The sequence below is a fragment of the Caldimonas tepidiphila genome (assembly GCF_003569765.1).
Classification (GTDB): domain Bacteria; phylum Pseudomonadota; class Gammaproteobacteria; order Burkholderiales; family Burkholderiaceae_C; genus Caldimonas; species Caldimonas tepidiphila.
In genome coordinates, this window is sequence record NZ_QXMG01000016.1 from 1 (window position 1) to 99070 (window position 99070).

General features: G+C 72.0%; 86 protein-coding genes and 1 pseudogene. 44 read left to right on the plus strand and 43 right to left on the minus strand.

Annotated features, from left to right (window positions below; genetic code table 11):
- The first annotated feature begins 295 nt into the window (after positions 1 to 295).
- Positions 296 to 2134: a glycosyltransferase gene (locus tag D3A59_RS12305; RefSeq protein ID WP_119155234.1), complete on the plus strand. Its 1839-nt coding sequence runs from the start codon at positions 296 to 298 to the stop codon at positions 2132 to 2134.
- Between the two features lie 10 nt (positions 2135 to 2144).
- Here D3A59_RS12305 and D3A59_RS12310 read toward each other — a convergent pair whose 3' ends face one another.
- Complete coding sequence (locus D3A59_RS12310) at positions 2145 to 2687, minus strand: ankyrin repeat domain-containing protein (RefSeq protein ID WP_119155235.1); 543 nt, start codon at positions 2685 to 2687, stop codon at positions 2145 to 2147.
- Positions 2688 to 2848: 161 nt separating this feature from the next.
- Entirely contained in the window at positions 2849 to 4042 is a 1194-nt protein-coding gene (locus D3A59_RS12315) for an MFS transporter (protein ID WP_240636039.1), read from the minus strand.
- Between the two features lie 324 nt (positions 4043 to 4366).
- Here D3A59_RS12315 and D3A59_RS12320 point away from each other — a divergent pair, with 324 nt between their 5' ends.
- Complete coding sequence (locus D3A59_RS12320; RefSeq protein WP_419187252.1) at positions 4367 to 4696, plus strand: thioredoxin family protein; 330 nt, start codon at positions 4367 to 4369, stop codon at positions 4694 to 4696.
- 27 nt (positions 4697 to 4723) lie between these two features.
- On the opposite strand, the gene glpD is transcribed toward D3A59_RS12320, so the two are convergent.
- Positions 4724 to 6340: a glycerol-3-phosphate dehydrogenase gene (gene glpD / locus D3A59_RS12325; protein WP_419187253.1), complete on the minus strand. Its 1617-nt coding sequence runs from the start codon at positions 6338 to 6340 to the stop codon at positions 4724 to 4726.
- 70 nt (positions 6341 to 6410) lie between these two features.
- Entirely contained in the window at positions 6411 to 6635 is a 225-nt protein-coding gene (locus D3A59_RS12330) for a hypothetical protein (protein ID WP_119155238.1), read from the minus strand.
- Between the two features lie 278 nt (positions 6636 to 6913).
- Here D3A59_RS12330 and D3A59_RS12335 point away from each other — a divergent pair, with 278 nt between their 5' ends.
- Both D3A59_RS12335 and D3A59_RS12340 read left to right on the plus strand, forming a co-directional pair.
- Positions 6914 to 7840, plus strand: a complete 927-nt coding sequence (locus tag D3A59_RS12335; RefSeq protein ID WP_119155239.1) for a DHH family phosphoesterase — start codon at positions 6914 to 6916, stop codon at positions 7838 to 7840.
- Positions 7818 to 8669 (plus strand): 3'-5' exonuclease, encoded by an 852-nt coding sequence (locus D3A59_RS12340; RefSeq protein WP_119155240.1) that lies wholly within the window; start codon positions 7818 to 7820, stop codon positions 8667 to 8669. Before D3A59_RS12335 ends, D3A59_RS12340 begins: the two co-directional genes overlap by 23 nt.
- Positions 8670 to 8705: 36 nt before the next feature.
- Here D3A59_RS12340 and D3A59_RS12345 read toward each other — a convergent pair whose 3' ends face one another.
- Positions 8706 to 9920 carry a GGDEF domain-containing protein gene (locus tag D3A59_RS12345; RefSeq protein WP_119155241.1) on the minus strand — a complete coding sequence of 405 codons (1215 nt, stop codon included), beginning with the start codon at positions 9918 to 9920 and terminating at the stop codon, positions 8706 to 8708.
- 346 nt (positions 9921 to 10266) lie between these two features.
- Here D3A59_RS12345 and D3A59_RS12350 point away from each other — a divergent pair, with 346 nt between their 5' ends.
- Complete coding sequence (locus tag D3A59_RS12350) at positions 10267 to 11274, plus strand: SDR family oxidoreductase (RefSeq protein WP_119155242.1); 1008 nt, start codon at positions 10267 to 10269, stop codon at positions 11272 to 11274.
- Positions 11275 to 11299: 25 nt separating this feature from the next.
- Here the strand turns inward: D3A59_RS12350 and D3A59_RS12355 are convergent, their stop codons facing one another.
- The 3 genes from D3A59_RS12355 to D3A59_RS12365 form a co-directional block, all read right to left on the minus strand.
- Positions 11300 to 11869, minus strand: a complete 570-nt coding sequence (locus tag D3A59_RS12355; RefSeq protein ID WP_157991511.1) for a hypothetical protein — start codon at positions 11867 to 11869, stop codon at positions 11300 to 11302.
- 271 nt (positions 11870 to 12140) lie between these two features.
- Positions 12141 to 13178 carry an RNA methyltransferase gene (locus tag D3A59_RS12360; protein WP_119155244.1) on the minus strand — a complete coding sequence of 346 codons (1038 nt, stop codon included), beginning with the start codon at positions 13176 to 13178 and terminating at the stop codon, positions 12141 to 12143.
- 153 nt (positions 13179 to 13331) lie between these two features.
- Complete coding sequence (locus D3A59_RS12365; protein WP_119155245.1) at positions 13332 to 15029, minus strand: SagB/ThcOx family dehydrogenase; 1698 nt, start codon at positions 15027 to 15029, stop codon at positions 13332 to 13334.
- A 293-nt stretch (positions 15030 to 15322) separates the two neighbouring features.
- Here D3A59_RS12365 and D3A59_RS12370 point away from each other — a divergent pair, with 293 nt between their 5' ends.
- The 4 genes from D3A59_RS12370 to D3A59_RS12385 all read left to right on the plus strand — a co-directional run bounded on the left by D3A59_RS12370 (position 15323) and on the right by D3A59_RS12385 (position 18099).
- Entirely contained in the window at positions 15323 to 15835 is a 513-nt protein-coding gene (locus D3A59_RS12370; protein WP_205665182.1) for an MOSC domain-containing protein, read from the plus strand.
- A gap of 80 nt (positions 15836 to 15915) precedes the next feature.
- Positions 15916 to 16335 carry a peptide-methionine (R)-S-oxide reductase MsrB gene (msrB, locus tag D3A59_RS12375; protein ID WP_119155247.1) on the plus strand — a complete coding sequence of 140 codons (420 nt, stop codon included), beginning with the start codon at positions 15916 to 15918 and terminating at the stop codon, positions 16333 to 16335.
- A 109-nt stretch (positions 16336 to 16444) separates the two neighbouring features.
- Positions 16445 to 16732 carry a VF530 family protein gene (locus D3A59_RS12380; RefSeq protein ID WP_419187255.1) on the plus strand — a complete coding sequence of 96 codons (288 nt, stop codon included), beginning with the start codon at positions 16445 to 16447 and terminating at the stop codon, positions 16730 to 16732.
- Between the two features lie 266 nt (positions 16733 to 16998).
- The gene (locus D3A59_RS12385) at positions 16999 to 18099 is read left to right on the plus strand and encodes an App1 family protein (RefSeq protein WP_157991512.1); all 1101 of its coding nucleotides are present in this window, start codon (positions 16999 to 17001) and stop codon (positions 18097 to 18099) included.
- Between the two features lie 126 nt (positions 18100 to 18225).
- On the opposite strand, the gene D3A59_RS25835 is transcribed toward D3A59_RS12385, so the two are convergent.
- Entirely contained in the window at positions 18226 to 18645 is a 420-nt protein-coding gene (locus D3A59_RS25835; RefSeq protein WP_170162340.1) for a hypothetical protein, read from the minus strand.
- A gap of 199 nt (positions 18646 to 18844) precedes the next feature.
- Here D3A59_RS25835 and D3A59_RS12390 point away from each other — a divergent pair, with 199 nt between their 5' ends.
- Entirely contained in the window at positions 18845 to 20347 is a 1503-nt protein-coding gene (locus tag D3A59_RS12390) for an MFS transporter (RefSeq protein WP_170162341.1), read from the plus strand.
- A 60-nt stretch (positions 20348 to 20407) separates the two neighbouring features.
- Here D3A59_RS12390 and D3A59_RS12395 read toward each other — a convergent pair whose 3' ends face one another.
- Positions 20408 to 21604, minus strand: coding sequence for an ABC transporter substrate-binding protein (locus D3A59_RS12395; protein WP_240636040.1), 1197 nt, complete (start codon positions 21602 to 21604; stop codon positions 20408 to 20410).
- A 516-nt stretch (positions 21605 to 22120) separates the two neighbouring features.
- Here D3A59_RS12395 and D3A59_RS12400 point away from each other — a divergent pair.
- The gene (locus D3A59_RS12400) at positions 22121 to 24067 is read left to right on the plus strand and encodes a Cache 3/Cache 2 fusion domain-containing protein (protein WP_205665183.1); all 1947 of its coding nucleotides are present in this window, start codon (positions 22121 to 22123) and stop codon (positions 24065 to 24067) included.
- Positions 24068 to 24222: 155 nt separating this feature from the next.
- Here the strand turns inward: D3A59_RS12400 and D3A59_RS12405 are convergent, their stop codons facing one another.
- Positions 24223 to 24798 carry a phasin family protein gene (locus D3A59_RS12405; protein ID WP_157991514.1) on the minus strand — a complete coding sequence of 192 codons (576 nt, stop codon included), beginning with the start codon at positions 24796 to 24798 and terminating at the stop codon, positions 24223 to 24225.
- A gap of 339 nt (positions 24799 to 25137) precedes the next feature.
- Between D3A59_RS12405 and D3A59_RS12410 the strand changes: the two genes are divergently transcribed.
- Both D3A59_RS12410 and D3A59_RS12415 read left to right on the plus strand, forming a co-directional pair.
- Positions 25138 to 27105: a sigma-54-dependent Fis family transcriptional regulator gene (locus D3A59_RS12410; protein WP_119155252.1), complete on the plus strand. Its 1968-nt coding sequence runs from the start codon at positions 25138 to 25140 to the stop codon at positions 27103 to 27105.
- Positions 27106 to 27359: 254 nt separating this feature from the next.
- On the plus strand, positions 27360 to 29168 hold the full coding sequence (locus tag D3A59_RS12415) for an NAD(P)/FAD-dependent oxidoreductase (RefSeq protein ID WP_119155253.1): 1809 nt from the start codon (positions 27360 to 27362) through the stop codon (positions 29166 to 29168).
- A gap of 52 nt (positions 29169 to 29220) precedes the next feature.
- Here the strand turns inward: D3A59_RS12415 and D3A59_RS12420 are convergent, their stop codons facing one another.
- From D3A59_RS12420 to D3A59_RS12430, 3 genes are all read right to left on the minus strand, one after another.
- Positions 29221 to 30030, minus strand: a complete 810-nt coding sequence (locus tag D3A59_RS12420) for an alpha/beta hydrolase family protein (protein WP_119155254.1) — start codon at positions 30028 to 30030, stop codon at positions 29221 to 29223.
- Positions 30017 to 31168, minus strand: a complete 1152-nt coding sequence (locus tag D3A59_RS12425; RefSeq protein WP_119155255.1) for a DUF3182 family protein — start codon at positions 31166 to 31168, stop codon at positions 30017 to 30019. The genes D3A59_RS12420 and D3A59_RS12425 overlap by 14 nt, the downstream gene beginning before the upstream one ends.
- Positions 31169 to 31946: 778 nt before the next feature.
- Entirely contained in the window at positions 31947 to 32135 is a 189-nt protein-coding gene (locus D3A59_RS12430) for a hypothetical protein (RefSeq protein ID WP_119155256.1), read from the minus strand.
- Positions 32136 to 32393: 258 nt separating this feature from the next.
- Between D3A59_RS12430 and D3A59_RS12435 the strand changes: the two genes are divergently transcribed.
- The 3 genes from D3A59_RS12435 (at position 32394) to D3A59_RS12445 (ending at position 35835) form a co-directional block, all read left to right on the plus strand.
- Complete coding sequence (locus D3A59_RS12435; protein WP_240636041.1) at positions 32394 to 32855, plus strand: YbaK/EbsC family protein; 462 nt, start codon at positions 32394 to 32396, stop codon at positions 32853 to 32855.
- 31 nt (positions 32856 to 32886) lie between these two features.
- The gene (locus D3A59_RS12440) at positions 32887 to 33288 is read left to right on the plus strand and encodes a PPC domain-containing DNA-binding protein (RefSeq protein WP_119155258.1); all 402 of its coding nucleotides are present in this window, start codon (positions 32887 to 32889) and stop codon (positions 33286 to 33288) included.
- 309 nt (positions 33289 to 33597) lie between these two features.
- Positions 33598 to 35835: an NADP-dependent isocitrate dehydrogenase gene (locus D3A59_RS12445; RefSeq protein ID WP_119155259.1), complete on the plus strand. Its 2238-nt coding sequence runs from the start codon at positions 33598 to 33600 to the stop codon at positions 35833 to 35835.
- Positions 35836 to 35919: 84 nt separating this feature from the next.
- Here the strand turns inward: D3A59_RS12445 and D3A59_RS12450 are convergent, their stop codons facing one another.
- Positions 35920 to 36981 carry a cyclase family protein gene (locus D3A59_RS12450; protein WP_119155312.1) on the minus strand — a complete coding sequence of 354 codons (1062 nt, stop codon included), beginning with the start codon at positions 36979 to 36981 and terminating at the stop codon, positions 35920 to 35922.
- Positions 36982 to 37265: 284 nt separating this feature from the next.
- Here D3A59_RS12450 and D3A59_RS12455 point away from each other — a divergent pair, with 284 nt between their 5' ends.
- Both D3A59_RS12455 and D3A59_RS12460 read left to right on the plus strand, forming a co-directional pair.
- Positions 37266 to 39035 (plus strand): RAD55 family ATPase, encoded by a 1770-nt coding sequence (locus tag D3A59_RS12455; RefSeq protein ID WP_157991515.1) that lies wholly within the window; start codon positions 37266 to 37268, stop codon positions 39033 to 39035.
- A 42-nt stretch (positions 39036 to 39077) separates the two neighbouring features.
- The gene (locus D3A59_RS12460) at positions 39078 to 39680 is read left to right on the plus strand and encodes an isochorismatase family protein (protein WP_205665184.1); all 603 of its coding nucleotides are present in this window, start codon (positions 39078 to 39080) and stop codon (positions 39678 to 39680) included.
- A 212-nt stretch (positions 39681 to 39892) separates the two neighbouring features.
- On the opposite strand, the gene fdhA is transcribed toward D3A59_RS12460, so the two are convergent.
- Both fdhA and D3A59_RS12470 read right to left on the minus strand, forming a co-directional pair.
- Positions 39893 to 41098 carry a formaldehyde dehydrogenase, glutathione-independent gene (fdhA, locus tag D3A59_RS12465; protein WP_119155314.1) on the minus strand — a complete coding sequence of 402 codons (1206 nt, stop codon included), beginning with the start codon at positions 41096 to 41098 and terminating at the stop codon, positions 39893 to 39895.
- 134 nt (positions 41099 to 41232) lie between these two features.
- Positions 41233 to 42888 (minus strand): tannase/feruloyl esterase family alpha/beta hydrolase, encoded by a 1656-nt coding sequence (locus D3A59_RS12470; protein ID WP_240636042.1) that lies wholly within the window; start codon positions 42886 to 42888, stop codon positions 41233 to 41235.
- 846 nt (positions 42889 to 43734) lie between these two features.
- Between D3A59_RS12470 and D3A59_RS12475 the strand changes: the two genes are divergently transcribed.
- Complete coding sequence (locus D3A59_RS12475) at positions 43735 to 44763, plus strand: Bug family tripartite tricarboxylate transporter substrate binding protein (protein ID WP_240636043.1); 1029 nt, start codon at positions 43735 to 43737, stop codon at positions 44761 to 44763.
- 277 nt (positions 44764 to 45040) lie between these two features.
- Here D3A59_RS12475 and D3A59_RS12480 read toward each other — a convergent pair whose 3' ends face one another.
- Complete coding sequence (locus D3A59_RS12480; RefSeq protein WP_119155261.1) at positions 45041 to 45961, minus strand: LysR family transcriptional regulator; 921 nt, start codon at positions 45959 to 45961, stop codon at positions 45041 to 45043.
- 154 nt (positions 45962 to 46115) lie between these two features.
- Here D3A59_RS12480 and D3A59_RS12485 point away from each other — a divergent pair, with 154 nt between their 5' ends.
- The gene (locus tag D3A59_RS12485) at positions 46116 to 47696 is read left to right on the plus strand and encodes an amidohydrolase family protein (RefSeq protein ID WP_205665187.1); all 1581 of its coding nucleotides are present in this window, start codon (positions 46116 to 46118) and stop codon (positions 47694 to 47696) included.
- Positions 47697 to 47836: 140 nt separating this feature from the next.
- Here D3A59_RS12485 and D3A59_RS12490 read toward each other — a convergent pair whose 3' ends face one another.
- From D3A59_RS12490 to D3A59_RS12510, 5 genes are all read right to left on the minus strand, one after another.
- Positions 47837 to 48463 (minus strand): malonic semialdehyde reductase, encoded by a 627-nt coding sequence (locus D3A59_RS12490; protein ID WP_119155262.1) that lies wholly within the window; start codon positions 48461 to 48463, stop codon positions 47837 to 47839.
- Between the two features lie 208 nt (positions 48464 to 48671).
- Complete coding sequence (locus D3A59_RS12495; RefSeq protein ID WP_119155263.1) at positions 48672 to 49649, minus strand: Bug family tripartite tricarboxylate transporter substrate binding protein; 978 nt, start codon at positions 49647 to 49649, stop codon at positions 48672 to 48674.
- A gap of 219 nt (positions 49650 to 49868) precedes the next feature.
- Positions 49869 to 50681 (minus strand): citryl-CoA lyase, encoded by an 813-nt coding sequence (locus D3A59_RS12500; RefSeq protein ID WP_119155264.1) that lies wholly within the window; start codon positions 50679 to 50681, stop codon positions 49869 to 49871.
- A 25-nt stretch (positions 50682 to 50706) separates the two neighbouring features.
- Complete coding sequence (locus D3A59_RS12505) at positions 50707 to 51600, minus strand: dioxygenase family protein (RefSeq protein WP_119155265.1); 894 nt, start codon at positions 51598 to 51600, stop codon at positions 50707 to 50709.
- Positions 51601 to 51641: 41 nt separating this feature from the next.
- Positions 51642 to 52799 (minus strand): CaiB/BaiF CoA transferase family protein, encoded by a 1158-nt coding sequence (locus tag D3A59_RS12510; RefSeq protein WP_119155266.1) that lies wholly within the window; start codon positions 52797 to 52799, stop codon positions 51642 to 51644.
- A 262-nt stretch (positions 52800 to 53061) separates the two neighbouring features.
- Between D3A59_RS12510 and cynR the strand changes: the two genes are divergently transcribed.
- The 7 genes from cynR to D3A59_RS12550 all read left to right on the plus strand — a co-directional run bounded on the left by cynR (position 53062) and on the right by D3A59_RS12550 (position 60382).
- Positions 53062 to 53970, plus strand: coding sequence for a transcriptional regulator CynR (cynR, locus tag D3A59_RS12515; RefSeq protein ID WP_119155267.1), 909 nt, complete (start codon positions 53062 to 53064; stop codon positions 53968 to 53970).
- A 107-nt stretch (positions 53971 to 54077) separates the two neighbouring features.
- Complete coding sequence (locus D3A59_RS12520) at positions 54078 to 54758, plus strand: GntR family transcriptional regulator (RefSeq protein WP_119155268.1); 681 nt, start codon at positions 54078 to 54080, stop codon at positions 54756 to 54758.
- A 158-nt stretch (positions 54759 to 54916) separates the two neighbouring features.
- On the plus strand, positions 54917 to 56077 hold the full coding sequence (locus D3A59_RS12525) for an MBL fold metallo-hydrolase (RefSeq protein WP_240636044.1): 1161 nt from the start codon (positions 54917 to 54919) through the stop codon (positions 56075 to 56077).
- Positions 56074 to 56460 (plus strand): hypothetical protein, encoded by a 387-nt coding sequence (locus tag D3A59_RS12530; RefSeq protein ID WP_119155270.1) that lies wholly within the window; start codon positions 56074 to 56076, stop codon positions 56458 to 56460. The genes D3A59_RS12525 and D3A59_RS12530 overlap by 4 nt, the downstream gene beginning before the upstream one ends.
- Before the next feature lie 122 nt (positions 56461 to 56582).
- A complete protein-coding gene (locus D3A59_RS12535; protein ID WP_119155271.1) occupies positions 56583 to 57671 on the plus strand; it encodes a DUF3616 domain-containing protein in 1089 nt (362 codons plus the stop codon).
- Positions 57672 to 58216: 545 nt separating this feature from the next.
- Positions 58217 to 58966 carry a GNAT family N-acetyltransferase gene (locus tag D3A59_RS12545; RefSeq protein ID WP_240636045.1) on the plus strand — a complete coding sequence of 250 codons (750 nt, stop codon included), beginning with the start codon at positions 58217 to 58219 and terminating at the stop codon, positions 58964 to 58966.
- Positions 58967 to 59137: 171 nt separating this feature from the next.
- Entirely contained in the window at positions 59138 to 60382 is a 1245-nt protein-coding gene (locus tag D3A59_RS12550; protein WP_119155273.1) for a cyclic di-GMP phosphodiesterase, read from the plus strand.
- 42 nt (positions 60383 to 60424) lie between these two features.
- Here the strand turns inward: D3A59_RS12550 and D3A59_RS12555 are convergent, their stop codons facing one another.
- Together D3A59_RS12555 and D3A59_RS12560 are read right to left on the minus strand one after the other, a co-directional pair.
- The gene (locus D3A59_RS12555) at positions 60425 to 60805 is read right to left on the minus strand and encodes a hypothetical protein (protein ID WP_119155274.1); all 381 of its coding nucleotides are present in this window, start codon (positions 60803 to 60805) and stop codon (positions 60425 to 60427) included.
- A 132-nt stretch (positions 60806 to 60937) separates the two neighbouring features.
- Positions 60938 to 61912 carry a quinone oxidoreductase family protein gene (locus D3A59_RS12560; protein ID WP_119155275.1) on the minus strand — a complete coding sequence of 325 codons (975 nt, stop codon included), beginning with the start codon at positions 61910 to 61912 and terminating at the stop codon, positions 60938 to 60940.
- A 277-nt stretch (positions 61913 to 62189) separates the two neighbouring features.
- On the opposite strand from D3A59_RS12560, the gene D3A59_RS12565 reads away from it, so the two are divergent.
- A complete protein-coding gene (locus tag D3A59_RS12565; protein WP_119155276.1) occupies positions 62190 to 62846 on the plus strand; it encodes a hypothetical protein in 657 nt (218 codons plus the stop codon).
- A gap of 55 nt (positions 62847 to 62901) precedes the next feature.
- On the opposite strand, the gene D3A59_RS12570 is transcribed toward D3A59_RS12565, so the two are convergent.
- Positions 62902 to 63975, minus strand: a complete 1074-nt coding sequence (locus D3A59_RS12570) for a Ppx/GppA family phosphatase (RefSeq protein WP_205665188.1) — start codon at positions 63973 to 63975, stop codon at positions 62902 to 62904.
- Between the two features lie 227 nt (positions 63976 to 64202).
- Positions 64203 to 65636 carry an exodeoxyribonuclease I gene (gene sbcB / locus D3A59_RS12575; protein WP_119155277.1) on the minus strand — a complete coding sequence of 478 codons (1434 nt, stop codon included), beginning with the start codon at positions 65634 to 65636 and terminating at the stop codon, positions 64203 to 64205.
- A 297-nt stretch (positions 65637 to 65933) separates the two neighbouring features.
- Here sbcB and D3A59_RS12580 point away from each other — a divergent pair, with 297 nt between their 5' ends.
- Both D3A59_RS12580 and D3A59_RS12585 read left to right on the plus strand, forming a co-directional pair.
- Positions 65934 to 66278, plus strand: coding sequence for a hypothetical protein (locus tag D3A59_RS12580; protein WP_119155278.1), 345 nt, complete (start codon positions 65934 to 65936; stop codon positions 66276 to 66278).
- Between the two features lie 60 nt (positions 66279 to 66338).
- Positions 66339 to 66935 (plus strand): 3'-5' exonuclease, encoded by a 597-nt coding sequence (locus D3A59_RS12585; protein WP_119155279.1) that lies wholly within the window; start codon positions 66339 to 66341, stop codon positions 66933 to 66935.
- 7 nt (positions 66936 to 66942) lie between these two features.
- On the opposite strand, the gene D3A59_RS12590 is transcribed toward D3A59_RS12585, so the two are convergent.
- On the minus strand, positions 66943 to 67320 hold the full coding sequence (locus D3A59_RS12590; RefSeq protein WP_119155280.1) for a c-type cytochrome: 378 nt from the start codon (positions 67318 to 67320) through the stop codon (positions 66943 to 66945).
- Positions 67321 to 67488: 168 nt separating this feature from the next.
- On the opposite strand from D3A59_RS12590, the gene D3A59_RS12595 reads away from it, so the two are divergent.
- Positions 67489 to 69645, plus strand: a complete 2157-nt coding sequence (locus tag D3A59_RS12595) for an FUSC family protein (protein WP_119155281.1) — start codon at positions 67489 to 67491, stop codon at positions 69643 to 69645.
- 27 nt (positions 69646 to 69672) lie between these two features.
- Here D3A59_RS12595 and D3A59_RS25985 read toward each other — a convergent pair whose 3' ends face one another.
- Both D3A59_RS25985 and D3A59_RS12605 read right to left on the minus strand, forming a co-directional pair.
- Positions 69673 to 71007, minus strand: a complete 1335-nt coding sequence (locus D3A59_RS25985) for a hypothetical protein (protein ID WP_157991517.1) — start codon at positions 71005 to 71007, stop codon at positions 69673 to 69675.
- 306 nt (positions 71008 to 71313) lie between these two features.
- Positions 71314 to 71562, minus strand: coding sequence for a hypothetical protein (locus D3A59_RS12605; protein WP_119155283.1), 249 nt, complete (start codon positions 71560 to 71562; stop codon positions 71314 to 71316).
- Positions 71563 to 71732: 170 nt separating this feature from the next.
- Between D3A59_RS12605 and D3A59_RS12610 the strand changes: the two genes are divergently transcribed.
- The 3 genes from D3A59_RS12610 to D3A59_RS12620 all read left to right on the plus strand — a co-directional run bounded on the left by D3A59_RS12610 (position 71733) and on the right by D3A59_RS12620 (position 73205).
- Positions 71733 to 72197: an FKBP-type peptidyl-prolyl cis-trans isomerase gene (locus D3A59_RS12610; RefSeq protein ID WP_119155284.1), complete on the plus strand. Its 465-nt coding sequence runs from the start codon at positions 71733 to 71735 to the stop codon at positions 72195 to 72197.
- A 146-nt stretch (positions 72198 to 72343) separates the two neighbouring features.
- The gene (locus tag D3A59_RS12615; RefSeq protein WP_119155285.1) at positions 72344 to 72832 is read left to right on the plus strand and encodes a hemerythrin domain-containing protein; all 489 of its coding nucleotides are present in this window, start codon (positions 72344 to 72346) and stop codon (positions 72830 to 72832) included.
- 91 nt (positions 72833 to 72923) lie between these two features.
- A complete protein-coding gene (locus tag D3A59_RS12620) occupies positions 72924 to 73205 on the plus strand; it encodes a DUF2798 domain-containing protein (protein WP_240636046.1) in 282 nt (93 codons plus the stop codon).
- 28 nt (positions 73206 to 73233) lie between these two features.
- Here the strand turns inward: D3A59_RS12620 and D3A59_RS12625 are convergent, their stop codons facing one another.
- The 8 genes from D3A59_RS12625 to D3A59_RS12660 form a co-directional block, all read right to left on the minus strand.
- Positions 73234 to 73713 carry a MarR family winged helix-turn-helix transcriptional regulator gene (locus D3A59_RS12625; RefSeq protein ID WP_205665189.1) on the minus strand — a complete coding sequence of 160 codons (480 nt, stop codon included), beginning with the start codon at positions 73711 to 73713 and terminating at the stop codon, positions 73234 to 73236.
- Between the two features lie 76 nt (positions 73714 to 73789).
- Entirely contained in the window at positions 73790 to 74986 is a 1197-nt protein-coding gene (locus D3A59_RS12630) for a Gfo/Idh/MocA family oxidoreductase (protein WP_119155287.1), read from the minus strand.
- Entirely contained in the window at positions 74986 to 75954 is a 969-nt protein-coding gene (locus tag D3A59_RS12635) for a PDR/VanB family oxidoreductase (RefSeq protein WP_119155288.1), read from the minus strand. The genes D3A59_RS12630 and D3A59_RS12635 overlap by 1 nt, the downstream gene beginning before the upstream one ends.
- 16 nt (positions 75955 to 75970) lie before the next feature.
- The gene (gene nadC / locus D3A59_RS12640; protein ID WP_119155289.1) at positions 75971 to 76831 is read right to left on the minus strand and encodes a carboxylating nicotinate-nucleotide diphosphorylase; all 861 of its coding nucleotides are present in this window, start codon (positions 76829 to 76831) and stop codon (positions 75971 to 75973) included.
- A 14-nt stretch (positions 76832 to 76845) separates the two neighbouring features.
- Positions 76846 to 77580: a sulfite exporter TauE/SafE family protein gene (locus D3A59_RS12645; protein ID WP_157991518.1), complete on the minus strand. Its 735-nt coding sequence runs from the start codon at positions 77578 to 77580 to the stop codon at positions 76846 to 76848.
- 13 nt (positions 77581 to 77593) lie between these two features.
- Positions 77594 to 78577, minus strand: coding sequence for a Bug family tripartite tricarboxylate transporter substrate binding protein (locus D3A59_RS12650; protein WP_119155291.1), 984 nt, complete (start codon positions 78575 to 78577; stop codon positions 77594 to 77596).
- A gap of 87 nt (positions 78578 to 78664) precedes the next feature.
- The gene (locus D3A59_RS12655) at positions 78665 to 79654 is read right to left on the minus strand and encodes an ABC transporter substrate-binding protein (protein ID WP_119155292.1); all 990 of its coding nucleotides are present in this window, start codon (positions 79652 to 79654) and stop codon (positions 78665 to 78667) included.
- 15 nt (positions 79655 to 79669) lie between these two features.
- Positions 79670 to 80989, minus strand: coding sequence for a Rieske 2Fe-2S domain-containing protein (locus tag D3A59_RS12660; RefSeq protein WP_119155293.1), 1320 nt, complete (start codon positions 80987 to 80989; stop codon positions 79670 to 79672).
- 875 nt (positions 80990 to 81864) lie between these two features.
- On the opposite strand from D3A59_RS12660, the gene D3A59_RS12665 reads away from it, so the two are divergent.
- The 7 genes from D3A59_RS12665 to D3A59_RS25400 all read left to right on the plus strand — a co-directional run bounded on the left by D3A59_RS12665 (position 81865) and on the right by D3A59_RS25400 (position 90567).
- Positions 81865 to 82803 (plus strand): hypothetical protein, encoded by a 939-nt coding sequence (locus tag D3A59_RS12665; protein ID WP_157991519.1) that lies wholly within the window; start codon positions 81865 to 81867, stop codon positions 82801 to 82803.
- Between the two features lie 340 nt (positions 82804 to 83143).
- Positions 83144 to 86056: a PAS domain-containing protein gene (locus D3A59_RS12670; protein WP_170162342.1), complete on the plus strand. Its 2913-nt coding sequence runs from the start codon at positions 83144 to 83146 to the stop codon at positions 86054 to 86056.
- Positions 86057 to 86146: 90 nt separating this feature from the next.
- Positions 86147 to 87211, plus strand: coding sequence for a cyanophycinase (locus D3A59_RS12675; protein WP_119155296.1), 1065 nt, complete (start codon positions 86147 to 86149; stop codon positions 87209 to 87211).
- A 171-nt stretch (positions 87212 to 87382) separates the two neighbouring features.
- A complete protein-coding gene (locus tag D3A59_RS12680) occupies positions 87383 to 87646 on the plus strand; it encodes a hypothetical protein (RefSeq protein ID WP_119155297.1) in 264 nt (87 codons plus the stop codon).
- A gap of 422 nt (positions 87647 to 88068) precedes the next feature.
- Positions 88069 to 88308 carry a hypothetical protein gene (locus tag D3A59_RS12685; protein ID WP_119155298.1) on the plus strand — a complete coding sequence of 80 codons (240 nt, stop codon included), beginning with the start codon at positions 88069 to 88071 and terminating at the stop codon, positions 88306 to 88308.
- A 193-nt stretch (positions 88309 to 88501) separates the two neighbouring features.
- Complete coding sequence (locus D3A59_RS12690; protein ID WP_119155299.1) at positions 88502 to 89170, plus strand: cyclic di-GMP-binding domain-containing protein, MshE-related; 669 nt, start codon at positions 88502 to 88504, stop codon at positions 89168 to 89170.
- Between the two features lie 578 nt (positions 89171 to 89748).
- Positions 89749 to 90567 carry a hypothetical protein gene (locus tag D3A59_RS25400; protein WP_157991520.1) on the plus strand — a complete coding sequence of 273 codons (819 nt, stop codon included), beginning with the start codon at positions 89749 to 89751 and terminating at the stop codon, positions 90565 to 90567.
- Positions 90568 to 90614: 47 nt separating this feature from the next.
- Here D3A59_RS25400 and D3A59_RS12705 read toward each other — a convergent pair whose 3' ends face one another.
- Positions 90615 to 91913: a glycosyltransferase gene (locus D3A59_RS12705; RefSeq protein ID WP_119155302.1), complete on the minus strand. Its 1299-nt coding sequence runs from the start codon at positions 91911 to 91913 to the stop codon at positions 90615 to 90617.
- A gap of 10 nt (positions 91914 to 91923) precedes the next feature.
- Positions 91924 to 94077: an ATP-dependent DNA helicase DinG gene (gene dinG / locus D3A59_RS12710; protein ID WP_157991521.1), complete on the minus strand. Its 2154-nt coding sequence runs from the start codon at positions 94075 to 94077 to the stop codon at positions 91924 to 91926.
- A gap of 158 nt (positions 94078 to 94235) precedes the next feature.
- On the opposite strand from dinG, the gene D3A59_RS12715 reads away from it, so the two are divergent.
- Both D3A59_RS12715 and D3A59_RS12720 read left to right on the plus strand, forming a co-directional pair.
- Positions 94236 to 94457 carry a DUF3820 family protein gene (locus D3A59_RS12715; protein ID WP_119155304.1) on the plus strand — a complete coding sequence of 74 codons (222 nt, stop codon included), beginning with the start codon at positions 94236 to 94238 and terminating at the stop codon, positions 94455 to 94457.
- Positions 94458 to 94460: 3 nt separating this feature from the next.
- Positions 94461 to 94724, plus strand: coding sequence for a hypothetical protein (locus tag D3A59_RS12720; RefSeq protein WP_119155305.1), 264 nt, complete (start codon positions 94461 to 94463; stop codon positions 94722 to 94724).
- A 58-nt stretch (positions 94725 to 94782) separates the two neighbouring features.
- Here D3A59_RS12720 and leuA read toward each other — a convergent pair whose 3' ends face one another.
- Positions 94783 to 96474, minus strand: coding sequence for a 2-isopropylmalate synthase (leuA, locus tag D3A59_RS12725; RefSeq protein WP_119155306.1), 1692 nt, complete (start codon positions 96472 to 96474; stop codon positions 94783 to 94785).
- 165 nt (positions 96475 to 96639) lie between these two features.
- Here leuA and D3A59_RS12730 point away from each other — a divergent pair, with 165 nt between their 5' ends.
- A complete protein-coding gene (locus D3A59_RS12730) occupies positions 96640 to 97110 on the plus strand; it encodes an Lrp/AsnC family transcriptional regulator (RefSeq protein ID WP_119155307.1) in 471 nt (156 codons plus the stop codon).
- 75 nt (positions 97111 to 97185) lie between these two features.
- Here the strand turns inward: D3A59_RS12730 and D3A59_RS12735 are convergent, their stop codons facing one another.
- Together D3A59_RS12735 and D3A59_RS12740 are read right to left on the minus strand one after the other, a co-directional pair.
- On the minus strand, positions 97186 to 98190 hold the full coding sequence (locus D3A59_RS12735; RefSeq protein ID WP_119155308.1) for an alpha/beta fold hydrolase: 1005 nt from the start codon (positions 98188 to 98190) through the stop codon (positions 97186 to 97188).
- Between the two features lie 396 nt (positions 98191 to 98586).
- Positions 98587 to 99070 (minus strand): annotated as a pseudogene (locus D3A59_RS12740) (hypothetical protein); the annotation flags it as partial.

Genomic DNA, 99070 nt, shown 5'->3' on the forward strand with positions numbered 1-99070 from the left:
GGCTATTACACCCAAACCCCCGGTCGCCATTTGGCGGTCGGGGGTTTTGCTTTTGGGGCGCAGAAACCTCGCTTCCGGACGCGTCAGGCGGCGCATTCCTCGACCTCCCGTGTCCCGCGCCTGGGCCGCGGGAGCAACGCATGCCGCATGTTCTTCCGGCCGTCCGGCACGCCCTACGGCCTCGTGCGCCGTCCCAGCGGGCAAGCACCTCGCTTACCACTGAGCAGCACCCCCATTCGCCCTCCCTGGGCACCTGCCTTGCACCAAGCGCTGCGTCCGCAACAAGGAGCAAGACATGCAAGCGACGCACGTTCCTTCGGTCAGCGTGCTGATGCCGACCTACGAGCAGGCCGCCTTCATCCGGCGCGCGCTCGACAGCCTGCAGGCACAGACGCTGGCCGACTGGGAACTGCTCGTCGTCGATGCGAGCCACAGCGACACGACCGCGGAGGCCGTGCAGCCGTGGCTGCAGGACCCGCGCATCCGCTACCTGCGTATCCCGGAGAACGGCCTCGGCCATGCGCTGAACCACGGCCTCGCACAGGCGCAGGCCCCGCTCGTCGCCTACCTGCCGAGCGACGACGTCTACTACCGAGACCACCTGCAAAGCCTCAAGGAGCTGCTCGACTCGCAGCCGCAGGCAGTGCTCGCCCATTCCGGGGTGCGTCACCACTACAACCGTGAGGTGCCGGACCGGCCGCCCAGCCAGCCGCTGCAGCTGGTGCAGTGCATGCATCGCCGCACCGACCTGCGCTGGATCGAGCGGGAGGAGATCGAATCCGACGACCTGGAGCGGCTGTACTGGGCGCGCCTGCGCGAGACAGGCGAGTTCCTGGGCAGCGGGCGTGTGAGCTGCGAATGGGTGGACCATCCGATGCAGCGCCACAAGCTGATGCAGGAGCCGATCGGCGGCATCAATCCCTTCCGACTCCACTACCGCGTCCGCACGCCGCTGCGCTTCCACACCACGGTCGGCAACCTGATCGACGAGCCGCGCCAGTACCGGCGCCTGCGCGAGCGTGCCGACACCCCTCCGGCGCAAGAGCGCTTGCGCATCCTGCTCGTCGGCGAGCTGGCCTACAACGCCGACCGCGTGCTCGCGCTCGAGGAGCAGGGGCACGAGCTGCATGGCCTGTGGATGCGCGAGCCGTACTGGTACAACACCGTCGGTCCGCTGCCCTTCGGCCACGTGCGCGACCTGCCGCGCGACGACTGGCGGCGCGCGTTGCGCGAACTGAAGCCCGACCTGATCTACGCGCTGCTGAACTGGCAAGCCGTGCCCTTCGCGCACGAGGTGATGAGCGCCGCGGGCGAGGTGCCTTTCGTCTGGCATTTCAAGGAAGGGCCCTTCATCTGCCTTGAAAAGGGCACCTGGCCGCAGCTGGTCGACCTGCACCGCCGCGCCGACGGGCAGATCTTCAGCAGCCCGGAGATGCGCGACTGGTTCGACACCGTCGTCCCGGGCCTGTCGGCCCATCGTCCGACCCATGTGCTCGACGGCGACCTGCCCAAGCGCGACTGGTTCGAGGGCCCGTTCAGCCTGCGGCTGTCTGCCGCGGACGGCGAAATCCACACCGTGGTGCCGGGGCGGCCGATCGGGCTGCATCCACCCGATGTCGCAGCGCTCGCCGAGCGCGGCATCCACCTGCACTTCTACGGCGACTTCACGCACGGGCAGTGGCGGCAGTGGATCGAGAAGACGCGCACGCTGGCGCCGCGGCACCTGCACCTGCATGCCAACGTCGACCAGTCGCGCTGGGTCGAGGAGTTCTCCCGGTACGACGCGGGATGGCTGCATTCCTTCCGCAGCGTCAACGAGGGGGAGCTGCGGCGCGCCAACTGGGACGACCTCAACTACCCGGCGCGCATGGCGACGCTCGCGGTGGCCGGCCTGCCGATGATCCAGCAGGCCAACCCGGGCTCGATCGTCGCGACGCAGACGCTCTGCGAGCGACTCGGCACCGGCGTGCTCTACCGGGACTTCGACGACCTGGCGCAGACGCTGCGCGACGCGGCGCGCATGAAGGAACTGCAGCAGCGCGTGCAGGCGCAGCGCCACCTCTTCAGCTTCGACCACCATGTCCCGGCGCTGGTGGACTTCTTCCGCACCGTCATCGCCGGGAAGGGCGCCTGAAGAGGGGAGCTCAGGCCGCCGACAGGCGCTCGAGCTGCGCGGGCGTGTCCGGCGCCCCCATGCGGCGTGCCGCGTCGGCCACGCTCACGCCGTTGGCATCGCAGGCGCCGACGTCCGCGCCGTGGGCGACCAGCAGTTCGACGATCCCGGTGCGGTTGAACATCGCGGCGAGCATCAGGGCCGTCTTGCCATCGGGCGAGGCGCCCTCGACATCGGCGCCGTGCTCGAGCAGCAGCCGGACCATCGGCGCGTCGCCCTTGTAGGCGGCGGCCGCGATCGGTGTCTGGCCGTGATCGTTGCGAATCTCCGGATCGGCGCCATGGACCAGCAGCACGCGCGCGGCCTCGAGGTGGCCGTTGTAGCTGGCGAGCATCAGCAGGCTGTCGCCCTTGTGGTTGCAGAGGTTCGGGGGAAGGCCGCGCTCGAGCAGCGGGCCGAGCCGGCCGGCGTCCCCGTTGCGCGCGAGCTGGAACACGGCCTGCGCGAACTCGAGGGTCTCGGCGTCCGGCGTTGCGGGAAGCTCGGGCACGTCGTGTCGTCGGCTGTCTTGCATGAAGGGCTCCGTGAGCGTGAACTGCCGGAAACCGGGCCTGCGGGCGCCCGGTGCAAAGGGAGGCAGGAGCGATCTTTCCGGAACGCGGCACTCCGCGAGCGACGGGTTCCGGACTCCGGGCAAACGGCGCGCCTTCGCGCCGGCTCCGGGGCCTGCGCGCTTCAGGATGCCGCCGCCGCTCCCCGCAACTCATGCGAGCGCAGCCGCGCGAAGGCGAGCGCCAGCACGAGCAGGCCGAGCGCGCCGGCGGCGATCACCGGCGCGGTGCCGAGCCGTTCGACCAGCAGGGCGGCGGTGGCGACGCCGGCCGACTGGCCGAGGAAGAAGCAGGACGCGAAGGCGGAGACCGCCGCGCCGCGCCGCTCGGGCCGCATCTGCGTGGCATTGACCTGCAGCGTGTTGTGCAGCATGTAGAAGCCGAGCCCGGCCCCGAAGCAGCCGGGAACCGCCCACTCCCACGCGGGGGCATGGCCGACCAGCAGCAGCGAGGCGGCCATCACGACGCCGCCCCAGCCCGCCAGCCCGACCTCGCCCAGGCCCGCGACGAGGCGCTGCGACCCGAGCGCGAAGGCGAAGCCGCCGAAGCCGAACAGCATCACCACCGTGCCGGCGAGCGACAGCGAGAGCCCGAAGGCATCGTGCAGGTGCGAGGCGAGGAAGGCGAAGGGGCCGTAGAGCAGCATGCCCTCGAGGAACACGCAGACCAGGACCACGCGCGCCCAGCGTCCCGCCAGCACATGGCCGAAGTCCGACGCGATGCGGCCCAGCGCCGAGCCGCTGCCGCGCCGCGTCGCCCTGGCCTGCGCGGGCAGGCGGCGGTTCAGCGCGAACAGCGCGAAGGCGATCGCGGCGAACAGCGCGGCCAGCAGCAGGTAGGGGGCGCGCCAGCTCAAGTGGTCCGCCGCGAAGCCGCCCATCCACACCCCGGCCGAGACGCCGAGGATCTGTCCGATCAGGAAGCGGGCCAGCACCGGCTGGCGCTCCTCGTAGCGCACCACGTCGCCGATCCAGGCCATCGCCAGCGGGATCAGCGCCGCGGCGGTGATGCCCGACAGCGCGCGCAGCAGCCGCAGCAGCGTGAAGTCCGTCGCGAGGCCGCACAGCAGCGTGCTGATCGCGCAGGCCGCGCTGCACCAGGCCACCACCCGGTACTTGCCGTAGCGGTCGCCGAGCGGGCCGAAGAACAGCTGCGCCAGCCCGTAGGCGATCGCGAACAGGCTGGTGACCTGGGCCGCCTGGCCCAGCGTGACCGAGAACTCGGCGCCGAGTTGCGGCAGCAGCGCGTCGTTGAGCCGCTGCGACACGCCGCTGCCGAAGGCCGCGAGCGCGAGGCAGACGATCGAGCCTGCGGGCACGCGGGGCGGATCGGCCGGGGCGGAGGGAGCGGAGGGGACCGGCGCCGGTGCGGCGCGCTGCGGGTGCGGGGACTGCATCTGGAGAAGGGGGGGACGCTGCGGTGCCGGCGCAATCCTTGTGCGACTGCGGCGCGGCCCCGGCAGGGCTTCGGAAGACGGGCGGCGAGTGTAAGCCGCTGCCCCGATCCGTGCAGCGGGATGCGGCGGAGTGCGCGGCCGGCCGGTGGCAGGCGCGCGCGGGCAGGGGCGCACCCCTTGCGGTCCGCGGTGCTGCGGTATCACGATTGCTGGGTGCAAGAGGTCCTTGCCGCAGGAGAACCGACGATGGGAATGACGACCGACTACGAGACGCGGGAGCCCCCGCGCGCCGAGATCGATGCGCTGCAGGAGCCGACGGTGATCGAGTTCGGCACCGCCTGGTGCGGCTTCTGCCGTGCCGTGCAGCCGCTGATCGCCGAGGCCTTCGCCGCCCACCCGGACGTGCGCCACCTGAAGATCGAGGACGGCAGCGGCCGGCCCCTCGGGCGCTCGTTCCGCGTGAAGCTCTGGCCGACGCTGATCTTCATGAAGCAGGGTCAGGAGGTCGCGCGCCTGGTGCGGCCGGGCGACGCCGGCGCGATCGGGCAGGCACTCGCGCAGATCGACCCGCGCTGACGGGGCGGCGCCCGCCGGTCGGCCCGCTCAGCTCACCGTCGTCTCCGGCACCCGCCGGGGCGCGGCGGGCCCCGCATCCTGCGCCTCGTGCTCGCACCACCAGCGCTCCACCGCGGCCCGCGCGGCCGCATCCAGGCGCAGCCCGAGCTTGGTGCGCCGCCACAGCACGTCCTCGGCGCGGCGCGCGAACTCGTGGCGCCGCAGGTAGCGCAGTTCCGCCTCGCGCACGCCGGGGGCGACCTCGCGGCCCAGGCCAACCTCCTGCAGCAGCAGCGCCACCCGGCTGCCGTAGCGCTGGGCCCAGCCCTGCAGCAGCGGCGCCGGCAGCTCGGGATGCGCCTGCAGCAGCGCCGCGGCGAAGCGCGCGAGGTCCGCGTCGGGACGCTGGGGCTCGCCGATCCAGGCCCGGAAGTCGCCGCCGGGCAGCAGCGCGTCGCGGGTCCAGGCCGGCCGGCGCACGCCCAGCGCCGCGCACAGGCGCCCGGCCGCATCCTCGGCGAGCCGGCGGTAGGTCGTGAGCTTGCCGCCCCAGACGTTGAGCAGCGGCGCACCGGCATGCACCTCCATCTCCAGCAGGTAGTCGCGGCTCACCGCCTGGGCCGGGGCGCCGGGCTCGTCGAGCAGCGGCCGCACGCCCGAGAAGCTCCAGGCCACGTCGGCGGGCCGCACCGGGCGCGCGAAGCAGCGGCTGGCATGGTGGCAGAGGTAGTCCAGCTCCCCGGCATCGAGGCGCACCGCCTCGCCCGGCCCGCCCTGGTGTTCGACGTCGGTGGTGCCGATCAGCGTCCAGGCCTGCTCGTAGGGCAGCGCGAAGAGGACGCGCCGGTCGGGGTTCTGGAACAGGTAGGCGTGGCCGTGGTCGAACAGCCGCGGCACCACGATGTGGCTGCCGCGCACCAGCCGCAGCCCGCGCGCCGGGGGCAGCGAGGCCTGCTCGGCGAGGAACTGCCGCGCCCAGGGGCCGGCCGCGTTGACGAGGGCGCGGGCGGCGAGCGACACCGTGCGCCCGTCGGCGTGGCGCAGCCGGGCCTGCCATGCGCCGCCCACGCAGGCGACGCGCTCGCAGCGGCAGTAGTTCAGCACCCGCGCGCCGCGCGCCGCCGCGTCCACCGCGTTCAGCACGACGAGCCGCGCGTCGTCGGTCCAGACGTCCGAGTACGCGAAGCCCCGCTCGAAGCGGCGCTGCAGCGGCGCGCCGGCCGGGTGCCGGCGCAGGTCGATGCCTTCGGACGCCGGCAGCAGCTCGCGCCGCGCGAGGTGGTCGTAGAGGAAGAGCCCGGCGCGGATCATCCAGGCCGGACGCATCGCGGGCTCGTGCGGCATCACGAAGCGCAGCGGCCGCATCAGGTGCGGCGCGCTGCGCAGCAGCACCTCGCGCTCGGCCAGCGCCTTGCGCACGAGCCCGAGCTCGCCGTGCTCGAGGTAGCGCAGCCCGCCATGGATCAGCTTGCTGGACGCCGACGAGGTGTGCCGCGCGAGGTCGTCCTGCTCGCACAGCACGACCGACAGGCCGCGCCCGGCGAGGTCGCGCGCGATGCCGCATCCGTTGATGCCGCCGCCGACGACCAGCACGTCGCAGGACAGGCCGTCTGAGCCCGACGCCGGCAGCCCGGCGAGCAGGTGCGGGGACGGGAGCTCGGTCACGGGAGGCGTGCTCCGGCAGGCGCGAAGGATGCCGCCACGGCGACCCTGCGCGCTGCGCCGGTCGTGCGGCTCAGACCGCGCGGTCGAGGCGTCGGCGCAGCCTCGTATCCAGCGGGCGGCAGACCGAGAGCAGCAGCCATCCCCCCGCGTAGACCATGTTGATCACCGGCAGCACCGAGAACAGCATGCCGGCCAGCATCGGCGCGCCCTGCTGCCGGGCCTCCATCCAGCTCGCCCCGGCGGAGACCAGCAGCGGCAGCAGGTAGAACAGCAGGAAAAAACCGGTGTCGGGCATCGCGTTCCTCGCATTCCTGGACGGTTTCCCGGGACGGCCTGCCGACGCATCGCGGTGCAGGGCACTGCGCGCGACGGGCGGCTTCACGCCCTCAGGTATGCGCCTGCCGATACTCGAGCGGCAATCCGGGGTTTCCCACCGCCCCCGGACCCGGGGGGCGGGACGGGAGGGGCCGGCCCGCCCGCGGCCCCTCGTGCCGCCCCGGCCTCGGCGGGCGTACTACAGTCGGGATCCCGCCGCGGTCGACGGCCGCGGCATCGCTCCTTCCCCACCCATCCATGACGTCCAGCACGACCCCATCCGCCTCCGACTGGCCGCTGCGTCCCGAGCGCGACGATCCCCGGCCGCTCGTGATCCACCACGGCCCCCGCTGCTCCGACGGCTTCGCCGCGGCGCTCGCCGCGCACGAGTTCTTCGGCGAGCGCGCCGAATACCAGCCCTTCGATCACGGCCGCGAGCCGCCGGATGTCGAGGGCCGGGCGGTCTACATCCTGGACTTCGCCTTCGGCCCGGAGACGATGCGGCGCCTGGACGCGCAGGCGCACAAGCTCGTGCTGCTGGACCATCACCGCAGCGCCGCCGACCGGCTCCACGGCTTCCGCTGCTGCGGCCGCGGCCTGCTGCACTTCGACCTGGAGAAGTCCGGCGCGCGGCTGGCCTGGGAGTACTTCCACCCGCAGCGGCCGCTGCCCGCGCTGGTGAAGTACGTGGAGGACCGTGACCTCTGGCGCTGGGCCTTCCCGGAGAGCGCGGGCTTTCTCGCAGCGCTCGACATGGAGCCGCTCGACTTCGGCCGCTGGGCCGAGATCCTGCGCTTCGACGCGGCGCAGCTCGAGGCCTTCGCCGCGCGCGGCCGGGCGATGGACGAGAAGTTCCGGCGGCTCGCGCGCGACATCGCCGAGGCCGCCGCGCCGCTCGTCTTCAACGGGCAGGCGGGCCTGATGGTCAACTCACCGCCCGCCTTCCACAGCGAGGTGGGCCACCTGCTCGCCGAGCGCTGCGGCAGCTTCGGGCTGATGTGGTGCGTCGACGGCGCCGGGCAGGTGAAGGCCGGCCTGCGCTCGATCGGCGCCTTCGACACCATCCCGCTCGCCGAGAGCCTGGGCGGCGGCGGGCACCCCAACGCGAGCGGCTTCCGCATGCCCGTGCAGCGGCTGCCGCAACTGCTGTCGGGCCGCTTCGATGCATCGCCCGAGTCTGCCTGAGGCCGGGATTCCCGCCGGGGGCGGCGGGCTGCCGGAGCCGGAGCGCAGCCAGGCCCTTGCCACCAGCGCGCCGCTGCCGGACGCCACTGCGCGCGCGATCGACCCGGAGGCGCTGAGCCTGCAGGAGCTGGAGGCGCTGATGCAGCCCCTCGCGGCGTCCGACCCGCTCGTGCGGGCCTACATGCGCCGCATGCAGGCACTGCTGCAGCGGCGCGCCGAGCTGCTGCGCAGCCTGCTGGCCTTGCGCGCCCAGGGCCGCGTCGCGTTCGTGGACCTGGAGGCGACCTGCTACCGCGACCGCGAGGAATCGAAGCGGCTGCCGCGCGAGATCCTCGAGATCGGCCTCGCGGTGCTCGACTGCGGCTCGCTGCAAGTGGTCGAGCGGCTGCAGCTGCACGTGCGGCCCGCCGACCCGCGCTCCTACGTGAGCGCCTACTGCACGGAGCTGACCGGCATCCGGCCCGAGCAGGTGGCGCAGGCGCCGGGCTTCGCCGAGTGCATGCAGGCGGTGCGGAAGCTGCACGCGCGCCACCGCTGGACGAGCTGGGGCTCCTACGGCGACTTCGACCGGCAGCAGCTGGCGCAGCAGGCGCTGGCCAGCGGCTGCGAGAACCCCTTCTCGGCATGGACCCACGTGGACGTGAAGGACATCGCCGGTGCGTACTTCGGATTCGGGCGCAAGGGCCCCGGGCTGGCGCGGGCGGTGGCGATGGCCGGGCTCGCGTTCGACGGGCGCCAGCACAGCGGGCTCGACGACGCCTGCAACACCGCCTCCCTGGTGGCCGCGATGCTGCGCGGCATCCTTCCGGACGAGGCACGGCGGGGCTGATCCCTGCCCGGCACGCACCCGGCGCCCCGGCCGGCTTCAGCGGGCGCCAGGGAGGCCACCGGCGAATGCGACCCGCCCCTTGCCCTCGCGCTTGGCCGTGTACATCGCGCGATCCGCCGCGCCGAGCAGGGCCGTCGCCGACTCGCCGTCCTTCGGGTACATCGCGATCCCCACGCTGACGCCGATGGAGCGCCATGCCGGAGTAGCGCGCAGCTTGTGCAGGGACTCGATCAGCCGCTGCGCGAGCCCCGCGAGCCGGTGCTCGTCGTCGGCGCCATCGACGACGAGCACCGCGAACTCGTCGCCGCCGAGGCGGGCCAGCACGTCCGATTCCCGCACGGTCTTCCTCAGCTCCGCGGCCACGGCCTGCAGCAGGCGGTCCCCGGCCTCGTGCCCGTGCTCGTCGTTGACCTTCTTGAAACCGTCGAGGTCGAGGAACAGCAGCGCCAGCGGATGCCCGTTGCGTGCGGCGATCGCGAACTCGTGGTTCAGCTGCACGTCGAAATGGCGGCGGTTGTAGAGCGAGGTGAGCGGGCAGTGCGTCGCTTCCGCGGCCAGCCGGCTCACCAGGTCCATGTTCGCGCGCAGGCTGCCCGCCAACTGCGACAGCGCCATCGAGGCGAACAGCAGCAGCAGCAGCGCCCCGACGATCATCAGCTCCCGCGTGTTGCGGGCATCCTGCGCGAGACGGTACGAGATCGCGTCGCGCTCCCTCGCCAGCCCCGCGCTCAAGTCGCCGAGCAGGGTACGCAGGTCATCCATGTACGACAGGCCTTCGTCGCTCAGCACCAGTGCGAGCGCGGCCTCCCGGTTTCCCTGCTCGAACAGGGAAACGGTCTTCTCCAATTCCTCGAGCTTGAGCCTGACCAGCCGCTCGATCCAGGCGAGCCGCTCCTGCTCCGCAGGGTCGTGGCGCAGCAGGGATTGGAGCGCCGCGAGCTTGGGTCGGTGATCCTCCAGCGCCTCGTGATAGGGCTTCAGGTAGGACGGACGACCGGTGAGAAGAAAACCCCGCTGTCCCGTCTCCGCCTCGAGCAGGTCGATGCGCAATTCCTGGAGTCGCGGCAGAACCCGGTTGATCTCGTTCTGGCGCTCGATGAGGGAGATCGTGGTGCCGGAACGATAGACCGTCATCACGGTCACGCCCACCAGGGCCGCCAGCGCGATCAGCAGGTAAAGAGAATTTCCTCCCGGCGAGAAAAGGGCGGACAGATGCCGGCGTGTAGCAGCGAGGTTCATTTGTTTCGGCATGAAAGAGAATCTTCATGCCGTGCGTATTCCGAGCAGGTGTTGCCGAACCGGATCTCCGGCCGTGCCGGACATCGATCACCTCATTCACGAAGCCCGCGGCTGGGAAGGGAATCCCGAGATTACATGCACGCGATCAGTGGAAAGTCTCCATGAAAACCCGGGGTATTTCCCCTGCGTGATCGGGGGAGCCGTCTTTTCCTTCGGCCCGATCTCCCCTGCATGCGGGTTGCCGCAGCAGCGAGGGGTTCCGGCCGCGGGCCGGGAACGAGGCGTGCTCGCCCTCCCGGACGCGGCACCGGGCCGCGGACGAAAACCGTGGCCTGCGTGCCGCAGGAGGTGCCCGACCATGCAAGTGACGCTCAAACCGCTCGAGCAGCAGACGCTGGTGATCACCGGCGCGTCCAGCGGCATCGGCCTCGCGACGGCGCGCCACGCGGTCTCGCTCGGCGCCCGCGTCGTGATCGTGTCGCGCAGTCCCGCCGCGCTGGAGGCGATCGCGCGGGAGATCGATCCCGGCGGCAGGCAGGTGCTCGCGGCCGCGGCCGACGTCGGCCGCAGCGACGAGGTCGAGCGCGTCGCGCAGGCCGCCATCGAGCGCTTCGGCGGCTTCGACACCTGGGTCAACAACGCGGGCGTCGGCATCTGGGGCCGCCTCACGGAGGTGCCGGAAGACGAGCACCGCCGCCTGTTCGAGACCAATTTCTGGGGCATGGTGAACGGCTCGCTGGTTGCCGCCCGCCACCTGCGCGGCCGCGGCGGCGCAATCGTCAACGTCGGCAGCATCACCGGCGACCGCGCCTGGCCGCTGCAGGGCATGTACTGCGCCAGCAAGCACGCGATCAAGGGCTTCACCGAGACGCTGCGCGTCGAGCTGGAGCAGGAGTGCGCCGGCATCTCGATCACGCTGATCAAGCCGGCCGCCATCGGCACGCCGCTGCTGCAGCACGCGGCCAACTTCACCGGCCGGCGACTGCGGCTGCCGCCGCCGATCTACGCGCCCGAGGAGGCGGCGCACGCGATCTGCCACGCCGCGCAACACCCGGTGCGCGACGTCTACGTCGGCGGCTCCGGGCTGCTCGCGAGCACGGTGGGCCTGCACGCGCCGCGCGTGACCGACTGGATCAGCGAGGCGGCGCTGTTCGAGGCGCAGCTCGGACCGCAGGCCGTGCCGCCCACCCAGGGCAACCTGCACCGCCCGATGGCCGGCGGGCGGGAGCGCGGCGACGACTTCGGCCGCCCCCTGCAGTCGAGCTTCTACACGCGCGTGACGCTGCACCCCTCGGCGTGGAACCCGGTGCGCGGCCTCGGTGACCTCGCCGCGTCGCTGATGCCCGCGTCCCGGCGCCGCTACTGAGGCGGCCCGCCCCCGCGACTCCCGGCTACTTGCGGCGCGGCGACTCCTGTGCGCGCCATTTCTCGTAGGCCGTGTAGATCCAGCAGGCCAGCACCAGCCCGATCGGCACCGCGATGAGCCCCGAGGTCTCGCGCTCCACGCCGAGCAGCAGGTGCAGGAAGCGCGCGACCGCGGAGACGCTCGCCAGGAAGAAGAAGCCGGCGAGGTAGGCGCTCGCGAGGAAGGCGAGGCTCCTGGCCAGCTCCTGCAGCTGGCGCATGCGCCCGCTCTTCAGCACCCCGTGCACCGCGAGCGCGACGAGCGCGAACAGGAAGAGCACCACCCACAGCTCGTTCGCCTCCTTGCGGCGTTCGGCCACATCGTCCGGCGCGTACTCGCGCGCCGGGACCACGCCGTGCGCCGACAGCGCCGCCACCGCGACGCCGGCCGGGCGCAGGGCGCGCGCGGGCGGCGCAATCACCGGCCGGGCGCGGGGAGCGGGGCGCCGCCCCTGCGGCCGTCCCGGTGCCGCGGGCTGCTGCGGCTTCCGATCCTCGATCAGGACGGTCCGTCCACGCGGCACGTCCCGACGGCGATGCGCTGTACTGCTGCTCATGCGTCTGCCTCCGTTCTGCCCGGCACCGCTCGCGCGCCTTCCGGGCTCGGGGGGACCTCCGCCATGGGGAGGCCCCCGCCTCAGGAGAGCGCATCTGCGGCGCCGGCACAAGCCCATGCCGCCCACTGTCGCGGGCCATCCGGCGCGCCACAAGCTCCACCCATGAGAGCGAGGGGGGCGATGGCGGCGGCCGGCGCCGCGGATAGCAGAGGAAACCCTGAGCGGGCGCGCAGGGGCGTACGGCCCGTGCGGGAGGGAGGCGGCCGCGTCCTCAGCCGCCGGCCGTCCCGGCCGGGGCAGGGCGCGGGTGCAGCCGGATCTCGCGAGCGCGCAGCTGCCCGCAGCCGGCATCCACGTCCTGCCCGGCCGACTGGCGCAGCTTGGTCAGCACGCCGCGGCGGTGCAGCCGCCGCGCGATCTCGGCCGCCCGCTCCCAGGAGGGGCGGCGGAACTCCAGCTCGGGCACCGAGTTGTACGGGATCATGTTCATCAGCGCGTACTTGCCGTGCAGCAGCCGCACGATGCCCTCGAGCTCCTCGTCGCCGTCGTTGACGCCGTCGATCAGCGTCCACTGGTACTGGATCGGGTAGCCGGTGGCAAGCGCATAGCGCTCGCCCAGCTCGACCAGCTCCTCGGGGGCGATGCGCGGCGCGCGCGGCAGCAGCTTCGCGCGCAGCTCGGCGCGGGTCGAGTGCAGCGACAGCGCCAGCGCCGGCTTCACCGGCCCCTGCGGCAGCCGCTCGAACACGCGCGCGTCGCCGACGGTCGAGAACACCAGGTTCTTGTGCCCGATGCCGCCCGCGGTGCCGAGCAGCTCGATCGCCTCGAGCACGTTGTCGAGGTTGTGGGCCGGCTCGCCCATGCCCATGAAGACGACCTTCTTCACCGTGCGCTGCGCGCGCGCCAGCGCCACCTGCGCGACGATCTCGGCGCTGCCGAGCTGGCGCAGCAGGCCGCTGCGCCCGGTCATGCAGAACACGCAGCCCACCGCGCAGCCCAGCTGCGTCGACACGCACAGCCCCTCGCGTGGCAACAGCACGCTCTCGACCGTCTGGCCGTCGGCCAGCTCCACCAGCAGCCGCGCCGAGCCGTCCTCGCCCGGATGCTGCGAGCGCAGCCGCGCCAGCCCCCGCAGCTCGTCGGCGAGCGCGGGCAGCGTCTCGCGCAGCTCCAGCGGCAGGAAGTCCTCGGGGCGGCGGCGGCCGCTGTCCTGCGGCAGGGCCTGGGCCCACAGCCGCAGCACGCGCTGCTCGTGCACGGGTTTGGCGCCTGCCGCTCGCAGGCGCTGTCGGATCTGTTCAATGCGCATCGGTGGTGGGACTCGGGTGCCGGCGCCACGCCCGGCGCCGGCCGGCCGCGGGGGCCGAGGCGCGCAGTGTAGGCAAGCCCGCGCGCCGCATTGCGCGGCGGGGGCAAGCGGGGCGCGACGTTCGCCGCGCAGACGGCCCGCGCGTGCGCCGCGTCACGCCTGCGGCGGCGCCGGATAGGCGGGCAGCGTGCTCAGCCGCGTGTCCTCGACCGGCGCGCCGACCGTGAAGGCGTAGAAGCACTGCCAGTCGCGCGACGCGAGGCCGAAGACCTCGTGGACCGGGTCGTCGAAGAAGCAGCCGATGCCGGTGCCGCGCACGCCGGCCTCCTCGGCCTCCAGGTAGAGCAGCTGGCCGACCAGGCCCGCCTCCCAGAACAGGTGCCGGTAGAAGCCCGCGCCCCGCGCGGCGATGCTCTGCAGGTAGTCGGCCAGCATCGCGACGCTGAAGGCGCCGTCGCCCGCGATCTCCTGCCGGCAGGCGACGGTGGCCGCCTTCGCGCGGCAGTCGCCCGCCTCCAGCAGGTACAGGTCCAGCCCCGGCGGGCAGCCGGGCGGGCGCTGCCACCGCAGGCCGGGGCGCATCGCCGAGCGCAATCGCGCGGTCTGCGAAGGGTCGCGCACCAGCGCGTAGAGACCCGGCTCGATCCCCTCCACCCGGTGCACGAACAGCCCGAGGTGGATGCGGGGCCGCCAGGACAGCGCGTCCCACGGCGGGGCGCTGCGATCGCCCTGCGGCACGAGCCGCGCCAGCATGCGGAAGAACGCCGCCGCGGGGATCGGGGTCGCGCCGTCCATCGCCACCGCGCTGCGGCGGCCGAGGATCGCCCGCTCCGCGCTCAGCCGGCCCTCGCGCACCGGCGGGTCGAACAGCGCTTCCTCGGCCGGGAAGCCGCACGCGTCCTCGTCCCCGGCCGCCCGCATCGGGGCGCTCGCCGCGGCGACCTCGTCGATCACCGGCCAGTCGAAGGTGTGGCGCGGGCTCAGCCGGTTCGCGCGGCCCTGCCAGATCGAGGGCGGCGGCAAGCCGCCCAGGGACGGGCAGGTATCGACACGCGGCCCCACCCACGCGAGCAGCTCGAAGTCCTCGCGCTCCGCGCCTGCGAAATCCGCGTCGCGGTCGAGCCCGAGCAGCCGCGGCCCGAGCCCCGCGCCGTCCCCGGCGAGCCGCAGTCCCCAGCCGAGCGCCGCCGCCGCGAGCCGCAGCGCGCCCAGCGCGTGCCCGGTGTCGAGCTGGCTGTAGCGGAAGGCGCGCTCGCCGTACTTCCACGCCTCGCGCCAGTGGATCGACGTCAGGCCGACCAGGAAGCCGCCTGCCGGCAGCGCCTGCGCGAGCGCCGCGCCGGCGGCAGGGTCGAACTCCGCGCGGCACTCCAGCCCGTGCTCCTGCGGCGCGTAGTGGTGCAGCGCGGCTCGGTCGAGGACGCCGTTGAGCGGGGGCAGCAGCAGATAGCCTTCGGTGGGGTGCAGGTTGCCGCTCGACGGGTTGGCCCGCAGCGCCCAGCGCGTGCCCTGGAAGGACTTCCATGCGGTCAGCGACAGCGCGAGCCGCAGGAACAGCGAGAGGCTGCCGGCTTCCAGCGGCGCCGGCGCCACGACGCCCGGGACGTAAAGCTGCCAGTAGGGCAGCGACCGGCCCTCGGCGGGCAGCGGCAGAGGCAGCAGCGGCGCGCCGTCGAAGCGGCGGAAGGGATTCGGCTGCGTCGCCCAGTCCATCCGCGGCGAGGACGCGGCGTAGCGGTGGAAGTGGTGCTTGGTGCGCTCGTGGTAGGCCACCACCGTCAATTCGGCCGCGGCCTCGTCCGGCGGCGGTGCCGGTGGCGGCGCCTCGTCCTGCCTTGCGCTGCGGGTCATGCATTTCCTCCGGGAAGCGGGCACCGTCGGCGCCTGCGCTCGGACCATCTTCCGCGTGCCGGGGCGCCCCTCGCAAGCGTGCGGGATCGCGGCCGTCCCGGAGCGGTCGCGCCGCCCACGGGCATGCGCGTTGCCGCCATGCCTGTCGTCCGCCCGAAGGGCCGGGCGGCCAGGGAGCAGCGGATGCGGACTCGATCGACAGCGGGGCAGGGCCGGCGGCAGTGCGGAAGAGGGCGTCGCCGGCCTGCGGGACGACGGGGGCCCGCGCGGCCCCTTGCGGGATGAGTGCGCCGATGCCTGCGGCCGGCTCCGCGCTCGCGGCGCTGTTCGCCGCGCCGATGCGACCGGGCCGCGTGGCGTGGATCGGGCTGCGACCGGCGCGCCGGGAGCCGGTGCACCCGGTCGAGGAGGCTCTCGCGGTGGCCGGGCAGGGCCTGGAGGGCGACCGCTACCGTACGCGCAGCGAGGGCGCCCGCCAGGTCACGCTGGTCGCCGCCGAGCACCTTGCCGCGATCGCAGCCTACCTCGGCCTCGAGCGGCTCGACCCGGCGCTGCTGCGGCGCAACGTCGTGACCACCGGCGTCAACCTGCTGGCGCTCAAGGGCCGGCGCTTCGAGCTCGGCGGCGCGCTGCTCGAGTACAGCGGTGAATGCCACCCCTGCTCGCGCATGGAGGAGACGCTGGGCCCCGGTGGCTACAACGCCGTTCGCGGGCATGGCGGCATCACCGCCCGGGTGCTGCGCGGCGGGACGGTGCGGGTCGGAGACGCGCTGCGCCTTGCCGACGCCGCGCAGCCGCCGGCTTGACGCACGACAATGGGGCGAGCGGGGACACCTTGCCCCGGTCGACGGTTTCGCGGGCCGCGTGCCCGCAGGAGAAGGAAACGATGGACAAGCTGAGATTGAGCGAGGACGAATGGCGGCGGCGGCTGACCGCCGAGGAGTACCGCGTGCTGCGCCAGCACGGTACCGAGGCGCCTTGGAGCGGCTGCTTCCTGGGCACCTCCGAGCCGGGCACCTACGTCTGCGCGGCGTGTGGCAACCCGCTGTTCCCGTCCGGCGAGAAGTTCGAGTCCGGCACCGGCTGGCCCTCCTTCACCCGCCCCGTGTCCGGCGAGGCGCTGACCGAGGTGGAGGACCGCTCCTACGGCATGGTGCGCACCGAGGTGCGCTGCGGCCGCTGCGACAGCCACCTCGGCCACGTCTTCCCCGACGGGCCGCCGCCGACCGGCCTGCGCTACTGCATCAACTCCGTCGCGGTGCGCCACCTGGCCGAAGGCGAGCCGGTGCGCCTGGTCGAGGCCTGAGCGTTGCGGCCGGGGCGGTGGCGGCGAGCCGCAGGCGCGGGCCCCGGCCGGCGCCGTCGGAAACCGCGGCTGAGCGGGGGTGGCTTCCGCTGCTGCACCGGGCAGCTCCATGTCGCGGCGCCGGGTGCAGCGCCGCTGCGGTCATGATGGCGGCATGAACACTCCTCAGCCTCGCAATCCGCTGCACGGCCTCACCCTCGAGGCCATGCTCGCCGAGCTCGTCGCACATTTCGGCTGGTCCGGGCTTGGCGAACGCATCCCGATCCGCTGCTTCACCCATGACCCGAGCATCAGTTCGAGCCTGAGGTTCCTGCGCCGCACGCCCTGGGCACGCGAGAAGGTGGAAAGTCTTTACCTCTTCATGCTGCGCGAGCGGGCGCGCCGCCTGCGCGACTGAGGCCGGGCGTGGGCCGCCCGGCTGCCCGCACCTCCTGCTCCACACGATCGGACCTGCAAGGACGTGAGCGCCGCACGCGAGCTGCGCACCCGCCCGCGCCCCCGGGTCCACGCGCCACGTCCGGCACTCCGGCAGTGGAGAGCCGCCACCCGGCCCGGCCCCCTGCAGGCAGGCGCCCCGAGCCGCGCAGCCTCGGCACGGCAAATGCCTCGAATGCGGCAGCGCCGGCACTGCGCCAGCGCTGCATGACGCAAGCGAAAGGAACGATGGACTGGCGTGTCACCCTCCCGAACCTGTTCGCCCGAGCCGACGCGCTGCACGACCGTGCGCAAGCGCGGCTCGCCCTGCTGCGGCCCTCGCATCGGAGCGCCTTCATCGTTCCCTACATCGGCTTCGGTACGCCGCAGCGCCTGCTTGTCAGCGGCCGCGTGCTGCGCGGCCGGCCGATGCTGCCGGCGCTCCCAGGGGACACCGGGCTGCGCAACCTGCTGCGCTTCTACCGCCAGATGGCCTCGCACGAGATGCCGGGCGCGCGCATGACGGTCGCCTTCGGCGGCACCGAGCAGCAGGTCGTCGCCGACGAGGAGGGCTACTTCCATGCCGAGATCGAGCCGGCCTCGCCGCTGCCGCCCGGCCCCTGGCAGCAGGTCGCGCTGCGGCTCGAGCAGCCCGAGGCGCATGGCGTCGCGCAGGTGCGGGTGCCGCCTGCGACGGCTCGCTTCGGCATCATCAGCGACATCGACGACACCGTCGTCTGGACCCATGCGTCGCGACGGCTGAAGATGCTGCTGACGGTGGCGCGCGGCAACCCGCACACGCGTCGGCCGCTGGCCGGCGTCGGCGCGCTGTACCGTGCCTTGCAGGCCGGCGCCGGCGGCAACGAGTGCAACCCGATCTTCTACGTCTCCAGCAGCCCGTGGAACCTCTACCCGCCGCTGCTCGAGTTCCTGGATCTGCAGCGCATCCCGACCGGGCCGCTGCTGTTGAAGGACTTCGGCGACCACACGCTGTTCGCGCTGCGCGACCACCACACCCACAAGCTCGCGAGCATCGAGCGCATCCTGGAGATCCATCCCTCGCTGCCCTTCGTGCTGATCGGCGACAGCGGCGAGCAGGACCCGGAGATCTACCGCGAGGTGGTGCACCGCTACCCGCAGCGCGTGCGCGCGATCTACATCCGTCAGGTCGCCCCGGACGCGGCGCGCCTCGCGGCGCTCGATCGGCTGATCGGCGAGGTGAGCGAGAGCGGCGCACAGCTCGTGCTGGTGCCGGACAGCGAGTTCGCGGCCGCGCATGCCGCCGCGGAGGGGCTGATCGATCCGGCGCGCCTGACCGAAGTGCGCGCCGAGACGCGCGCGCAGGCCTGACGCGGAACCCGCGCCCGGCCCTGCCGCCCCGGCCATCGCTCCCGTCCCCGGCAATTCCTCCCGCCAGGGAAAAAAGCCGTCCCCGGCCTGCGCCGGAAGACGGCCGCGCCGTGGCCGTTCGGTCGCTCAGCGGCCGCTCGGCTCGTTCGGGTGTCCGCCGGTGGTGCGGGGGCCGCCGCCGGCGTTGCCGTTGCCGCGTCCGAAGGCACCCGCGCCGCGGGCGCTGCCGCCGCTCGCGTCACGGCCGCCCGCGGCGCCCGCGCCGGACTCGCGGTCGAGGTCGCCGCGCAGCGGGCCGTCGCGGTCGGAGCGCTCGACCGGGGACACCAGGCCCTGGGGCGGCTCGAGGTCGTTGGTGCGCGTGTCGCCGCCGTGCAGATCGGAGGCCTTCGGGCGGTCCTTCGGGTCCTCGATGGGGGTCGGGCCGGACCCGGTCGCGCCCTGCGAGTGGGTCTTCAGCCCGGCGTCGGTGTATTCGCGGGTCTGGCCGGCGTGCTCGCGCTGGCCGTCTTCTGCGCCGTTGCGCTTCGGGTCGGGATGTGCCATGTCGATCTCCTCTGTTGGACTGCGGGATGCACGGAAGAAAGTGCACCCGGGTGACCCGGCAACCCGGGTGCCTGCGCCGCAAGAGGGTGGGCCGCTCGGCCGGGGACGGCGCTTGCAAGCGTTGGTGACCGCGTCGCGGCGCACAGGGCACAGGGTTTGCCCCAGGTCGGCATCCTTTTTCCTGAAGATTGCCCACTCGATGCTGCGATTACGACCCGATCCCGTTGTCACCGACTCCGATCTCGCTGCCGGCAAGCGCGCCCTCGTGCTCGACGCCGCCTGGGGCAGCGCCTCGGGGGCGCTCTCGGGAGGCGTGGTGCTGGCTGCCTTCGCGCTCGCGCTCGGCGCCGACCCGCAGCTGATCGGCCTGCTCGCGGCCTTGCCCTTCATCGCGCAGGCCGCGCAGCTCCCCGCCATCGTGCTGATCGAGCGGCTGCGGCAGCGGCGCAAGATCGGGGTGCTGGCGCTCACCGCGGCGCGGGTGCTGCTGTTCGCGATCGTGCTGATTCCCTTCCTGCCGGAGATGCGCGGCGCGCTGCCGATGCTGGTGCTGCTGCAGTTCCTGATCTCGGCGCTCGGCGCGGTCGGGGGCTGCGCGATCAACTCCTGGCTGCACCAGCTGATCCCGCAGGAGGGGCTGGGCGACTTCTTCTCGAAGCGGCTGCTGTGGGGCACCGTGCTCGCCTGCGCCGGAACGCTCGTGGCCGGCCAGCTTGTCGACAACCTGCCCTTCGAAAACCCGCTCCACGCCTACGCGATCGTGTTCGCCGGGGCGGCGATCATGGGCCTGGTCAGTTGCGGCTACATCGTGCGCGCGCCCGAGCCGCAGATGAAGAACGCCGGGCCGCCGGGCACACTGGTGTCGAAGCTGCGCGTGCCCTTCGGCGACACGAACTTCCGCCAGCTGCTGGTCTTCCTGGGGGCCTGGAACATCGCCTCCAACATCGCCGCGCCCTTCCTGACCGTCTACCTGATGCGCCAGCTCGGCTACGGGCTGGGCACCGTCACGACGCTGTGGGTGACGAGCCAGCTGACCAACGCGCTGACGCTGTACCTGTGGGGGCGGCTGTCCGACCGGCTGTCGAACAAGGCCATCCTCGCGGTGGCGCTGCCGGTGTACTTCTTCTCGACGCTGGCGCTGGTGTTCACCCGCAGCGCCGACGATCCGGGCCTGCGCCTCGCGCTGCTGTACGGTCTGCACGTGGTGATGGGCGCGGCCACCGGGGGCATCGCGCTGGCCACCGGCAACATCGGGCTGAAGCTCGCGCCGCAGGGGCACGGCACGTCCTACCTCGCGGCGATCGGCTTCGTGTCGGCGGTGGCGGGCGGCATCGCGCCGATCGCGGCCGGCTTCATTGCGCAGGGCTTCCAGGCGAGCGAGCTGTCGGCGGTGGTGCGCTGGGCCTCGCCCGGGCAGAGCGAGGAGGTCCGCGTGTTCGCCTTCGCGCACTGGGAGTTCCTGTTCCTGCTCTCGACGCTGCTCGGCCTGTACGTGATGCACGCGCTGTCGCGCGTGCGCGAGGGGCACGAGATCAGCGAGCGGGTGGTGATGCAGGAGTTCGCCTTCGAGGCGATGCGCTCGCTCAGCAACCAGATCTCGTCGATCGGCGGCGCGCTCGGCAGCCTGTTCCCGTTCGAGCGCCTGGCGGAACGCCGGGGGCTGTTCGGCCGCGTGGGCAACGGCCGCGCCTCGCGCCCCTGACGGCGGCGTGAGGGCCGCCGCCGCGCCGCCTTCGCGACGATGCGGCGGCGGGGGCCGGGCTCAGGCGATGAAGTTGCCGTCGCCGGTGATCATCGTCAGCTCGACGAAGCGGCTGGCGCTGCTGCCGGGGTCGGAGAAGCCGACGTCGAAGCCGCCGAGGTCGGTCCTCAGGTTCCAGGCCGCGTTCAGGAAGGCGGTGCGCGTGGGCTTGGGGCCGGCGCGGCGCAGGATCTCGACGAAGGCGCGCGCGTTGACGTAGCCCTCCAGCCCGCTGTGCGACAGCGGCAGCGCGACCTTCGCGGCACGCCAGGCCTGCGCGTACTCGCGCACGATCGGCATCGTCGCCTTGGTCGGCAGCGGCATCACCTGCGCGACGGTCACGCCCACCCCTTCGTTGCCGAGCTCCTTGAGCGTCGCGCTCGAGCCCATCACCGACAGCGCGTAGAGCGGGATGCCGCGGCGCAGCTGGCGCATGTTGCGGATGAAGGCGGCGGTGGGCTTGCCGGCCAGCCCCAGCATCACGACGTCCGGGTTGGCGCCCGAGATCTTCTGCGCCGCCATGCCGGCATCCTCGCCGGAACTCTCCACCGGCGCCGCCACCGCGAGGTCGAGGCCGCGCTTCTTCAGCGCCAGGCGCGTGGACTCGAGCACCTCCTTGCCGAAGGAATTGTTCTGGTAGGCGACCGCGACCCGCTTGTAGCCGATCGGGGTCAGGTGATTCACCAGTTTCTCGGTCTCGTCGGCATAGCTCGCGCGCACGTTCAGGACGTTGCGCATGTCGCGCGGGCGGGCGAGCAGCGCGCCCGACAGCGGGGCGAAATAGGGCACGTCGGTGCCGCGGATCATCGGCAGCGTCGCCTCCACCATCGGCGTTCCGAAGCAATTGAAGAGGCCGAAGATATCGGGGTCCGCCAGCAGGCGGCGCGCGTTCTCGATGCCGCGCTTGACGTCGTAGGCGTCGTCGAGCGTCTCCAGCACGATCTGCTGGCCGTGGACGCCGCCGCGGGCGTTGACCTCGGCGAAGCAGGCGCGTGCGCCGTGGTGCAGCGCCTGCCCGAGCTCGCTCAGCGGTCCTGTCAGGTCGGTCGACTGCCCGAGGCGCAGCGTCGCTCCGGCGGCACGCACGAGGGCCGGCGCGCCGAGTCCCGCGGCGAGCGCGGTGGCGCCGAGCAGGAAGCGCCGGCGGCCCGTCTCCGCCGATCCCGGAGATTGAACGGCGTCGCGGGGGAATGCTTCGGAAGCAGGAGAGATATTCATGGTTCGGGGGGTGGTGGGGTGGCACGGCCCGGCACAGGGGAATGCAGGTCCTCGGTCCGGTAAATGCCCGCGGGTTCTTTTGATATGGGGGCGAAACGGATGCTAGGAGTACTCGCTTTTTGTTGGCTTACATCAAAGCGGATGCCCGGGAATACCCTCAGGAAATGATTGGAGGGTTTGATTTGATGCCGATCAAGCAGTTTGAAGGCGATGCGGGGGATTGAATGAATTGGCCTTCGGGAAAACCCGCGGGAGGTGAATGAGGCGGAGGCTCGCGGACCGGGGCAGCGGCGTGCCCCGGTCGCAGTCCCGGCTCGTCGGGGTGGCGCGCCCCGGCGAGGGCAGGCGCGCGCTCAAGAACTCAGGGATCCGGCCGATAACCCGCATATGGCAGGGCCCCGGGGACGAACGCTTCCGCCTGCCCCGGAACGGATGCCGCAGTCGATGCGGGCGGTGCTCCCCGGGACTCCTTTTCCCGCGACGCGTGCTTGCGCGTCGCCTGCAGTCCGCTTATCTATGACCGATACCACCGCAGTTTTCCGATTCCGATCCCTGGCATGGACGCTGGGCTGGGCGTGCGCCGGCGCCATCGCCCTGACGACGGTGCTGATCCTGGCCTTGTTCTACGCCTCGGCGAAGTCCGGGCACCAGGAGAGCGCGGCGCGCTACGCGGCGAGCAAGGCCGAGGCGATCGCCCGCACCGCCGACGTGTTCGACGACACGATGCGCATGACGGCCGAGCAGGCCTACGGCCTGTTCCGCCGCCAGTTCGCGGCAACGCTCGAGCTCGCCGACGAGGCCGGCGGCCGGCTGGGCAGCGACGGCACGGTCCTCAACGACAGCACCACCGAGGTGGACCGCTTCGCGCGGGACTTCCCCGGCGGCAACGCGACGGTGTTCATGGTGCAGGGCGAGGACTTCCGCCGCATCGCGACCTCGGTGAAGAAGGAGAACGGCGAGCGCGCGGTCGGCACCACGCTCGACCGTCGCCACCCGGCCTACGCGGAGCTGCGCGCGGGCCGCAAGTTCGTCGGCCGCGCGGTGCTCTTCGGCCGCCCCTTCATGACCGTCTACGAGCCGGTGCGCGACGCGGCCGGCCGCGTGGTGGGCGTGTTCTACATCGGGCTGGACATCTCCCGGCAGCAGGCCGAGCTGGCCGAGGTGGTCGCCACGACCCGCGTGTTCGACACCGGCGGGCTCTACGTGGTCGATGCGCGCGCGCAGCCGGCCGACGCGATGCTGGTCTTCCATCCGAGCGCGAGCGGCAGGAAGCTGGCCGAGCTGCTGCCCTCGGGGGCCGAGGCGTGGGTGCAGCGGCTCGCCGCGGGCGAGGGCCGGCACCTCGAGGCGGCGCCGGCCGTGCTGCAGCCCGGTGCCGAGGGAGCGCGCTCGGCGCACGTGGTGCGCAGCGGCAGTGCCGGCTGGCTGGTGGTCGCCGAGGTGCCCGAGTCCGAGGCGATGGGCAGCCTGCGCCGGCAGGTGGCCTGGCTGGCGGCGTTCATCGTGGCCGGCGCGTCCGCGCTGACCCTCGGGCTGGTGCTGTTCCTGCGCCGGATGCTGCAGCCGCTGGGCGAGCTCGGCGAGCAGGTGGCGCGCATCGGCCGGGGCGACCTGACGCAGGCGCTGGACACCGGGCGCCGGGACGAGATCGGCGCGATCACGCGCACGATCGAGCGCATGCGGCAGGACCTGCTGGCGAAGCTGGGCACCGTGCAGTCCGCGAGCGACAGCATCCGCACCGCCTCGGGCGAGATCGCCTCGGGCAACCAGGACCTGTCCGCGCGCACCGAGCAGGCGGCATCCAGCCTGCAGCAGACGGCCGCCTCGATGGAGCAGCTGAGCGGCGCGATGCGCCAGTCGGCCGACGCGGCCCGCCAGGCGCGCGAGCTGGCAGCGTCGGCGTCCGGCGTTGCGGTGCGCGGCGGCGACGCGGTCGGCCAGGTGGTGGCGACGATGGACGAGATCAACGTCGCGTCGCGCAAGATCGCCGAGATCATCGGCGTGATCGACGGCATCGCCTTCCAGACCAACATCCTCGCGCTCAATGCGGCGGTGGAGGCCGCGCGCGCCGGCGAGCAGGGCCGCGGCTTCGCGGTGGTGGCCGGCGAGGTGCGCACGCTCGCGCAGCGCAGCGCGCAGGCCGCGCGCGAGATCAAGACGCTGATCGGCGCCTCGGTCGAGCGGGTCGAGTCGGGCACGCGGCAGGTGCAGGAGGCCGGTGCGACGATGGGCGAGATCGTCGCGAGCGTGCGGCGCGTCTCGGACATGATCGGCGAGATCAGCGCCGCGGCCACCGAGCAGAGCGACGGCGTGCTGCAGGTCAACCAGGCGGTCGGCCAGCTCGACCGGGTGACGCAGCAGAACGCCGCGCTGGTGGAGGAGGCGGCGGCAGCGGCCGGCAGCCTCGGCGAGCAGGCCCGCCGGCTCGTGGACGTGGTGACCACCTTCCGGCTGGCGCGGTAGGCGCGGCAGGCTGCCGGGGATCTCGCTGCGCCGGTGAATGCGCAGCAGGCGCTCGTGCCGGTGGCACGGGATGGCCGCGAACCGCTTCCCCGGGGCTTGCCGATCCACGCGCCGATGCCGCGCAGGCCCTCGGCAGAGGGCTTCGCACCGACGCTTCAGTCGTTGGTCTGCATGCGCCGGCCGCTGCGCATCGCGGCGTCCGCCGTCTGCGCGGTGGCCTGCGCCGCGGCCTGGGTGGTCGTGTCGGCCGCCTGGGCGACCGAGTTGCCGGCGCGGGTCGCGGCGCCGTTGGCCTGCTCGAAGCCGCGCTGCATCGCACCGAAGGGGGCGCGCATCATCGACTGCAGCGCGTCGTTCGTGCCGGGCGCGGCGTTCATCGTCGCGTTCATCATCTCGCTGGCGAGCGACTGCAGGCTCGCCGCCTGTTGCTGAATCAGGCGGGCGATCTCGCCGTTCGTGCTGGACACGATCTCCATCACCTGCCGGGTGTAGGAGGCGAGGGCCTTGCCGTCGGCCTGCATCAGGCTGGTGCCGGCCTGCATGGCGCTGGCGCCGTCGCCGCCGGCCATGCCCGCCATCCGGTCGCCGCCGCTGCCGAGCATGCTGCTCATGGTCTGGACGTTCAGCTCGAACAGTCGGGCGGCGCCCTCGATGCTCTTGAGTCCCAGGTTCTGCGAGGTCTCGAACAGTGCGCGCTGGGCGTTCACGAGGCGTTCGGGTGCGTAAGCCATGTCGATCTTCCTTTCGGGGTCGCGATGGTGGCCTTTCGGCCACGGAGGAGGGGTAGAACCTTCCGGACGACGCGCCTTGCAGGAAATGCACTGCCATGCGGAGGAGGAGCGAAAACTACAGCCTTCCGCGGCGGGGCTTCCAGAGCAGGGAGAGACGGGCTGTCCGGCAATGCCGCTCGGGATGCGGCGGCACATGCTGCATTGCAGCAAGCGGCGTGCCGATGGTTTTCCCGGCTCCAGGGCGGGGCAGGCATATCCTTGACATCGCGCAAGAAGCCCGCGATCTTGATGCGGCTTCCAAGGGAAGCCGAAGACAAGAACGAGGACCGGAGACAAGCGATGCAGACACGCCAGCGCGAGCACATTGCCGCGGTGATGGAGGTGGCGGCCGCCGGGCCGCGGGCCCAGGCGGACCGGCGCCGCGACGCCGTGATCCGCGACTCGTGGCGGCGCTGCGTGCACGAGCACCGGCTCGACCCGACGCGCATGCAGGAGGCGGTGATCCTGCCCTCCGGGCGGCTGCGCGAGCACCAGGACCAGATGGAGGCCTTCCTGCACATCGCGCGCCACGGGCTCGAGGCGCTCTACCAGCAGGTGGCCGGCATGGGCTACGTGGTGCTGCTGACCGATGCGCGCGGCGTCACGGTCGACTTCCTCGGCGACCTGCAGCTCGACCGCACGCTTCGCCGCGCCGGGCTCTATCTCGGCGCCGACTGGAGCGAGGAGCACGCGGGCACCTGCGGCGTCGGCACCTGCATCACGACCGGCGAGGCGCTGACGGTGCACCTCGACGACCATTTCGACGCGACGCACATCCCGCTCACCTGCACCACCGCGCCGGTGTTCGACCCGCTCGGGCGGCTCACCGCGGTGCTCGACATCTCGGCGCTGAGCGCGCCGGAGCCGAAGGCGAGCCAGCACCTCGCGCTGCAGCTGGTGAAGATCTATGCCGGGCACATCGAGAACGCGGGCTTCCTGCACCGCTTCCGCGAGGACTGGGTGCTGCGGCTGTCGGGCGCGCCGCAGTTCCTCGACGTCGATCCGGAATACCTGATCGCGCTCGATGCGTCGGGGCGCGTGATCGGGCACAACCGCCGGGCGCAGCGCCTGCTGCAGGACGCGAGCGGCCTCGCGCCGCTCGGGCGGCCGCTCGAGGCGCTGTTCGACCTCCCCGTCGGCGAGCTCGGGCGCTTCGTGCAGGCCCGGCCGAGCGAGCAGCGTGCGGTGACGCTCGCCGGCAGCGGCCGGCTGCTGTTCCTGTCGGCCACGCCGCCGCCGCTGCGGGCGACGAGCCCGGCGCGCGCGGTGCGCGAGCGGCCGCCGCTGCCCGCGCCGCTCGCGGCGCTGTCCGGCGGCGATCCGGTGCTCGACCGCCAGATCGAGCGCGCGGCGCGGCTCGTCGATTCGCCGATCAGCCTGCTCGTCACCGGCGAGACCGGGTCCGGCAAGGAGTTCTTCGCGAAGGCGGTGCACGCGAGCAGCGGCCGGCGCCAGCGGCCCTTCGTCGCGGTCAACTGCGCCGCGATCCCCGAGACGCTGATCGAGAGCGAGCTGTTCGGCCACCTGCCCGGCAGCTTCACCGGTGCCGGCTCGCGCGGCAAGCGGGGGCTGATCCAGGAGGCCGACGGCGGCACGCTCTTCCTCGACGAGATCGGCGACATGCCGCGGCCGCTGCAGGCGCGGCTGCTGCGCGTGCTGGCCGAGCGCGAGGTGCTGCCGGTCGGCGGCAGCCGCCCGGTGCCGGTGGACATCCGCGTCATCGCGGCCACGCACTGCGACCTCGTCGCGCTGGTGCGCGAGGGCCGCTTCCGCGACGACCTCTACTACCGGCTCTGCGGCGCGCACTTCACGCTGCCGCCGCTGCGCGAGCGGCGCGACCTCGGCGACACGATCGAGCGGCTGCTCGCGCTCGGCGCGCGCGAGGCCGGCCAGCCGGTGCCGCAGCTGGGCGCACAGGCGCGCGAGCGGCTGCTCGCGCACCGCTGGCCCGGCAACCTGCGCGAGCTGCGCAACGTGCTCGACTACGCGCGCAGCGTCTGCAACGACGGCCGCATCGAAGCCGAGGACCTGCCCGACGCGCTCGGCGCGCTGCCGCTGCCGGGCGGCACGCGGCCGGCCGCCTCGCCGCTGCCCGCCGGGGACGCGAACGAGGAGGCCGCCGGCCTGCTGCGCGAGCTGCGCGCCGCGGGCTGGAACGTCACCGAGGCGGCGCGGCGGCTGGGCCTGTCGCGCATGACGCTGTACCGGCGCATGAAGCGCTGGGGCATCGAATCGCCGAACCGGCAGGACGACCCGCGCCTCGGCTGAGACGGGGGCCGCTGCGGCTGTGACGGGTGTCACAGCCGCACGGCGTGACAGCTGTCGCGACGTGACGGCCGGCGAACGCCGGCGGCGCGGCGGCCGCGGCCCGGCGCCGGCAGGAAAATCCTTTGAAGACAAGAGCTTGCGTGCGCCGGGCGGTGCCGCGGGCAAGGGCATGCGCGTCTGGCACGGGCCTTGATAAGTCCTGCGCGCCGCGCCCGTCGCAGGGGCGGCATCCCACCGACGAAGGAGACAAGCGCATGAACGAGATCCCGACGCCCACCCCGACCCGCCTGGCCGCCGACTGGCTGGCCTCGCTGGACGCCGCGCTGCAGCGGCGCGACATCGACGCGGCCCTGGAGCTGTTCTACGACGAGTGCTACTGGCGCGACCTGGTGAGCTTCACCTGGAACATCGCGACGCAGGAAGGCAAGGACGCGATCCGCGCGATGCTGGAGGCCCGGCTCGCCGACACGCAGCCCTCGGCATGGCGGCTCGAGGGCGAGGCCAGCGAGACCGACGGCGTGGTCGAGGCCTGGTTCACCTTCGAGACCGCGGTGGCGCGCGGCCGGGGCCTGGCGCGGCTGCGCGACGGGCGCTGCTGGACGCTGCTGACGGCGATGATGGAGCTCAAGGGCTTCGAGGAGAGGAAGGGCCGGCGGCGCATCGCCGGCGCCGAGCACGGCGTGCAGCCGGGCGGCCGCAGGAGCTGGCTCGAGCGGCGCCGCGAGGAGGAGGCGACGCTCGGCTACACCGAGCAGCCCTACGTGCTGATCATCGGCGGCGGGCAGGGCGGCATCGGGCTCGGGGCGCGGCTGCGGCGCCTGGGGGTGCCGACGATCATCGTCGAGAAGAACGAGCGCCCCGGCGACTCCTGGCGCAAGCGCTACAAGTCGCTGTGCCTGCACGACCCGGTCTGGTACGACCACCTGCCCTACCTGCCCTTCCCGGACGACTGGCCGGTGTTCGCGCCGAAGGACAAGGTCGGCGACTGGCTGGAGATGTACACCAAGGTGATGGAGCTGAACTACTGGAGCTCCACCACCGCGCAGAAGGCCCGCTTCGACGAGGAGCGGCAGGAGTGGGAGGTGACGGTCGAGCGCGCCGGCGAGACGGTGGTGCTGCGCCCGAAGCAGCTCGTCTTCGCGCTCGGCGTCTCGGGCTACCCGAACGTGCCGAGGATCCCCGGCATGGAGGACTTCCAGGGCCAGCAGCACCACTCCAGCAAGCACCCCGGCGGCGAGGCGTACAAGGGCAGGCGCTGCGTCGTGCTCGGCTCGAACAACTCGGCGCACGACATCTGCGCCGACCTGTGGGAGCACGGCGCCGACGTGACGATGATCCAGCGCTCGTCCACGCACATCGCGCCGTCGGACTCGCTGATGGAGCTGGCGCTCGGCGGCCTGTACTCCGAGCAGGCGCTCGAGCGGGGCATCAGCACGGAGAAGGCCGACCTGATCTTCGCGTCGATCCCCTACCGGATCATGCCCGCCGTCCACATCCCGGTGTACGACGAGATGAAGCGGCGCAACGCCGACTTCTACGCGCGGCTGGAGAAGGCGGGATTCCTGCTCGACTTCGGCGAGGACGGCTCGGGCCTGTTCATGAAGTACCTGCGCCGCGGCTCGGGCTACTACATCGACGTGGGCGCCTCCGAGCTGGTGGCGGACGGCCGGGTGAAGCTGAGAAGCGGCGTGACGATCGAGCGCGTCAACCCGACCTCGGTGACGCTGACCGACGGCAGCGAGCTGCCCGCGGACCTGATCGTCTACGCCACCGGCTACGGCTCGATGAACGCCTGGGTCGCGGACCTCGTGTCGCCCGAGGTGGCAGATCGCGTCGGCAAGTGCTGGGGCCTCGGCTCCGCGACGACCAAGGACCCCGGCCCCTGGGAGGGCGAGCTGCGCAACATGTGGAAGCCGACGCAGCAGCCGCAGATGTGGTTCCACGGCGGCAACCTGCACCAGTCGCGCCACTACTCGCTCTACCTCGCGCTGCAACTCAAGGCGCGCATGGAGGGCCTGCCGACGCCGGTCTACGGGCAGGCGCCGGTGCACCACCTGCGCTGACGCGGGGACGGCTCCCGGCCGGGGGCCGCGGGACGGGCCGGGCCGGGCGCCTTCAGCCCGGCTTCGGCGGCGCCTCGGGCATCGTGCGGCCCGAGGCCGCCGGCACCACCGGCGCAACGTTGCCCGAGCGCGCGCCGAACACCATCTCCGTCATCCAGTTGACCAGCAGCGCGGTGTAGGCGCGCTGGCTCGCCTCGTCGGACAGGCCGTGGTCGGCGCCCTCGATGACGCGGTAGGTCAGCGAGTGCGCCGCGATGCAGGCCTCGCGGTAGCTCGCGATCACGGGCGGCGGGATCACCGTGTCGCACTCCGACTCGACCAGCAGCACGTCGCCGCGGAAGGCCGCGCAGGCGCGCAGCGCGCGGTTGTCGCTCGCGTCGACGAAGTGGCGCCGGTAGCTCTTCAGGTCCTGGTCCTTGTGCAGCTGCAGCTTCGGCACCTCCCAGCCGCTGTCGATGTAGAGCGCCGGCACGCGCAGCGCCAGCCACTTCACCGGCCGCATCGTCGTGAGGATCGCGCCGAGGTAGCCGCCGTAGCTGCTGCCGATCACCGCGATCGCGCCCGGGTCGACCTGCGGCTGGCGGGCCAGCGTGTCGTAGGCCGTCAGCACGTCGCGCAGGTTGTTCTCGCGCGAGACGCTCGCCTGCTGCGCGTCGGTGTCGCCGTGGCCGCGCAGGTCGAAGGTCAGGCAGATGCAGCCGAGCGCGGCGATCTCGCGCGCGCGCGCCAGGTACTGCTCCTGGCTGCCGCCCCAGCCGTGCACGAACAGCACGCCCGGCAGCCGGGTGGCGGGGGAGACGAGGGTGCCGGCGATCTGCTCGCCGCCGACCTCGATGTCGATCGTTTCGTCACGGGTGGCCATGGGACTCCAGTCGCGAGTACTTGGTGATCGGACCGACCCGCTCGTCCTCGCCGCTGAAGTAGACGAGCGCGTCGGGCGGCACCTGCGGCGCGGCGCCGTAGACCTCGGTGGTCGAGGCGCGGACCACGTCGAGCCCCGGGTCGCCGCGGAAGGCCGCGAGCGCCGCGACCTCCGCGCCGCTCGCGCCGCCGATGCGCCAGGACTGCTCCAGCACGCCCGAGCGCGGCCGGCCCGCGTGGTCAACGCCCCGCACCACGTCGTAGTTGCAGCGCGACGCGAACATGCCGGGGAAGGCGGCCAGCGCCGCCTCGTGGTAGCGGCGGGCCTGCGCGACCGCGGAGCGCACCTCGGGCGGCAGGTCGAGCCGCAGCAGCGCCTCGAAGTCGCCGCGCGCCACGCTCAGCCGCGAGCCGCCGTAGACCTCCTCGCCGCGGTTGTTGTGCGTCGAGCATTGCGTTCCGACATAGCTCGCCAGCAAGTCGCCGACCCGCACCTGGCCGACGCTGTAGGTCTCGACCTCGGCGAGGTTGCACTCCAGCACGAGGCCGTCGCGCGCCAGCTCCGCGTCGGCGTCCGGCCCGAGGTGCGAGGCGATCTCCGACGGGTCCGTGATCACCGCCTGCCCCGAGCCGCCGATGCCGCTCGCCCTCTTCAGCCGCACGCCCCCCTCGGCCAGCAGCCGCGCCGCCGCGGCCTCGGCGTCGCGCAGCGCGAAGACCGAGCAGCCGGGCAGCACGACATCGCGCACGCGCTCGGCGAAGCCGGGCGACCAGCCCTCGGGTGCCGCCGATGCGGCGTCGAGCAGCGGGTGGGTGATGACCTTGGTCGCGACGAAGGCATGGGGCACCACGCCGCCGAACAGGTCCTGCTCGCCGTGGATGCCGAGGCGCCGCGCCTCGTCCAGTGAACAAAGGGTGTCGCTGAGCACGAAATACACCGGGCCGGGGTAGCGGGTGTCCGGGTCGAAGTCGCCGCCCCAGTCGAGCCCGGCGATGCCGGCGAGGGCCTGAGCGAGCTTGCGCTGCGTCACGCCCTCGTGGCTGCGCGGGCAACGGCTCGCGCGGCATGCGTGATAGACGAGCACGCCGTGCGCCGCCGCGCCGGCGCGCTGCGGATCGCTCCGCGGTCCTGCACCCATGATCCTCTCTCCCCGGGGCCGGCCCCGCGCCGCGGGCGATCCGGCCTCCTCCTGCGCCGCCCTCGGACCGGGCGGCCGGGCCCGGGCCCGCAGGCACCGGCATGGCCCCGACAGGGCCCGCCGTACGCCGGGCGGCCCGCCTCCCGGTGTTCAGCCATGAAGGCCTCCACGGCATTCGGCGTGCCGCCGGGCAGCGGCGCTCTGCAACCCGGCGTAGGCGACGCCCTCGGGCAGGTGGTGCGGGATCCCGGTCGGGTCGGGGAAAGCGGCGCTCGCCGGACGCGCCCTCAGCGCTCGCGGCGCTCCTCGTCCGGCCTGGCGGGGCCCAGGCCGCGCGTGGCGACCTCCAGGGCGAAGGCGGCGATTGCCGCGCAGACGAAGCCGAGAAGGATCATCATGGCCGGGCTCCCGGTGAAGTGCTAATGCTCGAGCGGGCGGACGGCGCAGCACCGCTGCCGTCGGCCCGGGATGTCCCGCGAGGGACTACTCGTCGGTCTCGGCGGCCTCGTGCTTCATGGCCCACAGGGTGATACCGGCCGGGAAGGCCACCGCGGCGAAGAGGAGGATGAGGAGGGTCATGCCTCCTTTTCTAATCCTTTCTCCAATCTTACGCACCCCCGAAGCAGCTGGGGAGTCGGGGGAAACTAGGAGAAGGGCCGGGGCGAAGACCCGGCAGCCCGCGCGACACGCAGGCCCGGAAGGAGGCAAGGGGGGAGGGGGCGAGCGGGCGCGATCACGCGCGGGCGCCTTGCCCGGCGTGGCGCGTCGGAGGCGCGGCTCAGCGCCCGAGCGGCAGCAGCGCGCGTGCGGGGGGCACCGCGGCGAGCCGGTCGTGCCGGCAGATCGCGCAGCATTCCCCGTCCGGCACGGTGCCGGTCTCGTTGCGCAGGCAGGAGCCGCCCCGCAGCAGGCCGATGGCCAGCAGGGTTGCCGCGACGCAGTAGATGGCGATGAAGAGGATCAGCATTCCGACGTTTTAGTGCGTCGCGCGGCGCGCTGACATCCCCTGGATGCGCTAAGGGTGGGACCGGAGGCGGGGGGCGGGACAGGCGGCGACCGTCCCGCCGGACGAGGCCCCTGTTCCGCCGGGTTCGCCGGACGCGGCGAAAATCGCCGGCACGTCCCGTTTCCCGGGGACGCCCGCCATGCGCAGAACCTGACGACTCCGATGATGTAGACCGACGACGACGCCATCACCCAAGACCGCCCCGAGGGCTTCCGCCGCGTGAGCGCCGCGCTGGCCGGGCTCGGCCACCCGCACGCGCCGCTGTGGCTCGACGTGGCCGCGCGCACCGCGCAGGAGGCCGCCGACGCGCTCGGCGTGGCGCTCGGGCAGATCGCCAAGAGCATCGTGTTCCGTCGCGCCGAGGACGACGCGGTGGTGCTGGTGGTCACCTCGGGCGACCGGCGCGTCGACGAGCACAAGGTCGCGGCGCAGGCCGGCGCGCTGCGCCGCGCGGATGCCGGGTTCGTGAAGGCCGGCACCGGCTTCGCGATCGGCGGCGTCGCGCCGCTCGGCCATGCCACGCCGCCGGGGCGCACGCTGTTCACGCTGATCGACCGCGAGCTGTTCCGCTTCGACGAGATCTGGGCGGCGGCGGGCCACCCGAACGGCGTGTTCCGCGTCACGCCCGCGCAGCTGCAGCAGCTGACCGGGGCGCCGGTGGCCGATGTCGTGCTCGCCTGAGCGGGCCCCGGCCGGCGACGGGGCGGCCGCGATGGAAGCGCTGCCGCTGCGGCTGTCGCCCGGCGAGGACCTGCGCGCCGCGCTCGAGGCGGCGGTGGCCGATTGCGGCTGCGGCGCGGCCTTCGTGCTCGGCGGCATCGGCAGCCTGGGCCGCACGCGGCTGCGCCTTGCCGGCGCGGCGCAGCCGCTGGCACTCGACGGCGACGTCGAGATCCTGACGCTTTCGGGCAGCGTCTCGCCTGGCGGTTCCCACCTGCACATGAGCGTCGCCGATGCCGCCGGCCGCGTCCTCGGCGGGCACGTTGCCCCCGGCTGCATCGTGCGCACCACGGCCGAGGTGCTGCTGGCGCTGCTGCCGCACTGGCGTTTCACGCGGGAGGCCGATCCCGCGACGGGCTACGCGGAGCTGGTGGTGCGGCGCGCGCCGGACTGAGCCGGGCGGCGCGGCGCAGCTCCCGATGCCGATCTCCCCGGTGCCGCGGCGGGCGAGGTGGGCCGCCTGTCGTTTTCGGCCCGCAAGTGAGCCGATCCCGCTGCCTTCGTCCTCCTCGTCAGGGCCTGGCGTCTGCCGTGATTCCCAGGTCGGCGCCCCTGGAACTCAGGCGGCCGCACTGGGGCGGCGCGGGTCGCGAGGGGCAGGGAGGCAGGGGTGCTCGACATGGCTCCATCGCTTCAACCCCCTTGTCGTGGGAAACTCGCGCCTTCCCCTTTTGTGCAACCCCCTGAGAGCAAGCACGACACCATGGCTGTTGAGATCCCCCGCATCAACTACACCCTGACCGACGAAGCGCCGCTGCTGGCGACGTATTCCTTCCTGCCCATCATCCGCACCTTCGCTGCGCCGGCGGGGATCGACATCGTGGAGAGCGACATCTCCGTGGCCGCCCGCGTGCTGGCCGAGTTCCCCGATTACCTGAGCGACCGCCAGAAGGTGCCCAACACGCTGGCCGAGCTGGGCAAGAAGACGCTGGAGCCGGACGCCAACATCATCAAGCTGCCCAACATCAGCGCGTCCGTGGCGCAGCTGACGGCCTGCATCAAGGAGCTGCAGTCCAAGGGCTACCAGGTGCCCGACTACCCGGAGAACCCCGGCACCGACGAAGAGAAGGCCATCAAGGCCCGCTACGGCAAGTGCCTGGGCTCCGCGGTGAACCCGGTGCTGCGCGAGGGCAACTCCGACCGCCGCGCCCCGCTGGCCGTCAAGAACTACGCGCGCAAGCACCCGCACTCGATGGGCGAGTGGAAGCCCTGGTCGCAGACCCACGTGGCGCACATGACCCACGGGGACTTCTACCACGGCGAGAAGTCGATGACGCTCGACCGCGCGCGCAACGTCAAGATGGAGCTGCTGACCCAGAGCGGCAAGACCATCGTGCTCAAGCCGAAGGTCGCGCTGCAGGACGGCGAGATCATCGACTCGATGTTCATGAGCAAGAAGGCGCTGCTCGAGTTCTACGAGAAGCAGCTCGAGGACTGCCGCGAGGCCGGCATCCTGTTCTCGCTGCACGTGAAGGCGACGATGATGAAGGTGTCCCACCCCATCGTCTTCGGCCACTGCGTCAAGATCTACTACAAGGAAGCCTTCGAGAAGCACGGCAAGCTGTTCGACGAGCTGGGCATCAACGTCAACAACGGCATGGTCAACCTCTACGAGAAGATCAAGACCCTGCCCGAATCGAAGCGCGACGAGATCATCCGCGACCTGCACGCCTGCCAGGAGCACCGCCCGCCGCTGGCGATGGTGGACTCCGCCAAGGGCATCACCAACTTCCACTCGCCCAACGACGTGATCGTCGATGCCTCCATGCCGGCCATGATCCGTGCGGGCGGCAAGATGTGGGGCGCCGACGGCAAGCAGTACGACAGCAAGTGCGTGATGCCGGAGTCGACCTTCGCCCGCATCTACCAGGAGATGATCAACTTCTGCAAGACCAACGGCAACTTCGATCCGCGCACGATGGGCACCGTGCCGAACGTCGGCCTGATGGCCCAGCAGGCCGAGGAGTACGGCTCGCACGACAAGACCTTCGAGGTGCCCGAGGCCGGCGTCGCCAACATCACCGACCTCGACACCGGCGAAGTGCTGCTGTCGCAGAACGTCGAGGCCGGCGACATCTGGCGCATGTGCCAGGTCAAGGACGCGCCGATCCGCGACTGGGTCAAGCTCGCCGTCACGCGCGCGCGCAACTCCGGCATGCCCGCGGTGTTCTGGCTCGACCCCTACCGTCCGCACGAGGCCGAGCTGATCAAGAAGGTCAACGCCTACCTCAAGGACCACGACACCAGCGGCCTGGACATCCAGGTCATGAGCCAGGTGCGCGCGATGCGCTACACGCTCGAGCGCGTCATCCGCGGCCTGGACACGATCTCCGTCACCGGCAACATCCTGCGCGACTACCTGACCGACCTGTTCCCGATCATGGAGCTCGGCACCAGCGCCAAGATGCTGTCGATCGTGCCGCTGATGAACGGCGGCGGCATGTACGAGACCGGCGCGGGCGGCTCGGCGCCGAAGCACGTGCAGCAGCTGGTCGAGGAGAACCACCTGCGCTGGGACTCGCTGGGCGAGTTCCTGGCTCTGGCGGTGAGCCTGGAGGAGCTGGGCATCAAGGAAGGCAGCGAGAAGGCCAAGATCCTCGCGCGCACGCTCGACGCCGCGACCGGCAAGCTGCTCGACAACAACAAGGGCCCGTCGCCCAGGACCGGCCAGCTCGACAACCGCGGCAGCCAGTTCTACCTGGCGATGTACTGGGCGCAGGAGCTGGCGGCGCAGGCCGACGATGCCGAGCTGGCCGCGCACTTCGCGCCGCTGGCCAAGGCGCTGACCGAGAACGAGGCCCGCATCGTCGAGGAGCTGGCCGCGGTGCAGGGCAAGCCGGTGGACATCGGCGGCTACTACCTGCCCGACCCGAAGAAGCTCAGCGCGGTGATGCGTCCCAGCGCCACCTTCAACGCCGTGCTGGAAGCGGCGCACGCCTGACGGCACGGGGGGCAGCGGGCTGCAGGCGCATGCGCATGCGGCCCTCCCTCGCGGGGGCGACGCCTGGCGTCGCCCCTTTTTCCTTCAGACCGTCGCCACCGGCGTGACGGGCGAGCCCACCGCGCCCGGCAGGCGCAAGGGCGGCGCGGTGAGCAGGAAGCGGCTGCGCCCCTGCGCGCGCAGCCAGCGCGCCAGCGGCGTCAGGTGCCACAGCTCGCCCAGGTGCACGCCGAGCCTGAACAGGCAGTGCTCGTGCAGCGGCAGCACCGCGCACGCGCCCCGTCCCGGCTGCGCGGGAAAGGCCTCCACCGCGTAGTTGTCGGCCACCAGCACCGCCAGGCCGCTGTCCGTGATCCATTGCAGCAGCCGCTCGTCGCGGCCGTCGAGCACCGCGCAGCTGTGCTCCAGCACCTCGGCCTCGGGCCGTCCCCCCATCTCCAGCAGCCGCTGCGCGAAGCCGGTGTGCAGGCACACCATGTCGCCGCGCTCCACCGTCACGCGGTCGGCGTCCAGCACGCGCATCAGCCGCTCGTAGCCCACCCGCTCGCGCGCGTCGCCGCAGTGCGCGTGCAGGTCGATCATCACTCCCCGGCCCTGCACGCAGCGCTCGGCCATGCGCTCGATGCCCAGCGCCAGCGCCTTCGAGGTCGAGCGCGCATCGCCGCGCGCGGGCACGCCGGCGTCCGAGGCGAGCAGCGGGCCGCGCACGTCCAGGTCGGGCCGGAAGCCGTTGTAGTAGCGCGGCTCGGGCACGCCGTCGCCATCGGCGTCGAACAGCTGCCCCACGTGCGCCAGGCCGTCCCACTGGGTGGAGTACTGCAGGTGCAGCACCGCCAGGTCGTCGCAGATCACGTCAGTGTGCGAGGGGTCCTGGGCCGCCAGGCGGTAGTTCATGTTGGGCCCGTCACTCCTCAGCGTGGGCCGCAGCAGCGGCGGGTGGCGGCGCGGGTTGAGCACGTTGCCGCCGGGCAGGTCCAGCGGCAGGCTCAGGCAGAAGGTCCGTCCCTCGCGCACCTCGGCCACCCCCAGGCGCACCTGCTCGGGCTCGATCAGGTTCAGCCGCCCGCACTGGTCGTCGGGTCCGAAATCGCCCCAGGTCGAACCGGGGGGACGGTGAAGCCAGCGGGGGGCTTGAGGATCGTTCATGCGGTTCGGCTCGTGATGCGGGGCGTCGTTGAATGAGGTGGGCTGCATGGCGGAACACGGTGGCGATCCGTGCTGCCCGGTGGCTTGGACACGTTCCTTGCATCATGAGTGCGAAAGGCAGCGCAGGGAGGTCCGGTGTTTCCCTAAATGATTCTGCATTGCAGTACTTGTTTTCGAAAGGCTGGCCATGTGCTGCGCAGCACGTCCATTCCGCCCGCGCTTGGCGACAATCGGCCTGATTCCCTGGGCGCAAGTCGCGCCCGACGACTCCTTGTCCGATCCGCATGCAAAGACTGATTTCCGAGTTGCGCCGGCTGTTCCTGCTGCCCGGCGCCCTGCATCCCGAGACCGCGCTCCCCGACGCCGGGGCCGTCGATGCCGCGCTGCAGGGGCAGCTCGCCGGCCGCGAGGCCGCCGGGCTGCCCTGGATCGACCCACAGGGCCGCACGCGGCTGATGGTGGTGGGCTTCCACGGCGTGCCGCAGGGCCAGGGCGCGGCGCACTGCAGCGCGATGCTGCAGCTCGGCAAGGCGCTGATGGAGGAGCTGGGGCTGCCCGAGCCCGCCTTCTCGGTCAACGGCCACGAGGGCTTCGACCTGTGGCTGCCGCTGGCGCAGCCGCTGCCGGCCACCGAGGTCGGCGAGTTCCTCGGCCTGCTGCGGGCGGCCTACCTGAAGGGCCTGCCGGCGCTGAGCCTGTGGCCCGCTCCGGGACAGGCGGCAGGGCCCGGCCGGGCCGGGCCGACGCTGCCGCCCGCGCTGCATCCCGCCACCGGGCTGTGGTCGGTGTTCGTCGCGCCGGGCCTGGCGCCGTCCTTCACCGAGGAGGCCGGCATCGACGTCCCGCCGAACCTGGACAAGCAGGCGGAGCTGCTGGCCAGGCTGCAGCCCGTCGCGCCGGGCGCCTTCGCTCAGGCGGTGCAGGCGCTGCGCGAGCGCCTGGGCGACCCGGTCCCGGCAGCCCCGGTGCAGGCCGCCGCCGGTGCGGCGGCGCGTGCACCTGCCGCGCCGGCACCGACGACGGCCGCGCCGCCGGTGCCTGTCCCGGCCGGCGGCCCGGCGCCGGGCGGCCTGCCGGGTGCGCTGGCCGCTCGGCGCGCCGAGCTGTTCCGCGCGCTGGCCGGGACCGCGGCGGCGGCGGTGGACACGCCTTTCCCGGCGCTGTCGCGCCTGCTGCACGGCGGCTTCCGCGGTGGGCGGCTGTACGCGCTGCTGGCGCCGCCGAAGTCCGGCAAGACCACGCTCGCCGCGTCCTGGCTCGAGCACGCGGCGGCGAACGGGCATCCGGCGCTGTACGCGGGCTACGAGATGGCGCGCGGGCAGCTCGTCCAGGCCGCCCTCGCGCGCCGCCTGTGCCTGGAGGCCTGCCGCATCGAGGCGGGCGCGCTCACGGAGGACGAGGCCGGGCGCGCCGCGGCCGCGCTCGACGCCTACCTGGCCCGCGAAGGGCGCAACCTGGAGATCTGGGAGGCGGGACCGGCCACCGGGCTCGCCGACATCGCGGCCTGGGTGCGTGCTGCCGCGGCGGCGCTGCCGGGCCGCACGCCGCTGGTGGTGATCGACCCGCTGCCGCTGGCGGCCGGGCTGCCCGCGAGCGCCGCGACCGCGGACGCGCTCGGCCGCGCCGCGGCGCGGGCCGCCGCCTGCAAGGACCTGGCCCGCGGCACCGGCGCGGCGGTGATCGCGCTGTGTGCGCTGAGCCGGCCGCTGCAGCAGGAGGCCGAGCTGGCGGCCGACCCCGACGCCCAGGCGCTGCTGCGCGCCGCCGACGGCGTGCTGGCGTTGCAGGCGCGCATGCCGGCGCTGCAGGATGCTCCCTGCGCCGACGGCGCCGGCCCGGCCCGCGTACGACTGCAGTTGCTGAGCCACAGGGGGCGCATCGGCGAGGTGGCGCTCGACCATTGGCGCGCGTTCCACCTGCTGGAGGAGGCGCCGGGGTCGGGCACGGAGGCGGCGCCGGCGGGCGACGGGGCTGCGACCGAGGCGGCGTCGGCAGTGTTCCGACGCCATGCCGACGCGTCCCCGTCGCAGCGGGCGGGATACGAGGGCGGCTGAGGCTTGTTCGACAGGGGCAGTGATCGCACAGGAGGGGGCGTCATGATGCGACTCACCCGCCAGTGCCATCGGCTCGAGAGGCAGAAAACCAAGGAGACGACGATGCGCATGCGTGCAGGGGAATCCGTGCTGCTGGTGGTGGACGTGCAGCAGGCACTGCTGCCGGCGATCCACGAGGGCGCGGCGGTGGTGGAGCATGTCCGCTGGCTGCTCGGCGTGGCGGCGCGGCTGCAGGTGCCGCGCCTGGCTACCGAGCAGTACCCGAAGGGGCTGGGCGCAACGGCTCCGGCGGTGCGTGAGCTGCTTGCGCCGCAGGAGCTGGTCGAGAAGGAATGCTTCTCCGCGCTCACCGAGGGCCGGCTGCTGGAGGCGCCGGGCGGAGAGCGGCGGCAGTGGATCGTCTGCGGCACCGAGGCGCACGTGTGCGTACAGCAGACGGTGCTGGACCTGCTGGCCGCCGGTCGCGAGGTCTTCGTCGTGGACGAGGCGGTGGGCTCGCGCCGCCCGCGCGACAAGGAGCTCGCGCTCGAGCGCATGCGTCGCCACGGCGCCGACATCGTCTCGCGCGAGATGGTCGCCTTCGAGTGGATGGAGCGCGCCTGCACCGACACCTTCCGCAGCGTGCTCAGGGAGTTCATCCGCTGATTGCGGCGGGCAGTCCGGAAAGGCCGGCCATGCCCTGCTTGCATCCGCGACGACCGCCCCTGTCCAGCGCGCCTTGGCTCAGGCCGGGCAGCCGGACGGCCTGAACCGTCGGGGGTTGTGGTGCAGCGAAGGACGGGGTGGCCGCGGCCCCGCGCCCTGCAGGAGGAGGAACGGCAGGCGACAGGCGCCGCGCTGCGCGTTCCCGGTCGCCATCAGGCGGCCTTGCGGATCAGCGAGTGCGGATCGAGCACGAACTTGCGCGGCGCGCCGTGGTCGAAGGCCTCGTAGCCCTTGGGCGCATCGTCGAGCGAGATGACCTCGACGCCGACGGTTTCGGCGATCTTGATGCGGTCCCACAGGATCGCCTGCATCAGCTGGCGGTTGTACTTCATCACCGGGGTCTGGCCGGTGAAGAAGCTGTGCGACTTGGCCCAGCCGAGGCCGAAGCGGATGCTGAGGCTGCCGCGCTTGGCCGCGGCGTCGACCGCGCCCGGATCCTCGGTGACGTAGAGGCCGGGAATGCCGATCTTGCCGGCCGCTCGGGTGATCTCCATCAGCGAGTTCAGCACAGTGGCCGGCGCCTCGTGCTGCGCGCCCTCGTGGCCGTGGCCACGCGCCTCAAAGCCGACGGCGTCGACCGCGCAGTCCACCTCGGGCGTGCCGAGGATCTGCGCGATCTGCTCGGCGAGGCTTGCGTCGAGCGACAGATCCACTGTGTGATAGCCGACCTTGCGCGCATGCTCGAGCCGCTTCGGGTTGACGTCGCCGACGATCACGACGGCCGCGCCGAGCAGCCGCGCCGAGGCGGCGGCGGCGAGGCCGACCGGGCCGGCGCCGGCGATGTAGACGGTGCTGCCGGGCCCCACGCCCGCGGTGACGGCGCCGTGGTAGCCGGTGGGCAGGATGTCGGACAGGCAGGTGAGATCCCGTATCTTCTCCATCGCCTGCGCACGGTCGGGGAACTTCAGCAGGTTGAAGTCGGCGTAGGGGACCATCACGTACTCGGCCTGCCCGCCGATCCAGCCGCCCATGTCGACGTAGCCGTAGGCGCCGCCGGCGCGCGAGGGGTTCACCGTCAGGCACACGCCGGTTTGCTGCTCCTTGCAGGTGCGGCAGCGCCCGCAGGCGACGTTGAAGGGCACCGACACCAGGTCGCCCACCTCCATGTTCTGCACGTCCCGGCCCGCCTCGATCACCTCGCCGGTGATCTCGTGGCCGAGCACGAGGCCTGCCGGCGCGGTGGTGCGGCCGCGCACCATGTGCTGGTCCGAGCCGCAGATGTTGGTGGACACGACGCGCAGGATCACGCCGTGCTCGGCACGACGGCCCTGCGGGTCGACCAGCTTGGGGAAGTCGATCCCCTGCACCTCGACCTTGCCCGGGCCCACATAGACGACACCACGGTTGCTTGCACTCATCGACATCTTCTCCTCGCGAGGGTGGAGCCGCCGCCCCGGCCCGGGGGCCGCGACGGCAGCGAAGCCGGCGCAGTCGCCTGCGCCGTCGACGGGCTCGCGCCCGTCCTTGGTTTCTGCGGCCGGGGCCCGCGCCGTCAGGAGGCGACGCAGGTGTAGTTCGCCGCGTCGTTCGGGGAAGCGGTCCCCGCCCCGGTGAACTTGGGCCAGGTCGGGTACAGGCACATCGGGCGGCTGCCCTTGTTCGTCGCCGGGGCGTTCTCGTCGACCGCGGTCAGCACGCCGGGCGCGCGTCCCGTCTCCACCCACCTGTCCAGTTCCGCGAGGCCGTCGTACTTCGCGTTGAACGGGCCGAAGCCGTGGCCCAGGCCGGGGATCATGTAGAAGCGCATGAACGAGTCCATGGCGTCCTTGCCCTGGAGGGCCAGGTGGCGGTTGTAGTAGGCCACCGAGTTGTGCGGCGTGATGAAGTCGTCCGCGGTGCCGTGCGTCATGATGATCTTGCCGCCCTTGCGGCGGAAGGCGCTCAGGTCGATGTCGGTCACGTCCATGATGGTTCCGACCTCCTGTGTCCGGGCCTGCCACTGCAGCGGGTCGAACGCCATCGCGTCGAGCGCGAGATCGCGCGTGATGATGTAGCGCGAGGTGGCCGAGCCCACGTTGTAGAGCAGGGCGTCCGCGCCGGTCGGCGGGTTCCCGGGAACCGGTCTCGAGCCGAAGCTGGAGACCTGGAAGAGCGCGCCTTCGAGCAGCGGCCAGCGCGGGAACTCGTCCATGCCCGCGATCGGGAAGCCCGGCCGGTAGGGCGAGGTGATCTTCTCGACCGCCGCGATCTGCGCGTCCGAGAGGCAGGTGTCGCCGGTATCGCCCCCGCCCGCGCACCGCAGCGGGCCGGAGCGCAGCGTGGACACGTTGAAGTTGTCGTTGCACGCGGCCACGTTGCTGATGATGCCGTCGCGGACGCCGTCGAGCGGATCGCATGCCGCGTAGACGGCGTCCGTCAGCAGCTTGGTCTTCGCCGGACTGAGCCAGCCCGCGCCGCCGTTGGAGTAGATCGCCTTGCCGACATTCAGCGAGCCCAGGTGCAGCAGGGTGACGTTGTAGGCCGGGTAGTTGGCCACCACCCCGTCGTAATCCGCCGGATAGCGGGCCGCCGCATCCAGGGCCTCGTGTCCGCCCTGCGAGTTGCCGATGAAGTAGAAGCGGGCGGGCGTCTTGCCGTAGCGGGCCTTGACCACCGCCATGGCGACGTCGTGCGTCTTCTTGATCGACTCCTTGCCGTAGTTCAGCAGCGCCTCGTCGTTCATGCCGAAGGAGCCGTCGAAGCCGGGCCCTCCCTTGTGCCCCCCGTCGCTGCCGAGCGTGACGTAGCCCTGCTTCAGCGGACGTGCGACGGTGTCGGGCTGGAGCCCGGCCTTGCCGAGACCGGTGACCAGCGTGCCGTTGTAGGCGCCTCCGCCCATCTGCAGCGCCTTCGCGTTCCACTGCGTGGGCAGGTTGACCTGGAACTCCGTGTTCGGCGCAGCGGCGCTCACCGGAATGATCAGTCCCGTCACGGCGCAGTATTCGCCGTTCACGTTGTCCTTGGCGCCGGCCTCGACGAAGGTCGCCTTCTGGACCACGGCGCCCGAAGTGCGCAGCCCGATGGCGGAAGCCGGGATCTGGAGGCCCGCCAGGCTCTCGCAGGCCTGCTGCGGCGTCGCCACCGCAGGCGCCGGATCGTCCGAGCCGCCGCAGCCGGCGAGCAAGGCGGCAATGGCTGCCGCTGCGGCAACCGGAGTGATTCTTTTCATGCGAAGTCCTTCCTTGTTTTCAGGGCATGGGGCAACGTGCCCGGCGATGACAGCCGCCGAGATACCCGCCTCGGGAAACAGCCTGCCATGGCAGGCCTGCAGAAATCGTGGGAATGCCTGTTTTCTTCCGGCGGCTTGCCGGGAGAATCTCGGGTCGGAGCGAATCTGCCCAACGCCTTATCGATTCACGGATACGGCGGCCTGGCCGGCAATTCGCATTCGAGTCGAGGGTTCATCTGTTTTCCGGGCACGGGCCTGCACTCGCCGCAGGTGGCGGCGTTGCAATGCGATGTCGCCCAGGGACCGATTCACGTCGGACATTCGCCCGCATCCATGTCTCCTCCTTAATGGGGATGCAAGCTCTCGCTTCACACTTTCGGGATCCCGTCTCCGCGGGGGTGCTTGAGCTTCATCAAGGTGCCTTCACTCTATATGGGATCCCAAGCGAGCGAAACCTAGGGTATCTACCAGTGATGTGGCCCGTGACGGGATCCAATAGGCCTGGCGTTGGCCCTTCCTCGTCCGCCGCAGGCAAGCGAACGGCGCCCAGGGGCGCGATCGGGTCAGGGCGTGAAACCGGCCCGAGCGGGCCGGGCCGCAGCAATGGCGTGGCGATGGCGCCGCGCCTGCCGGCGGCCTTCGTGGTCGATCGACGCGATAGATCATTACCGTTGGAAATCAGCATTTCCTGGCGGTGTCCGGTCGATATACAGTGGGATTCGGCAAGAAGATTTGGCGGCGTGATGAACAAGCGACCGCATCACGAGATGCTTTTGGAGAGATGCCCGTTCTTGTCCAGGGTGGGGCGCTTTCCGGCGTCCGTCTCCCCTGATCCAGGGGCTTCGCATGCTGAATATCGATACCGAACTCGACGAGGACCGAAGCATGAAAACCCCGAAGAAACCTGTCGGTCGCCCGATCCGCCTGCAGGCAATTGCCGCTCTGGCGCTCTGCCTGGGCGTGCAGGCTGCCGGCGCGGCCTTCCCCGAGAAGCCAATTCGCCTGATCGTGCCCTTCGGGCCGGGAACCTCCACGGACACCGTGGCCCGCGCCTTTGCGGAGGAACTGTCGAAGACGATCGGTCAAACGGTCATCGTCGACAACAAGGCCGGGGCAGGGGGCACGGTGGGCACCGCACAGGCGGCGGCGGCCAGCGCAGACGGACACACCATCGTTCTCGGCACGGTGGGCACGCACGCCATCAACACCACGCTCTACAAGAAGCTGGCATACAACCCGCAGCGGGACTTCACGCCGCTGGCCTATCTCGGCGCGACCCCGACCCTGCTCGTCGTCCCGGCGAACTCGCCCGTCAGATCGCTCGCCGACCTCAAGGCAGCGGGCGCCAGGAACGCCGGCGTTCTCTTCGCGTCCGCAGGCAACGGGACCTCGGGCCACCTTGCCGGGGAGCTTCTCGGTCTCCGGATGTCGATGCCGGTGACGCATGTGCCCTACAAGGAGGGCGGCCAGGCGCTGACGGAGACGATGGGCGGGCAGACCGCCTTCATGTTCTACCACCCGGCGGCCGTGCTTCCCCACATCAAGTCCGGGAAGCTGCGGGCCCTGGGCGTCTCCAGCCGCTCGCGCATCTCCGCAGCCCCGGACGTGCCCTCGCTGCTGGAGCAAGGCGTCAAGGACTTCGACCTGGTCGCCTGGTTCATGCTCTTCGCGCCGTCGCAGACGCCGGCGCCCGTCGTCGAGCGGCTTCAAGAGGCATCCGCCAGGGCGCTCGCCAACGCCGACCTGAAGGCCCGGCTGCTCGGGCAGGGGGTGGAGTTGCGGCCGATGAGCGTCACGGAGATGAAGGACTTCGTGGCCCAGGAGACGACGAAGTGGGCGGAGGCGGTCAGGCAGTCCGGTGCGCAGCTGGACTAGGTCCGACGCGGCCCCGCGGGGAGCTGCGGCCCGCTGGAGAAAGCGCTCCGAGCGACACGAGCCGAAGGCGCACTCCTGTCGAGCCCGATGACCCGAGCCGCGTTCATGACCGCTCCGCCGGAGCCCCGGGGCCGCGGCGAGCTCGCCGCGCCGACCGTCGAGCGCAGCGACCAGCGAACGGCGATCCGCGACGACAGGTGCGCCGGGTTCGCCCATGCCCCGGATCGCGTCGCCGCCGGCCGCGGCGCCCCCGGTCCGGGGCGCCCGGCAGGACGTCTCACCATCGGGAGGTCCACTTCCGGTCGAGCTCCTCCTTCTCGAAGTGCGCGCACATGAAGTCGATGAAGGTGCGCACCTTCGCCGATAGGTGCTTCCGGCTGGCATAGCCGACGTTGATGGACAGCAGCGGCAGGTCCCAGTCCTCGAGCACCGGCACGAGGCGCCCCGCCACGATGTCCTCGTGAACGACATAGAGGGGCTGGATCAGGATGCCCAGTCCGTTGAGCGCGGCCGCCCGCAGCACCTGCCCGTCGTTCGACTTCAGCACCCCGGCGACGGCCACGGTGCTGCTCTGCCCTTCGCGCGAGAAGCGCAGTTCGTGCGGCGTGGTGGCATGGGTATAGATCAGCAGCTTGTGCCCCTGCAGCGCCTCGGGGCGCGGCGGCGCACCGTGCCGCCGCAGGTAGAGGGGGGCGGCGACGAGGACGCGCCGCGTGCGTGCGAGGCGTCGCATGACGATGTTCGAGTCGGGTTCGAACTCGCGATTGCGCACCGCCAGGTCGATGTGGTTCTCCAGGCTGTCGCCATAGCGGTTGGAGGCCTCGATATGGATCTCGACTTCGGGGAATCGCTCGGTGTAGGCCGGCACCAGCGGGGCGATGTGGTGCATCGCGAAGGACACCGACGCCGAGATCGTCAGCACGCCTGCAGGCACCGAGGCGGCGGCCTGCACCTCGGCCTCGCCGTGGCGAAGCTCCTCCAGTGCCGAGCGCGCCCGCTGCAGGTAGGAGCGGCCGACGTCGGTGAGCTGTGCCCGCCGCGTGTTTCTCATCACCAGGCAGGCCCCGAGCCGGTTCTCGAGCGAGGCCAGGTAGCGGCTCGCGCTGGAGGTCGACAGCTTGAGCCGTTCGGCCGTGCGGCTGATGCTGCCGGTCTCGGCCAGGTGAACCAGCAGTTCGATCTCGGTCCAGCGGTCCATCGCCCCTTCCTTCCTTGCAGGAGACGGGAAAGACTTTCCCGGAAACGCCGCGCATCGTCGCAGGGCGGCTGCCTAAACTTTTTCGCGCGGCCGGAGTGCGGATCGCAGGCTCCGCGTCGCGGCGAGAACCACGACACCACGAGAGGAGACATGCATGTGCAAGCTGTGTGACGAAGCGACGGCGCAGGGCAGGCCCGCGCCCGTTCACCTTCACGCGAACCCCGCCCCGGCGGCAGCCGTCGAGTCCGCGCCCTCCAGTCCGCCGCGGCGCAACTTCCTGCGCGCCTCCGCGGTCGCCGGCGCGTCTGCCGGGCTCACGCTCGCGGCCTGCGGCGGGGGCGAAGCGGTGGCCCATTCCCAAGCGACGCCGCCGCCTGCCGGGGTGGGCGAGCCTGCGCGCCGCACGCTCATCCGCGGCGGCGCCGTCATGTCCATGGACCCCGCGGTGGGCAACTTCGCCACCGGCGACGTGCTGCTCGAAGGCCGCCGCATCGTCGCCGTCGGCGCCAACCTGTCCGCCAGCGGCGCCGCCGTGATCGAGGCGGCCGGCATGGTGGTGATGCCGGGCTTCGTCGACACGCACCACCACCAGTTCGAGACCGCGCTGCGCAGCTTCCTGGCCGACGGCGTGCTGCTGCCCGACGGGCGGCCGGACACGGCCTACAACTACTACGAGACCATCCTGCAGAAGTTCTCGACCGTCTACCGGCCGCAGGACGTGTACATCAACGAGCTGTACGGCTCGCTGTCGCAGATCGACGCCGGCGTGACGACGGTGATGGACGTCAGCCAGATCCACCATTCCCCCGAGCACTCCGACGCGGCCATCGAGGCCTTGCGCGCAGCGGGGCGCCGCGCGGTGTTCGGCTATTTCGAGGGCCAGGGGCCGCGCACGAAGTACCCGCAGGATGCCCGTCGCATCCGCAGCCAGTGGTTCTCGAGCAGCGACCAGCTGCTGAGCATGGTGATGGGTGGGGAGATCTACCTGCCCGGCTACGAAGCCGCATGGGAGATCGGCCGCGAGCTGAACCTGCCGATCGCGCTGCACGTGGTCGGCACCTTCGGCATGCAGCCGACCTTCGACAAGCTGGGGGCGGCGGGCTGGTTCGGTCCCGACAACATCTTCATCCACATGACCGGCATGAGCGAGGCCGGCTGGCGCTACGCCGCCGACGCGGGCGCGCACGTGTCGCTCGCGGTGCCGATCGAGATGCAGATGCGGCACGGCACGCCACCCACCCAGACGGCACTGGACCTGGGCATGCAGCCCTCGCTGTCGACCGACGTCGAATGCACGATGACGGCGGACATGTTCACGCAGATGCGCTCCGTGCTCACGCTGCAGCGCATGTTCGCCAACGAGAAGGCGCTGCGCGGCGAGAGCTACCCCAGGCTGCTGACCTCGCACGACGCGATCCGCTTCGCCACCATCGAGGGGGCGAGGGGCCTCAAGCTCGAGGCCAGGACCGGCTCGCTCACGCCGGGCAAGGAGGCGGACATCATCCTGCTCGACGCCACGGCGCTCAACGTGGCGCCGCTCAACCACGTGCCGGGCGCCGTGGTCACGCTGATGGAGCGCAGCAACGTGTCGACCGTGCTGGTGGCCGGGCAGATCAGGAAGTGGCGGGGCGAACTGCTGGGCTTCGACCTGCCCAAGCTGCGCCGGGAGCTCGAGGCCAGCCGCGACCACCTGTTCGACGCCGCAGGCATCGCCCGCGACCTGTTCCGGGCATGAGGCCCGGCCGCCGGTCCGGGGGGCCGGCCGGCCGGGGCATCGGGGCATGAAGGCGGTGCGGGGGGCGACCATGTGCGCTCCACGGTGCGGCTCGCCGGCCGCGGAAGATGCCGGATCGCGGGTGCCGTGCCGCCGACGCCTCAGAGACAGCTGCAGGCCTGCTCGAAGGACAGCCGCGGCCGGCGGGGATGGGCCGCGGGGCCGCCGGCATAGCCGAGGTTCAGCAGGAAGTCCGCCTCGCAGCGCCCGTCGGGGAAGAATTCCTTGTTGACGCCCGAGGCGTCGAACCCGCTCATCGGCCCGCAGGCCAGCCCGAGCGCGCGCGCCGCCATGATGAAGTAGGCCCCGGTCAGCGTGGTGTTGCGCACCGCGTCGGCGCGGGCGCGTTCCGGCTGGCGCTCGAACTCCTCGCGCACATGGGGCATGTGCCACAGCTCGGGCATGTGCTCGTAGAAGCGGGTGTCGCGCGCCACGATCACCGTCACCGGGGCGGAGCGCACCTTGGCGACGTTGCCGGCGGACAGGTGGGGCAGCAGGCGCTCGCGCCCGGCCTCGGTGCCGATGAAGACGAAGCGGGCCGGCTGGCAGTTCATCGAGGTCGGACCCAGGCTGGCGAGCCGGTAGAGCTCGCGCAGCAGCGACATCGGCAAGGGCCGGGGCTCGAAGGCCGCGTGTGTGCGCGCGGCGAGGAACAGCTGGTCCAGGGCGGCCGCGTCCAGCGGGCCCGCGGCGGACGAGGCGTCGGCGGCAAGGGGCGAAGGGTTCATGGCGGATCGGGGAAGGGTGGGAGGGACGGGCGCCGCGCGGGCAGGGCCGGCGCGGCGTGCATCGCGGCGAGGATCGGCACGAGGCCGACCAGGACGCGCGAATGCGGGCCGCGGCGGCTCGACGTCCTCCAGCGGCCCGCTTCCACATGGATGAGTCTCGTCGGGAGCGGCGCTTCGTTGAGCCGGCGACGCTCCCGGTGAGCCGCAATCAATCGACGCGGATGTTCTTGGACCGGACGATCTGGCTGTAGATCTCGGAGTCGCGCCGCACCAGCTCCGCGATCTCCGCACGGCTCAGCCCGAGCGGTTCGCTGTTCAGCTCCTTGATGCGTCGCTGCACGTCGGGATCCTGGCTCGCGGCGAGCAGGACGGCATGGAGACGATCCACGATCGCAGGAGGCGTGGCCGCCGGTGCCCAGATGCCGTGCCAGGACATCATCGACAGATTGGGCACGGTTTCGGCGAAGGTGGGGACATTGGGCATCGCGGGGTGGCGCTGCGCGCCCGAGTAGGCCAGCGCCTTCACGCGTCCTCCCGAGATCATCGGGTAGGCGGTGGCGACCGGCTCGAGGACGAGGTCGACCTGCCCGCCGATCAATTCGGGCAGGGGCGTGCTGCGATAGGGCACGTGCAGCATCTTGGTCTTGGTCTCGTCCTTCAGCCATTCCATGATGAGATGCGACGGACTGCCGGCCCCGTAGGAGGCATGCGACATCGAGTCCGGTTGCTTCCTCGCCTGGTCCAGCACCTCCGTCAGCGAGCCGGCCTTCAGGTTCGGGTTGGCGATCAGCACCAGGCCCTGCCGCATCGTCGTCGCCACCGGCACCAGATCCTTGCCCGCATCGAAGGGCAGCTTGCTGTAGATGTACGGATTGATCGTGAAGGCGGTGGAGACGTTGTAGAGGACGGTGTAGCCGTCGGGCGACGACTTGGCCACCGCGTCGCCCGCGAGGTTGCCCGCGGAGCCCGGCTTGTTGTCGATGACGACCGGGACGCCCATCTTCTTCGCGGCGTACTCGCCGTAGATCCGGGCAAACACGTCGGGCGGTGTTCCCGCGGCGAATCCGACCACGATCTTGACGGGCTTGGTGGGCCAGGCGGCCTGGGGCGCCTGGGCCTGGGCGTGCGATGGCGCGCCGGCAAGCGTAAAGACCAAGGTGGCGAGCAAACCAATGCCGAGTTTCATGCTGTGTCTCCTGTTCAGCGGTCTATTCATTCCGCACTTCCTGGCGGTGTGGGCGGCTGGGCTGGTATCGCCGGGACGGAACGGGCGAGCGTTCCCCCCGGCAATCGTTTCGATCGATCCCGGTGCAAGCCTTCCGGTTGCGAACCTGAACCCGGAGCACCTCGGGGATCCCGCCTTCGGCGTCGTTCGAGGTGTCCCGGGGAAAGCGGCTCCTCCTGTTCACTCTCCTGTCTTGTGGGCGAAGCCTTCGGGCGCTTCCCCGTCGTAGACCAGTTCGCGCGTGGCCTGGTAGGACAGCGCGAAGCCGGCGGGCTGCTCGGTCTCCTCGTGCAGGTGCGCGATGAGGCCCGCGGTGCGGGCGAGGATGGGCACGCCCTTGAGCGAGGAAATGGGGAAGCCGACCCCCATCAGCACGGCGGGAATCGCCGCCGAGACGTTCATGCGCAGGTCCTTGCCCACGAGGTCGGGAATGAACTGCTCGATGGCCTCGGCGATGCGGACGTAGCGCAGGTCGGCGCCGGCGGAGGTCGCCACCTCGATGAGCCGGCTCACGCGCGGGTCGCGCTCCTTGTGCAGGGGATGGCCGTAGCCGGGGATCGCCCGCCGGGCGGCCTTGTGCTCGCGCACCACCTCCGCCGCCGCCTCCTCGAGCGCGCGGCCCGCGGCGATGCGCTGCTCGACCTCGGCGAAGAGCCGGCCCGCGGATTCGGACGCGCCCAGGATGACCGAGCCGCAGCCAAGGATGCCGGCGGCCACGGCGCCCTGCAGCGCCTCGGGGGCCGCGGCCAGCGTCATGCGGCTGGCCTGCACGCTGGGCACCAGGCCGTGCTCTGCGATCGCGACCAGGGTCGCGTCCAGCACTGCGCGGCAGGCGCTGTCCGGCTCGCGGCCGGTCAGGAGCAGGAAGAAGTAGTCGGTGAAGGAAGTCTTGCCGATGAGGTCCTGGCACAGGTCCCGCCCGCGCACGACGATGGTGTGCTCGTCGGACGTGGAGATGGCGGTGCGCGGGACGGTGTTCTTTCCGATTTTCATGAGGGTCTGCTCCGGGGCGGCCGGCTCACGCGGCCTGGGGTTCGAGTCGGAAGTCGTAGTGGGCCGACCAGTAGGGCCGGTTCATCTCGCGGCCGTCGGGCGCCTTCCCGGCGGGATGCCGCTCGTAGTCGACGATCAGGCTCGGGCGCACGCCGAAGACCGCGTCCGAGTCGAGGTAGGGGCTGCCGGCGACGAAGAGGTGGGTGGTGACGGGCGCGTGCTGCGGCGCCGAGACCTTCATGTGGATGTGGCCCGGCCGGTTGGGGTGCCGTCCCATCGCTGCGAGCATCTGCCCGACCGGGCCGTCGACGGGCACCGGGTAGAAGCTGGGTCGGATCGACCAGAACCAGTAGCGCCCCTCCTCGTCGGTGCGCAGGCGCGCGCGCGCGGCCATGTCGGAGCCCTCGACCTGCATGTCGTAGACGCCTTCGCCGTCGCCCGACCACACATCCAGCAGTGCGCCGGCGACCGGCCGGCCGTGGGTGTCGGTCACGCGGCCGCTGTAGAAGGTCGGCTCGCCCTTCACGCCCTCGGCGATGTCGGCTCCCAGCGGCACCTCGGGCGCCCCCTGCCAGTAGTAGGGGCCCTGCACGGTCGCCTCCGTCGCCTCGGTGACGCTCAGGCTGCCGGTCGAGCCGCGGCTCGCACGCAGCTGGTCGAGCATCACCACCATCATCGAGGCGCCCAGCGTGTCGGACAGCAGGATGAATTCCTGCCGCTTGTCGCTGCAGGCCTGGCCCACCGCCGTGAGGAACTCGATGCCGGCCATCCATTCGTCGGGCTTGAGGTCGACCTCGCGGATGAAGGCGTGGAGGTGGGTGATCAGCGAGCTCATGACCTGAGCGAAGCGCGGGTCGCCGCACTCCGCCAGGCGCTGCAGCGCCGCCTGCGTCAGTTCGTCTTCGTTGGACGGGGTCATGTCGGTGTCTCCTCTCAGGTGTGTTTCGATGGCGCGGGGTCTCAGGCGCCCGCGTTCCCGCGCAGGCGCTGCCGGATCGGATCGACGATCGCGGCGTTGTCGGCGCCGAGCAGGGGCGGGGCGGTGACGGACAGCGAGGGCTGGCCGTCGAAGCTGACGGGGGAGCGGATCGTGCGCCACTCGCCCCCTTCCGGATGCGCGGCGCCGACCGCGAGCTGCAGGTGCCGCACCTGCGGGTCCTCGAGTGCCTCCTGCGTGTCGTACATCGGCGCGTGCGGCACGTCCTGCGCCTCCAGCCGCTCGCACCAGGTCGCGCGGTCGTGGCGCCGGAAGATGGCGCCCAGCACCTCGATCAGGTCTTCCTGGTGCCTGATGCGGCCGTCGCGATCGGCGAAGCGCGGGTCCTGGAACAGGTCGGGCCGCTCGATCGCGACGGCCAGGCCCTGCCAGAACTTCTCCGGCGAGGACATGTGCAGCGCGATCCACTTGCCGTCCGCGCACTCGAGCACATAGGACTGGGAGACGCTGGGGCGGCTGAAGGGCCCCATGACCTCGTTCTCCGAGAAGTAGTGGGTGAAGGCATCGAGGTTGAAGTGGCACATCGCTTCGAGCATCGACACCTCGACGCTGCGCCCGACGCCGGTCGAGCCGCGCTCCACCAGCGCGCCCAGCACGCCGTAGGCGGCGTAGAAGCCGGTCATCGCGTCGGCCAGCGCGGGCCCCACCACGCGCGGGTTCTCGGGGTTGACCAGCAGCTTCAGGAACGCGCTGGCCGCCTGCGCCACGGTGTCGTAGGCGGGGCGCCGCGAGGCCGGCCCGCTCTGCCCGAAGCCGCTGATCGCGCAGTAGACGAGGCGCGGGTTGAGGCTGCGCAGCCGCGCCTCGCCCGCGCCCAGCCGCTCGGCGGCGCCGGGCCGGAAGTTCTGGATGTAGACGTCGGCCTGCTTCACCAGCTCGTCGAAGACCGCCGCGTCCTCCGGCAGCTTCGGGTTGAGGGTGATGCTGCGCTTGTTGCGGTTGTAGGTCTGGAAGTGCGGGCTGTAGAGGCCGCCGCGGAAGGCGCGGAAGGGGTCGCCGGCACCGGGCTGCTCGATCTTGATGACCTCGGCCCCGAGATCGGCGAGGAACATGCCCGCCGCCGGCCCCGTGATGAAGGTGCCTTGCTCGAGCACCTTGATGCCGCGAAGGACTTGATTCACTGTTCGGACTCCTTGGATGGGAACGTGGGCCCCGGCCCGGCGCATGCCGTCGGGGGCCTGCAGAACGCAGCGGGAGGGCGGTCGGGGCCGGCGTGCGAAGCGGCACGGGAGGGGTCGTCTCCATGCGCCTCGTGCTTCGCCGCCCGCTTGTCCGCCGGGTGCTCCGCTGTGGTTGGAAACGACTGTATCGACGCGAATGGATGCCGGGAAATGATTAATTTCGCCGGTTATGATCTATGCGATCGATCGATTTAGGGTTTCCATGGAACTGCGGCACTTGCGCTACTTCATTGCCCTGGCCGGCACGCTGAACTTCACGCGGGCCGCCGAGCGTGTCCACGTGAGCCAGTCCACGCTGTCGCACCAGATCAAGCAGCTCGAGGACGAGCTCGGCGTTCGCTTGTTCGACCGCATCGGCAAGCGCGTGGTGCTGACCGAGTCCGGCGACGAGTTCCTGGAGTACGCCCGGCGGGCGCTGCGCGAGATCGACCAGGGGCTGGGGGCGCTGAAGCAGCTGGTGCCGAATGCCTCGGGCGAGTTGCGCATCGGGGCGACCCACTCCTTCAACCTCGGCTTCATCCCCGACTGCATCGCCACCTTCCACCAGCGGCACCCGGACGTGAAGGTGGTGGTCGAGGAGCTCGCCGCCGACCTCATCGCCGCCCGGCTGCAGGACAGCTCGCTCGATCTCGGCATCGCCTACCGGCCGGCAACGTCCGAGAGCCTGCAGTTCGAGCCGCTCTACAACGAGGAGATGGTGCTGGTCGTGAGGCAGGACCATCCGCTCGCGCGCCGCAAGCGGGTGCGCATGGTGGAGCTGCACCGCCTGCCGCTGGTGCTGCTGCCGCCGTCTTTCGCGACGCGCCAGCTGCTGGACGAGTGCTTCAGGGCCTGCGGTGCCGAGCCGCTCGTCGTCGCGGAGATGAACACCCTGGGTCCGATGATGAGCCTGGTGGCGAAGACCGGCCTGGCCTGCATCGTGACGCCCAACGCGATGCCGGCGAACTCGGGGCTCAAGCTGCTGCGGCTCGAGAGCCCGACGCCGGTGCGCACCCCCGGCATGCTGTGGGCGGCCGGAGCCACGAAGTCCGCCGCAACCCGCGCTTTCTCGACCATCGTTCGCAAGCTGGCGTTCCGCACCAGCCTGCTCGATGCGGCACCCGCGGGCTGAGGACGCGAGCGAGCGGCGCTCGGGCTGTCGGCGCGCCCGCCGCGTCCGTCCGGGGAGGCGCCCTCCATAATGCAGCCGCCCTTCACAACCGCTCCTGTCCGCCTCCGATGTCGCAACAGACCGCCACCCTGATCCGGCTGCGAGAGATGATTCTTCGCGGCGAGCTCGCGCCGGGGGAGCGGGTGACCGAGGCGAGCCTGGCCGCCCGCCTGGGCATCTCGAGGACGCCCGTGCGCAACGCGCTGCCGGCGCTGGCGCAGGAGGGGCTGCTCGTGCGGGCAGGACAGCGGGGCTTCGCGGTCAAGGAGTTCGACTCGCGCGAGAGCCTCGAGGCATTGCGCTTGCGGGCCGTGCTGGAAGGGGTGGCCGCGCGTGCGCTGGCGGAACGGGGCGCATCCCCCGATCTGCTCGAACAGCTCGGGAACTGTCTCCGGGAAGGGGATCAGATCTTCATGTCCCGCTCCATCGATGAGCTCGCAGAGGCGCGCTACGGCGAGATGAACTCGAGGTTCCACGGGCTCATCCTCCACGGTGCGCAGAGGCCTCTCCTGGCCGACCTCGTGGCACGCTGCAACGTCGTGGCCTTCACCAGTCCGAAGGGCGTCGCCTTCTCGGAGGCCAGCAAACGGTCCGCGTTCGACCTCCTCTTCTATGCCCACCAGCAGCACCATGCGATCGTGGACGCGATCGCCGCGCGCCAGGGCGACCGTGCCGAGTTCCTGTTCCGGGAACACGCGATCACCCAGGAGCAGAGCATGAGCATGGATCTCGCGGCGAAGCAGGGCTGACCGAGCGGCAGCGACGGGGCGGGGCACGACCACGAGGCGCGAAGCGTCGAGCGGGCGACGGGCCCAATGCCCGCCTCGCAGAGCGGCCGTACCGCAAGCCCCGGGACGGCGGGGCGCGAGGGCCGACAATCGGTGCCGACGCCTTCCCTGAAAGCAGCATGCGCAGAGCAACGATGTTCGCCGGCGGCACCGCCTCGCTGGCGCTGGCCGCGGCCCTCGTCACCGGGGGCTGCACGAGCACCAATCCGTACTTCGACCCGTCCAGGCCCCACCACACGCCGCAGGGCTTCGTCAACAACTACCCGCCCGACCCGGCCTACAAGCGGCCGGAGCAGGGCTTCCTGGCGGCCTGGGCGGCACGCCTGCGCAACTGGACGAGGGACGCCTCGGCGCGGGCACCGCTGCGGCCGCTGCAGCCGGTGCCGCCGGACCTCGGCTTCATCCACGCGAACCGGGACGAGCCCTCGGTCACCTGGATCGGCCACGCGACGCTGCTGATCCAGACCGGCTCGGGCCTGAACATCCTGACCGACCCGGTGTTCGAGGACCGGGCCTCGCCGGTGCCCTTCGCGGGGCCGAAGCGCCACCAGCGCCCGGGGCTTGCGCTCGACGAGCTGCCGCACATCGACGCGGTGCTGCTGAGCCACGCGCACTACGACCATCTGTCGCTCGCGTCGATGCGCGCCCTCTACCGGCAGAAGGGCGGGGCGCCGAGGATCTTCGCCCCGCTCGGCGTCGATCGCTGGCTGCTGCGCCATGTCACGGATGGCGACGCCAGCCGCATCACGCGCATGGACTGGTGGGAGCAGGCCCGCATCGGCGACCTCGAGGTCCACCTGCTGCCGGTGCAGCACTGGTCGGCGCGCACGCCGTGGGACCGCAACGAGATGCTGTGGGGCGCGTTCGCGCTGGTGCGCGACGGCTTCTCGTTCTTCTACTCGGGCGACCTCGGCTACTCGAAGGACATCGCCGATATCGCCGCGCGCTTCAAGCGCTTCGACCTGGCCGCGATCGGGGTCGGAGCCTACGAGCCCGTGTGGTACCGCAACTCCCACGTGAGTCCCGCGGAGGCGGTGCGCATCCACCGGGAACTCGGCGTCGGGCGCAGCATCGGCATCCACTGGGGCACCTTCCCGATGGGCGAGGAGCGGCTGGACCAGCCGGTCGACGACCTCGCTGCCGCGCGCAAGGCGCAGGACGTCGACGACGCGGACTTCGTCCTGCTGCGGCACGGCGAGACCCTGCGGCCGGTGCTGCGACCGGCACCGCGGCGCGAGGCCTCCTCGCGCCGAACGCAAACCGACGGAGCAAAGCCATGAACAAACGCATTCCCCACCTCGGCCTTCTGGGCGCGCTGGCCGTCGCCGTGACGCTGGCCGGCTGCGCGACCCCCCGCATGGGCAGCGTCATCCCGCGCGAGGGCGGCCAGTACCAGGTGATCTCGATCGGCGAGAGCGAGAAGGCCGCCCTCGAGTCGGCGCTCTACAGCGCCGAGAGCACCTGCAAGGGCCGCGCGATGCGGCACGTCGTGATCGACCACCGCACCGAGTACCGCGGCCTCGGCACCGAGACCGCGGCGCAGACCATCGAGAAGGTCGGGCGCATCATCCTCGGCACCACCGGGCAGCGCGCGCCCCAGATCGCGGGCGAGGACGACTACCGGGTGACGATGCAGTTCCGCTGCGAGGACGCGCGCCGCTGAACCGGGCGGGCGGCGGCGCCCGGCCCCTGGACCGCAGCTTGCTTGGGGCTCGGGAAGGCCGCCGTGCCGGTCACCGCGCACCTGCACCGGCTTCCCCGCAGCTTCCCAGGAAACAGACCGTCATGCCCGAATCGCAAATCGCCCGCGCCGTGCGCCTGGAGTTCGCCGCCGGCTCGCTCGTGAGGACCAACCTCTCCGGTGCCGCCTTCTGCGGCGACTGGCTCTGGGTGGTGGGCGACGAGGCGAGCGGGATCGACCGGCTGCGCCGGCTCGAGCCGCTGGGTCGGGAGGCGCTGCGCTTCGGCGAGGTGCGCGACTTCCCGCTCTCCGCCCTGCTCGAGCTGCCGGGCGAGGCCGATGAGGAGGCGGACCTGGAGGGGATGGCGGTCGCCGACGGCTACCTGTGGGTGGCGGGCTCGCACGGCCTCAAGCGCAAGAACGTCAAGCCCAGGCGCAGCGATGAAGAGAACGCCCGGCGCCTGGCGAAGCTGTCGCTCGACGCCAACCGCCTGCTGCTGGCCTGCCTGCCGATCGAGGCGGACGCAGACGGCGTCCCCTGCCTGGTGCGCAAGGCCGGCGACGGCCGGCGCGCGCTGGCGCTCAAGGGCGACGCGCGCTCGAACCAGCTCACCGAGGCGCTCGCCGACGATCCCCATTTCGGTCCCTTCCTCGCCATCCCGGGCAAGGACAACGGCTTCGACATCGAGGGGCTCGCGGTGGCCGACGGCCGGCTGCTGCTCGGGCTGCGCGGCCCGGTGCTGCGCGGCTGGTCGGCGCTGCTGGAGATCGCCGTGGAAGCCAGGGGCCGGCACCTGCAGATGGTGCCGCTGGACGGGCAGGGCACGCTGATCCGCAAGCACTTCCTCCAGCTCGAGGGCCTGGGCATCCGGGACCTGCACTTCTCCGGCGACGACCTGCACATCCTGGCGGGTCCCACGATGGTCCTCGACGGCGACATCCGCGTGTTCCGCTGGCCCGCGGCCCGCCCGGCGCTGGCGGCCAACCGTGAGCCGGTCACGTTCCAGGCGGCGCTGACGGAGTCGATCGCCCTGCCGCACGGACACGGCACCGACCGGGCCGAGGCGATCTGCGAGCTGCCCCCGCAGCTCGCGGGAACGCAGCCGGCGTGGCTGGTCCTGTACGACGCGCCCGGGCCCGACCGCCGGCAGGGCGAGCATGCCGTGTTCGGCGATCTCCTGCGCCGCATCTGAGGCTTTTCCGGCCGCTGTCCGGAAGCGACCCGAGGGTCGGGGGGAGGCCTGCGGGGGCCATCGAGGCGCGGGGGCGCGGCATCCGCCGTCCCGGCCTAAGGTGCTTCGCATGTGGCGTACCCCGCGAGCTTCGGCCGTCTTGTTGCTCGGCATCGCAGCGTCCCTGCCCGGGATCGCGCGGGTCCTCGTGTTCCGCGCGGCGCGGCTCCGCGGCCTTGCCACGAGCGCTGCGCTGGGGGCCGCCTCTTCCACGGGCGCTCCCGCACGACACTTCGTGCCCGGCATCTCCCGCTTCACCTTCCATGCCGGTGCGCTGCAGCGCCTGCCCGGGACCTCCCGGTCCTGACGACAGGGCTTCCCGGCCGGGCTCGCATGCACGAGATCGACACCGCCGAGGCCCCGCCGACGACCCGCCGCCCTTGCCGGCCTGCCCGCCCGCCGGGCACCGATTCCCCGCGGGGCCGCATCCCGCGCCGGCTGCCCGCGCTCCCATCCGTTCGGTGCGCCGATTCCCGAACAGTCCGAGGAAGTACCAGGAGACCCCGATGACCGAGGCCGAACTCCAGAGCCCGCCCTTCTCGATGCCACGGCCGGCAAGCGCCGGCACCCCGACAAGCCCCCCCGCGAGGCCGGCGTCCGCCGCGGTCGCGCCCGCCCCCGCCGACGAACCGTTCCCCGAGATGACGACGCGCCGGCTGCGGCTGCGGGAGATCACGCAGGACGATGCGGCGGACATCCTCGCGATCCACGGCGACGCGACGGTGATGCGCTGGTTCGGCAGCAACGTGCTGCCCGACCTCGGCGCGGCCCGCCGGCTCGTCTCGTTCTTCGCGAACTGCCGGCGCGCGGCCACCGGGACGCGCTGGGGCATCGAGCGCAAGGAGGACGGGCGGCTGCTCGGGACCTGCGGCTTCTACTCCTGGGACCGGAACTACCGCCGCTGCAATCTCGGCTACGAGCTCGGCACCTTCGCATGGCGCAAGGGCTACATGCAGGAGGCCCTCGCGGCGGTGCTGCCCTGGGGCTACTCCCGGATGCAGCTGCACCGCATCGAGGCCCACATCCATCCCGCCAACACCGCCTCGATCGAGCTCGCCAGGGGCTTCGGGTTCGTGCAGGAGGGCCTGATGCGCGAGCTCGAGTTCTGGGACGGCCGGCCGCAGGACATGCTGCTCTTCGCGCTGCTGCAGCGGGACATGAAATGGCCCGAGCGCAAGGAGAGCAGCATCCTGAACTACCGCTGGCTGCAGCGGACCGCCTACCGCATCGAGAGCATGCTGCTGAGCGGCAAGTAGCCGCTCGACTGCCGGCACGGCCGCCGCTCCTGCTTCCCGGAGGGGCGCGGCGGAGCCCGTCGGCGTGACAAAGTCGTGCCGCGAGCGAGGCCGGGCCTCAAGTTCCGGCCGGACATGCCGAAGTTGGGCGACACGGCGACTTCAAGAGACCGCTCGGCGCTTTCTCCTTTCATGCTCAAGCGAATCCCCATCGCACAGCTCCGCCCCGGCATGCACGTGCACGAGCTGTGCAGTTCCTGGCTCGACCATCCCTTCTGGCGGTCGAGCTTTCGCGTGGACGACGCCACCGACCTCAGGCGCCTCGCCGAGAGCGGCGTGAGCGAGTGCTGGATCGACACGGACAGGGGCCTGGACGTCGCGTCGGCACCCGACACGGCGAGCAGCGAAGGCGCCCTGCTGGAGGCGGCGGCCGCGGCACCCGCGGTGCAGGGCGCGTCCCGGCCCGCGCGCGCCACGCTGGACGAGGAGCTGCACCGGGCCGCGCTCCTGTGCCAGAAGGGCCGGCAGGCGGTGGTGTCGCTGTTCGGCGAGGTGCGCCTCGGCCAGGCAGTGGACCCGGAGCGCTGCCTGCCGCTGGTCGACGACATCACGCAGTCGGTGCTCCGCAACCCGGGGGCCCTGGTCAGCCTTGCACGCCTGAAATCCACCGACGACTACACCTACATGCACTCGGTGGCGGTCTGCGCGCTGATGGTGGCGCTGGCGCGGCAGCTGGGGCTGGACGAGGAGCAGATGCGCCTGGCCGGCATGGCCGGCCTGTTCCACGACATCGGCAAGGCCGTGATGCCGCAGGACATCCTGAACAAGCCGGGCTCGCTCAGCGAGCAGGAGTTCGCGATCATCAAGAGCCATCCGCTGCGCGGGCACGAGCTGCTGAGCGAGGCGCGCATGCCGCACGAGGTCGTGCTCGACGTCTGCCTGCACCACCACGAGAAGCTCGACGGCAGCGGCTACCCGCACCGCCTCGAGGGCGCTGAGATCTCGCTGTTCGCGAAGATGGGCGCCGTCTGCGACGTCTACGACGCCATCACCTCCGACCGGCCCTACAAGGCGGGCTGGGATCCGGGCGAGGCGATCAAGCGGATGGCGGAGTGGACCCGCAGCAGGAGCCAGTTCGACAACGGCGTGTTCCAGGCCTTCGTGAAGAGCATCGGCATCTACCCGACCGGCTCCCTGGTGCGGCTGAAGTCGGGCCGGCTCGGCGTAGTGCTCGAGCAGCACGAGAAGTCGCTGCTCACGCCGACCGTCAAGGTGTTCTTCTCGATCAAGTCGAAGATGCGCATCCTGCCCGAGGTGATCGAGCTCGGCTCCCCGTCCTGCCAGGACCGCATCGTCGCGCGCGAGAGCGCCGGGCGGTGGGGGCTGGGCAACGTGGACGAGCTGTGGGCGGGGCCTGCGGCGCTGCGTCGCGGCTGAGCGGCCGGGCCGGCTCGCGGCCTTGCCGGGCGCGGCCGGCGTTCAGGCAGGCTCGCTGTCCTCGGTGAGCCAGCAGGCGCGGCGCTTCAGGCACATCTGCTCGACCGCCTCCTTGGCGCAGAGGAAGCGCCGCTGCAGCTTCTGCAGCAGCGGCTGCGGCCCGTCGCGCCGGGCCGTGGTGTCGGCACTTTCGAGGGGGCGGGCGAGATCGCGCACGTCGAAGACGACCAGCGAGCCCGGCAGTTCGAGCGCCTGCAGGAAGCGCGACTGCGAGCCGTCGTCGTCCCCGCGCTGGCGCACCGGGTGCAGCAGCAGCGCCGAGCCGTCCGGCCACGACACCTCGTGCTGCGCGGGAAGGACCTCGAAGGGGCCGCGCTGGTGCGGCACGGGCAGCGAGGGGGTGGGATGCGGGGCGGCAGGCATGTCGGTCCTCCGGTATCACTCGAATGAGTGGAATTGATCGATATGGGAGGGGTTAGGCAAACGGGGTGCCGCCTGCAGACCGGCGGGCGCGGCCATCCGCTCAAGAGGAGGGGATGTCCGCCCGCCCGGCGTTCACGGCCTCAGCAGTGTCGAGCCCGTCGCCGCGCGCGACTCGAGCCAACGGTGCGCGTCGGCCGCGCAGCCCAGGGGGAACTCGCGCGCCGGGCCGGGCCGCAGCCAGCCGGCCGACAGCGCCCCGAACAGCGCGGCGCTCATCGCCTCCAGCTCGCCGCGCTCGGCGACGTAGTGGACGATGGCGGGGCGCGAGACGGTGCCGGAGCGGGCGCCGAGCCGCGAGATGTCCAGGGGCTCCACCGGGCCCGACGCCTGGCCGTAGTTCACCAGGTGGCCGCGCGGCGCCAGGCAGTCCAGCGAGCCGGAGAAGGTGTCCCGCCCGACCGCGTCGTAGGCCACGTCCACGCCCCGCCCGCGGGTGATCTCGCGCACCCGGGCGACGAAGTCCTCCTGCCGGTACAGGATGACGTGCTCGCAGCCCGCCTCCCGCGCGACGCGCGCCTTGTCCTCGCTGCCCACCGTGCCGATCACGGTGGCGCCGATCCGGCGGGCCCACTGGCTCAGCAGTTGGCCGACGCCGCCCGCGGCCGCGTGGACCAGGACGGTCTGCCCGGCCTGCAGCCGGTGGACTCGGTCGACCAGCATCTGCACCGTGAGCCCCTTGAGGAATGTCGCCGCCACGACCCGGTCGTCGAGCCCGTCGGGCACGCGCACCGCCAACTCCGCCGGCAGCAGGCGGTGCGTGGCGTAGCCGCCGTAGCGCAGCGTCAGGCAGGCCACCCGGTCGCCCGGCGCGAAGCCCGTGACGCCCGGGCCGGCCTCCTCGACCACGCCGACGCCCTCGATGCCGGGAATGCCGGGCAGCGCCAGCGTGCGGTACAGGCCCTGGCGGACATAGACGTCGTGGAAGTTGACGCCGATTGCGGTCTGCCGGAGGCGCAACTCGCCGGGGCCGGGCGCGCCGACCTCGACCGGCTCCGGGAGCAGCACTTCCGGCCCGCCGTGGGCGCGGATCACGATGGCTTCTGACATGGGTGTCCTTTCGGACCGAAGGCAGCCGGCGCGGCTGCCCCCGGTCATCCTTCGGGGGAAAAAGGGATCGTCGCTCCGATCCCCGGTTGCGGGGGCAGGGGGGTGGCCGGGAATCGCTTATCGTGACCCGTGCAGGGCGTATTGCGGCCTGCGCCGGCGATGCCGGCGCACGGTCCCGCTCGAATCCGACGGCCGGCCCGCCTTGTCCGCCCCAGGCCGTTTTTTTGGCGGGGCGCCCGGTATTCTGCGACGACCCCCCTCCTGAAGGAGCGTCCCGATGCGCAAGTCGATCCTGGTACTGCTGCTGGCCACCTCGGGCCTGGCGCTCACGTCCTGTGCCGGCACCTCTCCGGGCAGCGGCGGCGGCAATCCGATGGGTTTCTTCGTCACCAGCCAGGGCGGGCCGCGCGGCGCCGATTTCGGCGGCCTGGAAGGCGCCGACCGGCACTGCCAGTCGCTCGCGGCGGCGGCCGGCGCCGGGCACCGGAGCTGGCGCGCCTACCTGAGCGCCTCGCCCCGGGCGGGAGGGGCGGTCCACGCGCGCGACCGCATCGGCAAGGGGCCGTGGCGCAACGCCCGGGGCGAAGTCATCGCGCAGGACGTCGACGAGCTCCACGGCAACAACCGGATCGACAAGCAGACGGCGCTGACCGAGCGCGGCGAGCCCGTCAAGGGCCGCGGCGACCAGCCCAACGAGCACGACATCCTGACCGGCTCCACGCCCGACGGCCGGCTTGCCGAGGGCGCGACCTGCAACGACTGGACCTCCAGCGGCGAAGGACGGGCGATGGTCGGGCACCACGACCGAGTCGGCCTGGGCGAGACCGCCGCGGCGAAGTCCTGGAACTCCTCGCACCCGACCCGCGGCTGCGGCGCGGAGGCGCTCAAGGCGACCGGCGGTGCCGGCTACCTCTACTGCTTCGCGGCGGACTGAGCGGCGGGCGAGCAGGGCGCGCAGCGATGGGGCAGGGCCCGCGCCGCGGGGAAGGCTAGGTGCCTGCCGCCTGGGAGAGGGCCGCTCCCGCAGCGGGACGCGGCTGCGGCGGGCGCAGCGCCTCGTGGCGCCCGGCCTCCGGGGCGCGCGACGCGGGCGGGGCCGGCACGCAGGCGGCGAGCTCGAAGATCAGGCCCTGCCGCAGCTCGCCCGGAGTCGGGCGAAGCCGCCCGATGTCGAAGCACTCGAGCAGCGCCGCCAGCAGCGCCAGCCCGCCGCCGAGCATCTCGCGGCGGTTCTCCTTCAGACCCGCCAGTTCCAGCGCCGCGGCGCTGCCCGCCTCGATGCAGCGCTCGACGCACCAGTGCAGGCCGTCAGTCGTGAGCGCTCCGTCCGTGACGCCCTGGGCCGAGAGCAGTTGCGACACCGTATGGACGGTGCCTGAGGAGCCGAGCGCCTCGTCCCGGTCGCCGGACGCGAACGCATCCCGGGCCCCGCGCAGCGCGGCCTCGGCCGCCGCCTGCGCGGCGCGGAAGCCCGCGCGCGTGAAGCGGCCCGACGGGAAGAAGCGCGCCGAGAGGTTGCCGCAGCCGATCGGGAAGGACTCGGCGCGCAGCGCGGTGCGGCCCTCGCCGAGGATCATCTCGGTCGACCTGCCGCCGATGTCGACGACGAGGCGCCGCCGGCCCTCCGCCGGGCTCAGGCCCGCGACGCCCGCATAGATCAGCCGCGCCTCCTCGTGCCCGGAGATCACCTCGATCGGGTGGCCGAGCACGCCCGTCCCCGCCTGCAGGAAGGCCTCGCGGTTGACGGCTTCCCGCAGGGCCTGCGTCGCGACGGCGCGCACCTGGCGGCAGCCGAAGTCCTCGATCCGCCGCGCGAAGCGCTCCAGGCAGGCGAGGCCGCGCTGCATCGCGGCCTCGGCGAGCACCCCCCGCGGGTCGAGCCCGCAGCCGAGCAGGACCGACTCCTTGAGCGTCTCGAGATGCCGGTAGCGCCCGCCCTCGAAGCGCGCGATCTCGAGGCGGAAGCTGTTCGAGCCGAGGTCGACCGCCGCGATCGGGCCGGTGGCGGATGCGGATCGGATCGCCTCCAGCGAGGGGAAGCACAGCGCGTTGTCCCGGGTCATAGCCTTCCATTGTGGAACGCGTTCGATGGCGGCCGGGTGACAGCCGGGATGCTGTGCGTCGCCATCCTGCGGGCACAAACATGTAAGTATGCGCTCGCATCCTTGCGGCGTTTTGGATTGCCGTGTCGTGGGCCCACTCGAACGGGGGGTGCTCCGGGACAAGCGCGCGAGCGGGAGGCCTGTCCCGCGTGCGCGCTGCCGGCCCGCGGGCCGGGCGGCGGCGGCGCTCAGTCCCGCTCGGGGGCGATCGATTCGGCGTAGTCGTACAGCGCGCCGAGGATCTCCTCGCCGCGCTCGTCGGCCGTCTCGCTGAGCTGGTCGATGCGCTCGAAGAACGCGCCGAGCGTGCGCGCGCCGCCCGCGCCGTCGTGCAGCCGCGCCGCGCAGTGCGCGGTCCAGCGCGCCAGCTCCTGGTCGGTCAGGGTGTCGGGGAAGTTGCGGGCGCGGTAGCGGAACAGCAGCTCGCCGAGGCGCGGGTCGTCGAAATCGGGATGCGTCGCGGCGAGCGCGTCCGGCGACAGTCCGCGCAGCCGCGCGAGCCGCTGGCGGTCCGGGTCGTCGAGGAAGCAGCCGTAGAGGTCCTCGTCCACGTCGGTGGCGGCGTCCCGCTCGGGGCTGGCGAACACCTCGGGCCAGATGCCGGCCATGCGGAAGCCCTGGTCGCGCGCCGTCTCTGCGTGCCGCAGCGCCTGCTCGACGTCGAGCCCCCACTTCGCGGCCATCGCGGGGCTGAGCGTCTTCAGGTTGCTGATCACCACGGGGCTGCGGTTAACGTGGATGGTCTTGATCGGCAGCCGGCCCGTGCCCTGCGGCAGCTCCTCGGTGCGGGTGAACATGCGCAGCCGGATCTCGTCGGCGTTCAGCCCGAGCAGTTCGGCCGGGTCGTGCGCCAGGTCCCAGACGATGAGCTCGTTGCGGTTGGTCGGATGCGGCGCGAGCGGCCACACCAGCGCGATGCAGCCGCGCTCGACGCCGTACATGCCCGAGACGTGCAGGAAGGGCCGCCCGACGCCGATCTCCTGGATCACCGCCTTCTTGCTGCGCAGCCTCAGGCAGAAGTCGAACAGCTTCGGCTGGCGCTGCTTCAGCAGTCGCGCCAGCGCGATCGTCGCGCGCACGTCCGACAACGCGTCGTGCGCCGCGTCGTGCGCGAGCCCGTTGGCGGCGCTCAGGTGCTCGAGCTTGAAGGACGGGCGCCCGTCCGCGTGCCGCGGCCACTCGATGCCCTCGGGCCGCAGCGCCCACGCGCAGCGCACCGTGTCGAGCAGGTCCCAGCGGCCGCAGTCGTTCTGCCACTCGCGCGCGTAGGGGTCGATCAGGTTGCGCCAGAACAGGAAGCGCGTGACCTCGTCGTCGAAGCGCAGGCTGTTGTAGCCGACGCCGATCGTGCCCGGTGCGGCGAGCTCGCGGTGGATCGCCGCGGCGAAGGCGTGCTCGGGCAGGCCGCGCTCGAGGCAGGTCTGCGGCAGGATGCCGGTGAGCAGGCAGCTCTCGGGGTCGGGGAGCGTGTCGGGCGCGGGCCGGCAGTAGTGCATCAGCGGCGGGCCGATCTCGTTGAGCTCGGCGTCGGTGCGGATGCCGGCGAACTGCGCAGGGCGGTCGCGGCGCGGCACGGTGCCGAAGGTCTCGTAGTCGTGCCAGAAAAACTGAAGGGTGCTCATGACGGCGATGCTAAGCCTTCGCCGCATTCGCGAGCCCCGACGCCGGCAGATCCGGCCGTCGCCGCGCCCTCGGCGCTGCGGCATCCCGTTACATCATCGGCAGGCGCCTCGCTTGAAAATGCCCGGGCCGTCGCCACATCTTCCGGACGCTCATCATCCCGGCGCCGCGGGCAGGGTGGCGTCGTCACTGCCGCACTGCCGATGCTGCGGGAAGCGCAGCCGAGGCCACCGCCGCACGGCATCCCCGGATCCGCTTCCCTTGCACCAGCGTCCGACGCCCTTTCCGAGCACGAAGCCATGGACCTCACCGCCGTCGCCGCTTCCCCGGCCCTCAACGAGAACACGCTGCACCGCGTCCGCAGCCTGAACGCGGCCGACGGGGTCGGCGAGTTGGGCCTGTACCGTGACAGCCCGCGCCGCCGCTCGATGCGCGAGCTGCTGGAGGCCTCCGCCTCCACCGGCGCCACCGTGACGATCGAGTACTACAAGAAGGACTTCTCTCCCCGGGTCATGCGCTGCCGCGTGCGCCCCGGCGAGGACCGCACCTGCCGCTACGTCACGGTCTGGGACCTGCAGGCCGCAGGCTACCGGCGCGTGTGCCTCGATAACGTGGTCCGCATCACGGTGGATCCCCTGATCTGAGGCCGGGCTGCCGCGGCCCCATCGCCTGCATGCGCACGGGGCTGCCGGCACTTTCCTGCAATGCCGCGGAGAGAGAAGCCGCAGACATGGACAGAGCGCCGGGTTCCCGCATCCTGCTCGTGGACCTCGAGGCCACCTGCGACGCGCCGCACCAGCTCGACCCGATGGAGACCGATCGAGATCGGCGCGGTGCTCGTCGATGGCGGCACGCTCGGGATCATCGACGAGTACCAGGGCTTCGTGCGGCCGCTCGTGCATCCGCGGCTGAGCGATTTCTGCATCGGGCTCACCGGAATCCGGCAGTCCACCGTGGACGCCGCGCCCCCGTTTGCCGAGGCCGCCGCCCGCTTCGGGGACTGGCTTCACCACCGCTCGGCGGGCTGCAGCCGCCCGCTCGCCTGGTGGGGCTCCTGGGGCCGCTACGACCGGCTCCAGCTCGAGCGCGACTGCGCCAGGACCGGCACGCCCCTGCCCGTGCGCGCGCCGCACATCAACGTGAAGGAGGAGTTCGCGGCGTGGCGGGGCGTGAAGGTGCAGGGGCTGGCCAAGGCCGTGGACCGGGTCGGCCTGCGCTTCGAGGGGCAGCTCCATTGCGGGCTCGACGACGCCCGCATGGTCGCGCGGGTGCTGCAGCGCATGCTCGCCGACGCCCCGTAGCCCCGGCTCAGCGCAGGGTGCGCAGGTAGGCCAGCAGATCCGCCATGCGCTTCTCGTCGCGGATGCCGTGGAAGCGCATCCTGGTGCCCGGCACGACCGCCCCGGGATCCCTCAGGAAGGCCGCCAGGTTTTCCTCGGACCAGACGAGGCCCGACTTCCCGAGCGCCGGGGAATAGGCGTAGTCGCCCGTCGAGGCCGCCCGCCGGCCGACGATCCCGTTGAGATGCGGGCCGAACCCACTCCGGGCCGAGGGCCCGACCTTGTGGCAGGAGGCGCACCGGGAGGCGAAGAGCGCCTTGCCGGCCGCCGCATCGCCGGGCGCCGCATGCACCGGAGCCCCGAGGGCCGGTGCGAGGGCGAGGGCAAGGACAAGGGCGCTTCTCATCTTCGGAAGGGGCGGGAGGTGGGGCGGGAAGGGGCGCAGTAGACCACGGAACCGCGGCACCCGCGCCGGGAGCCCGTCGCCGCGCTGCCGGCAGGAGGGCGGCCTGCGGGAGCGCCTGCGCGGCCGTCGCGCTTATGCTGTGGAGCCCTCGACTCCCCGGACCGCTCGATGATGGCGATCGCTCCCTCGCGATGGATGCGGCGGCTGCCGGCCCACGGGCTCAGCGGCATCGCGGTGGCGCTGGGCATCGGCGCGGTTCACCTGCTGTTCTCGGTGCTCGCCGGCGGCCTTGCCGCGCAGCTGGCCACGAGCGGCGCGGTCCTCGCGAGCCTCGCCGACCTGCCCAACCCCGTGCACCGGGTCTGGCGCCGCGTGTCGGCCGCCGCGCTGCTCGGTTGCGCCTCGGCGCTCGCGGTGATGCTGCTGCGCCCCCTGCCGCTGGCGCTCGGCGCCGGCATCGCCGCGATCGCCTTCGTCGCCACGATGACGCTGGCCTGGGGGCCGCGCGCCGGGCCGGTCTCCTTCGCCCCGATCCTCGCGCTGCTCTTCACGATGGCCCTGCCGGTGTCCGCTCCGGGCTCGGCGGCGACGCTGGCGGGGTGGAACCTGCTGGGCGCGCTGGCCTACCTGGCGTGGTCCCTGGCCGCCAATGCCCTGCTGCAGCGGCGTTACCGCAGCCTCGCGCTGGCCTCGGCGCTGCAGGCCGCGGCGCAGCTGCTGAGGTCCCGTGCCGCGCTGCTGGAGGAGCGGGAGCGCGGGCACGGCGGCACCGGGCGCCTGCGGGCCTGGATCGGCGACGAGGCGCGCCTGGCGGAGCGGCTGCAATCGGCCCGCGACCTGGTGTTCGCCGCGCCGGACACGCCGCGCGCCCGGCGCGAGACCGCGCTGCTGCTGCATGCGATCGAGCTGCGCGACCGCCTGCTGGCGAGCCGGCTCGATCTCGAGCTGCTCGGCGCGGACGCCACGGCCCGGCTCCTGCGCGAGCGCCTCGCCTCCGGCCTGCGCCAGCTGGCCCTCGCGCTCGACGCCGCCGAAGACGCGCTGCGCGCGGGCAGTCCTGCGCTGCCGGCCGACGATGCGCTGCTCGCGGTGGACCCGCTGCTCGCCGCGGCCCGCCTTCCGCAGGACGACCCCCGCACCCGGCTGCTGCCCGCGCTGGAGGAGCGGCTGCAGCATCTGGCCGAAAGCGTGGCGGCCGTCCACGCCCTGCTGCGCGGCGAGGAGCCGCAGCTCGCGCTGTCGTGGCCCGAGCTGCAGTTGTTCGTCGCGCCCGAGGGCTGGCCTCCGCGGGCGCTGCTCGCCCACCTCTCGCCGGGCTCCCCGGTCTTGCGCCACGCGGTGCGCGCGGCGCTCGCGCTCGGCGCCGCCTACTTCATCGCGCTGCTGCTGCCCTGGACCGCGCATCCCCACTGGCTGGTGATCAGCGTCGCGGTGGTGCTGCGCGGCAGTCTGGAGCAGACCCTGTCGCGGCGCGACGCCCGGGTGCTCGGCACGGCGCTCGGCTGCCTGTTCGTGCTGTGGCTGGCGCACGTGCCGTCGCCGCTGCTGCTGAACCTCGTCTTCCTCGCCAGCGTCGGCATCGCGCACGGCTACGTCACGGTGCGCTATCTGGTGACCTCCGCGGCCGTCACGGTGATGGCGCTGCTGCAGACCCATCTGCTCGACCCCGGCGCGGGCTTTCCGATCGGCGAGCGCCTGGCCGACACGCTGCTCGGGGCGCTGCTCGCCTGGGGCTTCAGCTACGTGCTGCCCTCCTGGGAGCGGCGCACGCTGCCGCAGGCGACCGGGCAGGCCCTGCAGGCGCTGCAGGACTACGCGCGGCAGGTGCTGCTGCCCGGGCCCGACGGCGCGGTGGCGCAGCGGCTCGCGCGGCGCCGGGCGTACGACGCGCTCGGCGCGCTGGCCGCCGCCGTCGAGCGCAGCGCGGTCGAGCCGAGGCGTGTGCGTCCGCCGGTCAGGGAGCTCTCCCTCCTGCTGGATCACGCGCAGAGCCTGATGGCCCACCTGTCGGCGATCCGCCTGCTGCTGCTGCGCCATCGCGTGGACGTGGCGCAGCCGCAGGCGGCGCAGGCCTTGCACGAGGGCGCCCGCGCGCTGCAGGCGGCGCTCGCGCTGCCTGCCTTCTCCGGGGACACGGCCGCGCCGGCGGCGGGGCCGGACAGCGCCGTTCCCGAGCGGCCGCCGGTGCAGGACGCCTTGCCCTGGCTGCAGCGACGGCTGGAGATCGCCCTCCAGGACGGGCTCCGGGCGAGGCTCGCGGCGTGCGACGCGCTGGCGCGACTCGGCGCCGAGGCCGGCACGACGCCCGCGCGCGGAGCCTCCTGAGCGGGGCGCTGCCGCGTCCCGCGCCGCTCAGCCCATCTCCGCGCGGGGCAGCGGCGGGTTGATCGTCAGTTCCTGCCGCAATTCGCCGATGCTGCCCAGCGGGGCGTAGGGGACGCCGGAGGCGGCCAGGCTGCGGTCCAGATCCTTCGGGATGAAGCGCACCAGCGCGTAGACCTTGTCGGCCTTCTTGACGATGTCGCCGGCGTGCTTGGCCTTGTCGGGCGAGCCGAAGCGCAGGTGGTACTTCTGCCCGAAATCGGCGCGCAGCTTGTGCTGGTCGCGCGGCAGCAGGCCGAACACCAGCACCGTGGGCTTGGGCAGCTCGCTCGCCCCCCGCGCGGTGCGCTGCGGCAGCGCGTCGAGCGGCGTGTGCTGCCAGGCGTAGGGGTCGGACGGCGGGGGCTCGTCGTCGATCTCCCGCTCGCCGGCCGCCGGCGGGAGCGGGCCGCCGGGATGCTTGGCCAGCGCCCCGGGCGGCGAGGGATGCGGCCGTGCCGGCGCCGCCTCGGCGGCATCCCTCGGGACCCGGCGCTCCCCCTGCGCCGGCCCGGCAGCCACGGCGGGGCGAGACACGGCCTGCGGCGCTTCCTGGGCGGGCCGGCGCGGCGGCATCGCGGACGCCAGCGCATCGCGCAGGGCGGCCTGGACCTCGGGCTGGCGCAGCACATCGCTGAGCAAGCCGGCCAGGGCCTTCGTCAGGACGGAGCGGAACGCATCGGCGAGCGCGCCGGCCCCGAGGGTCGCGAGCGCGTCGGCCGTGGCCGGGGCCGCAGCCTCCGCCGTCGTCACAGCGGGAGTGTCCGCCGGCTGCAGCGCGGATGCGGGCGCCGGCTCGGAAGCCGCGACGGCGGGCGATGCCGCAGGGGCAGGAACTGCGGCCGGCGTTGCCGCGATGTCCCCCGGGGGGCCGGAAGGTCGTGCCGAAGCGGCCTCCGTACCCGTCCCCATCCCGTCTGCGGAGGCCGCCTCCGCCGCGGGCGGCCGCTGCAGCGCGGGCGCGGACGAGGGCTCGGAGAACAGCCCGGCCTGCGGTTCACCGGTTGCCGCCGCCCCAGACGCCTCCTCGCCGCCGGGGCCGGGCGCCGGCTCCGGCGCTGCGGCCGGCGGGGCCGCTTCCTGCGCCTCGCCGCGGCCCGCTTCCGGGGCCGCCGCAGGCAGGGCGGCGCGGAGCTTCTCGATCTCCGCCTCGAGGCGTCCCTCGCTGGACATCCAGGTCGGGTTGTAGTCGGGGCCGATCTCCCGCTGGCGGTGCTTGGGCAGCACGTACTGCGCGAGCGCGAGCGCCTTGTTCTTCGTGAGCCTGCTGCCGTTGCGCTCGGCGGCGAGCATGAGCATTGCCGCCTCGCGTATCAGAAGGTCCATTTCCTCCGCGTTCCAGCGCAGGCGGGGTGCCTTTTGATGAGGGTTCTGAGGCAATGGCATGAACGGCTTCTCTGACTGATGCGGGTGGCGATAGTCTAAATCGCAGCCGGGGAGCCGGGCGCAGGGGCGGCGGCCCTGATTTCCCGCAGGTCCGCGCACTGTCGCAGACCCCGCGTCCGATGCGTGGATCCCGGGGCGATCCGGTGGCTCGATGAATGAGCCATCGACGCGAATCCGCACGGCGCGCGGCGGGGATTGCGCAAGGGAGGCCGCTGCCGGACCCGGCCGCCCCTGGCCGCAGCGCCCTCAGCCCCGCTGCGCCGCCGAGATCGCCTCGAGCAGTTCCTCGTCCGACAGCGCATCCTCCCAGCCGTGCGGCAGCTCGACGCGCACGCTCGTCTCGCCGCCGCTCGGGGTGCACACCACCGGCACCTTGCCGTCCCCGTCCGCGAGGCGCTCCGCGGCGGCCTCGGCTGCGGCGCCGCTCGCGCTCGAGAGCGCCTGCACGCATGTCCAGCGCACGTTCGAATCGTCCTGTACCTCACGCTGCTTCAAGAGGGTCTCCTCGTGTCGGGTTGTCATCCGCAGCGGATGGGGCAAGATGCTTGCCGCCACGGTCCGCAGGGGCCGCCGCAGAGACGGGCGCCGGAATTGCCGGCATCGGGCTCCGCGCCTGCCGGCCGCCGTCCCGGACCGCGTCCCGTCCCTCGTTGCGAAAGGAAACCATGAAGAAGTCGTTCGCCGTCCCCCTGGCCTTGGCCGTCCTCGGCTGCGCCACCGCCTTCGCCGCCGGCGCCCCTGGCGCGGCCACCACTGCCACTACCACCACCACCGCAACAGCTACCGCCACCGCCACCGAAACCCTGCCGTCCGGCGTGGTGGTGGAGCACCTGAAGACGGGGCAGGGCGCCTCGCCCTCGGCCACCGACGTCGTGAGGGTGCACTACCGCGGCACGCTCGAGAACGGCACCGAGTTCGACAGCTCCTTCAAGCGCAACGAGCCGGCGACCTTCCCGCTCAACCGCGTCATCCCCTGCTGGACGCAGGGCGTGCAGAAGATGAAGGTCGGCGGCAAGGCGCGCCTGACCTGCCCCAGCGACACCGCCTACGGCCCGCGCGGCGCGGGCGGGCTGATCCCGCCCAACGCGAAGCTGACTTTCGAGGTCGAACTGCTGGACATCCGGAAGTAGCGCCTGCGTCGGCGGTGCGGCACTCCCGTCCCGCCTCCTTGCAGGGGTGAGCGCACGCCGCGGCGTAGAAGGGTTAAACTTAGTCGACTAAGATGAAGCGTTGCAGTTCCCGGCAGTCCGGGGCCTGCCCTGAAGGAGACGAACGCATGGCCGACATCGACCCGAACCCGCCGCAGCTCTCGTGGACGGATGCATTGCTGCTCGGCTACGCGCCGATGGACGAGGACCACCAGGAGTTCGTCGAGCTCGTCGAAGCGATGCAGAAGGCGGCCGACGGCGAGTTGCCGGCGCTCGTCGAGGCCTTCGCCGCACATGCGAAGGCGCATTTCGAGGCCGAGAACGCCTGGATGGTCGAGACCGACTTCCCGGCACGCGACTGCCACATCGACGAGCATGCCGCGGTGCTGCGCTCGGTGGAGCAGGTGCGGCAGCGCCTCGCGGGCGGCGACTTCGCGATCGCGCGCAGGCTGGCCGCCGAGCTCGCCGGCTGGTTCCCCGGCCATGCCGACTACCTCGACTCGGCGCTGGCGCACTGGATGTGCAAGCGCCGCCTCGGCGGCAAGCCGGTCGTGATCCGGCGCGACATCGGCGCCGCGCCGCGCGCGCAGGCCCCGGTCCCGGCTCCGTTCTCCTGAGCGCGGCCCGGGCATGCAGCGTCCGCGCCGATGCGGCATCATCCCGCCCCTCGCGCCCCCCACCCCCGGCGGGACGCGTCCCGGAGTTCCCGTGTCCAACGAATCCCAGACCCCCAACCAGCGCCGTGCGCGCCGCAAGCTGCCGCACCGCTTCGCCCCGGTGGCGTTCGCCTTCTACATGGCGGGCATCGTCGCCTTCATGATGAGCCTGGTGCTCACCGCGCTCAACGGCGGCATCGGTCCCGACTACGCATGGCGCGTGCTCCGGGCCTACCTGTATGCGCTGCCGGTCGGCTTCGGCTGCGTGATGCTGGTGCGCCCGCTCGTCCTGCGGCTCGTGGCGCTGACGGTCGAGCCGCCCGGCCGGCCCTGAAGGCCCGGGGCGGGTGCCGCTGCCGCCTTCAGGCCTCGGCGTCCTTCGCGCCGGTGAAGGAGGCGTCGCGCGCGAGGTTGTCGATCATCCTCAGCAGCGTGCGCCGCGTCGTCTCGACGTCGGCCTCCGGCACGCCCTCCAGCGCGATCGCGTTGACCTCCTCGGCCAGCGGCACGAGCCGCTGTTTCAGCTCCTTGCCCAGCGGCGTGAGGTGCACGTAGACGTACTTGCGGTTGTCGGGCCGCTGCTCGAGCGTGACGTAGCCGAGCTGCTCCATGCTGCGCAGCGCGACGAAGGTGGTGGGCTCCATCACGCCGGCCTCGATGCTGAGCTCGCGCTTCGTGAGCCCGTCGCGCTCCCACAGGATGCGCAGGAAGGTCCAGTGCCCCATCTGCACGTTGTGCTCGGCGAGCCGCGTCTGCAGCGCGCGCAGGAAGCCGCGCGTCGCATCCTTGACCAGGTGCGCCATGCGGTCGTTGGGCACCGCCTCGTGCCAGTGGCGCAGCACGCGGTGGGCGATCTCGAGGTCTCGCTTGGGGGACGTCTTGGCCACGGAGGGGGTCTGCAGGAGGGTCACGAAGTCCTCATTTTCGCAAAGACACCTGCCGCACGAGTTCCACGTCGCGGCCTTCGCGGGCCGACTCCAGCATCGCGAGGCAGACCTCCAGCGTCGCGCGCGCCCAGGGGCCGTCGTGGATCGGGGGGCGGCCCTGCTGCACGGCGGCGACCAGCTCGTCGATGACCTCGAAGCGCGGCACCGCCGGCGCCGGCAGCGGCTCGCGCCGGCGCTCGGCGTCGCCGTAGACCCAGACCGCGTCCGGCAGCGGACGCACGTCGCCGCGCTCGCAGGAGACCACGAGCGGCCCGAAATGCTGGTGCGCCGGGTTCGGGGCCGCGACGGTCGGCGGCCGGTAGGCCGGGCCGCCGTAGGTGCCCCGCGCCTTCAGCCGCGCCTCCTCGTCGGCCGACTGCACCTGGCCCAGGCGCCTGCGCGCCTGGCCGTGGTCGTCCGGGTTCTTGGACGCGCCCATCTCGCCGATCCAGCCGCACCACTCGTCGGAGTCGAAGTGCCCGTAGCCGCTGTAGGTGAGCGAGGCGAAGGCGCCGTCGTCGAACCACAGCATCGCGGTGTAGGCGCCCTCGGTGGGGCGCGAAGGGTCCCACCGGCCCAGCACCGCGCGCACGCGGGTGGCGCGGCTGCCGGCGAGCAGCCGCACCACGTCGACCTGGTGCGCGGCCTGGCTGAAGACCACGCCGCCGCCGTCCTCGGTGCGCAGCTCCTCCGGGCGGCGCGGGCGGTAGAGGAAGTCGGTGTAGTTCAGCGCCTGGATCATCCGCACGCGGCCCAGGTCGCCGCGCTCGATGATCTCGCGCGCCTGCAGGTAGGGCGTGTCGAAGCTGTGGCAGTGGCCGACGATCAGGTGCACGCCGGCGCGATCGCAGGCGTCGATCATCGCGTCGCACTCGTCCATGCTCAGCGCCATCGGCTTCTCGACCAGCACGTGCTTGCCGTGCGCTGCGGCGATGCGGGTCTGCGCGGCATGGAACTGGTGGGGGCTGGCGACGTAGACGGCCTGCACGTCCGGGTGCGCGGCGAGCCGCTCCACGTCGTCGAACACCGGCGCGCCGAAGTCGCGCGCGAACTGCGCGCGCGCTTCCTCGCGCGGATCGCAGGCGGCGACGAGCCGGATGCGCTCGTCGCGCAGGAAGGTCGGCAGCATCAGCGTGAAGGCGCGGCCGAGGCCGGCGACGCCGATGCGCAGCGGTCCGCTCGCGCCCATCACAGGTCCAGCACCAGTTCGCCGGACTTCGCGCGCGACACGCAGATCATGATCTGGTGCCCGGTCTCCTCGGGCATCAGCACCATGTCGCGGTGGTCGGCCTCGCCCTCGAGCAGCCCGGTGCGGCAGGTGCCGCAGGTGCCGCTCTCGCAGGACGAGGCGGTGTTGCAGCCGTGCTCGCGCAGCACCTCGAGGATGGAGCGGCCCACCGGCACCTCGTAGCGCCGGCCGCTCTTCGCCAGGCGCACCGTGAAGGGCCGGTCGTCCGCCTTCACGCCGCCGCCCTCGTTGAAGCTCTCGAAGTGCACGTTCGACGGTGACCAGTGCCCCGACATGTCGCGCACCGACTCCATCAGCCCGCGCGGGCCGCAGCAGTAGATGTGCGCCGTGTTCGGCTTCTCGAGCACCGGCCAGAGGTCGAAGGAGCGGTCCGGGTCGCCGTGGTCGTGGTGGATCCTCACGCGGCCCTTGAACTCGGGCGCGTCCAGATCGTCGAGGAAGGCGGTGGTCTCGGGCGAGCGGGTGAAGTAGTAGAGCTTCCAGGGCGCCGGCGGCAGCTCGCCGAAGGAGCGGATCATCGACAGGATCGGCGTGATGCCGATCCCGCCGGCGATGAAGAGATAACTCCTTGCCTTCTCGACCAGCGGGAAGGCGTTCTCGGGCACCGAGGTCGGCAGCGTGTCGCCCTCGCGCGCCTCGTCGACCAGGCTCACCGAGCCGCCGCGGCCGTTCGCGTCGCGCTTGACGGCGATCACGTAGCGGTGGCGCTCGGCCGGGTCGTTGCACAGCGAGTACTTGCGCAGTGCGCCGTTGGGCACCTGCACCTTGACGTGCGAGCCGGGCGTGAAGGGCGGCAGCTCCGAGCCGTCGGGCTGCACCAGCTCGAAGGAGCGGATGCCGTCGGCCACGTCCCGGATGCGGGCGATGCGCAGTGGCATCTGCGTGTCGGCGTGGGTCTGGATGCTCATGGGGAAGTCTCCCGGGTCAGGCATCGATGCGCAGCGACAGGTCGATCGCGCGCACGTCCTTGGTCAGCTTGCCGATCGAGATGCGATCGACGCCGGTGGTCGCGATGTCGCGGATGGTGCCGAGGTCGACGCCGCCGGAGACCTCCAGCACCGCGCGCCCGCGGTTGAGCGCGAAGGCGGCGCGCATGTCCTCGGGCGTGAAGTCGTCGAGCAGCACGTTCTCGGCGCCGGCCTCCAGCGCCTCCTCGAGCTCGGCCAGGTTCTCGACCTCGATCTGGATGCCGACGCCGGCGTTCAGCGCGCGCGCGGCCTCGAGCGCCGCGCGGATGCCGCCGGTCGCGGCGATGTGGTTCTCCTTGATCAGGATGCCGTCCCACAGCGCCATGCGGTGGTTGCGGCCGCCGCCGACGCGCACCGCGTACTTCTGCGCCTGGCGCAGCCCGGGCAGCGTCTTGCGCGTCTCGAGCACCGCGCAGCCCTTCGGGTTCGGCGACAGGCCCTCGATCGCCTTCACGTACTGGCGCGTGACGGTCGCGACCGAGGACAGCGTCTGCAGGAAGTTCAGCGCGGCGCGCTCGGCGCTCAGCAGCGCGCGGGCGTCCGCCTCGATGCGGCAGACCTCGGTGCCGCGCTCGGCCTGCTGGCCCTCCTCGACGCTCCAGGAGAGCGTCGCGGACGGGTCGAGCGTCTTCACGCAGGCCTCGAACCAGGGGCGGCCGCAGATCACGGCCGTCTCCTTCGCGGTGACGCGGCCCGTCACGCGGCGCCCGGCGGGCACCAGCTGCGCGGTCCAGTCGCCGCGGCCGATGTCCTCCATCAGCGCGTCGCGCACGTTGCGGGCCAGCGCCGCGTCCAGGGTTTCGTTGGTGTCGAACATGGTGAAAGCCTTCTCTAGGGTCTGAACAGCAGGGTCAGCGCGACGCCGCTCAGGAACAGCAGGATCGCGCGCCGGAACAGCGCCTCGCTGAGCCGGTGCCGCAGCCGCTGCCCGATCGCGAGGCCGACGCCCATCGGCAGCAGCGCGAGCGTCGACATCGACAACTCGTGCCAGCCGACGCGCCCCTGCGCCGCCATCGCTCCGTACAGTGCGAGCGCGCCGGCCAGGTAGATCACGCTGATGTGGCGCACGAAGGACTCGCGCGGCAGCCGCAGCGCCGACAGGTAGCTGATGACGATCGGCCCGGTGAGCGACGAGACGCCGCCCATCACGCCCGAGAGCGTGCCCACGCCCACGCTCCACCAGCGCTCGCGCTCCGGCGGCACCGACAGCTTCAGCGGCAGCGCCAGCAGCAGCACCGTCAGCAGCACCGCGCCGCCGACGATCGCGCGCAGCACGTCGTCCGGCAGCGCGAGCGTCACCGGCACGGTCAGCAGCGTCGCCGCCACCAGCGGCACGGCGAGCGGCACGAAGCGGGCCGGGTCGCCGCCCGGCAGGCCGCTGCGCGCCGACTGCCAGGCGTTGGAGACCAGCACCGGCATCATCACCAGCACGATGGCCTGCGTGGCCGGCACGCGGTGCGACAGCAGCGGGACCACGACCAGCGGCAGGCCGATGCCGAGCGTGCCCTTGACGAGCCCGCCGGCGATGAACACGGCCGCCGCCATCGCGAGTTCGGTGCCCGTCACCGCACGCCCCGGCTCACTCGGCCTTGAGGTTGGCGCGCTTGGCCGCCGCCGTCAGGCGGGTCGCCTCGCTCTTCAGCGCGCTCGCGAGCTGCTCGGGCGAGCCGCCGACCGGATCGACGCCCGCGGTCTGCAGCTGCTCGATCACGTCGGGCCGCTTGACGAGCTTGGCGATCTCGGCGCTCACGCGCTCGACCGCCTCCGGCGGCGTGCCGGCCCGGGCGAGCACCGCGACGTTGAAGGCGAAGTCGAAGCCCGCCGCCTTCTCCGCCAGGGTCGGCACCTCCGGCGCCAGCGGCGAGCGCTTGGGCGAGTTGATCGCGATCAGCTTGGCGCGGCCCGACTTGACGAAGCCCATCAGCGAGGGCGGGGACGAGAACACCATGTCGACCTCGCCGCCGATCATCGCCGGCACCGAGTTCGCGCTGCCCTTGAACGGGATGTGGGCGATGTCCAGCCCGAGTTCGCCCTTCATCGCCTCGGCGGTGAGGTGGTGGATGCTGGCGATGCCCGAGGAGCCGTAGTTCAGCTTGCCGGGCTGGGACTTGGCCAGCGCGATGAACTCGTCCAGCGTGTTCGCCTTCACCGCCGGGTTGACGGCGAGGAAGAGGGGCGCCTTGCCGATCAGCGACACCGGCGTGAAGTCCTTCGCCGCATCGTAGGCGACCTTCGCGTTCACCAGCGGCGTGATCGTCAGCAGCGGGCCGTCGGTCACCAGCAGCGTATGCCCGTCGGCCGGCGATTGCGTGACCGTGGCCGCCGCGATGGCGCCGCCTGCGCCGGGCTTGTTCTCGACCACCACCGACTGGCCCAGGGCCTGGGCGAGGTGTGGCGACAGCGCGCGCGCCACCGTGTCGGGCAGCCCGCCGGGCGAGTAGGGCACGATCAGCTTGATCGGCTTCGACGGGAAGGCCTGGGCCTGGGCCAGCGCGGGAAAGGCGATGGCGGCGAACACGGCCGCAGCGGTGCCTGCGAGCTTGAGGCAGAACTTGCGTTTCATCACTTGTCTCCGGTAGTTGATCCGCCGCCTGACGGTCCGCGGTGGATTCGGTGGCCCGCGAGGGCCGGACTGGCGGGCGTTTCCCGCTCAGATGCTGTAGGTTTCGTAGGTCGCCGGGTGGAAGAGCTCGTCCACCGACATCAGCCGTGCCGACAGGCCCTGCGAGTGGTGGTGGCGCACGAAGGTCTCGAGCGTCCTGCGCGCCGGCGCGACGCCGTAGGACCAGTAGTCCTCGCCCATCGTCTCGCGCGCCGCCTTGAGCTGCTCCTCGACGAAGGGCAGCGTGACCTTGGTGGCCGAGGTGTCGGCCAGCAGCTCGAGCGCCGCGGACTTCGACTGCGTGAAGGCCTTCAGCACCGCTGCGGGCAGCCAGGGGTGCTGCGCGGCGAGCTCCTTGCGGATGCCGACCACGTGCATGATCGGGAACACCCCGGTGCGCCGGTAGTAGTCCTTGGCCACCGCGGTCGGATCGTCGAACAGCCAGCCGATGTTCGGATTCTTCAGCGCCGAGCGGCTTGGCGGGCGCGGGCCGATGAAGCCGTCGATCTCGCCGCGGTCGAGCAGCTCGGAGATGGTCGTGCCTTCCGGCGCCGCCTCCACGCGCACCTCGGGCGGCAGCTGCAGCTTGATCTTCTCGGGGCGGCCCGGCGTGTCGATGCCGCCGCGCACCCAGGTCACGTCCTCGGGCCGCACGCCGTAGTCGTCCTGCAGGATCGAGCGTGCCCAGACATTGGCCGTGAGCTGGTACTCGGGCAGGCCCACGCGCTTGCCCCTGAGGTCCTCGGGCCGCTTGATGCGGTCCTTGCGCACGTAGATCGACGTGTGGCGGAAGGCGCGCGACAGGAACACCGGCACCGCGATGTAGGGGCACTCGCCCTTCGAGTGCTTGACCAGGTAGCTGGAGAAGGAGAGCTCGGCGATGTCGAAGTCCATGCTGCGCATCGCGCGGAAGAACATCTCCTCCGGGTTCAGCAGCATGTAGACCGGATCGACCCCGTCGATCTGGACGCGGCCGTCGAACAGCGCGCGGGTGCGGTCGTAGTCGCCCATCGCGACCGAGAGTTGCAGCTTTGCCATCTTGTGCTTCCTTCCTCAGGCCTTGACGGAGTAGGACGGCTCGAGCTCCGCGTGCTCCTTGCCGTCCGGCCAGACGTAGCCGACCTCGAACTCGCGCCAGTCGGTGGTCTTCGGCACGATCGCCTGGAAGGCGCAGATCTCGGCCGGAATCGCCTGCTCGCCGGTGCCGATCGCCGGTTCGCCGGCCTGGAAGGCGCGCACCGCGTCGAGCATCTGGCGGCGGAACTCGACGATCGCCAGGTCGCTCGCGCCGAGGCGGTCGTGCGAGCGGTCGGCGATCGGGCCCATCGACACCCACATCGCGACGTCCTGGTTGGGGAAGCCGGTGATGCCGGTGAAGTTGCCCGCCTTCATCGCCTCGCGGTCCTGCCAGAAGCGGTTCTCCAACGTGCGCAGCGGCCGGTAGTCCGGCGTCAGGTCCACGCCGACGGTCTGGCGCAGGAACTTGCGCCAGGTCTCGGTCTCGGGCGTCTGCGCCGGGTGGCCCCAGGCGATGAAGTAGAAGGCCGTGTTCGTGTCGTCCATCGGCACGTTGATGTTGGCCACGTTGTAGAGGTTGTTCGGCGGGATCAGCGCCGTCGCCGGGGCCACGAAGACCGTCGAGCGCACGTAGTCGTGCGTCGCGGCGTTCTGGATCGGGCGGCGCAGCGCGGCGTAGCGGAAGCCGTAGCCGGTGCGCTGCACCTGCATGCGCGGCGCCTTGTCGGTGGACGGCCGCAGCCAGGTGTTGGCGGTTGCCTTCGCGCCGTCGACGCGCGCGGGCACCATGTCCGACGAGTGCAGGCTCGAGCTGTGTGCCGAGTCGATCGCGCCTTCCAGGATCTGCGCCCAGTTGCAGGGCAGCAGCACCTTCGCGATGCTCACTCGGGTGTCCTCGGTCGGCGCCCATCGCGGCGGCACGAATTCCGGCATCGTGTCGGCCGGCCCCATGTAGGCCCACACCAGGCCGCCCCATTCCTTGACCGGGTAGGCCTTGTGCTTGACCTTCTCGGCCATGCCGCTCGCGGCCGGCTCGGACACCATCTCCAGCACGTTGCCCTCGACGTCCATCTTCCAGCCGTGGTAGAGGCAGCGCAGGCCGCCTTCCTCGTTGCGGCCGAAGACGAGCGAGGCGCGGCGGTGCGGGCAGTACTCGTCCATCACGCCGACGCGGCCGTCGCTGTCGCGGAACACCACCAGGTCCTCGCCGAACAGGCGCGCCTTGGCCGGCGTGCCGTCGGGCTCCGACACCTCATCGAGCAGGCAGACCGGCTGCCAGTGCCGGCGCATCAGCCGGCCCATCGGTGCATCGCCCTCGACGCGGCACAGCAGTTCGTTCTCTTCCTTGGTCATCATGGCGGGCTCCTTTTCTCGCGGTCTCGGCGACACGGGGGCGGGCGGCGTGTCAGGCAACGCATCCGGCGCCCAAATTCTTAGTCGACTAAGTTTTTGGCATGAATATCGCCGCACGGGCAGGTCTGGCGGCGGCGTTCCTTGCTCGAGGCGCTCCTGTCGGCCTCCGGGTCCGCGATGGGAAGCGAGGGGACAGGTGCCTTTAACTTAGAAGGCTAAGTTTAGTGTAGATCAGTGCTCGGCAAGGAAAACTAGGGTAAGCCCCGAAGCTTGCGGTCCATGAGTAAGCGCGTGTGACGGCGACGGGCCTGTGCCGGCAGGGGCAGGGGGGCAGGCTCTCGCGACACGTCTCGGAGTCGGTGGCTCGGGGGCGGCCAGAAGACCATGGGCCCGCAGGCCCGTCTGCCGCAGGGCGAGCAACTGTGTCCGAGGCAAGGCCTCCGGCGCGAAATCGAAATCCTGGTTGCGCTCGGTGGCCTTGTTTGCGAGGTCGCCCACCGTTGTCGGCAAAGGCGGTGCAGGAGCGCGGCGGGCAGCTTGATTTAAGTCGCCGCAGCCCGGAAAAAACGGCTCCCGTGATCGATGCCGGCGAAGAAGTGAGGTATTTTTGCCGGGCGCCTGGAGCGTCGGAATCCGGTGAGTGCACGTCGCGCCCGGGGCGCGTCGCCCTGGATCCCTTGCGGCCGTGCCCTGTGCGTCGGGACAGAGTCTTTCGTGCGTTCGCCGGGAGCCGGGCGGAGACGGACAGGCGGTCCGGCACGGCTCCCGACGGCTCCTGATCTCTGCCGCCCCATAGCTTCCAACCCGCCCGTCGAACGGAAACGGCCATGCGCAAGTGCCGCCCGGCTTCCCGCCCGCTTCACCACAGATTCCGTTGCATGATCCCCCGCCCGGAGAAACTCTCGCTCGTCCTGCTGCTGCTGCCTCTCCTTGCGGGATGTTCGCAGGACCGGCCGGAGCGCGTGTCGCCCCGGCCGCCGCTCCCGGCCCCCGCGGTGAAGGGCGCGCCGACCGCCGCGGTGGCTCCGGCACCGGCCGGGGATCGCGGCGAAGCGGGGCAGGCCACCCTGTCCGACATGCTGATGCGGGCGGCTTTCGAGGCGGACTTCCATGCCGCGACCGGCGTTGCGCTCCGCCCCATCCCGGATCCGGTGAACAGGAAAAGAATGGGGCTCCACGCGGTGAGCGCCGTCGCCGCGACCTTGCTGCCCGGCGGCGATGCAGTCCTCGTCGTCAACGCCGAGGACGCGGGCGAGGACGGCGCGCCCCGCTCGTCCCATGCCTCGCCGGGACTGCTGGGCGTCATCGTCCTGCAGCGGCAGGACGGGCGGTGGGTGGTGCGCCGGCGGCACGAGAGTCTCGCCGCGCTCGGTTCCTCCGGCCGCATCGGCGAGGTGGTGTGGACCCGTTTCGGCCCGGACCGGCCGGGCTTCGCGGTGATTCACAGCTGGACCGGGCAGGGACACAGCATCGGCCTGCTTTCGCTGTTCGAACTCGGGGCCGACGGGGTGCGCGAACTGACCGGCGAGCCGATCCGGCTCCACTCCGACAACAGCGGCAATTGCCTGGACGACACGCCGCAATGCTGGGACATCGCCGGCACCTGGCGCATTGTCGCGGGAGAAGACCCGGCCTCGCCGGGCGATCTGCTGCTGCAGTTCTCCGGCGAGGAGTCGAGTCTGCAGATCGTGGAGGGAGAGTCCTCGCCCCCGAAGGGCCCCCGCGTGTCGAGGCCGGTTTCCTCGAGCGCGCGCTATGTCTTCGACGGGACGCGGTACCGGCTGGCGGACGGCCGCAACGTGGTGCCGGACCTCTGAGCCGGCGGCCCGCGGCGCACCGCCGCGAGCTCCGCAGTCTCGCCGCGCGCGCGGGGCAGGGCCCGCGGTGCGGCCCGCGCGCAAGCCGGTCTCCTGCCCCGGAACCGGGCCTTTCCGGCAGGTGGCGCGGCCCGCCGGCGAATTCGTGAAAAATTCATGCCCTTCGATGGCCCGCGGACGAATCCCGGGCCGAAACTCCTTTCCTGCGGCGGGCCGTTCCCGCCGGCCGCGTCATGCGGCAGCCGGGCATCGGCTCATGCTCCCGGCAGACTCCCGACACCTCCTGTGCGGCCCTGGGGCGACGATGCCCGCCCGAACCGGGACGCATGAAGTAGCGACGATGCCCAATAGCAACACGATCGAACTCGCACCCCGTGCGAGCGAGCTGAACCACTGGATGTTCGAGGGCAGCCCGGACTGCGTGAAGATGCTCGACCTCGACGGCAAGCTGGCGGCGATGAACCGCAACGGCCAGCGCTGCATGGAGATCGACGACTTCGACAGCGTCTGCGGTCTGCGCTGGCCGGCGTTGTGGCCCGAGGAGAGCCGCACGCAGGTCGAGGCGGCGCTGGAGGCGGCCCGCGCCGGTCGGGTCGGGCACTTCAGCGCCTTCTGCCCGACCGCGAAGGGCACGCCGAAGTGGTGGGACGTGACGGTGAGCCCGGTGCTCGACGATCACGGACGCGTGGAGCGACTGCTGTCCGTGTCCCGCGACGTGAGCGCGCTGCGCGCGTCCGAGCAGGGCTTGCGCGAGACGGCGGCGCGCCTGCAGTTCGCGCTGGACGCCGCCGAGATCGGCGAGTGGGACCTCGACCTCGTCCACGACACCATGCGCCGCTCGCGGCGCCACGACCAGTGCTTCGGCTACGGCGACGCGGCGCCGGACTGGAGCCTGGCGATCTTCCTGCGCCACGTGCATCCGACCGACCGCGCGATGGTCGCCCGGGCCTTCGACGACGCCCTCTCCCGACAGCAGGACTGGCGCTTCGAGTGCCGCGTGATCTGGCCGGACGGCAGCGTGCACTGGATCCTCTCGCACGGCTCCGTGTACGAGGGCGACGGCAAGCCGGTGCGCATGCTCGGCATCGTCGCCGACATCACCGCTCGCAAGCGCTCCGAGGCGGTGGCCGAGGGCCAGAAGCGGGCCTTCGAGATGAGCGTGGCGGGCGCCCCGCTGCCCGAGATCCTCGACGTCCTGGCCCGTGCCTCCGAGGCGAGCACAGGCGGCACGCTGATGGCGTCGATCCTGCTGCTCGACCCCGATGGCGAGCGCCTGCGCTACGGGGCCGGCCCGTCCCTGCCCGCGGAGTACAACCGGGCGATCGACGGCGTGGTCATCGGGCCGTCGGTTGGCTCCTGCGGCACGGCGGCCTATCTGCGCCGCCCCGTCTTCGTCAACGACATCGCGACCGACCCGCACTGGAGCGACTACTGCGAACTGGCCCTGTCGCACGGCCTGCGGGCCTGCTGGTCGATGCCGATCTGTTCTTCCCTGGGGGCCGAGGGGCCGGTGCTCGGCACGCTCGCCTCCTACTGCCGCGAGGTGCGTGCGCCGACCGCGCAGGAGCGGGAGTCGATGGCGCTGCTCGCGAACACCGCCGCGCTGGTGCTGGAGCGCCGCCGCGCGGAAGAGGAGCGCCGGGCGGCCGAGGCCGCGCTGCGCGCGAGCGAGGAACGCGTGCGGCTCGCCACCGAGGCGGCCGAGCTCGGCATCTGGACCTGGGAGGCGGACTGCGACCGGGTGAGCTGGGAGAACGAGCGGCCCTACGAGATCTTCGGGCAGCCTCGCGCAGCCGGGCCGCTGAGTGCGGCGCGCTTCCTGGCCGAGCGCGTGCACCCGGACGACCGCGCCGCCTGCGAGCAGGCGCTGGAGGCGACGCGCCGCAGCGGCGCCCCGCTGCGCTTCGAGGGCCGCTTCCTGCGCGGCGACGGGCGCACCGGCTGGATCGGGCTGAACGGCCGCGCCGGGCCGCGCGCCGAGGACGGCGGGCTGCGGGTGGTCGGGATCATGGCCGACATCACCGAGCGCAAGCAGTCCGAGGCCTCGCTGCGGCGGCTGGCCGAGGAGCTGGCCGAGGCCGACCGGCGCAAGACGGAGTTCCTCGCCACCCTCGCGCACGAGCTGCGCAACCCGCTCGCGCCGATCCGCACCGGCCTCGAGGTGATGCGGCTCTCCGGCGGCAACCCGGGCGCCGCGGCGCGCACGCGCGAGATGATGGAGCGCCAGCTCTCCCATCTCGTCCACCTCGTCGACGACCTGCTCGACGTGGCGCGCATCACGCGCGGCAAGCTGGAGCTGAAGAAGGAGCGCGTGGATCTGCGGGGCGTGGTGGCGAGCGCGGTCGAGACGAGCCTGCCGCACATCGAGGCCGGCTGCCACGACCTCGCCGTGCAGTTGCCCGACGAGCCGCTGCCGCTCGACGCGGACCCCACGCGGATAGCCCAGGTGCTGAGCAACCTGCTGAACAACGCCGCCAAGTACACGCCCTCGGGCGGTCGCATCCGGTTGTCGGTGAGCCGCGAGGGCGAGCAGGTCCTCGTCGCCGTCACCGATACCGGCATCGGCCTGCCGGCGCAGGCCCTGTCCACCGTGTTCCAGATGTTCGCGCAAATCGGCCACGCCACCGAGCGCGGCCACGGCGGCCTCGGCATCGGGTTGACGCTCGTGCGGCGTCTGGTCGAGCTGCACGGCGGCACGGTCGAGGCCGCGAGCGCCGGCCCCGGTCAGGGCAGCACCTTCATGGTCCGACTGCCGCTCGCCGCCGTCGAGGCGGGGGAGGCGCCGCCCGCCGTTCGCGAGGGGCAGCCGTCTGCCCCGGGCAGTGACCGGGGCCTGCGCGTGCTCGTCGTTGACGACAACGTGGACGCGGCCGAGACGCTGGCCGCGCTGCTCGGCATGATCGGCCACACGACCCGTGTCGCGCACGACGGGCTGCAGGCGCTCGACGCGGCGCGCGAGTTCCGGCCCGAGGCGGTGTTCCTCGATCTCGGCATGCCCGGCATGGACGGCTACGAGGTCGCGCGCGCCTTGCGCGGCACGCCCGGCTTCGCCCGCACGCTGCTCGTCGCCCTCACCGGCTGGGGGGCCGAGAGCGACCGGGCGCTCTCGAGGGAGGCCGGCTTCGACCAGCACCTGACCAAGCCGGCGGACCTCGCCGTCATCGACGCCCTGCTGAAGAAGCTCGCCGCCGCCCGGCGCGCCTCGCCGGGCGACCAGGGCGCCCCATTCCCGATGCCCGCTTGCCCCTCCTGACCGCGCGCGGTTGACACCCGGGAGGCCGGCTCGAAGAATGGCCCCTCGGCTTGACGGGGGTCAAGCGAATCTGCTCGGGGAGGAGGATTCATGGGAACGAGTGCCGATACCTGCGGCGTCCTGGGACGTCGCCTGATCCATTGCGTGCTGGCGGCAGCGCTGGCCTGTACCGGCGTGCTCGCGCAGGCCGCGCCCAAGACCGGCGGCGATGGCGTCGACAAGGGCTACGACCACTACCTCGTCGGCTCGTCCGCGGACGCGGCGCCCTCGAGCCCTCCGGCGGCGCCGGCGTCGGTGCTGATGGGCGGCGGCAAGGACGTGGCGGACGCGCTGAAGTGGATGATCGGCAAGGGCGGCGGCGGCGACTTCGTCGTGCTGCGCGCCAGCGGGACCGACGGCTACAACTCCTACATCTACAAGATGGGCGGGCTCGACTCGGTGGAGACGCTCGTCGTGCGCACCCGCGAGGCGGCCGGCGACGCCTTCGTGCTCGATCGTGTCCGCAAGGCCGAGGCGGTGTTCATCGCCGGGGGCGACCAGAGCGACTACATCCGGTTGTGGAAGGGCACGCCGCTCGCGTCGGCACTGCAGGATCTCGTCGCGCGCAACGTGCCGATCGGCGGCACGAGCGCCGGGCTCGCGGTGCTCGGCGAGTTCGACTTCTCAGGCGCGAACGGCACGGTGCTCTCGTCCGAGGTGCTCGCGAATCCCTACGACCCGCTGGTGACGCTCGACAGGGGCTTCCTGGCCGCGCACGGCCTCGGCGGCGTCATCGCCGACAGCCACTTCGCCGCGCGCGACCGCATGGGCCGGCTGCTCGGCTTCGTGGCGCGTCTGGTGAAGGACCGCTGGGTGCGCACGGACGCGGCGCGCGGCATCGGCGTCGACAGCGAGACGGCGCTGCTGATCGACAACGGCGTCGCGACCCGCGTCGGCAAGGGCTCGGCCTATTTCCTGCGGCCGGCGCTCGCCCCGCAGGTCTGCGAGCTCGGCAAGCCGCTGACCTTCCGCAACGTGCAGGTCGAGCGCCTGTCCGCCGGCGGCTCCTTCGACCTGAGGACCTGGGCCGGCTCCGACGGCGCGACCGCGGGCTACGACGTCTCCGCGGAGGCCGGCGTGCTGACCTCGGGGCAGCAGGGCGGATCGGCCTACTGAAGCCGCCCCCGCCACGCTGCCGATCCCGCCCTCGCCGGGGCGCACCCCCCGGCCGGGGGCTGGGGAAGACCCTTGGATTCCCTCTCGTGCCTGCTGGCAATCAAGGAATGACTGCGGGCACGCTCTCAAACTCCTTGCTCTGCAGTTTCAGCCACGCACAGGAGGGAAGTCATGGGCAATCGAGAGGACGTGGTGACGGACGGGAAGGTGGAACTTCGGGCGGACTGGGAGGAGCCGAGCGCGACGCTCTTCTGGCGACCGCACGACGAGGCCCCGGCCCGCACCCCCGGGGTGGCGAGCGCCGCGCGGGACGGCTGGCAGCCGAGCATCTATCAGGTCGGGGATTTCGACCACGACCATGCGCGGGCGCTGCGGGTGATGTCGGCGCTCTGGCGCTTCATGGAGGGGAGCTCGCGGCAGCCCTCCCGCACCTGACCCACGGATCGGCCTGAACGCGCGCACCGAGGGAGCGAGGTTCCGCCGGGATTCCTCCCCGCCCGGCCACGGTCCGCGCCAGCGTTCCCGCCGGCAGCGCCGCAGCACGGCCCGAATGGCAGGGGTTCCCCGGCCTGGCGCACGCTGCCGGCAGGCGACTCGCGAATTCCTTCCGGCACCGTTTGCTGCGCCTGACCGGTTTGCTTCGGGGCACGCCGGGACCATCCGATCCCGGGCAGGAGGCCGCCTGTCGGGCGTCAACCGAGGTTGGCGGATCGGATCATGTCGGCCGGGCCGCGGGAACATGGGCGAGCGGCTTCATCCATCCGGAGCCCTGGCATACATCTCCATGCTTGAGGGGCCGCGGAAGCAGGAATAGAGTCTCTTCACGGGCCGGCGTCGTCCGGCTCAGGGAGACCGAGATGAAAAGGTGCTTGATCGGCTTGGCGCTCTTCGGCGCCGCGGGCCTTGCGCTCGCGCACAACTGCCCCAACGAGATGAAGGCCATCGACGCGAAGCTGGCGCAGCAGCCGCAGCTGAGCGCGGCCGATGCCGCCCGGGTGAAGCAACTGCGCGCCGAGGGCGAGGCGGCGCACAAGGCGGGCCGGCACGACGATTCGATGAAGGCGCTGGGGGAGGCCAGGCGCATCCTCGGGGGCTGAGCCTCCTCCCCGCTTCGCCAGCGGCCCGCACTCCCCGTGATGCCTGCCCTTCGCGGGCCGGGGAGCCGGCGCGCCGCGGCGATGCGGTTCCGCAGGCCTGCCTGTCGTCGAGCCCGTGCACCGGGCTGCGTAGTCGGGAGAGGCGGGTTTTCTCATCCGCAACTTCTTTCTTGCGATGAAGAGAGCTCATGACTTGTGCGCAGGGTGCCCGCAGCGGGACCTGTCGCCGATCCGCTGCTGGTTCGGGCTGCTGCTGCTGAAGCTCGGACTTGCCAGGCGCAACGAACTCGAGCGCGCGCTCGAGGCCGAGCGGCGGCGCAACGAGCAGCTCGGCGCGCTGCTGGTGCGCCTGGGCTGCCTCAACGAGCAGCAGCTCGGCGCGCTGCTCTACATCCAGGACCGGGTCGAGGACCCGCGGCGTGCCCTGACGGTGGCCAGCGGGCTGCGCCTGCGGCTCGGCGACATGCTGGTCCGCTCCGGGCGCGCCACGCCCGCCCAGATCGAGGAGGCGCTCGCGCAGCAGTCGCGCACCGGGGAGCGGCTGGGCCGCATCGCGGTGATGCGCGGCTGGCTGCGGCCCGCCGAGCTGCGCCGTGCGCTGCGCTTCCAGGCGCGCGAGATGGACATCGGCTCCGAGGCCGCCTCGCTGCGCCTGGGCGAGATGCTGGTCGAGAGCGGCCGCATCACCCGCGAGGATCTGGAGGCGGCGCTGGTACGCCAGCGCCATTCGCACCGCCTGCTGGGCGAGGAGCTGGTCGATGCCGGCTGCCTGACGCCGGCCGATCTCGCCGCCGTGCTCCGCAGGCAGTGGGGAGCGCAGCGCAAGGCGGACTGCGGGTGGAGCTGGCCGTCGCTGCGCTAGGCGGTCGTCGCCGGTGCCAGGACTGCGGCGGCAGGGCTCGATCGGCGCGGCCGGCCCGAGCATCGTCGAGTGAGGCCCGGCCGCACGCGCCGCAGTTCCGGCACATCGCCCGCACTCTCGGGCGCCTGCGCAGGCGCAGCGTGTAAACCTCGTCCTTGTCCGGCCGTCCGTGAAAAAAGGGGCTCAGGGCGCGAGCCTCTTCGCGATCCCTTCCCCGCCGGATCCCCGCGTTGCAGTGGAAACAGCGCGATCCTCCCTTACACCGGATCGCCGGTCGACGCGGCAGCCATTCGTCCGCAAGCGCCATGAATCGCAAGCCGAGGTAATCGGGCCGCGGCTTCCCGCGCCTCCCGCTTCCGGCGTCGCTCCCGGCGAGGGAGCGAGGAATCCGCTGCGCCGGGGCGTGGCGGCCGGCGACGGAAGCGCCGCATGTCTTGCTCGCCGTTACCGCGCGCAGCCCCCGCGCGCATGGGCCTTGCCGTACCGAGGGCAGGCGCCTCGGCCCGCTGCGGTGTGCACCGCACAGGCACTTTCACGCCGATTCCATTCTTCAACGATCACATCTCGGAGTCAGTTCCATGAACAAGCAATCTCTCTCCCGCCTGGCGACGGCCCTTCTCGTCAGTGCATTCGCGGTGAGTGCCGGTGCCCAGACCTCCCCGGGTGGGGGCAGCACCGGCTCGGGCACCTACGGCAGCGGCTCGGGCGACTCGAGCACGCGGGGCTCGGGCACCGACGCAAGCGGCACGGGAGGCACCGGCGGTTCGGGTGGCCTGGGCAGCAGCGGGGGCGTCGGCAGCACCGGCGCAGGGGGCAGTGCGGGCGGCGGCTTGGGCGGGACGGGCGCCGGCTCGACCGGTGGCACCGATGCCAGCGGCTCGGGCGGCATGGGTGGCACCGGCGGGGCTTCGGGCGGCATGGGCAGCCCGGGTGCCGGCTCGACGGGCGGCACCGATGCCAGTGGCTCGGGCGGCATGGGTGGCACCGGCGGCGGTTCGGGCGGCATGGGCAGCCCGGGCGCCGGATCGACGGGTGGTACAGATGCCAGCGGCTCGGGCGGCATGGGTGGCACCGGCGGCGCTTCGGGCGGCATGGGCAGCCCGGACGCCGGCTCGACAGGCGGCACCGATGCCAGCGGTGGCGCGAGCGGCATGGGTTCCGGGGCGGCGAGCGGCGCCGGTGGCGGCTCCGATGCGGCCGGCACCGGCGCGACGGGCGGCACTGGCGCGACGGGCGGCACCGGCAGCACCGGCGGCACCGGTGCCACCGGCAGCGGCTCGGACCGCAGCAGCTCCGGCGCCTCGTCGTCCTCCACGGACAAGAAGAAGCGCACGGACCCGTCCTCGCAGGGCCAGGGCAGCGGCTCGGGCATGAGCGGCGGCGGCACCTCGCGCTGAGTCGCGATCCCGTCCCCGAGGGAGCGTCTTGCCGGCGCTCCCGCCCCTCACCCCAGCGGCAGCCGCATCAGCAGCTCCGCCCCGGTCTCGGCGCCGTCGCGCGGCATCAGCCGCGCGGCGGCTTCGCGGGCCGAGCGCGCATGGCGCGGCTCGTCGACTAGTCCGCGCAGCTCGCGCTCCATCGAGCGCGCCCCGAGCCGCAGAGTGCTGAGCGAGCGCGCCACGCCGAGCCGGCACAGCCGCGCCGCGTTGTCCGGCTGGTCGTTGCCGAAGGGCACGACCAGTTGCGGCACGCCCGCGCGCAGCGCCTGCGCGCAGGTGCCGATGCCGCCCTGGTGCACCACCGCGCGCGCCCTCGGGAACAGCGCGGCGTGCGAGGCCCATGGCAGCGCGATCTGCTGCGGCGGCAGCGCCGTCTCCTGTGCCCCCTCGCCGCGCAGCAGCACCGCCGGCAGCCCGAGCCGCGCGCAGACCGCGCTCGCGATCTCGTAGAAGCGCCCCGGGTTGTGGACCGCCGAGGTGCCGAGCGTGAACACGACCGGCGCCGGATGCCGCGCGAGGAAGTCGTCCAGCGCCGGGCCGAGCGCGGTGTCGTCGCCGTTGTAGTGGCAGAAGCCGGCGAAGGCGGTGCGCGGCGGCAGGTCGCGCGCGTCGGCCATCAGCAGCGGGTCGAACATCGCGATGCAGCCCTCGCTGCCGTGCTGGCCCTCGAACAGCGGGTTCCCCGGCGCCGGCGCCAGCCCGAGCTCGCGGCGCAGCGCATCGACCGGCCGCGTCCACGAGCGCGTGCCCGCCTGCATCGCCCCTTGCAGCCGGGCGTAGGCCGCTGCGCCCAGCAGCGGCTGCAGCCGGTGCAGCGGCAGCAGCTCCGACACCACCGCCGGCTCGTGCACCGGGAAGAAGGCCATCGGCTGCAGCGCCAGCGACACCCAGGGCAGGCCCAGGCGCTCGCGCGCGAGCGGCGCCGCGAAGCTGTAGAGGTGCGAGACCAGCAGCTGCGCGTCCTCGCAGGCCGCCTCCAGGTCGCGCAGGGTTTCGGCGAGGTAGGGCATCAGCACGCGCGTGACGACGAACCGCGGCCCCGACAGCTTGTGCATGCCGCGGCGCATCAGCGTCTTCAGGTCCTCGCCGAGGTCGCGCTGCAGCTGCTGCTCGTCGGGCGCCAGCGGCGCGAAGCCGACCCCGGCGGCCTCGACCTGCGGGCGGTGGAAGGCCGAGGTCGCGAGCACCGGCCGCATCCCGCGTGCGCGCAGCTGCTTCGCGAGCGCGAGGAAGGGGAACAGGTCGCCGTGCGTGCCGAAGGTGGTCAGCACCACCTTCGCGCCGGGCTCGAGCAGCGTTCCCATCGCCGCGGCCTCAGAGTTCCAGCGGCTGCTCGCGCCCGCCCTTGCGATGCAGCTTGCTGAAGGCGGGCAGCCCGCCGAGCAGCTGGCGGCCGAAGGTGGTGGTGGCGAGGCGCGGGTCGTAGCAGACGATCGTCGCGCGGTCGCGCTCGCTGCGGATCCCGCGGCCCGCCCACTGGTTCAGCGTCACGCCGGTCGCGGGCACCACCACCTCCAGGAAGCTGTTGCGGCCCTTGGCCTCCAGCCACTCGGTGCGTGCCTCGGACACCGGGTCCGACGGGCTGCTGAAGGGCACCTTCGGCATCAGCACCCACTCGCACAGCTCGCCGGGCAGGTCCAGCCCCTCGCCGAAGCTCTGCAGGCCGACCAGCACCGAGCGGCGTCCCGCCTTCACCGCGGCGCGGTGGCGCTTGAGCAGCTCGTCGCGCGGCGCGCTGCCCTGCACCAGCAGGTCGGAGGTGACCGCGGCCGGCTGCGCCTCGACGATCGCGCGCAGCTGCGCCCACGACGAACAGAGGACCAGCGCGCCGCGCTCGACCTGCGCGAGGTCCTGCGCGATCAGCCGCGCGCACTCGCGGTTGTGCTCGGCCGGGTTCTTCGGGCTCGCCTCGGTCGCGACGACGACGAAGCGGCCCTGCGAGGCGTAGTCGAAGGGGCTCGCCACCGCCGCCGAGCGCGCGCCCGGCAGCGACGCGAGCCCGGACTCGCGCAGGAAGAAGTCGAAGCGGCCGAGCGAGCGCAGCGTGGCCGACGTGACCACCGCCGCGCGCAGCCGGCTCCAGAGCTGGCGCTGCAGCAGCCCGCCGGCGAAGATCGGGCAGGCCTTCGCGTCGGCGCGCACGTTGCCCTGGTCGGCGGTGAACTCGAACCACTTGGCCGGCGGCGTGCCGGCCTCGTCGAGCATCAGCTCCGCGGTCTCGCGCAGGTCGGTCAACCGCTTGGTCGGCGGACCGAGCTCGACGAGGTGGCCATTGATCGAGCTCGCCTCCCCGGGCTCCTCGGTGCGCCGCTTCTTCATCCACTGCACGAACTCGCCGATGCGGCCCTCGGCTTTCGCCGCAAGCGTCAGGATCTCCTGCCACAGCGGCACCAGCTCCGGCGGCTGCACGCCCTGCGGCAGCCGCAGCCGCGCGGTGCCCCCCTGCACGTCGCCGCCGGCGAGCGCCTTCGCGGCGTAGGCCGACAGCACCGCGCGCGCGAGGTCGGCCACGCGCTCCTTCAGCACGAGGAGCCCGTCGGGCAGCGCCGCCGCCGGGTAGCCGAGGCCGGCCGCCGCGACCGCGAGCGCGCGCTGCAGCCGCGTGACCCAGGCGGTCGAGGTCAGCGACGCCTCGCTCGCGCCGTGCGCGAGCGCGATCGACGGCAGGTGATGGCCCTCGTCGAACACGAACACCGCGCGCTCGCCGCTCGGGATCGACGAGCGGTCGGACTTCAGCGAGGACAGCACCAGGTCGTGGTTCGCGACGAGCACGTCGGCGGTGACGGCGAAGCGCTTGGCGTCGTAGTAGGGGCAGCGCTTGTAGTGGTCGCAGGCCTTCGCGGTGCAGGAGTGCCGGTCGGCGGCGATCATCAGGAAGGCGCGCTGCGCGTCGTCGGGCAGGCTGTCCTTCTGCCCGTCCCAGTCGCCGCACTCCAGGCGCTTGGCGAGCTTCCTGAACAGCGCCAGGTCCGAGGCCGGCATCTCGCGCCCGTCGGCGGCCTCTCCCCGGCCGTCCTGCGCGTCGTCCTCGTCGAGGCCGAGCCCGCCCTGCTCGCCGTCGGCGCACTGCAGCAGCTTCACGGTGCAGGCGTAGCGCCCCCGGCCCTTGAGCATCGCGAACGAGAAGGGCTCGTCGAGCGCCTTGCTCAGCTCCGGCAGGTCCTTGTTCATGAGCTGCTCCTGCAGCGCGATGGTCGCGGTCGAGACCAGCAGCTTGACCTTGCGCTCGCGCGCGATCTTCAGCCCGGCGAGCAGGTAGGCGCGGGTCTTGCCGACCCCGGTGCCCGCCTCGATCACCGCGACGCGCGCCTCGGGCGCGCCGTCCGGCTCGAACGAGGCGCCGGCGATCGCGTCGGCGATCTCGCGCACCATCGCGCGCTGGCCCTCGCGCGGCGTGAAGCCGGGCAGGCGCTGCGCGAGCGCCTCGTACTGGGCGTCGAGGAAGGAGTGAAGCTTGTCTTTGTCCATGGGGGAGGGCGGCGGCCCGTCCGGCGCGGACGGGCGAAGGCGCCGATTGTGGCGCCGTCGCGGCCCGGCTTCAGCGCGCCGCCCGAAACCCCGCCGCGCGGCAGTCCCTGCCGCCCGGGCCCGCCGCATCCGCGGCGGCTGCCCGACAATGCCGCCCCATGACGGATCTCCTGCAGCGCCTCGTCACCACCGAGATGCCCTTCGGCAAGTACAAGGGCCGGCTGATCGCCGACTTGCCGGGCAACTACCTCAACTGGTTCGCCCGGGAGGGCTTTCCTCCCGGGGAGATCGGGCGGCTGCTCGCGCTGATGCACGAACTCGACCACAACGGCCTCAAGCACCTGCTCGCCCCGCTGCGGGGCGGCCCCCGGAATCACTGAACCATGACCCTCGACGCTTTCCAGCAGGCCCTCGACGCCTTCCGCGTCGGCACGATCGACACTGCCGCGTTCTGCCGGCGCCTGCGCGCCGAGGCCGTGCCGCCGCAACTGCCGCCGAGGTACGGCGAGGTGCTCGCCAACCTGCTCGAGCGGCTGGAGTCCGCCGCGCTGTTCGGCGGCGAGAGCTGCTCCTTCAGCCAGGCCGACCTCGTCGCCGGGCTGCAGGGCTGGATCGACAAGGCGCGCGAGCGGCTCGCCGACTCCTGACCGGCCCCCGGCGGCGGGGAGCCGCCGGCGTCCGACCCGCTCGGCGTTGCCGCCCCGCTCAGGCCTGCAGCCTCTCCGCCTCCACCGGGATCACCTCGCTACTGCGGTTGAGGCCGCTGACGATGGCGCGCAGCGAGGCCGTGACGATGTTGCCGTCGATGCCCACGCCGTAGAACTCCCGGCCCTGCACCAGCAGCTCGACGAAGGCGCAGGCGCGGGCGTCGCCGCCGTCGGTGCTCGGCGCCATCGAGCGCTCCTCGTAGCTGCGCACCTGGACCTGGATGCCGGCGCCGCGCAGCGCGTGGATCGCGGCGTCGATCGGGCCGTTGCCCTCGCCGGTGAGCACGTGGGGCCGGCCGCCGATGTCCACCGACAGCCGGATGCCCTGCGCCTTGCCGTGCTCGAAGAGGTGGTGCTCGCGCAGCCGCACTGGCGCGGCGGTCTCCAGGTAGGTGGAGGCGAAGAGCTGCCAGATGTCGGCGGCGCTCACCTCGCTGCCGTGCGTGTCGGTGTGCTGCTGCACCACGCCGGAGAACTCCACCTGCAGCCGGCGCGGCATCACGATGCCGTACTCGGTCTCCATCAGGTAGGCGACCCCGCCCTTGCCCGACTGGCTGTTGACCCGGATCACGGAGTCGTAGCTGCGGCCGACGTCGGCGGGGTCGATCGGCAGGTAAGGCACGTTCCACGGCTCGTCCGCCTTCTGGGCGGCGAATCCCTTCTTGATGGCGTCCTGGTGGGAGCCGGAGAAGGCCGTGAAGACGAGGTCCCCCACGTACGGGTGGCGCGGGTGGATGGGCAACTGGTTGCAGTGCTCGACGGTGCGGGCGACGGCGTTGATGTCCGAGAAGTCGAGGCCGGGGTGCACGCCCTGCGTGTACATGTTCAGCGCGAGCGTCACGAGGTCCACGTTGCCGGTGCGCTCGCCGTTGCCGAACAGGCAGCCCTCGACGCGGTCGGCGCCGGCCATGAGGCCCAGCTCGGCTGCGGCCACCGCGGTGCCGCGGTCGTTGTGCGGGTGCAGGCTCAGGATCACGCTGTCGCGGCGCGCGAGGTGGCGGTGCATCCACTCGATCTGGTCGGCGTAGATGTTGGGCGTGGCCACTTCCACCGTGGTCGGCAGGTTCAGGATCACCTTGCGATCGGGCGTCGCGCCCCAGGCCTCGGTGACCGCGTCGCAGACCTCGAGCGCGAAGTCGAGCTCGGTGGCGGTGAAGGTCTCGGGGCTGTACTCGAGGATCACCTCGGTCCCGGGCATCTGCGCGGCGAGCTCCTTCACGAGCTTCACCGCGTCCACCGCCATCGCCACTACCTCGGCCTTGCTCATGCCGAAGACGATGTCGCGGAAGGGCTTGGAGGTGGCGTTGTAGACGTGGACGATGGCGCGTCGCGCACCCTGGATCGACTCGAAGGTGCGGCGGATCAGGTGCTCGCGCGCCTGGGTCAGCACCTCGATCGTCACGGCGTCGGGAATGTGCCCGTCCTCGATCAGCGTGCGCACGAAGCCGAAGTCGGTCTGCGAGGCCGAGGGGAAGGCGACCTCGATCTCCTTGATGCCGATGCCGCAGAGCGTCTTGAACATACGCATCTTCTTCTCGCCGTTCATCGGCTCGAAGAGCGACTGGTTGCCGTCGCGCAGGTCGGTGCTCATCCAGATCGGCGGCGCGCTGATGACCCGGTTGGGCCACTGGCGGTCGGCCAGCTGCACCGGGGCGAAGGGACGGTACTTGCTGGACGGGTTCTGCAACATGAAGGGCTCCTGGCGGCTGAATTCTTGCCCGCAATCTTAGGCAAACCCCGTCGGCAGGTGCTTGCGTTTCTTGGCTGTCTTTCTGTTCCTCCGGCAATGACATTGCGGAGTATGGCGGTACGAAGCATTAATATTGCCGAACCAAGGCCCGCCCGCTCCGACACGATGGAACTCGACCGCTACGACCGCATGATCCTGCAGGTGCTGCAGTCCGACGGCCGCATCAGCAACCAGGACCTGGCCGACCGCATCGGCCTGTCCGCGTCGCCTTGCCTGCGCCGGGTGCGGGCGCTGGAGGACAGCGGGCTGATCACCGGCTACCGCGCGCTGCTGGACGCCCGCAGACTCGGCCTGACGCTGATGGCGCTGATCGGCATCTCGATGGACCAGCACACGCCGGAGCGCTTCGCCAACTTCGAGGCCGGCATCGCCGAGATCCCGGAGGTGCTGGAGTGCCTGCTCATCACCGGCCAGCAGTCCGACTACCAGCTGAAGGTGGTGGTGCAGGACATGGACGCCTACCAGGAGCTGCTGCTGAGCCGCATCACCCGCATCGCCGGCGTCACGGGCGTGCACACCAGCTTCGTGCTGCGCCGCGTGATCGACCGCACCGCGCTGCCCCTCCCGGCGGCGTGACGCAAACGCCCGGTGCGGGAGGGCTCGGGGCTCAGAACCCGCGCTCGAAGCGCGACAGCGAGCTCCGGCCTCATGTCATTTTTCCGCTTTCGCATCGACGCGGGGCGCAGGGGCGGCATCCTTGAAGAAGTCCCTCACCACTTTCGCTGACCACTGCGCGTTCAGCGTCAGCATGTTGTGCCCCATGCCCTTGGCAAGCACATGGACCGTGCGCGCAGGCAGCAAGGGGAGGTGATGTTCCTGCTGATATGCATGACCGATGAAGCTGCATTCGCTGCTCATCATCAGCAGGGAGCCGCCATACCGGCCCAGCTTCTCCGTCAGGTTCCAGCGGAAGCTGGAGGGGGTGTCCAGCACCGGCTTGAGCATGTGCTTGAAGGAGTCGTAGCCGGCCCGCACGAACGCGTCTGCCGGCATGGCCTGTCCTTCGCACTGGTAGGGGCCCCCGGGCTTGCTGCGGTTCATCAGCCGGGTCATGGCGTAATCGAAGCGCTCGTGACCGTCGGTCGTCCGGACGAGCGCGGACCGCACGATGGACCCGGCCAGGGGGAGGGCGTCCAGCAGGCTTTGCGACGCTTTCAGTCGACTCACGAAAACCTCGGCCGTCGCCGGCGTCAGGATTCCCGGCTCCGCCGCCACGGCGTGGCTCACCCGGTCCGGATGCTCGCCGAGATAGGCAATGGCAAGCATTGCGCCCCAGGAGTGCCCTATCAGTCGGACCGGGCGGTCCCCCGCGTAGTGGGCGACCAGCAGGTGAAGGTCTTTCAGGCTGGCCTCAAAAGTCAGGTTCTCCTTTGCCGTCCGGGGCGAGAGCCCGGTGCCTCGCTGGTCGTAGAAGACCACGAAATAATCGTCGGCCAGGATCTGCAGGGGCAGCAGGTAGTTGAGGTCTCCGCCCGGGCCTCCGTGCACGACGATGACCGGAGGATTTTCCGGGTTCCCGTAGGTCCTCACGTGGAACTTGTAGCCATCGAGCTCGACATGGGGCAGCGAGGGGTCGTGCTCGACCGTGGCGGGCAGCGTGGCGCAACCGGCCAGAAGGCTGGAGGCCAGGAGCGAGGCGATTATCGAGAGGCGCATGGGGCGTTCAAAGCGTGCAGTGGAGCGTGGACGGCGTCGGGCAATGAAGATCGGATTGGCGCCGCAGAGCTTGTTTGATTCCGGGAGGCGCCCCTCGGTGCGGCCTCGGCTAACGAAGGGAGCCCCCGCGCGCGTCTTTTATCAGGGCCGGCAGCGTCGAGAGCTGCATCAGGGGCCGGTTGTATTTGTTCAGTTCGCACCTTGATTCTATAATCGATGTTGCAAGGGCAAAGCGTCGCTGGGGGAATTAAGTGGAAAAGAGCTTGAGGATTCGCTGCGAGAATTTTCAAGGAGGGTTATTGCTTGCATGCGGGGGAAGCCCTTGTAGTTTGAGTTTACCCGCCCGCCGAAGGCGGTGCGGGTCGAACGAGGAGTTAGGCTTATGAGGTGTGACAACTACTCTCGACACCAACTTCCCTTTTGTGTGGGATCGACTGTGTCGCAATTAAGGTAGATTTTGTCCAAGAAAAATGCTCCTTTGGCCGAAAGCTTCTTCCAAGAAACCTTTGGCTTGGAGTTGTCAGAGTCATTCAGCTCGGTTGTTTTTTTCTTTCCCGTCAGATAATTATAACTGTACACTGACATTTCGCCTGTGTTGCGTGAGTACTCAGAGCGGTCATAACCAATAAGTTGAAAGCGAGTCCCCTGCATTCGGAAGTTGAACTTCTCGTTCACCACGCCATAGCTGCCGCAGCTTCGCCAATCTTGCAATTCGATGAAAAGACTAGCTTCTATTATTGAGACACCACCGTTCGCAAGCGGATCTGCCAAGCAACCCATGCCTTCAACGTTTTCACTGGGAAGTAGATCATCTCTACTGAGGGCTTTGTTGCACAAATGGCAGCGAGGGCGCCGGGCGGGGCGTGGCTTGACAGCGCCG

Excerpts from the sequence above, each read along its gene's own strand:
- D3A59_RS12350 (WP_119155242.1), top strand. The coding sequence starts at position 10,267 with ATGCAAGTGACGCTCAAACCGCTCGAGCAGCAGACGCTGGTGATCACC.
- D3A59_RS12670 (WP_170162342.1), top strand. The coding sequence starts at position 83,144 with ATGCCCAATAGCAACACGATCGAACTCGCACCCCGTGCGAGCGAGCTG.
- D3A59_RS12735 (WP_119155308.1), bottom strand. The coding sequence starts at position 98,190 with ATGCGCCTCTCGATAATCGCCTCGCTCCTGGCCTCCAGCCTTCTGGCC.
- D3A59_RS12345 (WP_119155241.1), bottom strand. The coding sequence starts at position 9,920 with ATGCCGAAACAAATGAACCTCGCTGCTACACGCCGGCATCTGTCCGCC.
- D3A59_RS12525 (WP_240636044.1), top strand. The coding sequence starts at position 54,917 with ATGCGCAGAGCAACGATGTTCGCCGGCGGCACCGCCTCGCTGGCGCTG.
- D3A59_RS12360 (WP_119155244.1), bottom strand. The coding sequence starts at position 13,178 with ATGCGCATTGAACAGATCCGACAGCGCCTGCGAGCGGCAGGCGCCAAA.
- D3A59_RS12705 (WP_119155302.1), bottom strand. The coding sequence starts at position 91,913 with ATGGGAACGCTGCTCGAGCCCGGCGCGAAGGTGGTGCTGACCACCTTC.
- D3A59_RS12565 (WP_119155276.1), top strand. The coding sequence starts at position 62,190 with ATGCGCAAGTCGATCCTGGTACTGCTGCTGGCCACCTCGGGCCTGGCG.
- leuA (WP_119155306.1), bottom strand. The coding sequence starts at position 96,474 with ATGTTGCAGAACCCGTCCAGCAAGTACCGTCCCTTCGCCCCGGTGCAG.
- D3A59_RS12520 (WP_119155268.1), top strand. The coding sequence starts at position 54,078 with ATGTCGCAACAGACCGCCACCCTGATCCGGCTGCGAGAGATGATTCTT.
- D3A59_RS12400 (WP_205665183.1), top strand. The coding sequence starts at position 22,121 with ATGACCGATACCACCGCAGTTTTCCGATTCCGATCCCTGGCATGGACG.
- D3A59_RS12415 (WP_119155253.1), top strand. The coding sequence starts at position 27,360 with ATGAACGAGATCCCGACGCCCACCCCGACCCGCCTGGCCGCCGACTGG.
- D3A59_RS12470 (WP_240636042.1), bottom strand. The coding sequence starts at position 42,888 with ATGAAAAGAATCACTCCGGTTGCCGCAGCGGCAGCCATTGCCGCCTTG.
- D3A59_RS12570 (WP_205665188.1), bottom strand. The coding sequence starts at position 63,975 with ATGACCCGGGACAACGCGCTGTGCTTCCCCTCGCTGGAGGCGATCCGA.
- D3A59_RS12450 (WP_119155312.1), bottom strand. The coding sequence starts at position 36,981 with ATGAACGATCCTCAAGCCCCCCGCTGGCTTCACCGTCCCCCCGGTTCG.
- D3A59_RS12615 (WP_119155285.1), top strand. The coding sequence starts at position 72,344 with ATGGCCGACATCGACCCGAACCCGCCGCAGCTCTCGTGGACGGATGCA.
- D3A59_RS12475 (WP_240636043.1), top strand. The coding sequence starts at position 43,735 with ATGCTGAATATCGATACCGAACTCGACGAGGACCGAAGCATGAAAACC.
- D3A59_RS12610 (WP_119155284.1), top strand. The coding sequence starts at position 71,733 with ATGAAGAAGTCGTTCGCCGTCCCCCTGGCCTTGGCCGTCCTCGGCTGC.
- D3A59_RS12425 (WP_119155255.1), bottom strand. The coding sequence starts at position 31,168 with ATGGGTGCAGGACCGCGGAGCGATCCGCAGCGCGCCGGCGCGGCGGCG.
- D3A59_RS12530 (WP_119155270.1), top strand. The coding sequence starts at position 56,074 with ATGAACAAACGCATTCCCCACCTCGGCCTTCTGGGCGCGCTGGCCGTC.
- D3A59_RS12550 (WP_119155273.1), top strand. The coding sequence starts at position 59,138 with ATGCTCAAGCGAATCCCCATCGCACAGCTCCGCCCCGGCATGCACGTG.
- D3A59_RS12430 (WP_119155256.1), bottom strand. The coding sequence starts at position 32,135 with ATGCTGATCCTCTTCATCGCCATCTACTGCGTCGCGGCAACCCTGCTG.
- D3A59_RS12715 (WP_119155304.1), top strand. The coding sequence starts at position 94,236 with ATGACGGATCTCCTGCAGCGCCTCGTCACCACCGAGATGCCCTTCGGC.
- msrB (WP_119155247.1), top strand. The coding sequence starts at position 15,916 with ATGGACAAGCTGAGATTGAGCGAGGACGAATGGCGGCGGCGGCTGACC.
- fdhA (WP_119155314.1), bottom strand. The coding sequence starts at position 41,098 with ATGAGTGCAAGCAACCGTGGTGTCGTCTATGTGGGCCCGGGCAAGGTC.
- D3A59_RS12485 (WP_205665187.1), top strand. The coding sequence starts at position 46,116 with ATGTGCAAGCTGTGTGACGAAGCGACGGCGCAGGGCAGGCCCGCGCCC.
- D3A59_RS12585 (WP_119155279.1), top strand. The coding sequence starts at position 66,339 with ATGCCGCGGAGAGAGAAGCCGCAGACATGGACAGAGCGCCGGGTTCCC.
- D3A59_RS12490 (WP_119155262.1), bottom strand. The coding sequence starts at position 48,463 with ATGAACCCTTCGCCCCTTGCCGCCGACGCCTCGTCCGCCGCGGGCCCG.
- sbcB (WP_119155277.1), bottom strand. The coding sequence starts at position 65,636 with ATGAGCACCCTTCAGTTTTTCTGGCACGACTACGAGACCTTCGGCACC.
- D3A59_RS12680 (WP_119155297.1), top strand. The coding sequence starts at position 87,383 with ATGGGCAATCGAGAGGACGTGGTGACGGACGGGAAGGTGGAACTTCGG.
- D3A59_RS12355 (WP_157991511.1), bottom strand. The coding sequence starts at position 11,869 with ATGAGCAGCAGTACAGCGCATCGCCGTCGGGACGTGCCGCGTGGACGG.
- D3A59_RS12365 (WP_119155245.1), bottom strand. The coding sequence starts at position 15,029 with ATGACCCGCAGCGCAAGGCAGGACGAGGCGCCGCCACCGGCACCGCCG.
- D3A59_RS12440 (WP_119155258.1), top strand. The coding sequence starts at position 32,887 with ATGGAAGCGCTGCCGCTGCGGCTGTCGCCCGGCGAGGACCTGCGCGCC.
- D3A59_RS12685 (WP_119155298.1), top strand. The coding sequence starts at position 88,069 with ATGAAAAGGTGCTTGATCGGCTTGGCGCTCTTCGGCGCCGCGGGCCTT.
- D3A59_RS12385 (WP_157991512.1), top strand. The coding sequence starts at position 16,999 with ATGGACTGGCGTGTCACCCTCCCGAACCTGTTCGCCCGAGCCGACGCG.
- D3A59_RS12665 (WP_157991519.1), top strand. The coding sequence starts at position 81,865 with ATGATCCCCCGCCCGGAGAAACTCTCGCTCGTCCTGCTGCTGCTGCCT.
- D3A59_RS12455 (WP_157991515.1), top strand. The coding sequence starts at position 37,266 with ATGCAAAGACTGATTTCCGAGTTGCGCCGGCTGTTCCTGCTGCCCGGC.
- D3A59_RS12675 (WP_119155296.1), top strand. The coding sequence starts at position 86,147 with ATGGGAACGAGTGCCGATACCTGCGGCGTCCTGGGACGTCGCCTGATC.
- D3A59_RS12545 (WP_240636045.1), top strand. The coding sequence starts at position 58,217 with ATGACCGAGGCCGAACTCCAGAGCCCGCCCTTCTCGATGCCACGGCCG.
- D3A59_RS12410 (WP_119155252.1), top strand. The coding sequence starts at position 25,138 with ATGCAGACACGCCAGCGCGAGCACATTGCCGCGGTGATGGAGGTGGCG.
- D3A59_RS12580 (WP_119155278.1), top strand. The coding sequence starts at position 65,934 with ATGGACCTCACCGCCGTCGCCGCTTCCCCGGCCCTCAACGAGAACACG.
- D3A59_RS12445 (WP_119155259.1), top strand. The coding sequence starts at position 33,598 with ATGGCTGTTGAGATCCCCCGCATCAACTACACCCTGACCGACGAAGCG.
- D3A59_RS12650 (WP_119155291.1), bottom strand. The coding sequence starts at position 78,577 with ATGAAACGCAAGTTCTGCCTCAAGCTCGCAGGCACCGCTGCGGCCGTG.
- dinG (WP_157991521.1), bottom strand. The coding sequence starts at position 94,077 with ATGGACAAAGACAAGCTTCACTCCTTCCTCGACGCCCAGTACGAGGCG.
- D3A59_RS12500 (WP_119155264.1), bottom strand. The coding sequence starts at position 50,681 with ATGAAAATCGGAAAGAACACCGTCCCGCGCACCGCCATCTCCACGTCC.
- D3A59_RS12505 (WP_119155265.1), bottom strand. The coding sequence starts at position 51,600 with ATGACCCCGTCCAACGAAGACGAACTGACGCAGGCGGCGCTGCAGCGC.
- D3A59_RS12480 (WP_119155261.1), bottom strand. The coding sequence starts at position 45,961 with ATGGACCGCTGGACCGAGATCGAACTGCTGGTTCACCTGGCCGAGACC.
- D3A59_RS12595 (WP_119155281.1), top strand. The coding sequence starts at position 67,489 with ATGATGGCGATCGCTCCCTCGCGATGGATGCGGCGGCTGCCGGCCCAC.
- D3A59_RS12330 (WP_119155238.1), bottom strand. The coding sequence starts at position 6,635 with ATGCCCGACACCGGTTTTTTCCTGCTGTTCTACCTGCTGCCGCTGCTG.
- D3A59_RS12630 (WP_119155287.1), bottom strand. The coding sequence starts at position 74,986 with ATGGGCGCGAGCGGACCGCTGCGCATCGGCGTCGCCGGCCTCGGCCGC.
- D3A59_RS12370 (WP_205665182.1), top strand. The coding sequence starts at position 15,323 with ATGCCTGCGGCCGGCTCCGCGCTCGCGGCGCTGTTCGCCGCGCCGATG.
- D3A59_RS12560 (WP_119155275.1), bottom strand. The coding sequence starts at position 61,912 with ATGTCAGAAGCCATCGTGATCCGCGCCCACGGCGGGCCGGAAGTGCTG.
- D3A59_RS25400 (WP_157991520.1), top strand. The coding sequence starts at position 89,749 with ATGAACAAGCAATCTCTCTCCCGCCTGGCGACGGCCCTTCTCGTCAGT.
- D3A59_RS25835 (WP_170162340.1), bottom strand. The coding sequence starts at position 18,645 with ATGGCACATCCCGACCCGAAGCGCAACGGCGCAGAAGACGGCCAGCGC.
- D3A59_RS25985 (WP_157991517.1), bottom strand. The coding sequence starts at position 71,007 with ATGGACCTTCTGATACGCGAGGCGGCAATGCTCATGCTCGCCGCCGAG.
- D3A59_RS12730 (WP_119155307.1), top strand. The coding sequence starts at position 96,640 with ATGGAACTCGACCGCTACGACCGCATGATCCTGCAGGTGCTGCAGTCC.
- D3A59_RS12635 (WP_119155288.1), bottom strand. The coding sequence starts at position 75,954 with ATGAGCATCCAGACCCACGCCGACACGCAGATGCCACTGCGCATCGCC.
- D3A59_RS12310 (WP_119155235.1), bottom strand. The coding sequence starts at position 2,687 with ATGCAAGACAGCCGACGACACGACGTGCCCGAGCTTCCCGCAACGCCG.
- D3A59_RS12390 (WP_170162341.1), top strand. The coding sequence starts at position 18,845 with ATGCTGCGATTACGACCCGATCCCGTTGTCACCGACTCCGATCTCGCT.
- nadC (WP_119155289.1), bottom strand. The coding sequence starts at position 76,831 with ATGTTCGACACCAACGAAACCCTGGACGCGGCGCTGGCCCGCAACGTG.
- D3A59_RS12380 (WP_419187255.1), top strand. The coding sequence starts at position 16,445 with ATGTCGCGGCGCCGGGTGCAGCGCCGCTGCGGTCATGATGGCGGCATG.
- D3A59_RS12535 (WP_119155271.1), top strand. The coding sequence starts at position 56,583 with ATGCCCGAATCGCAAATCGCCCGCGCCGTGCGCCTGGAGTTCGCCGCC.
- D3A59_RS12340 (WP_119155240.1), top strand. The coding sequence starts at position 7,818 with ATGCATCGCCCGAGTCTGCCTGAGGCCGGGATTCCCGCCGGGGGCGGC.
- D3A59_RS12555 (WP_119155274.1), bottom strand. The coding sequence starts at position 60,805 with ATGCCTGCCGCCCCGCATCCCACCCCCTCGCTGCCCGTGCCGCACCAG.
- D3A59_RS12305 (WP_119155234.1), top strand. The coding sequence starts at position 296 with ATGCAAGCGACGCACGTTCCTTCGGTCAGCGTGCTGATGCCGACCTAC.
- D3A59_RS12720 (WP_119155305.1), top strand. The coding sequence starts at position 94,461 with ATGACCCTCGACGCTTTCCAGCAGGCCCTCGACGCCTTCCGCGTCGGC.
- D3A59_RS12655 (WP_119155292.1), bottom strand. The coding sequence starts at position 79,654 with ATGGCAAAGCTGCAACTCTCGGTCGCGATGGGCGACTACGACCGCACC.
- D3A59_RS12420 (WP_119155254.1), bottom strand. The coding sequence starts at position 30,030 with ATGGCCACCCGTGACGAAACGATCGACATCGAGGTCGGCGGCGAGCAG.
- D3A59_RS12405 (WP_157991514.1), bottom strand. The coding sequence starts at position 24,798 with ATGGCTTACGCACCCGAACGCCTCGTGAACGCCCAGCGCGCACTGTTC.
- D3A59_RS12590 (WP_119155280.1), bottom strand. The coding sequence starts at position 67,320 with ATGAGAAGCGCCCTTGTCCTTGCCCTCGCCCTCGCACCGGCCCTCGGG.
- D3A59_RS12460 (WP_205665184.1), top strand. The coding sequence starts at position 39,078 with ATGATGCGACTCACCCGCCAGTGCCATCGGCTCGAGAGGCAGAAAACC.
- D3A59_RS12320 (WP_419187252.1), top strand. The coding sequence starts at position 4,367 with ATGGGAATGACGACCGACTACGAGACGCGGGAGCCCCCGCGCGCCGAG.
- D3A59_RS12395 (WP_240636040.1), bottom strand. The coding sequence starts at position 21,604 with ATGAATATCTCTCCTGCTTCCGAAGCATTCCCCCGCGACGCCGTTCAA.
- D3A59_RS12335 (WP_119155239.1), top strand. The coding sequence starts at position 6,914 with ATGACGTCCAGCACGACCCCATCCGCCTCCGACTGGCCGCTGCGTCCC.
- D3A59_RS12660 (WP_119155293.1), bottom strand. The coding sequence starts at position 80,989 with ATGATGACCAAGGAAGAGAACGAACTGCTGTGCCGCGTCGAGGGCGAT.
- cynR (WP_119155267.1), top strand. The coding sequence starts at position 53,062 with ATGGAACTGCGGCACTTGCGCTACTTCATTGCCCTGGCCGGCACGCTG.
- D3A59_RS12495 (WP_119155263.1), bottom strand. The coding sequence starts at position 49,649 with ATGAAACTCGGCATTGGTTTGCTCGCCACCTTGGTCTTTACGCTTGCC.